General features: G+C 48.5%; 124 protein-coding genes, 2 pseudogenes and 1 riboswitch (2 of these 127 running past the window's edge). Of the genes and pseudogenes, 38 read left to right on the forward strand and 88 right to left on the reverse strand.

The window, feature by feature from the left end; genetic code table 11:
• A protein-coding gene (locus P402_RS0110435) for a nuclease-related domain-containing protein (RefSeq protein WP_235188863.1) crosses the window boundary here: on the reverse strand, positions 1-385 show its 5' portion. It extends 356 nt beyond the left edge of the window; the window shows 385 of its 741 coding nt (coding positions 1-385); the start codon lies at positions 383-385; its stop codon lies beyond the left edge, outside the window.
• 118 nt (positions 386-503) lie between these two features.
• On the opposite strand from P402_RS0110435, the gene P402_RS0110440 reads away from it, so the two are divergent.
• Complete coding sequence (locus tag P402_RS0110440; RefSeq protein WP_235188864.1) at positions 504-821, forward strand: hypothetical protein; 318 nt, start codon at positions 504-506, stop codon at positions 819-821.
• A gap of 183 nt (positions 822-1,004) precedes the next feature.
• On the opposite strand, the gene P402_RS0110445 is transcribed toward P402_RS0110440, so the two are convergent.
• From P402_RS0110445 to P402_RS0110510, 14 genes are all read right to left on the reverse strand, one after another.
• Positions 1,005-1,394, reverse strand: coding sequence for a thiol-disulfide oxidoreductase DCC family protein (locus P402_RS0110445; RefSeq protein ID WP_026828633.1), 390 nt, complete (start codon positions 1,392-1,394; stop codon positions 1,005-1,007).
• Between the two features lie 30 nt (positions 1,395-1,424).
• Positions 1,425-2,162, reverse strand: coding sequence for a Bax inhibitor-1/YccA family protein (locus P402_RS0110450; RefSeq protein ID WP_026828634.1), 738 nt, complete (start codon positions 2,160-2,162; stop codon positions 1,425-1,427).
• Between the two features lie 58 nt (positions 2,163-2,220).
• Positions 2,221-3,012, reverse strand: coding sequence for an aminoglycoside N(3)-acetyltransferase (locus tag P402_RS0110455; protein ID WP_026828635.1), 792 nt, complete (start codon positions 3,010-3,012; stop codon positions 2,221-2,223).
• Positions 3,013-3,022: 10 nt separating this feature from the next.
• Positions 3,023-6,031, reverse strand: coding sequence for an AAA family ATPase (locus P402_RS0110460; RefSeq protein ID WP_026828636.1), 3,009 nt, complete (start codon positions 6,029-6,031; stop codon positions 3,023-3,025).
• Entirely contained in the window at positions 6,013-7,134 is a 1,122-nt protein-coding gene (locus P402_RS0110465; protein ID WP_026828637.1) for an exonuclease SbcCD subunit D, read from the reverse strand. Before P402_RS0110465 ends, P402_RS0110460 begins: the two co-directional genes overlap by 19 nt.
• Before the next feature lie 147 nt (positions 7,135-7,281).
• Positions 7,282-7,488, reverse strand: coding sequence for a hypothetical protein (locus P402_RS16485; RefSeq protein ID WP_034769916.1), 207 nt, complete (start codon positions 7,486-7,488; stop codon positions 7,282-7,284).
• Between the two features lie 85 nt (positions 7,489-7,573).
• Entirely contained in the window at positions 7,574-7,963 is a 390-nt protein-coding gene (locus P402_RS0110475; RefSeq protein WP_026828638.1) for a hypothetical protein, read from the reverse strand.
• Between the two features lie 127 nt (positions 7,964-8,090).
• A complete protein-coding gene (locus P402_RS0110480; protein ID WP_026828639.1) occupies positions 8,091-9,101 on the reverse strand; it encodes a ThiF family adenylyltransferase in 1,011 nt (336 codons plus the stop codon).
• Positions 9,098-9,865 carry a thiazole synthase gene (locus P402_RS0110485; RefSeq protein WP_026828640.1) on the reverse strand — a complete coding sequence of 256 codons (768 nt, stop codon included), beginning with the start codon at positions 9,863-9,865 and terminating at the stop codon, positions 9,098-9,100. The genes P402_RS0110480 and P402_RS0110485 overlap by 4 nt, the downstream gene beginning before the upstream one ends.
• A gap of 1 nt (position 9,866) precedes the next feature.
• Complete coding sequence (gene thiS, locus P402_RS0110490; RefSeq protein ID WP_026828641.1) at positions 9,867-10,070, reverse strand: sulfur carrier protein ThiS; 204 nt, start codon at positions 10,068-10,070, stop codon at positions 9,867-9,869.
• On the reverse strand, positions 10,055-11,059 hold the full coding sequence (locus tag P402_RS0110495; RefSeq protein WP_026828642.1) for an NAD(P)/FAD-dependent oxidoreductase: 1,005 nt from the start codon (positions 11,057-11,059) through the stop codon (positions 10,055-10,057). The genes thiS and P402_RS0110495 overlap by 16 nt, the downstream gene beginning before the upstream one ends.
• Complete coding sequence (locus tag P402_RS0110500; protein ID WP_026828643.1) at positions 11,056-11,652, reverse strand: thiamine phosphate synthase; 597 nt, start codon at positions 11,650-11,652, stop codon at positions 11,056-11,058. The genes P402_RS0110495 and P402_RS0110500 overlap by 4 nt, the downstream gene beginning before the upstream one ends.
• A gap of 91 nt (positions 11,653-11,743) precedes the next feature.
• Positions 11,744-11,846: riboswitch (TPP riboswitch) on the reverse strand.
• 59 nt (positions 11,847-11,905) lie between these two features.
• The gene (gene nagZ / locus P402_RS0110505) at positions 11,906-13,144 is read right to left on the reverse strand and encodes a beta-N-acetylhexosaminidase (protein WP_026828644.1); all 1,239 of its coding nucleotides are present in this window, start codon (positions 13,142-13,144) and stop codon (positions 11,906-11,908) included.
• Positions 13,141-13,566 (reverse strand): OsmC family protein, encoded by a 426-nt coding sequence (locus P402_RS0110510; protein ID WP_026828645.1) that lies wholly within the window; start codon positions 13,564-13,566, stop codon positions 13,141-13,143. Before P402_RS0110510 ends, nagZ begins: the two co-directional genes overlap by 4 nt.
• Before the next feature lie 204 nt (positions 13,567-13,770).
• On the opposite strand from P402_RS0110510, the gene P402_RS0110515 reads away from it, so the two are divergent.
• Together P402_RS0110515 and P402_RS0110520 are read left to right on the forward strand one after the other, a co-directional pair.
• On the forward strand, positions 13,771-14,958 hold the full coding sequence (locus P402_RS0110515; RefSeq protein ID WP_034769917.1) for an MFS transporter: 1,188 nt from the start codon (positions 13,771-13,773) through the stop codon (positions 14,956-14,958).
• Positions 14,959-15,171: 213 nt separating this feature from the next.
• Positions 15,172-15,669 (forward strand): C40 family peptidase, encoded by a 498-nt coding sequence (locus P402_RS0110520; protein WP_026828647.1) that lies wholly within the window; start codon positions 15,172-15,174, stop codon positions 15,667-15,669.
• 70 nt (positions 15,670-15,739) lie between these two features.
• Here the strand turns inward: P402_RS0110520 and P402_RS0110525 are convergent, their stop codons facing one another.
• From P402_RS0110525 to P402_RS0110560, 8 genes are all read right to left on the reverse strand, one after another.
• Positions 15,740-16,819, reverse strand: a complete 1,080-nt coding sequence (locus P402_RS0110525) for a hypothetical protein (RefSeq protein WP_026828648.1) — start codon at positions 16,817-16,819, stop codon at positions 15,740-15,742.
• Between the two features lie 10 nt (positions 16,820-16,829).
• Complete coding sequence (locus tag P402_RS0110530; RefSeq protein ID WP_026828649.1) at positions 16,830-17,642, reverse strand: hypothetical protein; 813 nt, start codon at positions 17,640-17,642, stop codon at positions 16,830-16,832.
• Positions 17,639-18,319, reverse strand: coding sequence for an ATP-binding cassette domain-containing protein (locus P402_RS0110535; RefSeq protein ID WP_026828650.1), 681 nt, complete (start codon positions 18,317-18,319; stop codon positions 17,639-17,641). The genes P402_RS0110530 and P402_RS0110535 overlap by 4 nt, the downstream gene beginning before the upstream one ends.
• The gene (locus tag P402_RS0110540) at positions 18,312-18,692 is read right to left on the reverse strand and encodes a GntR family transcriptional regulator (protein WP_026828651.1); all 381 of its coding nucleotides are present in this window, start codon (positions 18,690-18,692) and stop codon (positions 18,312-18,314) included. The genes P402_RS0110535 and P402_RS0110540 overlap by 8 nt, the downstream gene beginning before the upstream one ends.
• A gap of 146 nt (positions 18,693-18,838) precedes the next feature.
• Positions 18,839-19,129, reverse strand: coding sequence for a hypothetical protein (locus P402_RS0110545; protein WP_026828652.1), 291 nt, complete (start codon positions 19,127-19,129; stop codon positions 18,839-18,841).
• A gap of 128 nt (positions 19,130-19,257) precedes the next feature.
• Entirely contained in the window at positions 19,258-19,446 is a 189-nt protein-coding gene (locus P402_RS0110550; protein ID WP_026828653.1) for a hypothetical protein, read from the reverse strand.
• Positions 19,447-19,459: 13 nt separating this feature from the next.
• Positions 19,460-20,335 carry an SDR family oxidoreductase gene (locus tag P402_RS0110555; RefSeq protein ID WP_026828654.1) on the reverse strand — a complete coding sequence of 292 codons (876 nt, stop codon included), beginning with the start codon at positions 20,333-20,335 and terminating at the stop codon, positions 19,460-19,462.
• Positions 20,336-20,481: 146 nt separating this feature from the next.
• Positions 20,482-20,943 carry an NUDIX hydrolase gene (locus P402_RS0110560; RefSeq protein WP_026828655.1) on the reverse strand — a complete coding sequence of 154 codons (462 nt, stop codon included), beginning with the start codon at positions 20,941-20,943 and terminating at the stop codon, positions 20,482-20,484.
• Between the two features lie 338 nt (positions 20,944-21,281).
• Between P402_RS0110560 and P402_RS0110565 the strand changes: the two genes are divergently transcribed.
• The 3 genes from P402_RS0110565 to P402_RS0110575 all read left to right on the forward strand — a co-directional run bounded on the left by P402_RS0110565 (position 21,282) and on the right by P402_RS0110575 (position 24,459).
• Complete coding sequence (locus P402_RS0110565) at positions 21,282-22,016, forward strand: M23 family metallopeptidase (protein WP_026828656.1); 735 nt, start codon at positions 21,282-21,284, stop codon at positions 22,014-22,016.
• Positions 22,017-22,405: 389 nt separating this feature from the next.
• Positions 22,406-23,335, forward strand: coding sequence for a peptidoglycan DD-metalloendopeptidase family protein (locus tag P402_RS0110570; RefSeq protein ID WP_026828657.1), 930 nt, complete (start codon positions 22,406-22,408; stop codon positions 23,333-23,335).
• A gap of 197 nt (positions 23,336-23,532) precedes the next feature.
• Entirely contained in the window at positions 23,533-24,459 is a 927-nt protein-coding gene (locus tag P402_RS0110575; protein WP_026828658.1) for a cation diffusion facilitator family transporter, read from the forward strand.
• 80 nt (positions 24,460-24,539) lie between these two features.
• Here the strand turns inward: P402_RS0110575 and P402_RS0110580 are convergent, their stop codons facing one another.
• The 9 genes from P402_RS0110580 to P402_RS16495 form a co-directional block, all read right to left on the reverse strand.
• Positions 24,540-25,649 (reverse strand): glycerol dehydrogenase, encoded by a 1,110-nt coding sequence (locus P402_RS0110580; RefSeq protein ID WP_026828659.1) that lies wholly within the window; start codon positions 25,647-25,649, stop codon positions 24,540-24,542.
• Between the two features lie 100 nt (positions 25,650-25,749).
• Positions 25,750-26,577: a sugar phosphate isomerase/epimerase family protein gene (locus tag P402_RS0110585; RefSeq protein WP_026828660.1), complete on the reverse strand. Its 828-nt coding sequence runs from the start codon at positions 26,575-26,577 to the stop codon at positions 25,750-25,752.
• Positions 26,522-27,523: a DUF6005 family protein gene (locus tag P402_RS16490; protein ID WP_081776645.1), complete on the reverse strand. Its 1,002-nt coding sequence runs from the start codon at positions 27,521-27,523 to the stop codon at positions 26,522-26,524. The genes P402_RS0110585 and P402_RS16490 overlap by 56 nt, the downstream gene beginning before the upstream one ends.
• The gene (locus P402_RS0110595; RefSeq protein ID WP_026828661.1) at positions 27,523-27,777 is read right to left on the reverse strand and encodes a phosphopantetheine-binding protein; all 255 of its coding nucleotides are present in this window, start codon (positions 27,775-27,777) and stop codon (positions 27,523-27,525) included. The genes P402_RS16490 and P402_RS0110595 overlap by 1 nt, the downstream gene beginning before the upstream one ends.
• Positions 27,774-28,982, reverse strand: a complete 1,209-nt coding sequence (locus P402_RS0110600; RefSeq protein WP_026828662.1) for an AMP-binding protein — start codon at positions 28,980-28,982, stop codon at positions 27,774-27,776. The genes P402_RS0110595 and P402_RS0110600 overlap by 4 nt, the downstream gene beginning before the upstream one ends.
• Positions 28,969-30,615 carry an IucA/IucC family protein gene (locus tag P402_RS0110605; RefSeq protein ID WP_026828663.1) on the reverse strand — a complete coding sequence of 549 codons (1,647 nt, stop codon included), beginning with the start codon at positions 30,613-30,615 and terminating at the stop codon, positions 28,969-28,971. The genes P402_RS0110600 and P402_RS0110605 overlap by 14 nt, the downstream gene beginning before the upstream one ends.
• A complete protein-coding gene (locus P402_RS0110610; RefSeq protein WP_026828664.1) occupies positions 30,572-32,299 on the reverse strand; it encodes an IucA/IucC family protein in 1,728 nt (575 codons plus the stop codon). Before P402_RS0110610 ends, P402_RS0110605 begins: the two co-directional genes overlap by 44 nt.
• 94 nt (positions 32,300-32,393) lie before the next feature.
• Complete coding sequence (locus P402_RS0110615; protein WP_026828665.1) at positions 32,394-33,311, reverse strand: ABC transporter substrate-binding protein; 918 nt, start codon at positions 33,309-33,311, stop codon at positions 32,394-32,396.
• Between the two features lie 88 nt (positions 33,312-33,399).
• A complete protein-coding gene (locus P402_RS16495) occupies positions 33,400-34,884 on the reverse strand; it encodes a helix-turn-helix domain-containing protein (RefSeq protein ID WP_051525154.1) in 1,485 nt (494 codons plus the stop codon).
• A gap of 104 nt (positions 34,885-34,988) precedes the next feature.
• Here P402_RS16495 and P402_RS0110625 point away from each other — a divergent pair, with 104 nt between their 5' ends.
• Positions 34,989-35,996 (forward strand): FecCD family ABC transporter permease, encoded by a 1,008-nt coding sequence (locus P402_RS0110625; RefSeq protein ID WP_026828666.1) that lies wholly within the window; start codon positions 34,989-34,991, stop codon positions 35,994-35,996.
• Positions 35,996-36,991, forward strand: a complete 996-nt coding sequence (locus P402_RS0110630) for a FecCD family ABC transporter permease (protein ID WP_034769920.1) — start codon at positions 35,996-35,998, stop codon at positions 36,989-36,991. The genes P402_RS0110625 and P402_RS0110630 overlap by 1 nt, the downstream gene beginning before the upstream one ends.
• Positions 36,992-37,033: 42 nt before the next feature.
• Here P402_RS0110630 and P402_RS0110635 read toward each other — a convergent pair whose 3' ends face one another.
• Both P402_RS0110635 and brnQ read right to left on the reverse strand, forming a co-directional pair.
• Positions 37,034-37,351, reverse strand: a complete 318-nt coding sequence (locus P402_RS0110635) for an antibiotic biosynthesis monooxygenase family protein (RefSeq protein WP_026828668.1) — start codon at positions 37,349-37,351, stop codon at positions 37,034-37,036.
• 181 nt (positions 37,352-37,532) lie between these two features.
• Positions 37,533-38,873 carry a branched-chain amino acid transport system II carrier protein gene (brnQ, locus tag P402_RS0110640; RefSeq protein ID WP_026828669.1) on the reverse strand — a complete coding sequence of 447 codons (1,341 nt, stop codon included), beginning with the start codon at positions 38,871-38,873 and terminating at the stop codon, positions 37,533-37,535.
• A gap of 296 nt (positions 38,874-39,169) precedes the next feature.
• Between brnQ and P402_RS0110645 the strand changes: the two genes are divergently transcribed.
• Positions 39,170-40,114, forward strand: coding sequence for a DUF2268 domain-containing protein (locus tag P402_RS0110645; protein WP_026828670.1), 945 nt, complete (start codon positions 39,170-39,172; stop codon positions 40,112-40,114).
• 96 nt (positions 40,115-40,210) lie between these two features.
• Here the strand turns inward: P402_RS0110645 and P402_RS0110650 are convergent, their stop codons facing one another.
• From P402_RS0110650 to P402_RS17260, 9 genes and pseudogenes are all read right to left on the reverse strand, one after another.
• The gene (locus P402_RS0110650) at positions 40,211-41,029 is read right to left on the reverse strand and encodes a MetQ/NlpA family ABC transporter substrate-binding protein (protein WP_026828671.1); all 819 of its coding nucleotides are present in this window, start codon (positions 41,027-41,029) and stop codon (positions 40,211-40,213) included.
• A gap of 19 nt (positions 41,030-41,048) precedes the next feature.
• A complete protein-coding gene (locus P402_RS0110655) occupies positions 41,049-41,711 on the reverse strand; it encodes a methionine ABC transporter permease (RefSeq protein ID WP_026828672.1) in 663 nt (220 codons plus the stop codon).
• Positions 41,704-42,450, reverse strand: coding sequence for a methionine ABC transporter ATP-binding protein (locus P402_RS16500; RefSeq protein ID WP_051525155.1), 747 nt, complete (start codon positions 42,448-42,450; stop codon positions 41,704-41,706). Before P402_RS16500 ends, P402_RS0110655 begins: the two co-directional genes overlap by 8 nt.
• A gap of 178 nt (positions 42,451-42,628) precedes the next feature.
• On the reverse strand, positions 42,629-43,819 hold the full coding sequence (locus P402_RS0110665) for an acetyl-CoA C-acetyltransferase (RefSeq protein WP_026828673.1): 1,191 nt from the start codon (positions 43,817-43,819) through the stop codon (positions 42,629-42,631).
• 13 nt (positions 43,820-43,832) lie between these two features.
• A complete protein-coding gene (locus tag P402_RS0110670; RefSeq protein WP_026828674.1) occupies positions 43,833-44,609 on the reverse strand; it encodes a 3-hydroxybutyrate dehydrogenase in 777 nt (258 codons plus the stop codon).
• A gap of 5 nt (positions 44,610-44,614) precedes the next feature.
• Positions 44,615-45,277 (reverse strand): 3-oxoacid CoA-transferase subunit B, encoded by a 663-nt coding sequence (locus tag P402_RS0110675; protein WP_026828675.1) that lies wholly within the window; start codon positions 45,275-45,277, stop codon positions 44,615-44,617.
• A gap of 12 nt (positions 45,278-45,289) precedes the next feature.
• Positions 45,290-45,991, reverse strand: a complete 702-nt coding sequence (locus P402_RS0110680) for a CoA transferase subunit A (RefSeq protein WP_026828676.1) — start codon at positions 45,989-45,991, stop codon at positions 45,290-45,292.
• 32 nt (positions 45,992-46,023) lie between these two features.
• Positions 46,024-46,731, reverse strand: a pseudogene (locus P402_RS17255) (GntP family permease); the annotation flags it as partial.
• Between the two features lie 86 nt (positions 46,732-46,817).
• A pseudogene (locus P402_RS17260) lies at positions 46,818-47,463 on the reverse strand (GntP family permease); the annotation flags it as partial.
• Positions 47,464-47,718: 255 nt separating this feature from the next.
• Here P402_RS17260 and P402_RS0110690 point away from each other — a divergent pair.
• From P402_RS0110690 to P402_RS0110700, 3 genes are read left to right on the forward strand one after another with little or no spacing between them, the layout of a single operon-like run.
• The gene (locus P402_RS0110690; protein ID WP_026828678.1) at positions 47,719-48,840 is read left to right on the forward strand and encodes a GGDEF domain-containing protein; all 1,122 of its coding nucleotides are present in this window, start codon (positions 47,719-47,721) and stop codon (positions 48,838-48,840) included.
• A gap of 56 nt (positions 48,841-48,896) precedes the next feature.
• Entirely contained in the window at positions 48,897-49,073 is a 177-nt protein-coding gene (locus P402_RS17065; protein WP_165871658.1) for a hypothetical protein, read from the forward strand.
• 12 nt (positions 49,074-49,085) lie between these two features.
• Positions 49,086-49,490: a DUF350 domain-containing protein gene (locus tag P402_RS0110700; RefSeq protein ID WP_026828679.1), complete on the forward strand. Its 405-nt coding sequence runs from the start codon at positions 49,086-49,088 to the stop codon at positions 49,488-49,490.
• A gap of 40 nt (positions 49,491-49,530) precedes the next feature.
• On the opposite strand, the gene P402_RS0110705 is transcribed toward P402_RS0110700, so the two are convergent.
• The 4 genes from P402_RS0110705 to trhA all read right to left on the reverse strand — a co-directional run bounded on the left by P402_RS0110705 (position 49,531) and on the right by trhA (position 53,072).
• Positions 49,531-49,788, reverse strand: a complete 258-nt coding sequence (locus P402_RS0110705) for a hypothetical protein (protein WP_026828680.1) — start codon at positions 49,786-49,788, stop codon at positions 49,531-49,533.
• Between the two features lie 30 nt (positions 49,789-49,818).
• Complete coding sequence (gene rpiA, locus P402_RS0110710) at positions 49,819-50,517, reverse strand: ribose-5-phosphate isomerase RpiA (protein WP_026828681.1); 699 nt, start codon at positions 50,515-50,517, stop codon at positions 49,819-49,821.
• 46 nt (positions 50,518-50,563) lie between these two features.
• Positions 50,564-52,297, reverse strand: a complete 1,734-nt coding sequence (locus P402_RS16505; RefSeq protein WP_051525156.1) for a M3 family oligoendopeptidase — start codon at positions 52,295-52,297, stop codon at positions 50,564-50,566.
• A gap of 127 nt (positions 52,298-52,424) precedes the next feature.
• Positions 52,425-53,072, reverse strand: a complete 648-nt coding sequence (gene trhA / locus P402_RS0110720) for a PAQR family membrane homeostasis protein TrhA (RefSeq protein WP_026828683.1) — start codon at positions 53,070-53,072, stop codon at positions 52,425-52,427.
• A 113-nt stretch (positions 53,073-53,185) separates the two neighbouring features.
• On the opposite strand from trhA, the gene P402_RS0110725 reads away from it, so the two are divergent.
• Positions 53,186-53,707 carry a DUF1836 domain-containing protein gene (locus P402_RS0110725; protein ID WP_026828684.1) on the forward strand — a complete coding sequence of 174 codons (522 nt, stop codon included), beginning with the start codon at positions 53,186-53,188 and terminating at the stop codon, positions 53,705-53,707.
• A 56-nt stretch (positions 53,708-53,763) separates the two neighbouring features.
• On the forward strand, positions 53,764-54,738 hold the full coding sequence (locus P402_RS0110730) for a DUF4003 family protein (protein WP_026828685.1): 975 nt from the start codon (positions 53,764-53,766) through the stop codon (positions 54,736-54,738).
• A gap of 118 nt (positions 54,739-54,856) precedes the next feature.
• Here the strand turns inward: P402_RS0110730 and P402_RS0110735 are convergent, their stop codons facing one another.
• The 4 genes from P402_RS0110735 to P402_RS0110750 all read right to left on the reverse strand — a co-directional run bounded on the left by P402_RS0110735 (position 54,857) and on the right by P402_RS0110750 (position 59,148).
• Positions 54,857-55,156 carry a hypothetical protein gene (locus P402_RS0110735; RefSeq protein WP_026828686.1) on the reverse strand — a complete coding sequence of 100 codons (300 nt, stop codon included), beginning with the start codon at positions 55,154-55,156 and terminating at the stop codon, positions 54,857-54,859.
• Between the two features lie 53 nt (positions 55,157-55,209).
• Positions 55,210-56,964, reverse strand: a complete 1,755-nt coding sequence (locus P402_RS0110740) for a sensor domain-containing diguanylate cyclase (protein WP_235188865.1) — start codon at positions 56,962-56,964, stop codon at positions 55,210-55,212.
• Between the two features lie 21 nt (positions 56,965-56,985).
• Complete coding sequence (locus P402_RS0110745; RefSeq protein WP_026828688.1) at positions 56,986-58,629, reverse strand: sensor histidine kinase; 1,644 nt, start codon at positions 58,627-58,629, stop codon at positions 56,986-56,988.
• A gap of 78 nt (positions 58,630-58,707) precedes the next feature.
• Positions 58,708-59,148, reverse strand: coding sequence for a YaiI/YqxD family protein (locus tag P402_RS0110750; RefSeq protein WP_026828689.1), 441 nt, complete (start codon positions 59,146-59,148; stop codon positions 58,708-58,710).
• Positions 59,149-59,278: 130 nt separating this feature from the next.
• On the opposite strand from P402_RS0110750, the gene P402_RS0110755 reads away from it, so the two are divergent.
• A complete protein-coding gene (locus tag P402_RS0110755) occupies positions 59,279-61,027 on the forward strand; it encodes an ABC transporter ATP-binding protein (RefSeq protein WP_026828690.1) in 1,749 nt (582 codons plus the stop codon).
• Positions 61,024-61,905: an NAD(P)-dependent oxidoreductase gene (locus tag P402_RS0110760; RefSeq protein WP_026828691.1), complete on the forward strand. Its 882-nt coding sequence runs from the start codon at positions 61,024-61,026 to the stop codon at positions 61,903-61,905. The genes P402_RS0110755 and P402_RS0110760 overlap by 4 nt, the downstream gene beginning before the upstream one ends.
• 60 nt (positions 61,906-61,965) lie before the next feature.
• Here the strand turns inward: P402_RS0110760 and P402_RS0110765 are convergent, their stop codons facing one another.
• From P402_RS0110765 to acnA, 10 genes are all read right to left on the reverse strand, one after another.
• Positions 61,966-62,604 (reverse strand): DUF975 family protein, encoded by a 639-nt coding sequence (locus tag P402_RS0110765; RefSeq protein ID WP_026828692.1) that lies wholly within the window; start codon positions 62,602-62,604, stop codon positions 61,966-61,968.
• 251 nt (positions 62,605-62,855) lie between these two features.
• Positions 62,856-63,521, reverse strand: coding sequence for a copper homeostasis protein CutC (locus P402_RS0110770; RefSeq protein WP_034769923.1), 666 nt, complete (start codon positions 63,519-63,521; stop codon positions 62,856-62,858).
• Positions 63,522-63,546: 25 nt separating this feature from the next.
• Positions 63,547-64,311 carry a DeoR/GlpR family DNA-binding transcription regulator gene (locus P402_RS0110775; RefSeq protein ID WP_026828694.1) on the reverse strand — a complete coding sequence of 255 codons (765 nt, stop codon included), beginning with the start codon at positions 64,309-64,311 and terminating at the stop codon, positions 63,547-63,549.
• Between the two features lie 215 nt (positions 64,312-64,526).
• The gene (gene plsY / locus P402_RS0110780; protein ID WP_026828695.1) at positions 64,527-65,147 is read right to left on the reverse strand and encodes a glycerol-3-phosphate 1-O-acyltransferase PlsY; all 621 of its coding nucleotides are present in this window, start codon (positions 65,145-65,147) and stop codon (positions 64,527-64,529) included.
• A gap of 17 nt (positions 65,148-65,164) precedes the next feature.
• Complete coding sequence (locus tag P402_RS0110785; RefSeq protein WP_026828696.1) at positions 65,165-66,220, reverse strand: M15 family metallopeptidase; 1,056 nt, start codon at positions 66,218-66,220, stop codon at positions 65,165-65,167.
• Positions 66,221-66,315: 95 nt separating this feature from the next.
• On the reverse strand, positions 66,316-66,750 hold the full coding sequence (locus tag P402_RS0110790) for an acyl-CoA thioesterase (protein WP_026828697.1): 435 nt from the start codon (positions 66,748-66,750) through the stop codon (positions 66,316-66,318).
• A 12-nt stretch (positions 66,751-66,762) separates the two neighbouring features.
• Positions 66,763-69,006 carry an AAA family ATPase gene (locus tag P402_RS0110795; RefSeq protein WP_026828698.1) on the reverse strand — a complete coding sequence of 748 codons (2,244 nt, stop codon included), beginning with the start codon at positions 69,004-69,006 and terminating at the stop codon, positions 66,763-66,765.
• A gap of 72 nt (positions 69,007-69,078) precedes the next feature.
• Positions 69,079-69,786 (reverse strand): hypothetical protein, encoded by a 708-nt coding sequence (locus P402_RS0110800; protein WP_026828699.1) that lies wholly within the window; start codon positions 69,784-69,786, stop codon positions 69,079-69,081.
• 205 nt (positions 69,787-69,991) lie between these two features.
• A complete protein-coding gene (locus P402_RS0110805) occupies positions 69,992-70,456 on the reverse strand; it encodes a DUF3939 domain-containing protein (RefSeq protein ID WP_026828700.1) in 465 nt (154 codons plus the stop codon).
• A gap of 66 nt (positions 70,457-70,522) precedes the next feature.
• Positions 70,523-73,246, reverse strand: a complete 2,724-nt coding sequence (gene acnA, locus P402_RS0110810; protein WP_026828701.1) for an aconitate hydratase AcnA — start codon at positions 73,244-73,246, stop codon at positions 70,523-70,525.
• Positions 73,247-73,501: 255 nt separating this feature from the next.
• Here acnA and P402_RS0110815 point away from each other — a divergent pair, with 255 nt between their 5' ends.
• Positions 73,502-73,999, forward strand: a complete 498-nt coding sequence (locus P402_RS0110815) for a hypothetical protein (RefSeq protein ID WP_026828702.1) — start codon at positions 73,502-73,504, stop codon at positions 73,997-73,999.
• Positions 74,000-74,084: 85 nt separating this feature from the next.
• Here the strand turns inward: P402_RS0110815 and P402_RS17070 are convergent, their stop codons facing one another.
• A complete protein-coding gene (locus P402_RS17070; RefSeq protein ID WP_026828703.1) occupies positions 74,085-74,327 on the reverse strand; it encodes a hypothetical protein in 243 nt (80 codons plus the stop codon).
• Between the two features lie 335 nt (positions 74,328-74,662).
• Here P402_RS17070 and P402_RS0110825 point away from each other — a divergent pair, with 335 nt between their 5' ends.
• From P402_RS0110825 to P402_RS0110845, 5 genes are all read left to right on the forward strand, one after another.
• On the forward strand, positions 74,663-75,553 hold the full coding sequence (locus P402_RS0110825) for a lysozyme inhibitor LprI family protein (protein WP_026828704.1): 891 nt from the start codon (positions 74,663-74,665) through the stop codon (positions 75,551-75,553).
• A gap of 36 nt (positions 75,554-75,589) precedes the next feature.
• Positions 75,590-76,327, forward strand: coding sequence for an alpha/beta hydrolase (locus tag P402_RS0110830; protein ID WP_026828705.1), 738 nt, complete (start codon positions 75,590-75,592; stop codon positions 76,325-76,327).
• A 171-nt stretch (positions 76,328-76,498) separates the two neighbouring features.
• The gene (locus P402_RS0110835; RefSeq protein ID WP_026828706.1) at positions 76,499-76,933 is read left to right on the forward strand and encodes a MarR family winged helix-turn-helix transcriptional regulator; all 435 of its coding nucleotides are present in this window, start codon (positions 76,499-76,501) and stop codon (positions 76,931-76,933) included.
• A 57-nt stretch (positions 76,934-76,990) separates the two neighbouring features.
• A complete protein-coding gene (locus P402_RS0110840; RefSeq protein WP_026828707.1) occupies positions 76,991-77,974 on the forward strand; it encodes a ring-cleaving dioxygenase in 984 nt (327 codons plus the stop codon).
• Between the two features lie 78 nt (positions 77,975-78,052).
• On the forward strand, positions 78,053-78,595 hold the full coding sequence (locus P402_RS0110845) for an NADPH-dependent FMN reductase (RefSeq protein WP_026828708.1): 543 nt from the start codon (positions 78,053-78,055) through the stop codon (positions 78,593-78,595).
• Positions 78,596-78,677: 82 nt separating this feature from the next.
• Here P402_RS0110845 and P402_RS0110850 read toward each other — a convergent pair whose 3' ends face one another.
• Genes P402_RS0110850 through P402_RS0110860 form a run of 3 tightly spaced genes read right to left on the reverse strand, consistent with a single transcriptional unit; the run spans position 78,678 to position 80,198 of the window.
• Complete coding sequence (locus tag P402_RS0110850) at positions 78,678-79,439, reverse strand: hypothetical protein (protein ID WP_026828709.1); 762 nt, start codon at positions 79,437-79,439, stop codon at positions 78,678-78,680.
• A gap of 39 nt (positions 79,440-79,478) precedes the next feature.
• A complete protein-coding gene (locus P402_RS17015) occupies positions 79,479-79,649 on the reverse strand; it encodes a hypothetical protein (protein WP_160168617.1) in 171 nt (56 codons plus the stop codon).
• Between the two features lie 54 nt (positions 79,650-79,703).
• On the reverse strand, positions 79,704-80,198 hold the full coding sequence (locus P402_RS0110860) for a cysteine hydrolase family protein (protein WP_026828710.1): 495 nt from the start codon (positions 80,196-80,198) through the stop codon (positions 79,704-79,706).
• A gap of 109 nt (positions 80,199-80,307) precedes the next feature.
• Here P402_RS0110860 and P402_RS0110865 point away from each other — a divergent pair, with 109 nt between their 5' ends.
• Positions 80,308-80,799: a GNAT family N-acetyltransferase gene (locus P402_RS0110865; RefSeq protein WP_026828711.1), complete on the forward strand. Its 492-nt coding sequence runs from the start codon at positions 80,308-80,310 to the stop codon at positions 80,797-80,799.
• A gap of 21 nt (positions 80,800-80,820) precedes the next feature.
• On the opposite strand, the gene P402_RS0110870 is transcribed toward P402_RS0110865, so the two are convergent.
• Positions 80,821-82,011 (reverse strand): RNA-splicing ligase RtcB, encoded by a 1,191-nt coding sequence (locus tag P402_RS0110870; protein WP_026828712.1) that lies wholly within the window; start codon positions 82,009-82,011, stop codon positions 80,821-80,823.
• A gap of 71 nt (positions 82,012-82,082) precedes the next feature.
• On the reverse strand, positions 82,083-82,895 hold the full coding sequence (locus tag P402_RS0110875) for a LysR family transcriptional regulator (RefSeq protein ID WP_026828713.1): 813 nt from the start codon (positions 82,893-82,895) through the stop codon (positions 82,083-82,085).
• Positions 82,896-83,002: 107 nt separating this feature from the next.
• On the opposite strand from P402_RS0110875, the gene P402_RS0110880 reads away from it, so the two are divergent.
• Positions 83,003-84,241 carry a purine/pyrimidine permease gene (locus P402_RS0110880; protein ID WP_026828714.1) on the forward strand — a complete coding sequence of 413 codons (1,239 nt, stop codon included), beginning with the start codon at positions 83,003-83,005 and terminating at the stop codon, positions 84,239-84,241.
• Between the two features lie 257 nt (positions 84,242-84,498).
• Here the strand turns inward: P402_RS0110880 and P402_RS0110885 are convergent, their stop codons facing one another.
• The 3 genes from P402_RS0110885 to P402_RS0110895 all read right to left on the reverse strand — a co-directional run bounded on the left by P402_RS0110885 (position 84,499) and on the right by P402_RS0110895 (position 87,878).
• The gene (locus tag P402_RS0110885) at positions 84,499-85,584 is read right to left on the reverse strand and encodes an MBL fold metallo-hydrolase (RefSeq protein WP_026828715.1); all 1,086 of its coding nucleotides are present in this window, start codon (positions 85,582-85,584) and stop codon (positions 84,499-84,501) included.
• 120 nt (positions 85,585-85,704) lie between these two features.
• A complete protein-coding gene (locus P402_RS0110890; RefSeq protein ID WP_235188866.1) occupies positions 85,705-86,169 on the reverse strand; it encodes a general stress protein in 465 nt (154 codons plus the stop codon).
• Between the two features lie 122 nt (positions 86,170-86,291).
• On the reverse strand, positions 86,292-87,878 hold the full coding sequence (locus tag P402_RS0110895) for a peptide chain release factor 3 (protein ID WP_026828717.1): 1,587 nt from the start codon (positions 87,876-87,878) through the stop codon (positions 86,292-86,294).
• A 412-nt stretch (positions 87,879-88,290) separates the two neighbouring features.
• On the opposite strand from P402_RS0110895, the gene P402_RS0110900 reads away from it, so the two are divergent.
• Both P402_RS0110900 and P402_RS0110905 read left to right on the forward strand, forming a co-directional pair.
• The gene (locus P402_RS0110900) at positions 88,291-89,538 is read left to right on the forward strand and encodes an MDR family MFS transporter (protein WP_026828718.1); all 1,248 of its coding nucleotides are present in this window, start codon (positions 88,291-88,293) and stop codon (positions 89,536-89,538) included.
• A gap of 360 nt (positions 89,539-89,898) precedes the next feature.
• Positions 89,899-90,228, forward strand: coding sequence for a hypothetical protein (locus tag P402_RS0110905; RefSeq protein ID WP_026828719.1), 330 nt, complete (start codon positions 89,899-89,901; stop codon positions 90,226-90,228).
• A gap of 143 nt (positions 90,229-90,371) precedes the next feature.
• Here P402_RS0110905 and P402_RS0110910 read toward each other — a convergent pair whose 3' ends face one another.
• Positions 90,372-91,172, reverse strand: a complete 801-nt coding sequence (locus P402_RS0110910; RefSeq protein ID WP_026828720.1) for a hypothetical protein — start codon at positions 91,170-91,172, stop codon at positions 90,372-90,374.
• 141 nt (positions 91,173-91,313) lie between these two features.
• Between P402_RS0110910 and P402_RS0110915 the strand changes: the two genes are divergently transcribed.
• The 3 genes from P402_RS0110915 (at position 91,314) to P402_RS0110925 (ending at position 94,184) form a co-directional block, all read left to right on the forward strand.
• Entirely contained in the window at positions 91,314-91,754 is a 441-nt protein-coding gene (locus P402_RS0110915) for an RrF2 family transcriptional regulator (RefSeq protein WP_026828721.1), read from the forward strand.
• 91 nt (positions 91,755-91,845) lie between these two features.
• Positions 91,846-92,859, forward strand: a complete 1,014-nt coding sequence (locus P402_RS0110920; protein ID WP_026828722.1) for a hypothetical protein — start codon at positions 91,846-91,848, stop codon at positions 92,857-92,859.
• A gap of 23 nt (positions 92,860-92,882) precedes the next feature.
• Positions 92,883-94,184, forward strand: coding sequence for an LD-carboxypeptidase (locus P402_RS0110925; protein WP_051525157.1), 1,302 nt, complete (start codon positions 92,883-92,885; stop codon positions 94,182-94,184).
• A 38-nt stretch (positions 94,185-94,222) separates the two neighbouring features.
• Here the strand turns inward: P402_RS0110925 and P402_RS0110930 are convergent, their stop codons facing one another.
• A complete protein-coding gene (locus P402_RS0110930; RefSeq protein ID WP_026828724.1) occupies positions 94,223-94,546 on the reverse strand; it encodes a hypothetical protein in 324 nt (107 codons plus the stop codon).
• Positions 94,547-94,638: 92 nt separating this feature from the next.
• On the opposite strand from P402_RS0110930, the gene P402_RS0110935 reads away from it, so the two are divergent.
• Entirely contained in the window at positions 94,639-95,064 is a 426-nt protein-coding gene (locus P402_RS0110935; protein ID WP_026828725.1) for a DUF2621 family protein, read from the forward strand.
• A gap of 32 nt (positions 95,065-95,096) precedes the next feature.
• Here the strand turns inward: P402_RS0110935 and P402_RS0110940 are convergent, their stop codons facing one another.
• Both P402_RS0110940 and P402_RS0110945 read right to left on the reverse strand, forming a co-directional pair.
• Positions 95,097-95,579: a CcdC family protein gene (locus P402_RS0110940; protein ID WP_026828726.1), complete on the reverse strand. Its 483-nt coding sequence runs from the start codon at positions 95,577-95,579 to the stop codon at positions 95,097-95,099.
• Positions 95,580-95,594: 15 nt separating this feature from the next.
• A complete protein-coding gene (locus P402_RS0110945; RefSeq protein ID WP_026828727.1) occupies positions 95,595-96,293 on the reverse strand; it encodes a cytochrome c biogenesis CcdA family protein in 699 nt (232 codons plus the stop codon).
• 213 nt (positions 96,294-96,506) lie between these two features.
• On the opposite strand from P402_RS0110945, the gene P402_RS0110950 reads away from it, so the two are divergent.
• Together P402_RS0110950 and P402_RS0110955 are read left to right on the forward strand one after the other, a co-directional pair.
• A complete protein-coding gene (locus P402_RS0110950; protein WP_026828728.1) occupies positions 96,507-96,701 on the forward strand; it encodes an aspartyl-phosphate phosphatase Spo0E family protein in 195 nt (64 codons plus the stop codon).
• Between the two features lie 424 nt (positions 96,702-97,125).
• Positions 97,126-98,031, forward strand: a complete 906-nt coding sequence (locus P402_RS0110955; RefSeq protein ID WP_026828729.1) for an SH3 domain-containing protein — start codon at positions 97,126-97,128, stop codon at positions 98,029-98,031.
• Positions 98,032-98,085: 54 nt separating this feature from the next.
• Here P402_RS0110955 and P402_RS0110960 read toward each other — a convergent pair whose 3' ends face one another.
• From P402_RS0110960 to yneA, 7 genes are all read right to left on the reverse strand, one after another.
• A complete protein-coding gene (locus tag P402_RS0110960) occupies positions 98,086-99,852 on the reverse strand; it encodes an ABC transporter ATP-binding protein (protein ID WP_026828730.1) in 1,767 nt (588 codons plus the stop codon).
• Positions 99,842-101,599 carry an ABC transporter transmembrane domain-containing protein gene (locus P402_RS0110965; RefSeq protein ID WP_026828731.1) on the reverse strand — a complete coding sequence of 586 codons (1,758 nt, stop codon included), beginning with the start codon at positions 101,597-101,599 and terminating at the stop codon, positions 99,842-99,844. Before P402_RS0110965 ends, P402_RS0110960 begins: the two co-directional genes overlap by 11 nt.
• 118 nt (positions 101,600-101,717) lie before the next feature.
• A complete protein-coding gene (locus P402_RS0110970) occupies positions 101,718-101,948 on the reverse strand; it encodes a YneF family protein (RefSeq protein WP_012370001.1) in 231 nt (76 codons plus the stop codon).
• 108 nt (positions 101,949-102,056) lie between these two features.
• The gene (gene tkt / locus P402_RS0110975) at positions 102,057-104,027 is read right to left on the reverse strand and encodes a transketolase (RefSeq protein WP_235188867.1); all 1,971 of its coding nucleotides are present in this window, start codon (positions 104,025-104,027) and stop codon (positions 102,057-102,059) included.
• A 213-nt stretch (positions 104,028-104,240) separates the two neighbouring features.
• On the reverse strand, positions 104,241-104,477 hold the full coding sequence (locus P402_RS0110980) for a DUF896 domain-containing protein (protein ID WP_026828733.1): 237 nt from the start codon (positions 104,475-104,477) through the stop codon (positions 104,241-104,243).
• A gap of 113 nt (positions 104,478-104,590) precedes the next feature.
• The gene (locus P402_RS0110985) at positions 104,591-105,244 is read right to left on the reverse strand and encodes a YneB family resolvase-like protein (protein ID WP_026828734.1); all 654 of its coding nucleotides are present in this window, start codon (positions 105,242-105,244) and stop codon (positions 104,591-104,593) included.
• Between the two features lie 45 nt (positions 105,245-105,289).
• Positions 105,290-105,577 carry a cell division suppressor protein YneA gene (gene yneA / locus P402_RS0110990; protein WP_014970072.1) on the reverse strand — a complete coding sequence of 96 codons (288 nt, stop codon included), beginning with the start codon at positions 105,575-105,577 and terminating at the stop codon, positions 105,290-105,292.
• Between the two features lie 208 nt (positions 105,578-105,785).
• On the opposite strand from yneA, the gene lexA reads away from it, so the two are divergent.
• From lexA to glpK, 4 genes are all read left to right on the forward strand, one after another.
• Entirely contained in the window at positions 105,786-106,400 is a 615-nt protein-coding gene (gene lexA / locus P402_RS0110995; RefSeq protein WP_026828735.1) for a transcriptional repressor LexA, read from the forward strand.
• 30 nt (positions 106,401-106,430) lie between these two features.
• Entirely contained in the window at positions 106,431-106,901 is a 471-nt protein-coding gene (locus tag P402_RS0111000) for a metal-binding protein (protein WP_026828736.1), read from the forward strand.
• Between the two features lie 185 nt (positions 106,902-107,086).
• A complete protein-coding gene (locus P402_RS0111005; protein WP_026828737.1) occupies positions 107,087-107,788 on the forward strand; it encodes an MIP/aquaporin family protein in 702 nt (233 codons plus the stop codon).
• A 43-nt stretch (positions 107,789-107,831) separates the two neighbouring features.
• Entirely contained in the window at positions 107,832-109,349 is a 1,518-nt protein-coding gene (gene glpK, locus P402_RS0111010; RefSeq protein WP_026828738.1) for a glycerol kinase GlpK, read from the forward strand.
• 104 nt (positions 109,350-109,453) lie between these two features.
• On the opposite strand, the gene dhaM is transcribed toward glpK, so the two are convergent.
• The 3 genes from dhaM to dhaK are packed head-to-tail and all read right to left on the reverse strand — an operon-like array spanning position 109,454 to position 111,403.
• Positions 109,454-109,819, reverse strand: coding sequence for a dihydroxyacetone kinase phosphoryl donor subunit DhaM (gene dhaM, locus P402_RS0111015; RefSeq protein WP_026828739.1), 366 nt, complete (start codon positions 109,817-109,819; stop codon positions 109,454-109,456).
• The gene (gene dhaL, locus P402_RS0111020; protein WP_026828740.1) at positions 109,816-110,415 is read right to left on the reverse strand and encodes a dihydroxyacetone kinase subunit DhaL; all 600 of its coding nucleotides are present in this window, start codon (positions 110,413-110,415) and stop codon (positions 109,816-109,818) included. The genes dhaM and dhaL overlap by 4 nt, the downstream gene beginning before the upstream one ends.
• A gap of 19 nt (positions 110,416-110,434) precedes the next feature.
• Entirely contained in the window at positions 110,435-111,403 is a 969-nt protein-coding gene (gene dhaK, locus P402_RS0111025) for a dihydroxyacetone kinase subunit DhaK (RefSeq protein WP_026828741.1), read from the reverse strand.
• A gap of 167 nt (positions 111,404-111,570) precedes the next feature.
• Here dhaK and P402_RS0111030 point away from each other — a divergent pair, with 167 nt between their 5' ends.
• Together P402_RS0111030 and P402_RS0111035 are read left to right on the forward strand one after the other, a co-directional pair.
• On the forward strand, positions 111,571-112,266 hold the full coding sequence (locus P402_RS0111030; RefSeq protein WP_026828742.1) for an AzlC family ABC transporter permease: 696 nt from the start codon (positions 111,571-111,573) through the stop codon (positions 112,264-112,266).
• Positions 112,251-112,577: an AzlD domain-containing protein gene (locus P402_RS0111035; protein WP_026828743.1), complete on the forward strand. Its 327-nt coding sequence runs from the start codon at positions 112,251-112,253 to the stop codon at positions 112,575-112,577. Before P402_RS0111030 ends, P402_RS0111035 begins: the two co-directional genes overlap by 16 nt.
• Positions 112,578-112,677: 100 nt before the next feature.
• Here the strand turns inward: P402_RS0111035 and P402_RS0111040 are convergent, their stop codons facing one another.
• The 4 genes from P402_RS0111040 to glnA form a co-directional block, all read right to left on the reverse strand.
• Positions 112,678-112,947: a GNAT family N-acetyltransferase gene (locus P402_RS0111040; RefSeq protein WP_026828744.1), complete on the reverse strand. Its 270-nt coding sequence runs from the start codon at positions 112,945-112,947 to the stop codon at positions 112,678-112,680.
• Positions 112,947-113,159 carry a (4Fe-4S)-binding protein gene (locus P402_RS0111045; protein WP_026828745.1) on the reverse strand — a complete coding sequence of 71 codons (213 nt, stop codon included), beginning with the start codon at positions 113,157-113,159 and terminating at the stop codon, positions 112,947-112,949. The genes P402_RS0111040 and P402_RS0111045 overlap by 1 nt, the downstream gene beginning before the upstream one ends.
• A gap of 122 nt (positions 113,160-113,281) precedes the next feature.
• On the reverse strand, positions 113,282-114,043 hold the full coding sequence (locus P402_RS0111050) for a DUF7225 domain-containing protein (protein ID WP_026828746.1): 762 nt from the start codon (positions 114,041-114,043) through the stop codon (positions 113,282-113,284).
• Between the two features lie 108 nt (positions 114,044-114,151).
• Positions 114,152-114,463: the end of a type I glutamate--ammonia ligase gene (glnA, locus tag P402_RS0111055; RefSeq protein WP_026828747.1), read on the reverse strand. 1,035 nt of this gene lie beyond the right edge of the window; the window shows 312 of its 1,347 coding nt (coding positions 1,036-1,347); its start codon lies beyond the right edge, outside the window — the gene reads right to left on this strand; its stop codon occupies positions 114,152-114,154.

Consider the following 114,463-nt stretch of genomic DNA (forward strand, 5'->3'; position numbering starts at 1 on the left):
GTCGATCCGCTTCTTTTCCAAAAATCCATCCGCTGTAATTTTTCGACTCGAGCACGTAGATGCCACTCTCATGAATGAACGTCACGTCGATTTCTGTCAGACCTTTTCCACGTGCTTTTGGCAGATAGGTATTGATGACGAATTTCCCGTATCCTCCGACTTTTTCAAGTTGTCGGGTTGTTAAATACTCTCCCCAAATCCCTTTATCACGAACGGCTTTTAAAAACCGTTCCTGCGTGACGTGCTTATATGTACTTTTCTCAAACGAACGTCGACGGAAATAAAACAAACTTCCGAGCGTGACCACAAACCCGACTAACAGAACGCTCCCCGTAAGAAGTAACGTCGGAATCAGCGTTTCTAACAAATCTTCCACACTTTTCATTCCTTTCTTTTTCAAACCCTTAATTTTCCACTATTTCAGAATAAACGGTATTCTTTTCAATTTCCACTAATTGTTACATCATTTTTGTTGTGGTACGGTGAGAAAAAGGAGGGATTTTATGCTGGACTCATTTTTTTCGATTTGGTTGCCTTTGATCCTCTTGATCATGTTCTGGCAATCCGTCTCGCAACAACTTGCAAAACAAAGGATCATGCAACAACAGCTTTTGCGCGAACTGACCCGGATTCAGGAACACCTCGGCATGACGGATGCGGCAAACAGTCATACCTTACTCAATGAAAAAATTCAGCATCTTCTCACTGATCATCAAACGGTCGAAGCCATCAAACTTGTCCGGGAAACACTGGGGTATCCTTTGCTTGAAGCGAAACAATATGTCGATGCACTCAAAGACACTTCGTCCGACAGTCGTTAAACGACCAATAGGCAAGTCCTCCGTTTTTTCGGAAGACTTGCCTGTTGGTGTGTTCAGCGGACATATTTTAATTAAGTTACCTGAACGTATTATAAAATACATGATACTCATAAAAAATAACCGGATCATTCATCTCTGTCAGAAAGGAATGATCCGGTTTACGTTTAACCTGCCTGTTTTACTTTAATCATGAAACCGGGCCCGCGTCTTTGGATCCGGCAGCAGACACTGCTGTTTTTGTCCGAACCATTCATGCCGGTGCTCGGCTACGAAATCATAGACGACATCCCGTAACGATCGCGGCAACCATCGAAAAGCCGACAGAAGCGGCCAGGCACTGTTTAAATGCTTCGTAATCTGAAGCGCCGCATCTGATTTGACGTACGGCACGCCCTGTTCGATGACGACGACACTATCTAAATCCATCGACAGCCGGTGTTTTTCAATCATCTGTTGACCCAGTATGCCTTGCAACGAAGCAAAGTCATAATAACCTTGATCGCGTTTTAAGATGAACTGGACACTGGCATCACACAAATTGCAGTCCCCATCAAATAAGATCAGTGGTTTCATGTCTATTTTCTCCTCACAGATGAATCCAGATCAATCACGTGCTGCCAAACGGTACAGTAAATCGAGCATCTCGATGTAGAGCCAGATGATCGTGACGATTAAACCGAACGCGGCCACCCACTCCATCGATTTCGGTGCACGGGCCTGGACTTGTTGCGAGATGAAATCAAAGTCCATCACCAGTGACAGTGAGGCGACGATCACGATGACGAACTGAATGCCGATCGCAAGCGGTGAACTGCCTGTCATGAACGGCAGATCAACACCGAATAACGCGAGTAACAAGTTGACAGCGTACAAGACAAGGATCGACAGAATCGCTGCCGTGACTGCTGAGCGGAAACGTTGTGTTACTTTGATCATGCCCGTCGAATAGACGAACCACATCGCAAACGAAACAACGAATGTCGCGAGGACTGCCTTCCCGACGAGCCCCGGGTACATGCTTTCAAACATCAGTGAAATCGCACCGACGGCGACCCCTTCGACAATCGCGTAAACCGGTGAAAGTACCGGAGCGGTCCGCGGTTTAAATGTAATAATCAGCGCAAGAATCAACCCGAGGACGACTCCTCCGATCAAGGCTGGTACTAAAAATTGCGGATTAGCGGCTAAAAAGAACCAGGTTCCTCCCGCTGCTGCCGTGACGAGTGCAAGTAAGAGGAAAATCTTACTCATCGTCCCTGCCTTCGTCATCGGCCGTTCGCCGGCACGCGCCGTCTCAAAACCACGGCGTAAGGCTGGATTCACTTTAAAACGTGTTGCCATCTTGCGTTCACTCCTTCTGTTTTTGTATTTCTTAATACGGTTGTTTCCCGGAAAAGTTTCAGCTTAACCAGCTATTTAAGGCATTTAGTTGCAGCATCACGACCGGAATCGAAGCTTTGGCTGAGACCAGATGCGACGTCGCCTGTCCGACCTTCCCTGTCGTGACGAACGGTTCGTCGAGCATACCTTCACCGATCGGTCCAAACGGATCACTGTCGATGATGCGGTGCTGATAACGAATAAAGACTTCCTCGTCTCCTTGTTTCATTTTACATCCCGATTCTTCGAGCGGGCGGTCAATCCCGTATTCGGCATAATGCCAAACAGTCGTCGAATCCCACGGCGACCCTATATGCAGAATCTGTCCGTCCGCTTCAATGAATTTTTCAAGCGGTGAGCCGGGACCAAATCCATTGTCAATCGTATGACCCACAACGAAGGATTCCGCCTCTTTTCCCCAGGCTGTCACCGACCACATCGGATGGGCACTGCGTTTGACGTCCGGGAACGTCCGGAACAGTTCCGGCACCTTACCGATACTCCGGGTTGGTGTCTTCGCCGGATCGTACGCCGGCATTTCTTGACGGATCGTCTCCCACCAGTCTTCCGGAACGGCAGGACGGCTCCAGTTTTTCGGATCCGAATTATCTGTGCTCTGTGCCGCCATCATGATCAGACCGTCTGCTGTAACGACCTCTTGCAACGCTTCGATGATTGATTGTGCGCCGCCCGGAATCCAACCGATTTCCTTCATCGAGCTGTGGACGAACACTTTCATGCCGGGCGTCACACCAAGTTGTTTCAAATCAGTGATCAGTCTTGATTTCGTGACCATTTGTCTTGTTTCCATTTCGCACCCCTTACTCGACGACAAGGCGAATCGTCGATCCTGTTTTGCCTTGCGTCACTTCAATTTTCGCATCGACTCGTGACTTCAGTTCCTGCACGTGGCTAATGATACCGACCATCCGACCGCTCGCCTGAATCGACAACAGGGTTTCAATTGCCTGTTCGAGCGATTCCGGATCAAGCGTACCGAATCCTTCATCGATGAACATCGTCTCAAGCGACACGCCGCCACTCGCTTCCTGTACCACTTCCGATAATCCGAGCGCCAAAGCAAGTGACGCCTTAAAGCTTTCCCCGCCGGACAACGTCTTGACGTGCCGTGTCTGCGATGTATAGGCATCAAAGACGTTTAAATCGAGTCCGTATTTTTTTAATCCTTTACCTGCTTCCGTCTTCCGTTCGAGCAGGAAACGTCCGGACGTCATCCCGTGTAAGTGACGGTTCGCCGCCTGCAAAATTTCATCGAAATAGGCAGTCTGGACATACGTCTCAAACGTCATCCGCTGGGCATTATCACCGACACCGACCCGCGCCAGCTCGCCGAGGATACCGTACCGCGCATCTTCCGCTTCGATTTGTTGCTGTAAGCTCGACCAGGCATCAACGAGCTGTTTGACGTGCAACCGTTCTTTTTCAACGCCGATCCGGTAATCCGTTGCTGTCGCCAGTTCCACTTCTGCTTGTCTGACGATCGGACGAAGGGCCGTAAGATCCGGACGATCCTGTTGCTGAATCAGTTGTCGGATCCGCTCAAGACCGCTTTCGACATCCTGCCGTTTCCGCCGGTCGGCTTCGAGTCTTTCCGCCAACTGTTCCATCATTTGTCGTGTCAGACGGGCCTGCTCGAATTGTTTGATCGTCTCGAAACGTTCTTCCTGCAGGCTCTGCTCCAAAGCACGTTTGGCTTCCGTCCGCTTCGACGTATGTGTCGTCAATTCTTCTTCCACGTGCTCAAGGCGTCCGGTCCGCGCCGCGACTTCCTGATCGAGCCGTTGTTTTTGAGTCTGTCCTGCTGTCCGTGCCGCTTCAAACTCCGCCAACCGTTTTGTCAGTGTCTGCTGTTCCGTTTCCAACTCGCGGCGTGACGGTGCATTCGGATTTTGATTCAGCATCCCTTCGAGCCGTGCCAGTTCCAATTGCAGTTTCGACTGCCGGTTCGTCTCATCCTCGATTTGACGGTCTGCCTGTTCCAGTGCCGTCTCGATGGTTCGGAGCTGTTGTTCCATCTGCTGTTTTCGCTCCTGTTGCTGTTGCAGGCGGCTCTCTTGATTTTTTAAGTTGTTGATTTCTGTACGAATTGCTGTCACATCGTTCGGAACCGGCTGTCCGTCAGCAAGTGTCTTCAGCTCCTGTTCGAGTTGCCGTTTCCGTTCCGCAACAGTCCGGTACGTCGCCTGTAACTCCTGGTGCGCCGATTGCGCGGTTAAGTAGGCTTGGTGCAAGGCTTCGACATCGAGCGGTTCCGTCTTGACGGCGAGTTGCGGATGCGTCGCGCTGCCACAGACCGGACAGGCTTCCCCGTCATGCAGATGTGCCGCAAGCTCCGCCGCCAGTTGTCGGCGTTCATTCTGACGTCCTGCCGTATACGTCCGTTCCGCCTGTTCCTTTTCCGCTTTGACGCGTGTGCCCTGCTCGATCAACCGGAGCCGCTCTGATTCATTGCGTTGCCATTCCTGCTGTTTTTGTTCGACCGATTGCAAGATGAATCGTCGTTCCTGTAAGGACAAACGGGTGCTCGAATCGTCGGTCATCGTCGCGATTTCAGCCTGTAGCTGCGTCCGTTCACTGCGCTGACGAGTCCGCTGTTCACGTAACGCTTCGGGATTTAAGGTGGCGACGGCACGTCGTAAATCTTCTTGTTGACGCACCAATTGTTCCTGATCCTGCAGTCGTTGCAGTTCGTCCGCAATTTGCTCCAGTCGCCGGGATGCTTCACGCATTTCCGGTTCCTGTCCCGTCAATTGTTCGACGGTCCGGTTCACCTGTTCGAGTTGCTGTTGCAGATGTTCGAGTTCCGACAGAACCGTTTGTTTCGTGCCGGCTAATTGCCGGACCGTTTGTTCCACCGACTGAAACGTTTCGTACACTCCTTGAATCGCCGCTGCCCGGGCCGCTGCGTCGTACTGCTCTTTCTGACGCATCGTTTCCGGCAACGTCAAGGCAAGCTGTTGCTCAAGAGATACTAATTGATCGTACTCAGTGAAGGTCTGCTCGAGTTGTTCGGCCTGACGCAACCGTTCTGTCAACTGTTCGACCGTTTGACGTCCCGTCTGTTCCACCGTCTTTGCCTGCTCAATTTTTTCATCAAGTGTCGCAAGTAATGTATCGGTCTGGTGACGGATCGTCGTTTCCGTCGCTTCCGACCAGTTGAGGTCGAGCGGTAATTCTTCCAACTTCGCGAGCTGCTTCGTTTTCGTTTCTTTGATGGCCGCTGCAAGATCGAGTGCTTTCCGGTGGAGACGCTGTTGAAACTCCCCGTAGTGTTCCGTCTTGAACAACTGCTTGAGGATCTGTAATTTGTCTTTTGACTCTGCCATCAACAGTTCCCGGAACTTGTTTTGCGGAAGCAATAAGATTTGCGAAAACTGCTTGTGATCGAGTTGCAACAGTTCCTGCACCTGTTGGCGGATTTCCGGAATTTTCAGCGCAAGCGGTTTCCAGGTCGTGCCGTCATGCCGCGCGAGTTCAGCCTCATGACCGTAATCCGTCTTATTGACCGGGTGCGGCTGACTCGGTTGCCGAATGATCCGGTAGCGTTCGCCTTTTAACAAAAATTCAAGTTCGACTTCCGTTTTATCTTCCGGTTTCGCGAAATGACTGCGCAGATCGCTCATTTCCCGTTCGCCGCCTGACGTTTCGCCGTACAAGGCAAACGTCAACGCATCAAAAATCGTCGTTTTTCCGGCACCGGTATTACCCGAGATGACAAACATCGTCCGCCCGCCGAGCGCACGAAAATCAATTGTCTCTTCGTCGGCAAACGGTCCGAACGCACGTAAGGTCAATCGTTCTGGACGCATGCAGCTTCCTCCTCTAAGACGGCTTGCATCGCATCCGTCGGTTGTTTTTCCCGGACCGCTTCATAAAATTCACGGAACAGATCCGTTACTGTCGCGGCCTGGACCTGATCGCGTGACGCCTGGACGGCCCGGGTACTTTCACGGGTAAATCCGGTCCGTTCGAGATGGAGGATATTCGGATAGATTTTCTTTAATTTCCCCATCGGATCAATCAACGCTTCAGCATCCGTCAAGTTGATTTTAATGTAATCATCCGTCGTTTGTGTCGCGACGAAGACCGGATCCGTCAGCTCAGCGAGACTGCCGGTCAGTTCACGCAAATCGCGCTTGGCCGTCAACGGTTCGAAGCGGCGGTCAAACGTCCCGGTATCGTTCAACGTCAGAACATCGACACCTTTGACGTGATGTGCTTCCGAGAACGAGTACTTCAACAACGACCCACTGTAACGGATTGTCTCCGAGTTGATCGCAAGCGGATTATGCAAATGCCCAAGTGCCGTATACGTAAACGGAGCAAAGGCGCTGGCGCTGACCTGTCCCGCGGTCCCGACTGACAACTGCCGTTCGGAATCGGTCTCAAGTCCGCCTATGACAAAGGCATGCCCGACGAGGACACTCGGTCCCTCGATGTCCAGCATCCCGATGATTTTTCGCATCGCGTCATCATGCGTCCGGATCGTTTCATCTTGATAGACATAGCGGACGGTCGCCGGATCCGCGAACGGAACCGGGTAAAAACGGACGCCTTGAATCTCGACCGGTTCGATTGTTGATGTTAACTTTCCGGCCAGATGAAGACCCGCCCGTTGTAATAACGTCGTTCCGAAGCTCAGTCGTTCCGCTGAATCATGGTTGCCGCTGATCGCGACGACCGGAATCTTCCGTTCGAGCACGATGTCGGCTAAGACGGTATCCAGCAGTTCGACGGCTTCCGTCGGCGGGACAGCCCGATCATATAAATCACCGGCAATGATGACCGCGTCCGGTTGTTCCCGGTCAAGCAATTGCAGAAATTCCTGGAGAACAGCTCGCTGATTGTCAAGCATCGATTCCCCGTGAACGATTTTCCCTAAATGCCAATCGGCAGTATGAATCCATTTCATATCTCATCACGCTCACTTTTTCTCTATAATATCCTTATTTTAGCATGACTTGATCGTTTCTGCCGATGCTCCTGCCGATTCCAAACCAAACAAAACCCATCAATCGAGCAGGGATTCCCCCCGTCAATCAATGGGTCTCGTGTTGATTCACGACTTAAATGCCAATCCATGATCTGTTAACGCCTGTTTCAACTTCGGTATCGACGAAGGACCGATTCCGTGCCACCTTAGCACTTCGTCTTCCCGGTACATCGATAAGCCGGTCAGGGACGTCACTCCATGCGCGTTCAATGCCCGTTGTACGGGTTTTGCGAGTGAAGAGAATACCTTGGATTTGGATTCATCTGATTGCATTGCCATCCCCTCCTGTTTTCCTAAACAAAAAACCGTCTCCCTTTTAACAAGGAGACGGTTCTTTACAACACGTTAGAGGTCATCCTCAGTGGGTCCGACGCTTTTGACGAAATCGCTTCACCGATGTGAAGATGGATACGGATCCTCCAATGATTGCTCCGACGACAATCCCAGTCGTAAATTTTCCACCGGGATTTTTGGCGGAACCTGGTTCAGTAGCTGTTATATGCTCTTCCTGTTTCTGCTCGAATAACTGTTGGAGAGGGGAGGATGTAGGCTCGACTTCGACAATCCGGTCAACTTCCTGTTGACGGTCTTCCCGGCGTTCGACGCTGCAAGGTGACAGATAAAACGGATTCAGATTCGTCCGATACCGGTCTGGATTCCAATTCGCCTGCTGAACGGCTTCAGCTGCGTGGTCTGTCCGCTTCGTCTGATCCAATGACTGGATCGATTGATCGAATTCTTGTTTCATCGTAATCACTCCTCTTCACATTCAATCTTAACTAAAAAGCTCCGACTTACGTCTGAAGTCTTATTTACCTCTTTTTTAAACATCTAAAACATGTATCGAAAAAAAATGTTTACTTTCCTGTGAACGCTTACTGGAAATATGTCGTATATGTTCGTTTTGCCTGCTCCGGATCCGCTTCGCCGTGAATTAAGATCCGCCCGTCGGCAAAGGCGACAATCCGGTTCTGCGCCGTTTCAAACATCAGTAAATACGGGTTCCGTTGACTTTTGATCCCGCGTGCCAGCATCTCGTTTTCAAGCCGGACCAAGTCCCGTTCCCCTTCTCCCCGGACTTGAACGGTGTCCCGACCGCACAACGTGACGAACTGGAGTGGCGTTCCGTTAAGATACGGATAGACGGCAGCGTCGCCGCATGAAGGACAGGCTGATCGTTTTAAGGACGTGACATCAATCTGACTCTGCTGATTCGTCCAAAGATCAAACGACAACAACGTCCGTCGTAGTGCAGCTTTTGCACCCGTCAACAGTTTCAATGTTTCCGTCACTTGATGCGAGGCTACCAGTTGGACAGCCGGACTGATGATGCCCCGGGTATCGCACGTCTCCTGTTGCTTCGGCAGGTGATTCAGCAAACAATGCAGACAAGGCGTCTCCTTCGGTAAAACGGTGTATGTCATGCCGTAACTCGCGACACAGGCTCCGTAAATCCAAGGAATCTCCCGTTTCGCTGCGACATCATTGATCAGCATCCGGATCGCGAAATTGTCTGTCGCATCCATGATCAGGTCTGCCTGCGCAACGAGTCGATCAATGTTCGTTGCCGTCACGTCTTCCACAATCGCTTCAATCGTCACGGTCGAATTGATGTCGCGAAGCCGTTGCTTGGCTGCGACCGCTTTCGGCAGCCGTTCCCGGGCATCCCGTTCCGTGTACAATTGTTGCCGTTGGAGATTGCTCCACTCGACGTAATCACGGTCGATCAGGGTCAAATGTCCGACACCGGCCCGGACGAGCTGTTCCGCACTGGCTGTCCCGAGCGCACCGAGACCGATGATGACGACGCGGCGCTCAGCCAATTGCTCTTGTCCGCCTTGTCCGATCGGACGAAAGCGGATTTGGCGGCTGTAGCGATCCGTCATGGGCGGCTGATTCCAGTCGTCGGACTGCTTGCCGTCGCATACCGTTTTTTCTCAATCCGTCCCGCTTCGAAACCGAGGCGCCCGGCTTCGACCGCCAGTTTCATCGCCTGTGCCATCTTGACCGGATCGTTGGCATGGGCGACCGCAGAATTCAGCAAGACACCATCGGCACCCAGTTCCATCGCGTAAGCCGCGTCAGCCGGTGAGCCAATCCCTGCGTCCACGATGACCGGGACCGTCATCTGCTCGATGATGAAACTGAGCGCAAGCGGATTTAAGATCCCCTGCCCCGAACCGATCGGTGACGCTGCCGGCATGATCGCGTGACAGCCCAGTTCCTCGAGCCGACGCGCGAGCAGTAAATCATCCGATGTATACGGCAAGACGATGAAACCGTCCTTGATCAATTCCTCTGCCGCCCGCAAGGTTTCGATCGGATCCGGTAATAACGTCTTGTCGCAACCGATCACCTCGACCTTGACCATGTCGCACATGCCGGATGCCCGGGCAAGACGGGCCAGCCGGACGGCTTCTTCCGCCGTTTTTGCGCCCGCCGTGTTCGGCAACAGATCATAGCGACTTAAGTCGAGTGCTGCGAGTGGATTCGTCTGTTCTTTCGCAAAGACGTCAAAACGCCGGACGGAAAACGTTAAAATGTTCGTTTCCGATGCTTCGACCGCTTGTTGTTGCGTCTCAGCGTCCGGATATTTTCCCGTTCCGAGTAATAATCGTGATGTAAATGTTTTTCCGCCAATTTCTAACATGTTATCCGCCTCCTACAAAATGAACGATTTCAACGACATCACCGGGTTGGACGTTCGTGAACGTATACCGGGACCGGTCGATGATTTGATGATTTTGTTCGATGATGACGACCTCTTCATCGATGTTCAACTGCTGAATCAAGTCGTGTAGCGTCTTCGTTTGTTCCGCCAGTGGATAGGCTTTCCCATTCAATCGGATTTGCATGTATTCTCCTCCTCGTGTCGTCTGCAACAAAACGCCTCCAGCGTAACTTCCGGTTTTCGGTTCATGACACAATCGGCGAGGACTTGCGCTGTCACCGGAGCGAGCAGGATACCGTGCCGGTGATGTCCCGTCGCGACCGACAAACCGGCAACCCCTTTGACCCGTCCAAGATACGGTAACCCGTCACGGGTCTGCGGCCGGACGCCGGACCAGATCTCAACCAGTGCCGCATCACGGATTGGCGGATATACGTCGATTGCTGCCGTCAACAGATCCGAGACGCTACCCGCGTTGACCGTCGTCGATTCCTCGCCAACGTGTTCCGTAGCGCCGATGATGATCCGTCCGTCTGCTTTCGGGACGAGATACACCGTCTCATGAAACAAGGTCTGTTCGAGTTGACCGGTTGCGAGGCGGACAGACAGGCACTCGCCTTTGACCGGGAGCGTGTCAATCGAAATCCCGATCGTTTGCAACAACGGTTCCGACCCTCGTCCACCGGCAATGACGACCTGTCGACCAAATTGCCGTCCCCGGCTTGTTTCAACCCCGGTTACCGTCTCGTTGTCCCGCAAAAGACGCAAGACAGTCACCTGTTCTTCAATCACCCCGCCCCGCTGTTCAATCGCTTGCCGTAACGCGCGGACGAGCAACGGAGGATCGACTTGACCGACCCGTTCAAATTGGACGGTTTTATTCTTCTGTCGCAACTGAAATGGCAGTTCGAGATAGCCGCTCGTCAACCCGGTCTCGTCGAACAATTGACGGACAAGCTGCGGATAAAGCGCACGGCTCACTGCCGCTAACGCATGTAACGGTTCCGACAGTTCTTCGTCCGTCGCGAGCATTCCCGCTGCCGCCCGTGTCGCCCCCTGTCCGACTGTTGACTGTTCAAGCAAATGGACGCTTTGTCCACGCTGAAGGAGCTCATAACCGAGTGTCAAACCGATGATACCGGCGCCGACAATCAATACATCCGGTTGCTTCATCGTCCAATCACCGCCCGGAACCGTCCGGCTGCTTCAACCGGAGACGTTTGACCAAGAATGCCCGACAAGACGGCGCCACCTGAGCAGCCTGTCGCCATGACATCCTGTAGATTGTCCGGTTTAATTCCGCCGATTGCGATAACCGGAATCGATGTCCAGTCGACAACCTGTTTTAAGGCATCAAGTCCTCTTGGCGGTACACCGGGTTTCGATCCCGTCTCAAAAATATGGCCGTATAGGACGTAATCAGCACCCCCCTGTTCTGCCGCCAGTGCTTCCGTCAATGAATGGACCGATTGACCAATCACCAGTTCCGGGAAACGGCTCCGGACACGGTCGATCGGAATGCTGCGTGTTGTCAGCTGAACTCCGGTGCCGGTGACGACTGCCACGTCCAGCCGGTCATGGACAATTAATTGCTCAATTTTTACGCCTCGTCGCACGAGTGTTTCGATGCACGCGACCAGTTCCTTCGCCGACCATGACGGTTCCCGCAGATGAATCCGGTCGACGGTTGCAGCGAGTTCCGGCAACAAGCGTTCGAGCACGTCCGGACGTTGCTTGCCGGTTGTCAACAGATGTAACTGCGTCATTATTTCCCCCTTTCCACACGAAAAAGGACCACCCCATGAACTGATGGAGTGGTCCTACAAAAAAGGGCGACAGTCGTCGCATCCTCGGATGATTGATCGGAATCCACTTCCCTCCGCTAGTACGAACTAGATCAGGTTCAAAGGGTCCGGATACTTCCGTCTCAGTCTGCTGCGAGACTCCCCTAGTGTAGATATTAATTTGTGTGGTACGTCTGTAGTTTATCACGGATAGTCACGTGTATTCCACCCTTGATCAGCGTCGCATGTCTGATTCGACCGCTTTGACCTGCTTGATCAGCTGTTCATACTTGTCGACGCGTTTCGTTTGCGACAAGTCATACGTTTGTTTTAAGCGTAAGACCCGCCCGACTTTCTGATCGAGATCTGCTGCCGACAATTTTCCTTGTTTGATCCGCGCCATGATTCCCTTATGAACGGACGCGTATCCGCCGGGCGATGAGAACATCGCCATATCAGCACCATTTTCGAGGGCAAGACTTGCTGCCTGGGCAAGTCCGTACCGTTCCGTGATTGCTCCCATCACGAGATCATCCGTGATGATGACACCATCAAACTTCAGTTCATCCCGTAACAGACCGGTCATGACGGGTTTCGACAACGAGGACGGACGGTTTTGATCGAGTGCCGGGAACAGGATGTGCGCAACCATGACCATCTCGGCCCCGTTTTGAATCGCCCGTTTGAACGGTACCAGTTCCGTCTGTTCAAGTTCCGCTTTCGAAGCATCGACCCGTGGCAGACCAACATGCGAATCGATGGTCGTATCCCCGTGACCCGGGAAGTGTTTGACGACCGGGACAACATCTTCCGCCTTCATCCCCTGCATCAACGGAATACCAAGCCGGGCGACCTGTTCCGCATCTGCACTGAGTGCCCGGTCACCGATAATCGGGTTCGCCGGGTTACTGTTGACGTCAAGAACCGGGGCGAAATTCATGTTGAAGCCGTAAAAACGGGAAATCGAACCGAGCGTCTGCCCGACTTCCGTCATCAATCCGGGATCATTTTTATGACCAAATGACAGGCTCGGCGATAACTTGAGTTTGGCATCCGGCACCCGGCTGACACGTCCGCCTTCTTCATCAAAACCAAGAAACGCTTTTTCGTCCGCCGTTTGCGCTTCGCTAATCGCTGTCGTAAAGGTTTTCAGCTGATCGGTTGATGTGATATTGCCACCGAGCAACAGGACACCACCAAGCGTATGATCCTGCAATAATTGACGGTCCGTTTGTGTCAGGGCTGTTCCCGTTACGCCGATGTACAGCAACTGATCGACTTTTTCCGCCGTCGACATCTTCGAGATCGTCTCTTTCAGTTGTTTGTCCGCCCGTTCAGCGGCAGAAGGCCGGTCCGGTTGCGGCGGTTTTGTTTTCTTCGCCGGCTTCGGTTGCGGTTCGACAGGCTGTGTCGGCTCATCGGCGCAACCGGCGAGCAGGACGCTTGTTAACAGGACAGGGACAATCCGTTTCAAATCGGTTCCTCGTTCCGGACACCATTAATGGAATAGTAGACTTCAATCTCAGCGTTCAAGGACTGGGAGACCGAGCAGTATTTATCTTTGGACAACGAAATCGCCCGGCGGACTTTATCGTCCGGTAAATCGCCTTCGAGCCGGTAATGAATCGAAATCGTCGTGAAGCGGCGCGGATGGTCATCTGCCCGTTCCCCTTCGATATCCATTTCAAATGATGTCAATGTCAAACGCATCTTCTCTAAAATCGAGACGATATCGATGCCGGTACAGCCGGCGACGGCGTGAAGCAGGAGTTCCGTCGGCCGGGGTGCCTGATTGTCCCCGCCGTTTTCCGGTGCGGCATCCATTGCCAAGTGATGTCCTGATTCGGTTTCCCCGCTAAAACCCATCTTCTGATTCCAAGTGACTGTTGCTTGCATCAAGATCACGTCCTTTTCTGATTTAAGTGATGTTTCCTACTCTGTTAGTATACCCGAATGCATGGCAAGTGAAATTGACTGTCTATTCAAAATAATTCTTCTTTTCCTGTGACAGGTAAATCCGGTTTCCGCCCTTCTTAAATCATGCTATTCTGAAACACGATAGTTTTTTTGCGCATAGGCGCCAGAAGTGGGGAATTGTTTATGTCATCATCATCGACTCGTTTGAGTCAAGCCGACTGGCTGTTAATCGCGACGTTATCCATGTTGACCTTTGTCCTTGGAACAAGCGAATTCGTCATCGTCGGTATTTTATCCGAAATCGCGGACGGTCTGAACATCACGATTGCAAAAGCCGGAACGCTCGTCTCCGCCTTCGCGATTGCCTTTGCGATCGGAACACCGATTACGATGTCCTTGACTGGACACCTTGAGCGACGGAAGTTAATGCTCAGTCTGATTTTCGTCTGGATCATCCTGAATATCTGTAGCGGGATTGCACCGAACTATGAACTGTTACTCGTGTCACGAATCGTGACGGCTGTTCTGACGGGTGTCCTGATTTCACTGGCAATGGTCGTCGCAAGCGACAGTGTGCCGATCGCGAAACGCGGCGTCGCTGTCTCCTTCATCTTTGGTGGATTTACGATGGCAAACGTTCTCGGTGTCCCGATCGGTACGTTCATCGGACAGCACGCCGGTTATGCTGCTACATTTTGGCTGACAAGTAGCCTTGGTGTCGTCGCCTTGCTCGCTGTCCTGAAGGTCGTTCCGGTCCAGCAATCGGAATCATCCGGTTCAATCCGGGAACAGCTCAGTTTACTCGCCAATCCACGGATCATGATTGCCTTTTTCATTCCGTCGTTCGGATTCGGTGCGACATACGTCGTCTATACGTATCTCGTCCCGGTCCTTGAGCTGGAATTGAAGCTACCGTCGGCCTGGATCAGTCCGATTCTACTCGCGTACGGCGTCGTCTCGATCTTCAGTAACATCCTGGCCGGAAAAATCGCCAGCAAAAATCCGATCGGCCGTCTACGGTTCGTCTTCATCGTTCAGGCGATCGTACTCGCTGCTCTCTACGTGACGACAGCATCCGTGTCACTTGGTCTGATCAATATTGCCTTGATGTCCTTGATGTCGATTTTATTGACGACCTCAACACAAATCTATCTGATTGACCTGGCAGAGAAGTTTAATCCGGAAGCAAAAGGACTAGCCGCTTCCTTGATGCCGGTCGCAAGCAATGTCGGGATTGCCTTCGGTTCCGCACTCGGCGGACTCGTCTATGCGAACGGTCCGATCATGAACATCGCCCTTGTTGGTGGTGCCGTTGCCTTACTCGCAGCCGCTTTGACGGCTGTCAGTCATCGGCTCGATCAGCGGGCATAACATCCAAAAGACTTCTGTTCCGATGGTGCCATCACCTGTGGCATACGAAACAGAGGTCTTTTTGTTGAATCCGGAACTTAAAGCTGACTGGTACTCAGACCAAACCTTACAAGACTGTTAGGTGAACGTATCCAATTTGTTGCTTAATCTGTCAATCGGCATGTTACGGTAGAGACAGCTTATCCATCCCAACTACTTAAAGGAGTTTTTATTATGAAATCGTATTACGCTCTTCCCCTGACAGCCTTATTGTTGACAGCAACTATCAGTCCAGTCGCAACATATGCAGCGACACCAACAAAAGTCGAAACAAAAAAACCGCTGTCGGAAAAAGCACTCGCGAAAAAGAAAACAGAAATCGCTAAATTGGCGACATCACTGATCGGGACACCGTATAAAGAAGGCGGTACGACAACAAAAGGGTTTGATGCGTCGGGCTTCACGCAATACGTTTATCAAAAAAGCGGTCTGACACTCGAGCGGACGATTGCGAAACAAGCCGCGATGCCGTTGAAAACTGTCACACTCAAAAAAGCCGTCCCGGGTGATCTATTGTTCGTCCAGGCGAAAAAGGCGAAAGCCCCCAACTTCGTCGGGATTTATACCGGCAAAAATAAGTTCGTTGCCGTAACGACGAAGAAGGTCGAATCGCAAGACCTGACGTGGAGTTACTACGCGAAACAGGACATCATCATCAAATCGTATCAGTAAAACAAAAACAGTCATCCGGAACTCATGCGAGTTCCGGATGACTGTTTTGTTGTGGTGATTAAGCTGTCCGTTAGTTTAAAACAAGTGTGTTGAACATTGTTTCGTTTCGCTTCAGTTTATCTTTGATGTTTCCTTCGTATACGACACGTTTTGATAACGCATCAACAACACGTATGTTAATTACACCATCCCCGGCTTGGCTTCCCATATAGATTATGTCATTCTGTAGTTCAATAAATTTATTCAAAACGTCACCATCTTTTGTATGGGGTAAAATCATCGAATATTTTTTCATTTTCTTTGACGTCAAATCGTAGACAGTCCAACGTAAACCTTTTAGTTCATCTTTAAGCATAATTAGTTTCTTTCCATCGATGCTTAGTTTTGTTTGAGAGGCATCGCTCAAATCCAATCCCTTTAGAGGCTGAACCGTTTTCCCATTGCTCAAATATACCGTTTCTTTTGTTGCATCTGATCCTTCTACACCTTCACTCGTGTAATAGACAATCGTCTCGTCATGGATACCTAAAATATAAGTATACTTTTTGGAAGTATAAGGTAAATTTATTTTTTGAACCGTATCGTTCTTTAAATTGATTTTGTACAACAATGTTTCTAAATTTGTTGCATAATCCTGTGCGTAAACATACAAACTGTTTTCAACACGTTGATACGGAATGAGATCAATTTCTCCTAGCTTCTGAGCTTCAGAAGGTTCCGGAAATATTTTTTTTACGACACGCTGTTTGCCAGCATTCCAGTACTGCAATTCCCACTTATTTTTATCTTTTATACCGATTCCGTAAGTAATTCCATCTTGTTCTAGCGTAGCGACCTTATCTAACGCAATAAAACGTCGGAAGTCAGTCGGTTCACCCTCTTCATCAATCGGATTATTAAACAAACTGGTAATCAAATTACCTGCTGTTTTTTGCACATGCCCGTCTAATCCAACGTTGTAATCAAGGTTTTTTAGACCCTGATCATAAATTTCTGCGTGAACAGAACGGACAACTGATTGTTTCGGATCTCCTTTGACCCTCTCAACAACAAAATCTGATTCGTCGATCGAACGAATGAACAAGGTGTATATTCCTACCGTCAAGAAGCTGACGACAGCCAGTATGAGTACAAATTTAAATTTTCGCATGACGTCCTCCTTAGACCGAAATTTTCCATTTTAATAAACGCAGGCTTTTCCAAATCGTATACGCAAAGTAGAGCACAAAGATCGTCACCATGATTCCTGCTGTTTCATGACGTAAAAAGATGTTCAGTGTTTCGATTATATACAAACCACCCATCATTATGGTAAAGAGAGCAGCCACTTCAAGGACGATGAATAATAGTCCTTTCGCTTTACGGTAAGACCGTTCAAGCAGCACGAGCAGAAACAAAAAACTGACAATGAATAGAGCTAAAATAATGAATACGAGCAAATCCATTCCATTCATCGTATACAACTGCTTTAGTGTATCCGAGAGAACTAGTGAGGAGGATTCGCGATAATTGTCTTTAATCAGCCAGTTGAAGATGGCATAACTGAGCTGAATGACCGTCCACTGCAAGCCGATGAAACTGATAATCACGAGAGCCAGTGATGTCCATTTGGCAAAAAAGATTTTGGTACGACCACCCGGTAACAATAATAAGCGGTATATGTACTTGGATTCACCGAACCAATCCCGGTACCAAATTTGTATGGCATACAAAATGACGAGAACGATTCCAATCATAATGACATAGCTGAAATAAGAACTGGCCTGTTCAAACGATAACTTTCCAAATGAGCGCAGGGCTTCTGATTCAGTCACTTTCGCGTCACTCATATAGTTTCGAACTTGTCGTTCTTGGTAGATGACCCGTCCGACGACGGTCAGGATTTCGATACTCGCCATCGCGAGGATGATGGAGACAATCATTTTCCAGCTTCGTTTTAACTCTTCGTTCGTTAACATCAGATACTGTTTCATCGTTGATAGACCTCCCGCATCCGGTCCTGGACCGATTTTCCGTATACTTCGCGCATCTCTTCCGTATCGTGTTCATCAATGATTCGGCCATCCTGTAAGAACACGACCCGGTCAATCAGATGTTCAATTTCAATGATTTCATGTGTCGTCATCAGAATGCCGCGCCCTTCCATGTAATGACTCGAAAAGATCCAGGCAATCTGTTCTTTCGTAAATAAATCAATTCCGGCAAACGGTTCGTCGAGCAACAGGTACGGACGGTCAAGTGCAAAACCAAGCACCAAACTGAACTTCGCCTGATTCCCTTTCGACAGCTCCAAAATCTTGTCGGTCGTCAGTAACTTGAACAACCCCATCAATTCTTCCGCGACTTTCGGATTCCAGTCCGGATAATAATCGCTCATATACAGCAAAGCATCCCCGATCGTCATGTAACCGGGCATCGTTTGCAAGTCCGGAACAAAGGCGATTTTTTCGCGTGAGACTTCGCCGTCGACGAGGACGGTTCCGGCATCGACCGGGACAAGACCCATGATGGCTTTCAGGATTGTCGACTTCCCTTCACCGTTTAATCCAATCAGACAGGTGATGTTGTCCGGACGCACTGAAAAGGAGACGCCTTCGAGGATCGGTTTCTTCCGACCGTATCGTTTTTTCAAACCATGAACTTCAAGCATCGATCTTCCTCCGTTCCGTTGATTGATAGACGGTTTCGACTTTCGTGACGACTTCGCCGAGCGGTATCTGAATTGCCTGGACGGCCTCAATGAATTGCGCGACTGCTTCGTCGAGCATCTCGGTCCGAACTTTTTTGACTACTTCCTGATCCATCGTGATTTTACTTGGGACGTTCCGTTCTGTCGTGATCAAGTGTTGTTCCTCCATTTCCTTATATGCTTTTTGTGCTGTATTTGGATTGATTCCCAGCTGCGCAGCGATTTCCCGGCGTGATGGAATTTCCTGTCCGCACTTCAGTTCTTCCGTCGCGATTTGTTCCTTGAACCATCGGACGACCTGAAGATATACCGGACTTCTTTGGTCGAATTGCATCAGGTCCTTGACCTCCCTTTCCCGTTCATTGTATTAAAACAGTAATACACTTTCTTTCTGTATCATACGGGTAATACAGTTGACTGTCAATTACTTTCCAAAAAAAAGATGCCGTCTCTAAAATAGAGATAGCACCTTGGATTCCATTACTTTTGATATTCCAAAATCGTCTGTTGGACGGGAATCCCCGACATCGGTACCGTCCGTTCGACGAACAGGTAACGTTTTCCGTTGACTAAAAAGCGGCGGTTGCCTAAATATTCAACAAGCTTCCCATCCTGCTTTAACTTCTGCTCAATTGCTTTGACGTGATCTTCGAGTGCATAAAACCGGTCGTCAAACGTCATCGTGATGTTTTTATTGCGAAACCCGAGTAAGTAACTGAAGAAAAACCAAAACGTTGCCCCTACTGCTACCAGTGCTAACAGAAATTGCATATGTGACTCCCCCTTTTTGTATACTTTTTTATACGTATCATTTTATGTAAGGGTTCCCATTAAATTGTATATTTTTACTTTTCCGAAAAAAACTGATCCCGAATCTTCCCGGAATCAGTTTATCACTGTTAGTATGGATTCGGATCTTCCTGTGGCGTATCCGGAATTTCCGTTGGTTCCGGGAAGGTATCCGGCTCCGGTTGACGGATTGGATCTTCCTGCGGCGTCTCCGGTACTTCTGACGGAGGTGTCGTCGGAATCTCATCCGGCTGTTGATTCGGTTCGTGTTCCGGCACTTCATTCGGATTTTTCTTCATGATGAGTTCCTCCTTAAGATGTAATATAATCGCCGCCGTTAATATGAATCGTCTGTCCCGTGACGTAACTCGAATCACGTGACGCCAAATAGACATAAGCCGGTGCATTTTCCGACGGTTGACCGCGGCGTTTCATCAGTGTATCTTCCCCGTGCGCTTCGACCTTTTCTTTTGAGAAGGTTGCCGGAATAAGCGGTGTCCAAATCGGTCCCGGTGCGACGGCATTGACGCGTATTCCTTTTTCAACCAGATTCGATGCGAGCGACCGGGTCAGCGTCGTAATCGCTCCTTTCGTTGCCGAGTAATCAATCAGCGACGGTGCTCCGCGATAGGCCGTGACGGACGACGTATTGATGATCGAGTCTTCCTTCTTTAAATGCGGTAAGGCGGCTTGAATCAAATAGAACATCGAGAAGAGATTTGTCTCAAACGTCTCCTTAAGCTGTTCCGGTGTGATGGCCAAAAAATCATCCTGCGGGAACTGCTTTCCGGCATTGTTGACGAGGATGTTCAATTGTCCGAATTCCTTCAGAACAGTATCAATGATTGGTTGCGCATTCTCCGGTTGACTGACGTCTTGAGCAAACGCTAATGCTTTGACCCCGTAATCTTCAATTAGCTGTTTCGTTTTCTCCGCATCCTGTCCTTCATTTAAGTAAACGATTGCGACATTTGCACCTTCTTTGGCATAAGCAATCGCAACAGCCCGTCCAATCCCGCTGTCCCCGCCAGTGATTAAAGCGACTTTTCCCTTTAATTTACCGGATCCGACATATTCCGGATCATCGTAAACCGGTTCCGGATTCATCTTGGCTTCGATTCCCGGTTGTTGATCTTGAGTTTGTCCCCGTGCCTGTTGATGCATCCGCTCCAACTCTTCTTCACGCATATGACTCAACCCCTTTTTTTAATAGATGACTACCTTCATTAACATTCCCTTGCCATGTATCAATAAACGTCTAACGAAAAAAAAACGATGAAATTCATCGTTTTTAAAAATCCGTTTTTTCTATGTAGGAAGGAAACCGGACACACTCATCGTTCGTTTGAAAATAACGGTGTCCACTCTCCCGTTTCAACCATCTGTTTTAGTCTTTCAGGATACAGCGTTATGGACGATAATTGCTCGATCGGAACATATTGATAAATCAATTCTTCACCTTCTGTCCCGAAAAATTCTTTACTACCTACCTGTATGTCATCCAAAATATTCACTTCATAATAAAAGCCGACTTCATGGAAAGACACTTCATCATATGTAAAAAAGTTTTCATGGACGGATAAAAAACGAGTGACTTCGGCTTTCAGACCCAACTCCTCTTCAATTTCCCGAACGATTGCCGTCTCCCCGTTCTCCATCAATTGAATCCGACCGCCCGGTAACGCCCAAAAATCATCCCGGACATTCCGGTGAATCAACAGATGTCCTTCTTTGACAATCACAGCTGCTGCCCGGTGGTTAAACCGTTGCTGGCCCACAGTAAATTTAATATCCATCTTATACTCCTCCTCCATTTTGTTATCGATCCATACTTTTTCATATTTTCACATATTCATTAGTATGTCAGAAAATCGATAACCTGTAATAAAATTTTCACTGGTATGACTGCATTTCAGAATTATTCAAAACGATATATTACAATACATATTAATTACCTATATTTAAGCAATCAAACTGAAATATTATTTTCAAAACGACCGATGCTATACTCGGTTTATCAAATTTACTACTTCGACGCAGTATTCATATACAGCCTTATATTTAAAAAAAGACAGAAACGATCTGTCACCAATCATCGACCGTCAATTGTTTTCACACCAGGAGGAACTACTACATGAAACGTATTTTAACAACCGTCACGATGAGCGCACTCGTCGTTTCAGGATTTGCTAGCACGGGTACAGGTAAAGTTGAGGCGGCAAGCTCTTCTTCTTACAAAGTCAAAGTCACGGCCGATGGATTACGTGTCCGGACCGGTCCTTCCACGAAATATAAAATCGTCGCTGGCGTTAATGCCGGACAAACCTTTAAATACTATGGTAAAAAAGGCAAATGGACGAAAATTTCATATGGCGGCAAAAAACGGTATGTCTATTCCAGTTATGTAAAACGATACAGCACAGGTAAACAGGCAACAGCTAAGAAAGCTTCCTTCTCAGCAGGCTTCCTCCGTCCGACAAGCGGACCTGTTACGCAAGGATACGGAAGTGCCAGCGGCCGCTACGGATACACGTTCCATAACGGCATCGATATCGCAGCAGCGACAGGGACAACGGTCCGTGCGACTGCTTCCGGTAAAGTAATCAAGTCCGGCTACCAAGGCGCATACGGCAACTACGTCATGATGACACATAAAGTGAATGGTTTGACCTACACAAGCGTCTATGCTCACTTGAGCAGTCGTTCGGTCTATTCTGGTCAGTCGATCGCCAAAGGAACGAAAATCGGAAATGTCGGCAGCACCGGAAACTCAACCGGTTCACACCTTCACTTCGAACTGCACCGCGGCGGTTACATTTACAGCGGAACTTCAGCCGTCAACACGATCAATCCGCTCAGCGTCTTATAATCATTTCGGACAGCCGTTTTCGGTTGTCCGTTTTTTTAAACCTTTTTGAAAATAAGTCCTCTGAAATAAATTCATTCTAATTATTGGAAAATTCATCATAACATACTGATTGTTCTGATTTCCGGATATTTTTTAAAGACCGCTGTTTAACTAATGAAAATCTGTCTTTTATAGATAAATCATTGCGAACTTTTATTTCTAAATTAAGGTAAAACAGATTTTCTGTTCTCTATAATATAAAATAACGAAACATTATAGAAATAATATTGTAATATTTAAACATTTTTACTAATGGTACACTCATCTAAGAAAATCATAGAACAACATTACATATTGCACTACCCACATATCGGACAAGGTCCGACAGATTCAAAGGAGGATTTACTGATTTGAAAAAATTACTTACTACGCTGACGGTATCTGCTATCGCCGTCGCCGGTTTCTCGACATATGCCGTCCCAAAAGCAGATGCGGCAACGTTTTATAAAGTCAAAGTCATGAACGACGGATTACGGGCCCGTACCGGTCCTGCTACAACATACGGGATCATCACCGGTCTTGATAAAGGCGATACATACAAATACTTGGGCCGGACCGGGAACTGGACAAAAATTCTCTACGGATCGCGCAAAGTCTATGTCTCTTCTACATATGTCAAAAAATATTCTGTCACGACATCGTACAAAATCAAGATCATGGTCGACAATCTTCGTGTCAGAAGCAGTTCGTCGACAAGCAGTTCCCAGGTCGGAACCGTCAACAGCGGTCAAACTTTCCGTTACCTCGGCCGGACAGGCGATTGGATTAAATTCTTATACAACGGCAATAAACGTTTTGTTCATGCCGATTACGTAAAAAAATATACGGTCACCAGCTTAACCAATTCGGGTGGTGCAACAAAAGCATCAAACGATTTCATCACGCCGACGAGCGGACCGATTACGCAAGGCTACGGTCAAGCAAGCGGTGTCTACGGCTATACGTTCCATAACGGAATCGATTACGGTGCCCCGAAAGGCACACCGGTTTATGCAACGGCAGCCGGGAAAGTCATTACTTCTCAATTAAAAGGGGCGTACGGCAATTACATCATGGTCAAGCATTCGATTGATGGTGCTTCATTCACAAGTCTCTATGCCCACTTGAACAGCCGATCGGTCTCAGTCGGACAATCGGTCTCAAAAGGACAACTTCTCGGTACTGTCGGTCAAACAGGAAATGCGTTCGGAACGCATCTTCATTTTGAACTGCACCGTGGAACATATGTCTACAGTGCGACATCCGCTGCAAGCAGTGTCAATCCGTTGAACTACTTATAACGATTTGATCACCCCCTCATTTCTTATGAAGTGAGGGGGTGTTCGTTTCTACAGATATTCCATAGATCGGTCTAAGGCTCCAGCAGTTGCGTTTCGTCCCCTTCCATCAGTGGGAAATGAACCATACGTCGATTGACCAAAGGCGTTTGATATTTTATAATTCAAATAGACGTTTGAATGTATTAGGAGGTATCGTTATGGCACATGATCATCATCACCATCACACCGACAATAAAAAAGTCTTACTTCTGTCGTTCACCATCATCACGCTGTTTATGTTCGTCGAGGTGATCGGCGGATTTTGGACGAACAGTCTTGCGCTGTTATCGGACGCCGGACATATGCTGAGCGACTCGATTTCACTTGCAATCGCACTCGCAGCCTTTCACTTCTCAAATCAGAAGCCGGATGCAAACAAGACGTTTGGTTCGAAACGGTTCGAAATTCTCGCGGCAATCTTTAACGGTGTTGCCCTGATCGGCATTTCGCTTTATATCTTCGTCGAAGCCGTGCAACGGTTTGTTAATCCACCGGCTGTCGCAACAACCGGGATGTTGATCATCAGCGTGCTCGGACTTCTTGTGAATCTGCTTGTGGCTTGGATCATGACGCGCGGCGGCGGGCATGAAGACAATCTGAACATGCGTGGCGCCTACTTGCATGTCTTAAGTGACATGCTCGGCTCGATTGGTGCCATCGCTGCTGCATTATTGATTCTGTTCTTCGGCTGGGGCTGGGCGGATCCGCTCGCAAGTATCATCGTTGCCATTCTTGTTCTGCGCAGCGGCTATTACGTGACGAAGGCTGCGGTCCATGTCCTGATGGAAGGCACGCCGAGTGACGTCGACATTGAACAGGTCGTCTCGACGATTCAGACAAATGAAGCGATCCTCGGTCTTCATGATCTTCACATTTGGTCGATTACGAGCGGTTACAATGCTTTGTCCTGCCACGTCGTCGTTAAAGACGACATGACGGTCCGTGAATCGGAGTCGATCCGTGAACAACTGGACCATGACTTAAAACATGTCGGTATCACCCATGCGACGATTCAGGTTGAGACCGCTCAGCACGACCATGAGAATCAACTGTACTGTCATGGGGAACAGAAGCATGTGCATTAACAAGGACCATTCTTAAACCAAAAAGGCGATTCCCTTCAATCGGGAATCGCCTTTTTGCTTACCATTCGTGTAACGTATCGTCAGTTCTTTAACTTTGCCTGATAGGCTTTCGAATAACGGTCGGCGGCAATGATCGCATCTGCCACTTCATCGGCTGTGACATCAAAGCCGCTGTGGATTGTCTCCCCGTCGGCCGTCGCCGCCTGTCCGACTTTAAGGATGTCTTCGCGCGACGCGTCTTTTAATTTAACGTCTTCGAGTGTGACCGGCAGACCAAGGTCCATATAAAAAGCGATGTACCGCTCAATCTCTTCTTGCGGATGTTCTTCGAGCGCCAGTTGGACAAGTGTCCCGAACGCAACCTTTTCACCGTGCGTCAGGTGATGGATGTCCCCGTCAAGCGCCGTGAATCCGTTATGAATCGCATGTGCTGCCGCCAGTCCTCCACTCTCGAATCCAAGACCGCTCAGTAATGTATTCGCTTCGACGACGGCTTCGAGTGCCGGCGTGACGACCTTTGCCTGGACCGACTCATACGCAAGTCGTCCGTGTTCAAAAAGGACTTCCTCACAGCGCTTCGCGATCGCTTCCGCCGCAATCGTCGGCCGTCCTCCTGCCATCGTCGTTCCACCGAAGGCAATGACACTCCGGACCTCGACCCAAGTGGCCAGTGCATCGGCAATGCCAGAGGCAAAGAACCGCGCCGGTGCTTCCGAAATCAACTTCGTATCGACCAGAACAAGATCGGGATTTTTGTTGTAAAAACGATAACTTTCGAAGATTCCTTCATCGGAATAGATGACCGACAGCGCGCTCGTCGGTGCATCGGTCGAAGCGATGGTCGGCACGATGACGACCGGCAGATGAAACTCGTCCGAAACGGCTTTCGCTGTATCAAGCGTCTTCCCGCCGCCTACTCCCATGACGAATTTCACGCCGGCATCCTTCGCTTGTGCGGCAATCCGTTCGACCTCATGTTTGGAGGCTTCACCGCTGAAGTCCGCTTTTTCAATTTTGATTCCTTCTGTTGAAAACGAAGCATGGACACGTTTTTCGACGATTTTCCAAACGACATCATCGGCAATTACAAGAGCAACGTCGCCAATCGGGCTCACGTATGTACCGAGCCGATCAATGACGTTTTTCCCTTGGACATACTTTGCCGGACTAATGAAAACACGTTCTGACATGTTCAACATCCTTTCTTTCTTCAACGACAGTATCAACAATGGCTTACATTCTATTGCTTTCCTTTTCGTCCGGTCCTCTAAACTCCTTGGGCCGTGAACATTAGGTGAATTGCAGGACCGGTCGTGCCAAACGTTGACGTACCAATCGTCCGTCTGTCGCCACCCGTTCATCCGGATTCTCTCCGAACCATTCGAGACTCGCCGTTTTCGTAGCCAGCATCGATTTGAGTTCTTCAAAAAATCTATCGTAATCAACGATTCCGTCAAATAACGGCACCATGCCGTCCCGCGAGCCGCTTGCCGCATAAACATTCGCCGGTTCAAAGACGTCGAATTGATCGGCTCGTGCAATCGTCTTCAAGTGAAGGTGTTCGATGACCGGTTCGAGCCGATGGTAGGCCGTGACCGGATCAGCACCGGATTCGACGACATGAAGGACATCGAAGTTCACGCGGCAGGCCGGATGATTGACCTCGTGCAATAACCGTTCAGTCGACTCGATCGTGTCCGCCGCCGTATTCGGATGGATTTCAAGCAACACCAACTGCTTCGCTTGATCCAAGACTTTACAAACGCCGCTCAATTGATAGACAAGTCGCGCCCGTTCCGCCTCCGTCAGTTGGTGACTCGCCTTGTGACCGGCAAAAATCCGGATCCGGCGGGTTCCGAGCCGCTGGGCGAGGCGAGATAAGGCTTTCGTTTGTTCGAGCAAGACGGACAACGGAGCGTCAAACGACAGGTAATGGCTGAGCATACTGACATGAATCCCGCTTCTTTGTAACAAGGCAAGACCTGCTTCCTGCAGATGCTTTGCATGGACACCCCAGACATCGATCGCCTCAAACTCGTTTGCTGCGGCAAACCTCACCAACTCATCGAATGACCGTAGATGATGCCGGTAGCTGATTGTACAAAGTGCGAGTTGCATCCGTTTCCCCTTCTTTCTGTTGAAATCGGCTGAACAAATCGACGAGCTGCCGTTTGATGTCATCTTCGAGCGTCGTTTGTGCGACGAGCCATTGTTGGATATCCTGTAAATCTGTCCGGTCGCGGGTCATGCTGTATTTGATTGCCCGGTGTTGAATGATCGTGTATTGATTGACCAATTGCTCGATTTTGTCACACCAGTCGTCAAAATCGGATGCCACTAAATCAATTCCCAAGCGTTCATAAAAATAGGCAAAGGCATGCTCATAAGCATATTTGCGGATGGCGATGACGGGTAGTTGCTTTAACGCCTCCGGCAACTTTTCCGGTCTCGACGCATGGTGCAATATGACCTGTTCGACCGCTTCCGTCAACGGATGGTGCCGCTTAAGCCCACTCATGAAATACGCGGAAACCGTTTCCGTGTCCGGCAGCTTGACCTGACTCCCGTCAAACCAAAAGCCACCGGCGACAGTCGGTTGATCGATCGCCTGAAGAATCCGTGTCCGATCAAATTCACCTTCATACCGGAAGTCCGGATCAAGCATCCGCCACCGGTCTTCATCATCCGTTGGTTCGAGCATCACGTAATGCGGAAAGACCTCGTGATGGAATTTATTCTCCCGCTCCGGTAACCGGGCGAGGTCGAGCATGACGATGACGGATTGTTCCGGTCGCTTGGTTTTCATGAACTGTTCCAGAGTCACAAGGTTCGCCGCTTTCGAGCTTGACGGATCGTACCAGGACTGAACGGTGATTCCATACAGCAAGCGGTACCAATCGAGCATCGCTTCATGACTGATATGCGCCGCATGGTGGGACAGGACAAACTCAGACGTCAACGCAAAGTCAGCGTCCCAGATTCCAAAGTAGTACGGACGATGGTCGGCGTCCGATCGTTTGATTACTTCACACACACAACTGACGAGACAGTGAACCTTAATCATCAGACGACCTCCTTTCGTGCCAACGATTGCAGCAACTGATCGACCGTCATCTGCGGCAGTTGAGCAAGTTGTTCATCAGCCAGGACATACCCGTGTTCAAGTTCCAGATGAACGAGCAATTGCAACAGCCGTATCGAATCCAGCTGCAAGCCGTCCCGAAGAAATTCTTGCCCCGTCAATTCTTGTCGCAAGTTGACATCAAGCTGTTCCTCGACAATCTGACAAAATGACTTGTAATCAAGGAGTGGATTCATGATGTCACCCCCAGACGAACGCGGCTGATTTTCCCGTTCGGCAGTTTTTCAATGGCCGGCACGAACGTCCAATCCGACGGACATTGATGGGGCGCAAGCTGTTCCCGACAATAGGTCCGCAACGCGGCTTCCGTCGCCGAGCTGACAAGTTGGACACAGACGCGTTCACCTTGCAGGCGATCCGTCCGTTTGAAGACGACGGCCTCTTCGACATCATCATGACGGAGTAACACATCCTCGACATCCGCCGGATAAACCGACAGACCGGACACATTGATCATTTCGTCAAGACGACTGAAGAACAGCAATTCGCCGGTACTCGTCTGCCCCATTAAATCTTTGGTTCCGATCCACTGGTCTCCTGCCTTTATCCTTAACTCAGCAGGCTCGTCGATGGTACCGGTCTGGATTGTCAGATGTGGCAACGGATAGCCGATCGCTTGAGCTGATTTCGGAGCAGGATGTAAGGCGATACAACCGATTTCCGAACAGCCGTACTGTTGCAACAGATGATCCGTTACGTTCTGGATGGCTTCAAACCAGACGGTCGGCAAGGTCATCCCGGAAATCATCACCGCAAATAGCCGTTGCTTAAATTGGCTGAGTAAATAAACGAGTCCCGGTCCGGCATACAAAATGGCGTTCGGATGTGCCTGACAGACGTGTAAAATATGCTTCGGTGACAGGTTTTCCAAGATAATCGGTGTCGCTCCGCGCTCGAGTGTCGCCAAGAGCCCACAAATCAATCCGAATGAATGCGACGTCGGGCAGGCAACGATGGTGCCGGTCGTCGCTGTTAATGGAAAACGTTGACCATAGGCTGCCAGTTCCTCGTCAATCGAGGCCCACGTCCGATGAATAACTTTCGCGTCGCCGGTCGTGCCGGAGCTAAACTGAATCAATCCTCCCGGTCGAACCGTTGACGCTGCCAAACGGATCGGCTGTTGAAAATCGGCATACACTAAATAATCACATCCCGCTTGTTCCGCCAGACGTCTTGCACCGGCTTCCGGCAAATCCGGATGGAGCGGTACGACCGTCCCGTGCATCTGTTTCATATAGAGACAAAACGCGATCCATGCCGCTGTGTCCTTGACGCAGACGGCAACGACGGTCTGTACGGGATCCGTGAGCCAATTGAGTCGACAAACCGGATGATCGGTCAGCATCTGTTTCGTATAAAACGTGTCTTCAATGTATAACATGCGTTTCGCTTCCTTTCGGTGTTCGTATCTGAAGTAGATTGCGGACAATATGCCGGCACTGCGTCGTGTTGAATTTACGCGCGACAAGCGACTCCGTATAGATCGTCGGTGCATCGAGTTGTAACGTTTCTAGACGATCCGGCGGAAAATCCAGTCCGTTAAGTATTTCGGCGGTCCAGTCAAAAAAGATCGTCTCGTCGAGTTGATGTATTTCCTTCAGCTGATGCGACAACTCCGTCAGATGAAAAACAAACACCGTATCGACGACGAGCTCACGTAACGCCTCGACCTGGTCCATCTCGTAGTACAGATTAGTCGTTGAGCGAAAGGCCGGATGCAGCGTGTCAAACATCGGAATCTTTTCCGGACGTTCGACAAACGAGCGGACAAATTCAACGCTGTCATGAAAATCCCGTAACATCAGCCGCGTCGGCCAACCGTCCTTCAAGACAAGCAAAGCATTTTGCGCATGCGCCTCCACTGCGATTCCTTCTTCGACGAGCAGCCGGAAAACCGGTTCCAGATAGACGGTCAAAAACTGTTTCAGCCAGCGCTCGCGTCCATATGTCTTGAACCACGGTTCAAGGAACAGTGTCTCGTCCCCTTCACGGAGGGCGAGTGCCGTCAACGGGATGACCGTTTCGTTTGGCAAAAGATCCGCCAGAACATTGTCCCGGTACAAACAGCCGATTCGTCCCGACAAGTCTCCGTCTGTCGTCTCGACGACTTGACTGGCGAATTCCCGGAGTATAGTCACCGGCAGTTCTTGCGTCCGGTCGACCAACCAGTCGGATAAAACAGGTGCCGCGACAATGTTCGGAACAGTGAATGTCCGTCGTGAGGACGTCTGCATCAAATCGAGCGGCAGCTTGATGTGCGGAACCGTCGGCGCATCCGGTTGGAAAACGGTCCGGATCGATTGAGTCGCTTGAAACAAGGCACCGGCTTCCCCGAGATCGATGCCGCCGGACGCGCGGACGTCCGCTTCGACGTGTTGCCATTGCCACGGGTGGACCGGCAGAACGTGATAACCGGGCGGATTGTCGACCGCAGAACTTAACTTTTCCTGCAACCGGAGATACGTCTTGCGACCAAACGTCTGCTCCATCACACCATCCATGCGTTGTTGATGAACGATCGATACCGGGATGGCAACAAAGTGCAACCGGAAACGTTGTCCTGCTTCCGGTCCATAGCGCGAGTGGTCGTCACGCGAAAAGCCAATCCGGGACTTAAAACACGGATGGTACGGATGCCCTTCGACCAATGCTTGTTCCAGTTGTTCGTAGGACAAATGCGTCCGCGGCTCGGGATATGTCGGACATACATCGGCAAACTGAACCGTCTGACGCAGTTCCAACCGCAGCGGCTCCGCGAGTTGAAAACAGTCCATGATGTGCTCAAGCGTCGGCGATTGCTCGTGATTTCCCCGCGTCAAGACGACCGTCTCGATGTCGAGCCAAACGCGGTCAAATGCTCCCCGTCTGCCGTCGACTGTCAGTTCATACGGCGGACGGACAAAACGAAACGTCGTCTGTCCCTGTCGCCGGTGTTCGATGAACGGTTCGATCCGTTCAAACAGGATGGCTTCAAGAAGTTGTTTGCAGACACGTCGTTCGTTCGTCGTTCGCATGGCGGACCTCCCGGTGTAATGGATTGTCGATTTCGATGAAGATCACCCGCTCGCCGCTGACTTCGAGTTCGTCGAGCGCATGGAGCCGTGTCAACAAGTTCGCTTTATACGGTAACGTCGGCCGTGAACGGACATATTCGAGCCAATCCTTGCCACGTCCCGATAAGATCTGACTTTTTTGATCGCACCACGTTCCGACCCACTCGAGCATCGTTGATTCCGCAAGCAAGCCGTCGCGGTCAAACCGATGGATCAGACCGGCCAAGTGATTCCAGATCATGTAATACGTCAACCGCTCCTTGATCGTCGTTTCGTCGTAGAAAAATTCCGGTGCTTCTGCCAGTGAGGCTTCGAGGTGGATTAGCTGGTTTTTGTTCGAACGGGCGAGATAATACCCCTGATTATCGCGAAACTGGTAGCTGACAGGACGTCCGTGTTCAAACCGGATCAGACTGTTTTGCTGGTGCGCTTCGAGCGCAATCCCGTAGTGTTCATACAACTCGACCAAGGTCCCGAGTGTCAGTTCGATATACGTCTCGAACCAGTCCCGGGCCGCTTGAGGCATCGATTGATCCGCTCGCTTTGACTTCAAGACGAGCGATGCCAAGACGGACGGTTCTTGATCGAGCGGTTCCTGAACAAGCGCCGCGACGTTGATCGCATCATCCTGGGCTTCGCGGTAAATGACTTCAAAACCGGACTCGTCTGCACCGGTCTGAACCGTTGCGTATGCCGGATCATGGGTGATCGAAAAGCCGTCCGGAAACGAAATTTGTTCGGCGAGACGCCGCATGACGAGTCCCGCAGTTAGTTCATGCCGTTTATTGACGCGACGCGAATTGGTGACTTGGACCGGAATCGAAAACTTCAGCATATGCGACCGATCCGCTTGCAGGACCGTCCGGATCGAAGATGTCGCAAAGTACATCGGACCCAGTCGGCCGAGATGGCGGAGTTGGTTCGTCACGAGCAACTGTTGCACAGACGGTTGCAACAAAAGATATTGTGCCTGCAAAGGATGAGCGGGTAACAGGCGTTCTGACGCTGACAGTGTAACCGCTGATCCGACTTGCTTCCGCATCTGTTCACTGATCCGTTGATCCGTCGCACTGGCTTCCGTCAGCAGGGACTCATCAACCGCAAAATAATCGAGTTGGAACCCGTTCCTGAATTCCGGTGCATACGCGACTTGCTCCCAGTCATGCATCCCGACCCGGCTTTTCGGCGTCGGGTGGAACCAATGTCCGAACCGGACCGTCTGCTCGTGTTCAAGAAACGTCTCAGGGCAAATCGGCTCGCTCAACTCATGCGCGATGACGTGACACATACCCCGGTGACTGTCGAGGACCCGGTACAATAAATCTGTTACGCAGGGAGCAAGCCGTTGCAGATGTTGGCAACAGGCAATGATGAAGGTCAATGGTGCTTCCTCCGTCCATCCGCAGCTCGTTTGCCGGTAAATCCGTCCGATTTCGTGACGCCCGATCCGTGAACGGCGTCGGATTTCAAGGACGTAGATGGTCCCGACGTCGATCCGGCAGGCCGTCTCACCGAACCAGATGTTCTCCTCGTCTGTTGGAATGAACCACTCGATCATGTCGATTTCACGGAGGTAGCTGTTGCCGAATGCTTGGAGCGTTGCATGGGTTGCAATCTCTTCGGTTCGTTCTGTACGTGTCGTCATGACTGTCACACTCCTTCTGACAATTGATAATCATTCTCACTTTCAAAAAAGAGAAAAACGGGTTTCCCCGTTCTTTCTCCTGTTCTTCATCTGGTCATTTCAATAAGACGTCTTCAAGTTCTGTTAATCCTTTTTGGCGTTCGATTGGATCCCAAAAGCCCCACGTCGTCGACAATTGGTGGACTTGATCTTTTTTGACTGCTGTCAGCCCTTTCCAGACCTTCCCGTTCGTCACTTCATCGTAGTACGGTCCACTGTTGAAGTACGACAGATCAATGATGTGGTCGGGATTATATTTCGCCAGTCCTTCGATCGAAATGTTTTCCCCGAAGTCTTTTGGCAGACCTTTCGTCGGTGTCAGCCCGATATCATCAAACAACAGCGAGTTCGTCGCATGGTTCGTCAGACCGTAGACACGAATATCTTTTTTGTTGACTGAGACCGCCATGAAGGTCTCGTCCTTGACGTTTTCCTTGATCCGTTGACCGATGTCTTTTGCTTCTTTCGCCAAGTCATCGATGACTGCTTGTCCTTCTTCTTTCTTGTTGACTGCTTCCGCGACTTTAAGGTGATCCTCTTTCCAGTCACCACCCACTTCGACAGCGACTGTCGGAATCGTTTTCGCCAGTTTGTCATACAGCGGTTTATACCGGTCACTGATGATCAACAAGTCCGGATCCAGTTTGACGATCTCTTCCGGATTGATTTCGTCGGCGTACGGCAACGCCTTCGTTCCTTCGAGTTCTTTCGTCAAATGTGGTGGAAACTCATTATCGTACGCCATCACGGCATACGGTTTGACACCAACGGAGACGAGCGATCCTTCCCATGACACGTGTGACAGGACAACCACTTTTTTCGGATCATTCGGAACTTCCGTTTTTCCAAAAATATGTTCAACGGTGTGGACGGCGGCTGCTTTTTTTGTCGGTTGTTCGCTTGCCTCGCCTCCACAGGCGGCTAATACAACACACGTCGCGAGGACGGATGTGACACTGATGATTTTTTTCATATGATTCTTTTTCCCCTCTCACTCTCGTTCTTCAATAGTAATGATAATCATTATCAATGATTATCGACATGGACGAACCAATCAACTTTCATGGACAAATTAAGCGTGGTTCATTTTCGATGTAGTCTAACAATTGCTTCAGCATGTGGGTGCGTCCGAGTGGTCCCCAAGGATCCCAATCGACGCTGTCCGGATAATGGACTTGATGACGCCTGACCGCCTGCAAGGTCTGCCACGACTCTTCTTGCTGAATCCGCTCGACATCAACCGGTTGACTCCATAAGATCAGCAGGTTTTCGGGATCAACTCGTTGTAACGTCTCCAGCGTAACGATTTCATAAATGGCTTCCGGTAATCCCGGTGCCGGTGTCAGACCCAAATCATGAAATAAAAAACTGAGCATCGTATGTTGCTTCGTCCCGTATAACCGCACCTCGTCCGGTCGAATCCAGACGACAGCCCATGTTCCGGTCTTGTTCCACGCCAAACGTTCCTTGACCGTTTGTTCGAGCGCTGTAATCTGCGCGACGATCGGCTCGAGCCGGTCTTCCCGATTCGTCGCGACGGCAATCAGTCGGAGATATTCACTCCAGCAGGTTTGATGCGGCAGTTCAAGGACATGGTCCGCCGGCAACCAGCTGATATCCTGTCCCTTCTCTAAACTCGGTGTCTTGATAATCAAATCGAGTGCCGTCGTCTCGAACCATTCCCGTTGAAGCGGTTGATTGGCGTCGTACAACCGGGTTCCGTCCAGTCCGGTCAAAAACACGGGTAATCCGCTTGCTCCGTATTCCGTCGGATAACTCGGTGCGAGGATCGGTTGCAGACCAAGTGCCAACAGATGATCCTGCAACAAGAGGCGGCTGGCAATCCCGATACGCGGTGTAATCCGTTGTAAAAAATGGGTCGGCGATAAACCGGTCCGTTTTTTGAAGAGGCGGCTGAAATAAAATTCGTCCTGCAATCCCACTTTTTGTGCGATTTGCGCCAACGTCATCTCGTATGAAGCGAGCATCCACTCCTTTGCCGTGCGAATCCGCAGTTGCGTCACATATTCTTTTGGTGTTGCGTGATACCGCTCTTTGAACAGCCGGTTAAATGTCGGTACCGACATTCCGAGATCAAGCGCCAGCTCATGGACGGACCTTTGCATCGACAAGTCCTTTAACCAAGCGGCAGTCACTTCCTCAAACACGTGACTCTCCTGTTCGCGGCTCAATGTCTCAAGCAATTGATAGAGAATTCGTAGTTGAGTCAACCCTTCCTGTTCCGAAGTCGGGCTGACATGCAGTTGCCGTAACCAGTCATGCAGGATTTCCGCGTCTTGCCGATACAGGGCACACCGGTGTCCCGTCAACGTCAGGTGGTAAAACAAACAGGTCTCTTTCGCAGTTGGCAACACTTCGTCGATTTGTTCGATCCAAACGGCGTCACCCGGGTATAACCGGTGCCGGTTGCTGTATAAAAATCCGCTCCCCGCAACGACGATGACCAGTCCCGGCTTGACTGCTCGCCGGTCGCCTTCAAGCAACCAATGCTTTTCGATTGGTAACGGTTTGATCTGTAACTCCATCCTACCCACTCCCTAAAAAAACATTTGACAAAAAATTGGTCTTCGATGTACGTTTAATCGCGTTGATAATGAATCTGATTCTCAATTACAAAGGAGAGACGTCTATGACTACATCCGTTCGACCACGCTCGATCCTGACGATTGTTGCTCTCACGGTTGGACTGCTAACGCTATTGAGTACACTGTCCTTGTTTTACGGTGCTGTGCCGATTTCCCGGGCGACCGTCCTCGCCTCGTTCCATGCCTTTGACGCCGGTAATCTGCAGCATCAACTCGTTCAAGAAGTCCGGCTTCCGCGTCTGATTTGCGCCGGGCTTGTCGGCATTGCGCTGGCGCTGTCGGGAACGATGATGCAAGGGTTGACCCGGAATGCGCTGGCTGACCCCTCTCTGCTTGGCATCACCCACGGCGCAGGACTCGGAGTCGCCTTGTCGCTGGCCTTTGTCTCGGAGCATTCATTTGTGACTTCACTTGTCTTTTCATTTGGCGGCGCCGCACTTGGGACAGCCGTCATCCTGTTGATCACGGTGTTTGCCCGCGGACGCTTTTCACCGGTCACATTGACCGTAGCCGGTGCGGCACTGAGTGCTTTATTCAGCGCCCTGTCGACTGGTATCACTCTGTTTCACCAAGTCGCCCAAGATCTCAGTTTTTGGTATGCCGGCGGTTTGTCCGGGGCCAAATGGGCGCACGTATTCGTCTTGCTTCCGGTCGTTCTGCTTGGACTCCTCATTTCCTTACATATCGCCCGCAGCATGACCGTCCTCTCGCTCGGAGAAGATGTTGCGACCGGGCTGGGGTCCTCTTTGACGAAAGTCCGGCTGCTTGGATTTTGCAGCATCGTCCTGCTTGCCGGTGTTGCCGTGTCGGTCGCCGGTGTTATCGGCTTTGTCGGCTTGATCATTCCCCATATCAGCCGTTTTTTGGTCGGGACGAACTATTACTTGTTGCTGCCGGTCAGCGCTCTGTTCGGCATGACGTTATTGATCGCTTCCGATTTGCTGGCGCGAATGATCAATCCGCCGTTCGAAACACCGCTTGGAGCCGTCACCGCCTTGGTCGGGGTACCCTACTTCCTTTATCTCGCCCGCCGAAAGGAGTTGTCCGTCTGATGGATGTCTGGCATGCCGTAAAACAGGCGCGATTGACGCTGTTTTGTTTATGTAGTCTGCTCATTTTGACATTCGTGTACAGTCTGTCGACCGGGATTATTCCCGTTTCGTTTGGTGCGATCGGCCGAACGTTGATCGGACAAGGGACGGAAGCGGAACGGCTGATTCTCATCGATCTCCGGCTACCGCGGATGTTGCTCGCCTTGTTGATTGGTGCCGGACTGGCTGTCTCCGGTACATTACTTCAAGGGATGTCACGCAATGCGCTAGCTGATCCCGGCATTCTCGGAATCAATGCCGGTGCCGGACTATTCGTGGTCTTGACGCTGTTTTTCTTTCGATCAGCTACACATCAACTTCCGATTCTGCCGTTCGTCGCTTTTTTCGGTGCGACGCTTGTCGCCTGGACGATTTACCGGTTGGCGGGAAAAGCGGTCCAACCGGGACGTCTGTTGTTGGTTGGCGTCGGAATCAACGCCCTGTGTGGCGCCCTCTTGATTATTTTTCAGTTGAAGATGGATCCGCGCGATTTCCAGCAGGCGACGGTCTGGTTGACCGGAAGCATCTGGCAGGCGGATTGGTCATCCGTCTTGACGCTTGCACCTTGGATCGTCTGTTTGGTACCGCTTGCCTTTTTACACAGCCGGTCGTTGAATCTGTTGCAAATGAGCGGCTCGCTCCCACAGACGTTAGGTCTCCGAGTCGAGCGGACACGGAAACGGATCTTGTTGATCGCTGCCGCACTTGCCGGTTCCTGTGTCGCTGCCGGTGGCGGTATTTCCTTTATCGGATTGCTCGCCCCGCATATCGCCCGTCGCCTCGTCGGACCAAATCATTACAGTCTGATTCCGGTCGCCGCCCTGCTCGGCAGTCTGCTCGTGTTGCTCGCAGACTTGATCGGGAAAAATCTGCTTGCTCCTGCCGACATTCCGGTCGGGATTGTCATCGCAATTCTTGGAGCACCTTATTTCATCGTATTATTGTTCCGAAAATAAAGGCAGACCGATTCGCCGCAAGTGGACGGATCGGTCTTTTTCTCAGCGTTTGCCTTTTTGACCCAGAACCTCGTAATACTGCTGGTCACTTCCTAAAATAAACGAAGGTGTCGGTTGACCACGACGCGCGCGGTGACCTGCAAGATGGATGTCACTCGTCTCCCACGTCTTCCAGTCCTGTTCCGATTCCCAGCGAATCAAGACGATGACCTCTTCCTCGCCCCGCGTTCGCTTTTTTTGCAGGATACTGAGGTCGATGAAGCCGGGTTGTTGTTCGATGATGCCTTCGCCTGCGAACCGTTCAATCATTGAATCGGCATGACCGGTTTCCACCCGGATTGTTTTAAGTTGAATAAACAGAAAAACCACCCCTTTTTAATTGATAATGAATCTCATTTGCAATAATACTATATCATCGACCCTCATCCTTTTGTCAATACCATTCCAATTCGTTTCCATCGATGATGATTTGGCAGACACAAAAAAAGCCGCTTCGATTCGAAATCGAAACAGCTTAAAATCTATAAACTATATATGCTGCTCAAGCAACACGTGATTCTTCCGAACGGTACGCTTTTTTCCGACCGAACAATCCGCCGAGGACGGCCCCGATGATCGCCGGAACGACCCAACCGAGTCCGACGGAGAAAAACGGCAGAACGTTTTCGAAAACACGCAAGACCGGTCCGACCGGTGCTTCTGCCACCTTCAGCCCGTCAAACAGACTGACAGCAAACGTCATCCACATGGCGCCTTGATAAACGGCCGGTTTTCCTTTAAAGACGGAATGCAAGAACGTCAGGAAAATCAGACAGATTGCCAATGGATAAAGCGTCAGCAGGACCGGTTTCGAAATCGCAATCAACTGTGTCAGTCCGATATTGGCGACAAGGGCACTGAAAATCGACAGTCCTATCGTCCACTTGACGTATGAGATCCGCGGCAACAACAGTGAGAAGAACGAGGCACAGGCGGTGATCAGACCGACACTCGTCGTCAGACACGCAACCGTGATCATCAAACCGAGCAAGATCGAACCGTACGAACCGAAATAATAATCGGAGACGGCAGACAAGATTTCCGCTCCGTTTTTCAGCGGACCGATTTTAGCGACACTGGAAGCGCCCATGAAGGCAAGGGCCGAATACGTGACGGCAAGTAAACTCGCTGCAATCAAAGCTGCTTTTGAACAAATGATGAGCAACTGCTTTTTCGATGTGACTCCTTTTTCCTTAATCGCCGAAATGATGATAATACCGAAGACAAACGCGCCGAGCGCATCAAGCGTCAAATATCCTTCCTGGAACCCGTTAAAAAAGGCATTGTGCTGATACGTCGTCAAAGGATTCTGAAAACTCCCGATTGGCTTGATGACGGCGACGAGAATCAACAGCCCGATGAATGTAATCTTGATCGGTGTCAGGATTTTCCCGACGACATCGACGATTTTTGTCGGATTCAGCGACAACAGACACGCCACCGTATAAAAAAGAATCGAAAAAATCAGCAATGGTGTCGACGATGCAGATTCCCCGAAAAATGGTTTGATTCCGATTTCATAAGAAACGGTCCCGGCACGCGGAATCGCAAAGAACGGACCAATTGCCAAGTACAGGATAATCGCAAAGACAAGACCAAAAATCGGATGGACCCGCGACGCCATCGCCCGTAAGTCCGGTTCACCGGAATAGGCAAACGCTAGGATGGCAAGTAACGGTAAGCCGACGCCTGTGACCAGGAATCCGGCATTGGCAATCCAGACATTCTCGCCTGCCATTTGTCCGAGCATCGGTGGAAAAATCAAATTACCGGCCCCGAAAAACAAGGCAAACAGCATCATACCGATAACGACGATAAAAGATGTTGGAACTGTTTTAGACATAAGAAACCCCCACGATTAAATTACGACCTGATTGTTTTTAGAACAATCAACCAGGTACTTCGTTCGAAAGGATAACATAGGTTTGTGACCTCGTGCTAGGAGTTTATCCGGTGAATATTCTGAAAATTTAGCTGAAAACGTTCTCCTGTCCTTTGATACCGAAATACCACCATAGTGGTCTGCTCTTTTGTAATCGGTAACATAAGTTCATCTGACTGGGACGAACTTATGAAACTTTCTCAAATCAATTTGCGTATGGATAATTATGGTTTTTTTAAGACAAAGGAGGAATTTAGATGAAACGATTTTTACTCGCCGCCACCTTGACCGGTCTGCTTGCCGGCTGTTCCGATGCGCCGGAAGCCGAAAAAGCCGAACCACAGAAATTGACGTTCAAACAAGATGAGCAGACGATTCAAATCATTCCGCTTTACGATGCATATCAGTCATATGTCGATGCAACGCTAAAAGAGCCGACCGAGAACGGTGCCCTGTTTGAAAAACACGTTTTAGACGTGAAAGATAAGTGGATTGAGAAGGAAAAACTGATACCTACCTATCAGGACAAACGCATTTTAGAAATTCCTACCGACAATGCAGAAGAACTGAACAAAACGATTGCCTATTTAAAAAAACACCAGGATTCCATTCATCAACAGATTAAAAAAAGCCTTCAGACCTCAATCAAAGCACTGCCAAGAACAGATAAGCTGACGGTCTTCGTCGCGCCTTATAATGTCCATAATGCAGCTGATATTCAACGTCACGGCGGTGCTTCCGGTTTTGCCTCCGGGACAAACATGTTCACCCTCTACTTAGCAAAAGATTTTTCAAGAGATACACTGGCGAATACCGTCGCCCACGAATATCATCATACCGTTGCTTTTGAAAGCAACACGCATGACTCGGTGTTCAACAGTATCCTCTTGGAAGGTGAAGCGGACATGTTTGCTGCGCAGGTCTATCCAAAAGGGAAATCGGAAGCGACCGAACCGTTGCTCGATCATACGCTGGAAAATCTGTTGACACAGATCAACAACCATAACGTGGATGCGTACGATTTACGATACGGCAACTATGACAAAGACATTCCGCCGCTTGCTCAATATACGCTCGGCTATATGATCATGACGGACTTCCTTCAAAAAAATCCGGGTCTTCCCGTCGCCAAATGGACCAAAATGCCGACAACGGATATTTTGGAGAAAACCGGTTATGCGAAGAAATTGACAATCCGTTAGGCAAAATTCCGATAAACTGATGCCAGAAAAACCACGGATCGCGTGTCTTTGAAACAGACATACGAACCGTGGTTTTTGACTTTTTTATCCGAACACTTATTTAAAGGCCGGAATCGCCGTTTCGTCATAATTGTCCTCGAGGAACTTTTTGACTTTCGGACTTGTCATTGCTTTCGCAAGTTTTTGAATCGCTTCTGAATCCTGATTGTCCTTCCGGGCAACAAGCGTGATCGCAAAGTCATTTTCGACGCCTTCCGTAACAAGGGCATCTTTCTTCGGCGTCAGACCGAGCGGTGAAGCATAGGCCGGCGTCATGATAACTGCATCCGCATCATCATAAAGACGGGCGAGCATCAGCAAATCGACTTCCTTGAACTTAAAGTTACGTTTGTTTTCCGTGATGTCTTTCATCGTGTAGTACGGACCGGTTTTCTTTTTCAACTTGATCGCATCATGCTGTGCAAGCAGAGCAAGCGACCGGTCGATGTTCGAAACGTCATTTGCGACGGCAATGACAGCGTCTTTCGGCAACCGATCCATCTTTTTATAGTCTTTTGAGTAGAGACCGTAGTTCGCAAAGTAAATCGGTTTGATCGGTACAAGATTGGCTTTATTGTTGCGGTTGAACTCTTCCATGTACGGAACGTGCTGGAAGAAGTTCGCATCGACTTCTTTTGCTGCGAGGGCACTGTTCGGTTGCACGTTGTCACTAAGGACGACGACTTCCAGATTAATGCCTTCTTTTTTGAGTTCCGGTTTGACGAGATCAAGAATTTCCGTCATCGGTTTGATCAGTGACGCGACTTTTAACGTCTCTGTTTTTGACGCCGACTCTTGTTCGTCCTTTTTATCGGCGTTGCCGCATCCGGCTAAGGCCAACACAAAAACGCTGAGTAATACCATGATTTTTTTCATTTTGAATTCCTACTTTCAGTTAACGTTTATCGAGCAAGCGTGCTATGGTCGTCCCGGCAAACTGAATCAGTTGTACCAGGATGACCATAATCAAAATCATATAGAGCATCAATTCCGTCTGAAACTGTTGATAGCCGTACCGGACGGCAAAGTCGCCGATCCCCCCGCCTCCGACAACCCCCATGATCGTCGAATACGAAATGAAGCTGACGATCGATGTCGTCAGACCAAGCACAAGACCGGACCGGGCTTCAACGAATAAAAACTTCAGGACGACTTCACGCGTCGAGGCTCCCATCGAGACAGCCGCCTCGATGACACCTTTCGGCACTTCAAGCAGCGATTGTTCGACGAGCCGTGAATAATGGGCAATGGCAATAATCGCAAGCGGAACCGTCGCTGCTGCCGTTCCGATTGCCGTTCCGATGATGAGACGCGTAAATGGAATCAAGAAGACGACGAGCAATAAAAACGGAAACGAGCGAATCGTGTTGACAAGTAAATTCAAACTTGAAAAGACGAACCGGTTCGACAGCAACTGCCCTTTACGTGACAGATAGAGCCAGGTTCCGAGCGGCAAACCGACGAGAACTGCCGCGAGAATCGAGATTCCGACCATCACGAACGTTTGTCCGATCGCCAGTCTGATTTCCGCTGCATATTCAAGCACGATGTCAGGCATCTGAATCCCTCCGCTCTGTCAATTGAGTCAGGAACCAGCTGGCATCACTCGTAATTTCCGTGATTCCTGCCGGCTCGGTCGTCATCGTCGTTTCAATCTGTCCGTCTGCCATGATCGTGACCCGGTTGCAAATGCTTTGGATCACCTGCATCTCATGACTGACGAGGACAATCGTCACGCCGAGTGTCTGGTTGATGTCCTGCAAAACGCGCAGGATTTCCGACGTCGTACTCGGATCAAGCGACGACGTCGGTTCGTCACATAACAGGACACGCGGCCGGTTGGCGAGCGCCCGGGCAATCGCCACACGCTGCTTCTGTCCTCCGCTCAGTTCGGCCGGATACTTCCGGGCAAAGGACTCCAGTCCGACGAACCGGAGGCACTCCTGAATCCGGTCCGCCCGCTCGCGTTTTTTGACACGGGCGAGTTCAAGCGAAACACCAATGTTTTGTTCGACCGTCTTGTTTCCGACCAGATTAAAGTCCTGAAAAATCATCCCGATATTTTGCCGGGTCTGCCGCAGTTGTCGATTCGACAGGTTTGTTAAATCCATTCCGTCAAATTCGACCCGCCCGGTATCCGGCCGTTCGAGCAGGTTCATCAGCCGGAGTAAGGTCGATTTCCCGGCTCCGCTTGCGCCGATGATGCCATGAATCTCGCCCTGTTCAATCGAGAGGGCGACGGACTGGATGACCGGTTGTCCGGAAAAAGCTTTACTGACATTTTGTAATGAAATCATCTGACACCCTCCCTTACAACGTGTTTCATTTTACCGTAAGCTGTCTGTTTTTGTCATGCTGTTTGCTTTTTTTCTTTCCCGCGTCACTCCTCTAATCAAGTAAATCATTCAGAAAATAAAACAGAAAAACCCTGAACATAAAGTCCAGGGTCGTATTTCCAGCATTCAATAGCTTTGATTATCCTTCATACTTCTTGACGATCGTCGCAATCCCTTGGCCGCCGCCGATACAGAGTGTCGCAAGACCATGACTTTCACCGGTCCGTAACATCTCGTGAATCAACGTCACCATGATTCGTGTTCCGCTGGCGCCAATCGGGTGACCAAGCGCAATCGCCCCGCCGTTCCGGTTCAACTTCGCCGGATCAAACTTGAGTTCTGCGTCGACTGCAAGTGATTGGGCAGCAAACGCTTCGTTCGCCTCGATGACGTCGATGGCGTCAAGTTCTAGACCGGCTTTTTGTAACGCCTGTCCGACGGCCTTGACGGGACCGATTCCCATGATGCTCGGGTCAACACCTGACGTTCCGTTGGCGACGATCTCGACGAGTGGGGTCAGTCCAAGTTCTTTCGCTTTACGGGCCGACATGACGACGACTGCTGCCGCCCCGTCATTGATACCCGATGCATTTCCCGCTGTCACTGTACCGCCTTTCTTGAAAGCCGGACGCAGGCGGGCAAGTGAGTCCGCTGTCGTTCCGGCACGCGGGAACTCGTCTTCGGCGAATACGACCGGATCGCCTTTGCGTTGCGGAATCTCGACCGGCGTAATTTCAGCTTGAAAACGATTTGCTTCAATCGCTTGACCGGCTTTTTGTTGACTCGCCGCTGCAAACTGGTCTTGCGCCTCCCGGGAAATCGTATATTGCTCAGCTAAGTTTTCCGCCGTGATTCCCATATGGTAGTCGTTAAAGGCACACTCCAAACCGTCTTTGATGATTGTATCGACAAGCGGCTGGTCTCCCATCCGTAAGCCGGTCCGGGCACCGCTTAACAAGTACGGGGCCTGACTCATGTTTTCCATCCCGCCGGCGACGATGATATCAGCTTCGCCGGATTTGATTGCTTGGAAAGCGAGATGAATCGCCTTCAGCCCGGAACCACAGACTTTATTGATCGTCATGGCCGGAACCGTTTCCGGCAGACCGGCGAGGAAACTCGCCTGACGGGCCGGATTTTGTCCGAGTCCCGCCTGAAGAACGTTGCCCATGATGACTTCCTCAACGAGCTCTGGTGCGACATTCGCTTGTGCGAGCGCCGCTTCGATGACCGTTGCTCCGAGTTTCGTTGCCGGGACATCCTTTAAACTGCCGTTAAAACTGCCGATTGCCGTTCGTGTCGCACTGACGATGACGACTTGCTCGCTCATCCTGATTTCCCCCTTATTGAATCGTATAACCGCCGTCCAGGACGTTCGCCTGACCGGTAATGCCTTTTGCTTTGCGACTGGCGAGGAATAACGCATAATCGGCGATTTCCTCGACGGCAAGCAATCGTTTTTGCGGAACGAGCGGATAGATGACGTCTTCGAGGACTTTTTCCAGTTCGACCTGACGTGTTTTCGCGAGATCCGCCATCTGATTGCGGACGAGCGGCGTATCGACGTATCCTGGACATAAGGCATTGACCGTGATCCCGTGTTCCGCCCCTTCCAGTGCCGCGACTTTTGTCAGACCAAGCAGACCGTGTTTTGCGGAGTTATAAGCCGCTTTCCCGGCAAAGCCGATCAACCCGTTGATTGATGCCATGTTAATGATCCGGCCGTACCCTTGCTCCTTCATGAGCGGGAAAGCATGTTTGATCGCAATGAACGGTGCCGTCAGCATGATTTTAATCATCAGTTCGAACTTCTCCGTCGGGAAGTCTTCAATCGGCGAGACGTGCTGCAGACCGGCATTGTTGATTAAGACATCAAGTCGGCCGTACCGCTTTATCGTCTCGGCAAAAACCGACTGGACTTGTGCTTCATCCGTGACGTTCAGTGTCAGTCCGATGACATCATGTCCCGCTTCCTGTAACGACTTCGCTGCTGTTTCGGCTGCTTCCGTGTTGACGTCCGTAATGACGACCTTTGCTCCTGCTTCGGCGAAGGCTTTTGAAATTTCAAGACCGATCCCGCTTCCTGCTCCCGTCACGAGTACGATATCTCCATTGACCATTCGACTCACTCCCCTATGCTGATGCGTTCTAGTTCAGGACTGACCGTAAAGTCTGCTTCCGTCACGTTGCGGATGTCTTCGACTGCGAGTCCGTCCAATGTCTCAATCAAGACCATCCCGGCTTCCGTGAAATCAAAGACGGCTTTGTCCGTGATCAACCGGTTGACGACTTGACTGCCGGTCAGCGGTAACGTACAACGTGTCTTAACCTTTGACTCGCCGTACTTATTGACATGCTCCATGATGATGACGACCCGTTTCGCCCCGTTGACGAGATCCATCGCCCCGCCCATTCCTTTGACCATCTTGCCCGGAATCATCCAGTTCGCGAGGTCCCCGTTCTCGGCGACTTCCATCCCGCCAAGAATTGCGAGATCGATATGACCTCCGCGAATCATCGCAAACGATTCGGCACTGTCGAAGTACGACGCGCCTTTTTGTGCCGTGACGGTCTCTTTGCCGGCATTGATTTCGTCGGCATCAACTTCGTGCTCGAGCGGATAAGGTCCGATACCGAGCAGACCGTTTTCCGATTGCAGCATGACGTGCATGTCGTCCGGAATCGCATTGGCGATCAGTGTCGGAATCCCGATGCCGAGATTGACGTACATCCCGTCCTCGATTTCCTGCAGTGCACGGTTGATGATGATTTCTCTAGACGTTGCCATAATATCTCCCCCTTATGCTTCCCGGACTGTCCGGCGTTCGATGCGTTTCTCGTAGTCCGTCCCGACGATGATTCGCTGGACGTAAACCGCTGGTGTATGAATCTCGTTTGGATCAAGTTCTCCAACTTCAACTAGTTCTTCGACTTCGACAATCGTCACTTTACCGGCTGTCGCGACAAGCGGATTGAAGTTCCGTGATGTCTTCCGAAAGACGAGATTGCCGAGCTTATCCGCTTTCCAGGCTTTGACGAGCGCAAAATCACCGACGATTCCTTCTTCAAGCAAATACGTTTTTCCATCGAATTGTTTTTGTTCCTTGCCTTCCGCTATCGGTGTCCCGACACCGGTCGGCGTGTAAAAACCGGGAATGCCTGCCCCGCCGGCCCGAATCCGTTCCGCCAGTGTCCCCTGTGGTACGAGATCGACCTCAATCTCGCCGCTCAAGTACTGCTGCTCAAACATCTTGTTTTCACCGACGTAGGAAGAGACCATTTTTTTGATTTGGCGTGATTGCAATAAGATGCCGAGTCCAAAGTCATCGACACCACAGTTGTTGCTGACGACCGTCAAGTCCTTGACCCCTTTTTCCTGCAAGGCCGCAATCGATTTTTCCGGAATTCCGCACAGGCCGAACCCGCCGACGACGAGTGTCGCCCCGTCAAAAATATCTGCTGTCGCTTCCGTGAATGAATCATAGATTTTCCCCTGTTGCATCGTTCGTTTCCCCCTTTTTTAAAGCCAACCGTTTAATAAAGACCTGTCAGATTGTACAGTCCGATCATCAGGAAGACTGTGACCGTTTTCAGAATCGTAATCATGAAGATATCACGGTACGACTGACGGTGCGTCAAGCCGGTAACGGCAAGCAACGTGATGACAGCTCCGTTATGCGGTAACGTATCCATACCGCCGGACGCCATCGAGATGACACGGTGCATGACTTCCGGCGGGACACCGCCTGACGTGATCGCTTGTGTATATTTATCGGACATCGCACTTAATGCGATTCCCATTCCGCCTGACGCAGAACCGGTCACACCGGCAAGGGCCGTCGTCGTGACCGCACCATTGACGAGCGGATCGGTGAACGTCGTCGAAATCCCGTTTGATACCGTCTTGAATCCCGGTAAAGCGGCGATGACGCCGCCGAAGCCGTACTCGGCCCCTGTATTCATGACGGCAAGCAAGGCACCACCGATACTGAGGTTCAGTCCGGCCTGGAAGTTTGTCCGGACTTTTTTAAAGTCATACAGCATTGCCGAGATGATGCCGATGATCAAGGCCATTTGGACGGACCAGATAGCAAGGACGGCAGGCGTCTCTATTTTCCCGAATGCTTCGAGACCAATCGCTGCGAAATCAAAGCCTTCCGGATACCAGTTCGGAATCGCAAGCGTGAAGTATTTGTTCATGACGGCGACTAAAATCAATGGAACAAAGGCCAACACTTGGCGGTAGACCGGCTGTTGTGCCGTCTCAAGCGTCATTTCCGGCTCGTTTTTCAGTTCCATCTGCGGAGCACTGCTGGCTGCCGTCGCTTCAAATCCAGCATAGCCTTCTCCTGCTTGATGGGCTTTACGTTTACGTGATTCGAGATAGAACATCCCGACGGTCAAGATTATCAAGCCGCCGACCGATCCCATGATTGGCGCTGCGTAAATGTCTGTTTTAAAGAACGTCGTTGGAATGACGTTTTGGATTTGCGGTGTTCCCGGCAAGGCGTCCATCGTAAACGTAAACGCACCAAGGGCAATCGTTCCCGGAATCAGACGTTTTGGGATATTCGCTTCGCGGAACAGGTTTGCTGCGAACGGATAGACGGCAAAGACGACGACGAACAGGCTGACGCCGCTGTACGTCAAGATTGCTCCGAGCAGAACGATAGCGAGAATCGCCCGTTTCGCTCCGATCATCCGAATGATCGACTTCGCAATCGATTCGGCGATCCCTGACATCTCGACGACTTTCCCGAAAATCGCTCCAAGCAGGAAGACCGGGAAGTAGGCTTTGATGAAGCCGACCATTTTTTCCATAAATATGTTCGAGAAGAATGGTAAGACCCAATCTGGATTCGTCAACAAGACGGCGAACAAGGCACAGATGGGAGCAAACAAGATGACTGAAAAGCCACGGTAAGCGACGAACATTAATAAAGATAAGGCAAGAAGAATGATAATCAGTTCCATGGTGGATCTCCTTTAATTTTTTAGTAAGCGCTTTCAATTGCTTCTTCATCATTTAACAATTGAATCCACGAATGGTCAATCAAAAACCGCAAACCTATAAGTACAGCTTATAGGTTCTATAACTTCACATTATAGACACATTTTCTTTTTTGATGTCTTTTTCGGAAATCTTTTAGGTAGATGAAGGATTGTTTGACGTCAGTAGCGTATTCTAACGGTAGAACGATTTGTCACACGAAAGCAAGGTGCGTAAATTTGAAAACCATTCTTTATGATCTCCTCCATAACCTGACCCTATTGATGAGTGGCTTTTATCTCCTCGGAAAACTGTCACCTCATCCGATCACCGTCGATTCCAAACGTTCGATCCGTATTCTGTACGGAATCAGCCTGAGCGTCTTATCTTGGTTGCTGATGCAGCTGACGATTGAGCCGGTTCCAGGTGTCCTGGTTGATTTGCGGCACATTCCCGTCATCGTCGCCGCTTATTTTGCCGGTCCGTTGCCGACGATGATCGTGACGATCGTCATCATTCTTTACCGGTTCAGCGTTAATCTGAACAGTTCGGCTTATGTCGCGGCACTGTTCATCACTTTGATCGCTGTCGGGACGTCGCTGCTCGTCAAATGGCTTCCGATCTATTCCAAGCGGACCTTTACGATTGTCACGGTGTATGCGACTGTCCTGCACGGAATCGTCTTGACATACGTCTTAGCTGACTCGGGATTCATCATGGACATACTTAGCGTCGTCCTGCCTGCCTCCTTCATCAGCAGTTGGATCGCTCTTGTCATCATCCGTGACATCCGGTTGACGAAACAGTCGATGCGGACATGGCAACAAACAGCACAACGTGATTTTTTGACCGGCTTACATAATTTTCGTGCTTTCACGGATCATTTTGACGATTTAAAACAACAAACGATTTTACAACAGCATGAAGTGGCGTTGATTACGATCGATATCGATCACTTCAAGCATGTCAATGATACGTTCGGTCACGAAGCCGGTGACGAGGTGTTACGTCAATTCGCCTCCCGTTTACGGGACGGAGTGACGGACGCCGGTTTCATCTCCCGCAACGGCGGCGAGGAATTTTCCGTTCTCGTCGAACAGTTGACAGAGCCAAAAGTCTTGGCGCTGGCGGAACAGTTACGGGAACGGATTGCGACGACCCCGTTTCAGTTAACGAACGGTGCTCAGTTGCCGTTGACCGCTTCGTTCGGTGTCGCCCATTTTCCAAAATCGACATCAGAAATTCAACAACTGGTCACGGATGCGGACTTAACACTGTATCATTCCAAACAAAACGGGCGGAACCAGGTCACACTTTTTGCACGGGAACTCGAAGTAGCGGTTACCCGCACTGTCGATTAGGGATGGACGAATCCGGAGAAATCGGCTACGTTTGATGGTGAGGAAGGTGATTGATCATGAAATTAACAAAAGGACCTTACATTATCATCGGTCTGCTACTCGGACTGCTCTTCGGCTTCATCGGGGATAATTTTTACCTGTATGTCTCCGCCGGAATTTTAGTCGGAGCGATGCTCGAAGGGTATGTTGCCTGGCAACAACGAAAAGAACGAAACAAATCCAATCATTCTTAAGGAGGTACTACGATGGGCTTCAGTGAACTGTTTGTCTCGACACTTGCGTATATCGGAGTCGCAACACTTTTACTCGCAATCGGGGTGGTCCTGTTTGAAGTGACGACCAAATCAAAAGAGATGGAGCTGATTCGTCAGGGAAAAAAAGCCGCCGTCTACGCGTTCGGCGGACGGATCCTTGGTCTTGCAATCGTTCTCTACTCAAGTATCACGAACTCGGTCAGCATCCTCGACATGGTCTTATGGGGAGCTTTAGCAATCGTCTTCCAAATCGTCCTGTTTTATTTGGCAGACCTGATCATTCCGCGGATCAGCATGACGAAAGAAATCGATGCCAATAATGAAGCCGTCGGTTTATTATTGCTGTTTCTTTCAATTTCGATCGGTTTGATCATCGCCGGTTCCCTTACATACTAAAAAAAGCGCCAACAATCCGGTCGTGGATTGTCGGCGCTTTTCATTTCTCCAGATCTTCGAGTTCTTTTTGCGAACGGGGATAGCCGTTCGCCTGCCACTCCGCCCGGTAAATCGAATCGAGCTTCGTCAATCCAACTTCATCCGGATCTTTGTCGGCATCTGGACTTGAGTCCTGATCGAGATGCGTTAAATACTCTTTTAACGGATCTGTATTTTTTTGCTCTTTGTTTTTCAATAAAAGAAGACCGGCTCCCGCTAACACACTCGCTCCGAACACATAACGCTTTCGTAACCGCATCGGTTTCCCTTCTTTCTCCCAAAACACCAGTTAGACAAGTCCGCCCCCGTCCCGTAAGTCAGGATGTGCCAGCTGTCTGACTTGTCCTTGCTCAACGGTCAGGACGTGATCGGGTTGTCGTTCGAAATAACCGGTTTCGAGCACTCCTGTCAAACTTTTCAGTTCCTTGGCAAAGTGTTGGACGTCCTGGACCTGCTTGAGATCGACATCCAATATCAGATGTCCGCCGTCCGTCACAAACGGTTTTCCGCCCTGCTCCCGTAGCGTCACGTCGACATGCTTGTCCTGTAAAAAACGTTCGACATACGGTCTCGCAAACGCATCGATTTCAACTGGTAGCGGTCCGGTCAGATGATGAACGAATTTCGAAGCATCGGCCAAATAGAGAACTTCCCGGCTCATCAGCGCGACGACTTTTTCGCGGAACAGTGCACCACCGCCGCCTTTGAGCACCCGGAAATGTGGATCGATTTGATCAATCCCGTCGACGATCAGGTCAATGTGCGTCACTTCTTCGAGCGACAGAAGTGGGATGTTCAACCGGTTGGCTTGTTCGACCGTCTCGTTGGATGTTGCGACCCCTTGCACCTGTCCGCCTTCTTCGACCCATTTCCCTAAGACATCGATGAAACTCCGGGTCGTCGAACCCGTCCCAAGACCAAGAATCATCCCGTTCCTGACATGCTTGATGGCGGCTTTCGCCAGTATCGTTTTCTCCTGTTCATACATCCGCACCCCTCCTTCGTTAATACTCTATTCCCGATTGCTCAGGAGTTCAATCGACTGGTATAAGCGAATCCGTCTCCTTCAGGTACAAGACAATGCTGTCACGTAACGGGGTAAGGGACTGTTGCCAAAAAGCAACGGATTGCGGATCTCCTCCGAGATGACGTTCAATCAATTCTTCGATTGAAGCCTGTCCTGAATCCCGCAACAACGGTTCGAATTGACTGGTGAACGCCGCTTTGGATTGTTTGACGGACGCATACAACTGGTTACTCAACAAGTATCCGACGGTGTAGGGAATGTTGTAGAACGGTTTTCCCGTATCATAAAAATGACCGACATAAATCCATTTATAAGGAGTCGGTTCCGCCAATACATCTCCGTAAAAACGCGCATCTTCCTCCCACATCAGTTCATCCATTCGGTCGCTTGAGATCGGTCCCCGTTGCCGCTCGGCGTAAAAACGTTGTTCAAACCGGAACATGTTCGGAATCGTTCCGACGTATTTTAATCCTTCATTGATTTTAATTTCAAGCATCGCCAGTTTCTCCTCACGCTCCGACTGTTCGATGACGGCATCAAGGACCAGGTTTTCCATGAATGTCGATGCCGTCTCAGCGATACTTGTGCCTTTAATCTGATCAAGGAACGGCAACTCGTGTAACAGCGAATTATGATAAGCATGACCCAGTTCATGAGCAAGCGTGACGACATCGGGATACGCTTCCCGGTACGTCATGAAGATCCGGCTTTCTTTAGCGACCGGGAAAGATGCACAGAAACCGCCTTCTGCTTTACCCGATCGGTTTTCGGCATCAACCCATCCTGCTTCGAACACGGTTTTCGTAAAGGTCGCCAACCGCGGGTGAAGTCGGTCAAATTGATGCAGAATAATCGATTGTGCATTTGCATAGGAAACATGACCCTGTGAGGTAAAGGTATTCGCCTCTACATCGTGCCATGCCGGTTCAGTGACGTGGGCGAGACGAAACTTCCGTTCGTAATAGGACTGGAACAACGGACGATTTTGATCAATTGCCGCAAGCAACGCTTCAATCGTCGATTTTTTGATCCGGTTTTGTTCACACAGTTCGGTTAACGGGTCGTTCCATCCCCGTTTCGCATACACTTGCAACCGAAAACCGGCAATCCGGTTTAGAATCATCGCAAAGTCATCTCGTTCAGCAGCACATGTCTCAACGACAGCTGCCGCAGCTGTTTGCCGATCACTTCGTGTCGCTCCATGGAACGCTTGATGCAGGGCATGTCCAATCGTGACGTTTGTTTCATCAAGTGGAACCCGTAAGCCGGTCAAACGCTGTTCATATAACTGTTCCCATGCTGAAAATCCGTCAATTGCTAGTGCCTGAATTAATTTTTCCTGCTTTGCCGGAAGACGCCGTTCCATGATGGTGCGGCGTTCGGTCAGATAATAAGAAGACGTGTCAGATTGCAGTGTTGTCCATTCTTCTTCAGATAGTGTCCGTAACCGTTCTTCAAAAATCGTTTCAGTCGTCCCGAGACTTGCCTGCAGTCTATCGGTCTTCTCAAGTAGCCGGCTCACTTCTTGACGCGAAACATCTTCCGCGTACAGGCAATACACAAAATCACTCAGCTCTTCGATATGGCACCTGATTTGCTCAAGCTTCATCAATTGGGCCGAAATCGGTGTTTGACCGGTTCCGAACTGTTCGAATTCCTGCTGTAACGCCTTGAACGTCTGTTTCACGTCCTCAATCGAATACAGTTTTTCGAGTTGCCAGCGGGATTGCGTAATCGACATAATTCTTCCTCCTTTAGTCAAGTCATTTCGTTTTCTTCGGCTTTCCTTCCGATGAGACCTGCCAATCGACTACTTTGCTAACAAAAAAACATCCTTCCGCTGACGAAAGGATGTGTGGATTGACTCATTAAATGACGAAGAAATAGACACAAAGGAAATGCGCCAAGCTGCCTAACAGGACGAACACATGGAAAATCTCGTGGAAACCGAGGTGTTTGAACGAAAGAACACGCGGTTTTAAACCGTAGATAATGCCACCGATCGTATAAAAAATCCCGCCGAGGAATAATAAACCGATTCCGATTGGCGACAGGACCTCTGCGAGCGGTGTGATCGCAAAGACCATGATCCATCCCATCCCGATATACAGCGTTGTCGATAACCAGCGCGGACTGTTGAACCAGACGAGTTTAAAGGTGATGCCGAAGACAGCAATCAGCATGACGATACTGAACAATACCCAGCCGGTCGGTCCGTTCAGACTGATCAGACAAAACGGGGCGTAGGAACCGGCAATCAGCAGATAAATCATTGAGTGATCGAGACGTCTCCATGTCGCAATGGCCCGGTCACTCGCCAGTACCATATGATATGTCGCCGAGACCGCGTACAAGGCAATCATGCTGACACCAAAGATGATCGCCGCGACGATTGGTAGTCCGGCGCCCCGCTCCAGTGCTGCTTTGATGACCAGGGCCAGCAATCCGATAAAGGCGAAGACGGCTCCGCCAAGGTGGGTCAGACCATTGATGGGTTCTCTCATATACGTTTTCATAAATTCCCTCCGTTTTTATGTAGTTTTAAATACTACATAGCGTTATATGAACATTCTATCATACACTAGAGAAATAGGAAGCCATTCCGCATTATTTTTTTGGAGGTATTTTCATGACACAGTCAGATCAACCGAAACCATCACTCGACCGCCAGTTGGAATTAACGGATATCCCGAACATCGACCTCTACATGGATCAAGTCATCCAATTGTTTGAACGGACGTTTGAAGAGACGACACGGACGGAAGGCGAAACGATTTTAACAAAGACGATGATTAACAATTACGCCAAGAAAAAATTGTTTTTCCCGGTCACGAATAAAAAGTATACAAAAAATCACCTGATCTTGATTAGTCTGATTTATCAATTGAAAGGAACGTTCTCCATCAATGACATCAAAACGATTTTAACGGACTTGAATACCGGTGTTACGGAACAAACGATTGATTTAGAAGATTTTTATCAAACGTATCTCGATACGACGGCGGCCAATCAGACCTTTTTTGAGGAGCAGCACCCTCAGACGGATGATTTGGGTCATCTCGAACAGTTGCAACTGATTTTATCGCTCGCCCACATGAGTAACTTGTACCGCCGAGCGGCCGAGCGATTGATTGACCGATTAGAAAAGTAACCGTCTTTCTTTTGTGTGTCATGGTAAAATAGGGAAAAAAGGATGAGGTGCAGGAGATGGAACTCGGACAACGTTTTTTGGAACGCTTAGATGAAACTGGACACTATTTCGTCAATTACCAGGATGGCATTTTAATCGAACTCGCTTTTGATGCTGTCGTCGGGCGTCATTCGACACCTTTTCCTGAGTTGGAGAAGACGGCTCAGTTTTTGGAAAAGCATCTCCGCTCCCATCAGACGCAAGCCCTGTTGCTTGCTTCAAAAATTCAAGCGTATGACGCGGAACCGTCCGAACGGATCGCACCGATGATGTCGATTTATAGTTTTTTTGCGACACATCGACTTATCCATCCGCTCAATGCCTATTCGACCGCTTTGTTGATCAGCCGCTTACAGGCGACCGATAGCCAACTTGAACGGACCGTCTCGTTGTACCGGCTCTGTAAAACGTCTCACCGGTTCATCGTCTCGCCCCTGCTGATCTCGTTTCTGTTTTTAAACAGTCTCCGACGGGGCGAAGTATCAACAATCCACGACCAGATTGAATCGTTGTATGACATGTTGAAAAAGCGGTTCGGTCGGTCTCAGCAAACGTATGTCACGGCACTCTTATTTGCCTTATTACCGGACGAAGACCATCACCTTTATCTCGATCAACTCATCCAGTCCCGGAATGCCTACCGCAAACACGGGATCCCACTATCGTTTCATGCGCTGCTTGCGTTACTTGGTCAACCGGATGCTCACAAAGCAGCGCTCGAACAGTTATCGGACCGTTTGCGACAAAATCCACACTTTAAATACCGTAAGGATTTAGTTTTCCTGACGGCCGTCCGGCTGTATCTTGCCGATCATCCGACGTTACATCAATTGTTTGCTCCATACAATCCGGCTGACTGGACGAATTCGACCGATTTCCTTCCCGTTTTCTTGTTCCCGGTCGACTTGACGGATACGTCCCATGCGACAGACGGTGGAATGGCGGACGGCGGATTTGACGGCGGCGATGGCGGTGGTGGTGGTGGTGATTAACTTCGTCAATCCAATGCCTCCTTCCGTAAAGGTTTTTTCTTTTAAAAAAACAAAACAAGGGAGACGGATTTTAAAATCCGTCTCCCTTGTTTGTATAAAAAGCGGCGCATAACCCCGATTATTTTTGTTGATCGTCTGCGTCAGACGGTGTAACATCGCCGTCTTCATCTGCTTCATGGGACAAATCAGGTGCTTCGTCAGACGATGGTTCAGAATCCGGGCGTTCCGTAGTTTCTGAATCCGACGACTTTTCGTTTTGATTGTCAGACTTCGAAGCTGATTCTTTTGGATGCTCTGATTTTGAATCCGACTCTGTTTGTTCTGCCGTATCCGATTGATCGCGACCTGCGATATCGTCGTTTGTCATGCGATTCCCCGATGTAATCGGATCCGTTTCTTTTTCGTGTTGCTCTGACATGGTAACATCCCCTTTGAATCATGATGATTACAGTATTCCCTTACGAGAGACGGTTAAACATCCTGAGTATGCGTGGTCTTAGAAAAATCGGCAATCAAGTTCGTGATGGGTTGCGGATGATGCAGATAATGTCCTTGTACATAGAGTTGATCTCCCAAGGCAATGATTTGCCGGAATTGAGCGCTTGTTTCGACTTCTTGAATGACAAGCGCGATTCCAAGTGCCTGCGTCAACGAATAAACAGACTGCACCATCGACTGTTCGAGTTGATTTTGAACGAGACGCCGTGTAAAGATTGGATCTAATTTGACGGATTGCACCGGCAAACGGAGTAAGGAATTGAGGGAAGCATAATGACTCCCAAAATGATCGACACTCAGACGATAGCCCGCCCGGCGTAACAGTTCCAAACGCTCGATGACTTTTCGTTTTCCGATTTGCAGCACTTCTTCCCGAATTTCAAGCACGATCCGGTCTTGCTTAAACGTCGCGCACTTCGAAAATTGTAACAGATCGGCGAGCATCGTATCCGACTTGAACTGACTCGCTGAAAGATTAATGGAAATCGTCACGGGACGTCCTAACTCCGTCTCTAACCGGACACTGTCTGAAAGTGCCTGTGCAATCGTAAAATGTCCGATTTGACCAAACTTACCTGTTCGTTCCGCAATCGGGATGAAGTCGACCGGACTGACGAATCCGAGGACCGGATGATTCCAGCGGAGTAGCGCTTCGACAGCAACCGTCTCTCCAAGTTTTGCATTAAAGATCCGTTGGTAATACAATTCGAACTGGCCACGTTCCAACGCCTGCTCCAATTCTTGTTCCAACACCTGGTTAAACGGATGTTGTTCGACCTCTCGTTGTTGATCCACAAATAAGATACCTGCTTTACCATCCAGCTTGACTTGTTGCATTAAAGCTTCAGCCGCATAGACTTGTGTCTGCCGGTTCATATGGTCGCCTGTCAACAAACTGACTCCGGATGAGGCTGTCAGATGAATCGGCTCATCTGCGAGACCTGTGAGCGGCCGCTCGATCGCTTCAATGACGGCTTCCGCAAAGACCCGGCCCTGCTCTGAAAAATCGGCTTGTTCGAACGGAGCTAAAATGATGAATTCGTTTCCATCCATCCGTCCGACGACATGTTCCGGAATCGCTGCATACTTCAACCGTGAGGCGATTTCCTGAAGCACCTGGTTTCCGATCCGGTATCCATACTTTGCATTAATCGAATGAAAGTTATCGAGATTGAGTACCATCAAAAAGGTAGGATGACTGGATACACTCGAAATCAGACGATTCATGTATCGTTCGTTATAGACGTCGGTCAATGCATCCTTGATCACATAGGTCTCGACACTGATGGATTTACTGATGATATCGGCATAACTTTCAATCATCTCTAAATCCGTTTCACTGAACTCATACGGTTGATCGTCAAAAGCACACAACGTCCCGATTTTCTCATTGTTCGCATTTTTAATCGCGACACCTAAAAAGCTTCCGTTCCCAAGCGATTGAGTGACCGGATGGTGACTCGTCATCGGATTCGCTAATAATTCATTGATTTGAATTTTTCCGTCCGTCTCATCGATGACTAATTTACAAAGAACATGTTGAAAGATATGAGTTGTTCCTTCTTCAATCAGTTCTTTTCCCTGATTGATCGCCTTGACGATGAAATTACTGTTTAAATCATTTAATGCAAAAAACAGCGTGTTGACGCCGATTTTTTCACTCAATTGATTTAAGATATCTTCGACAAGCGGGTGTAGGGCTTCATATCGCATTTGCGAGTTATCCACGTGTTGTCTCTCCTTTCCTGCTTAGTCCTCTGCCGCTTCGACCGAAAATTGAAGCGTAAACGTACTGCCTTTTCCTTCTTCCGACTGTACGGCAATTGATCCGCCGTGGTCCATGACAATCATCCGGCAAATGGCCAGGCCAAGACCCGTCCCGCCAATTTTCCGCGTATCCGAGTTATCGGCCCGGTAAAATTTATCAAATACAAAAGGTAATGCTTTTTCAGGAATCCCGATCCCTTCATCCTCAATCGTTAAGACTATGTGGGGGCCCTTCACTCGACCGCGGACTTGAATCGTTCCTCCGTCAGGCGAATATTTGATGGCATTCATGATTAAGTTCGTGAAGAGCTGTTTCATTTTCTCTTCGCTGGCCGTCAATTGATAATCCCCCGCCTCAAACATTACCCGAATCCGGTGTTTGCTGCTCGCAAGCTCGAACATCGGGCGCATCTCATAGACCAGCTTTTTAAGGTCAAGCCGTTTTTTGACGATACCTTGTGAAATATCCTCACCTTTTTGGATTTCCAGAATATCATCAATCAACTCTGCCAGACGGACCGTCTCAGAATGAATCGTCTCAAGATATTTTTTTTGACGTGGCCCGTCAAGTGAACGGCGCATCAACAGTTCCGTAAAACCCATGATGGACGAAAGTGGTGTCCGGAGTTCATGGGAAACAATCGAGACGAATTCCGACTGCTTCAAATCCAACTCTTTTTCTTTCGTGACATCACGCAAGACGAGCATCATTCCCCACTCGACATTCGCAATCGCGATTCGTTCCGCATAGGCACTCAATAACAGATTCCCACGAAAAGCCGACAATTCAATCGTCTCTCCCGGAATCTCACCATTCATCAACTGACCGATATAGTCATGCAGCGCATCCGGCTGATCGACATGCTCGAATAAGGAAGTCGCCCGTTCATACGCATGGCGGAATCCTTGGGATTGGCTGACGAGTTTTGGCGGAAACATGTTCAACAACGCCTGATTGGCGTAAATCTGTTCCCCGCTGCTTTCGATATATAATACCGCTTCCCGGATCGAATCGAGTAATTGGTAGGTCTTGATTTTTTCATGCTCCATTTGATGGAACAATAGGTGACGTTCGAGCGTCATCCCGAGTTTTCGTGACAAATCCAGAATATCCCCGACCTGTTCCAAGTTGAACTGCTCGAACGGATGTTTGAGGTAGATGACACCAACGACACCTCCGTTACTTGGTGACTGGACAGGAATTGCGGATTCATAGATCCTCTCTGCCAAAGGGAGTTGAACCGATTTGCGCATGACAAAAGCGCGGCGCAACACAGAATACTGATCCAAATCCTTTTCGATCAATTCAATGTCTTCCACACCTTGCGTCACAAGGTGGCTCAATTGTTCCCGGCGATATAACAGAATCGCCCCCTCTTCAAGATCGACGAGCTGAAGTAATTTAACAAGCAACGTCTCACAGGCCGACTCGACGTTTTGAGTCGCCAATGCTTCCATGATTTCATTGCGGTGTTTCAATTTATGTTCAACTTCCGCCAAGTCCTGTGTCAGTTGACCAATCCGTTGACGGTCGGTCGTCTGCAACGTCTTGACAGGAAATGGACTGGTCTTCAGACGGTACGGTCTCGTCTTTTTTTCCGGACGATATCGAACAATTTTTTTCAATGGTCTTCCTCCTTCCGATTCGTGCATTCATGTCTAGAATTATAACACGAGATTTTAAATTTCCGTTGCGCATTTGACTTAAAAACGCGATGTTGTCCCGGTTAACAAACGTTTAAATGCCTGTTCGAACGCCACATCTTCCTGCCGCGTCCGTTTTTTCGGTCCCTTCGTCCGGCCACCCGCTCGTCGGATTTCTTGACCGACATGTCGTGTATGTAAAAGAAAATCGATATTTTCATTCGTAAAAATCCGGCCATTCTGATCGACGGCTCGTCCGTTGCGGGCAAGAGCCAGAGCTGCCAGACCGTAATCCTGGGTAACGACGATGTCACCCGGTGCCATCCGGTTGACGATGGCAAAGTCGACGGCGTCCGCACCTTGACCAATCGTGATGGTCGTCGCCCCTTCCCGATTGAACTGATGTGCCGTATCACAGACTAAAAACACCTCATACCCTCTGCTCAATCGAATCGTCAAATCGACGACCGGACAGCCGTCCGCATCGATCCATATCTTCATGTCACGTCACTCCTTCTTTTGTTCTCTTTCATTCAGTTTCCGTGACGACTGGAATCACTGTCAAGTCGATCACTCGAAGTTGACCGTAACTGCCGTAGAACCGACAATAGAAAGGAAAGGATGTGCCAAAGTGAAACCTGCAACATTTACCTCATTTTTATCCTTACTGAAGAAAAGCGAACCACCGGTCGGACTGCTGTCGGCAGCCGTGACGGTTTCAATCATCCAGGCCCTCGCTGCCTTGATGATTCCCTGGTTCTTGAAATCCTTGATCGACAACTTTTCCATCGATCAGGTGACACCGGGCTTGATTGCCCTCTTCATCACGGTCTTCATCGTCCAGATGATCAGCAATGCTTTTTCCATCTACTGGTTGCAAGTCGCCGGGCAACGAATCGTCGCCAACTTACGGACGATGTTATGGAAACACTTGCTAGCTTTACCCATTCCCTTCTATGACGAAACGAAGTCGGGTGAACTCGTCTCACGTCTCAATAACGATGCAACCACCTTACAACAGTTATTATCGGAGCAACTTGTTCGTCTCTTAACCTCAATCGTCTCGATTGTCGGCGCGATTACGATTTTATTTTTCCTCGACTGGCAAATGACGCTCGTCATGGTCATCGCCGTCCCGTTGACGTTATTGATCATCATTCCGCTTGTCCGGAAACTGCATCAGATTTCACGGGAAACGCAAAAAGAGCTCGCCGGATTATCGGGATTTTTTGCGGAAATGCTTGGTGAAGTACGCTTGGTCAAATCACAGGCGACAGAAACCTATGAAATGGACCGTGGAAAAACGCGGATTGAACATCTGTTTGGCTTCGGCGTGAAAGAAGGTAAGATTCAAGCCATTTTACTGCCGGTCTTCAACGTCGCCCTGACCTCGATGCTGATCGTCATCATCAGTTTCGGCGCTTACCGCGTCTCGACGAACCAGATTACGGCAGGTGAACTCGTTGCCTTTTCGTTATACCTGTTTCAAATCATGACACCGCTCGTGACGATGACCGAGTTCGTCTCAAAATTACAGAAAGCGCGCGGGGCAACGGAACGGATTTCTGAACTGCTCGAAGAACAACCGGAACAGGACGGTACCCGGCAGGTCGAGCGTCCGTTTGCAGCCGTTCATTTTAATCACTTGTCGTTCGGCTATGACGACACGACATTGTTGCACGACGTCACCTTCTCCTTGCCGCGTGGTCAAACGACGGCGATCGTCGGTCCGAGCGGCTCCGGTAAATCAACGTTGTTCGCCCTGCTCGAACGCTTTTATCTGCCGACGAATGGTCAAATCGAGCTCGGCCGTCATGCGATTGATCAGTTTGAGCTCGCGAGCTGGCGGAATGCCATCGGCTACGTTGCACAGGACTCGCCTGTCTTGTCCGGAACAATCCGCGACAACCTGTTATATGGCTTGACGCAACAGGTCACGGAACAACAAATCCGGGACGCTGCCGAAATGGCGAATGCCGATGAATTCATTTCTTCGTTTACGCTCGGATATGATACGGAAATCGGCGAACGGGGTGTCAAACTGTCAGGTGGTCAACGGCAACGGATTGCGATTGCCCGGGCCCTCCTGCGGGATCCGGAATTGTTATTGCTCGACGAAGCGACCTCGAGTCTCGATTCGGAATCGGAACGGGTCGTGCAGGAAGCGCTCGAACGGCTGATGGAGGGACGGACGACGTTTGTCATCGCCCATCGTCTCGCGACAGTCCGGCACGCGGATCAAATCGTCGTTCTCGAACAAGGGCGTGTTTCCGGAATCGGAACACATGACACCCTCGTCGAGACAAATGTTTTGTATAATAAACTCGTAACGCAACAATTCATCGGTCAAACCGAAACGACCAGGGGGAGTAACAGATGACAAAAACAATTGGTTTCATCGGACTGGGTGTCATGGGTCAAGGCATGGTCCGCAACTTATTAAAAGCCGGCTTTTCCGTCAAAGGCTATAACCGGACAAAAGAAAAAGGTTTGCCGCTTGAACAGGACGGCGCCGTGATCGTCGATACGATTCAGGAAGCCGTGACGGATGTTGATGTCATCATTTCAATCGTCGGTTATCCGCAAGACGTCGAACAGATTTACTTGGCAGACGACGGGATTTTAGCATCCGCTAATCCAGGGACAATCGTCATCGATATGACGACATCGAGTCCGGCGCTCGCCATCCGGATTGCCGAACAAGCGGCACAAAACGGTCTTTCTGCTCTTGATGCGCCGGTCACCGGCGGCGATCTCGGAGCAAAAAACGGCACACTTGCCATCCTCGCAGGTGGCGACGAAGACGCGTTTAACACCGTTCGGCCGTTGTTTGAAGCGATGGGGAAATCGATTGCCCGCTTCGGAGGTCCGGGACAAGGACAATCGGCTAAGCTTGCCAATCAGATTGCGATTGCCGGATCCATGATCGGGACAGCTGAAATGTTGCTGTTCGTCACGAAATCCGGCATTGATCCGACGCAGTTCGTCGAGACAATCAAAAGCGGTTCGGCCGGCAGCTGGTCACTCGAAAACCTGATTCCGCGTGTCATCGCCGAGAACTATTCACCTGGTTTCTTCGTCAAACATTTTATTAAAGATATGAACCTGGCGCTCGAACGGGCTGAAGAGATGGGGATTGCGACACCGGGACTGGCTCTCGTCAAAAACTTATATGAGGAGCTGGCAGCATCCGGTCATGCCGAATCCGGTACACAAGCCCTTTACTTGCTGTTAAAAGAAAAAACACCGTCGCGTTAAGGAACGGCACGACAAAACGAGTCTGATCTACCCGATGAAGGGTGGATCAGACTCGTTTTTTTACGCGGAACGTGTTGCTGTCTGTTGCTCTTTTTTTAATTGCTCATAGAAATGCGCCATCGTCGTATCAAAGTACGGTGTCAGCAGGACAACGCCGACGGTACTGAGTAACGCGAGAATCCCCCAAAGGATGAAACTGAGATACAGTTTCGCGAGACGCCATTTATGCCCTCGCATCATCCGTCGGCTTTCGCCAAGAACTTGGACAAACGACAAATCCGGTCGATCAACTAATAAAAACGGCACCAAACGGTACATCAGATAAAAGAAAATCGCTGGAAGGATTAAAAAAGATCCGATGTAAACGAGCAGCGTCACCAGTGTATAGGTTGCCATCGTCTTCAGGTAGAAACGGATTGAAGCAAACCCTTCAAATAACGTCCCGATACCGGCTGATTCCCCACGGACGAATCGTAAATAGGCAATCGTCCGTCCAAGCGTGACGGGTGACAGCACAATCGTCACGACGATGTTCAGGGCGACGAACCGTAACATACTGTCGAGATTATCCTGGTCAAACGACATCCGGCTGGCAGCCAGTGCAAAGATGACGAAATAGATGATTGAGATACTCAGCCCCGTCAGCCACTTCCCTTTTAATGTTGCAAGTGCAGCTTGTTTGTACTGTAAATTTGTCATGAGATACTCCTTTGTCTTTCAACTTTCCTGTTTTAGTGTACCGTAGTCTGCTTTGAAAAAATAGCAATCATCCCCTTGTAACGCTAAAGATGTGAAGATTTTTGGGCAACTGTGATAATTGGATTCCTTTCTCTTCTTAAAAGAGTGATGCAACTGAAACCACTTTTTCTTCAACATAAAAAAAGAGGAACAGATTCAAATCTGCCCTCATTCCTCATAATGTTGACTGTCGCGCCAACGAATGACTTTGATTAACGTGCCAGCAACTGTTTCAGCGCCGCGACTTTATCAGGATCGACTTGACCGTCTACAAGAACGGCGGATCCGACATGTAACTCGGTTGCATTGGTTGCTTTAAGTAATTCTTCCGCCCGTTCGACTGTGATACCAGAGCCCGGTAAGACAATCAAGTCGGGATTTTGCTCAATCAACTGGGCGATGACGCCTTGACCTTCAAGTGCCGTCGCATGTCCGCCTGACGTTAAGATCCGGTCGACCTCGGGAAAATCAGCCAATACTTCCGCTGCTTCCAGGATGTCCCGACTACTGTCGATTGCCCGGTGGAACGTCAGCGACAAATCGCCCTTATGTTTGATAATCCGTCCGAGGAATCCTTCATCGACACGGCCATCCGGCGTCAAAGATCCGACGACGATTCCCGCTGCTCCGAGTTCCCGGATCAAATCGATATCGGTAATGATCGTTTCCTGATCGGCTTTCGAATAGACAAATGATTTACTGTGCGGGCGCACGAGGACATGAACCGGAATCTCGACCGATGACAAGACTTGCCGGATCAACCCGTAGCTCGGTGTCAAGCCGCCTTCAGACAAGGCGGATACAAGTTCCAGCCGATTGGCTCCCGCCCGCTCGGCTGCTGTTGCTTCTTCAACTGTTGCTGCAATGATTTCTAACATGATACATCCCTCCCGCCCTAGTGTATCATGAGACGACCGTCCAATTCACCCGTTCGTTGAACAGTTTCATTTCCCATGACGGCGGATAGGTCGAGGGACTGAGGACGATTTTAGCGCGCCGGAATTCAGCGACTTTATACTTCCGGTTTCCTTCGAACTCGTCACACGCCAAAAAGGCATAGACGTCCTTCGTCCGTCCGATGATCGCTTTTTGAATCAGGGACGATTCGATGTCATCGCTGACGAATCCGCGCTCGATTTCGGCTCCGTCGAATGCCAAAAACGATGCATCAAAGGCATAGGCATCGAGCGCCTGTAACACTTCGACTCCGACCGTCTGTCCGAATGAATCGACGGTTCCACCGAGCAATCGGATTTCACCATGAAACGGTCCTGTTTCCCGACATTGCTCCAGATGACTGGCAATCGATAAGGAGTTCGTCACGATTGTCGCTCCCCCACTGAGATACGGTAGCAGATGTTCGACCGGTTCCCCTTTCCCTAAAAAGATGCAGGAGTAGTCACTGAGCCAGCCTTTGGCGTACCGGGCCAACCGCCGCGACAGCTGATCCGTCCGGCGCGAAATCGGCGACTCCTGTTTCCCGCCTTGATAAATCGCTCCCCCATACACCCGCTTCAGTTGCCGTTCCCGTTCGAGTTCCTCGAGATAGCGCCGGACCGTCTCACCGGAGACATCCAGACGATCAATCAAATCTTTCGTCATGACTTTCCCTTCTTCTTCAAGCCATTGCATGATTTGTGATTTTCGTTCCTCTCCTAATAACGACACATGACCTTCCCCCTTCACAGACAAGTACTACTTCTAGTGTAGCGAACGTCTGTAAAGGTCTTGTAAATCCGGTGTAAAAAAACGTGTAATTCCTATGAAATGTTGTTGAATTCGTTTATTTTTCAGTTTACCGTGAATACAGAACGAACTTCCGTATAAAAAAACCGAATGCTGTTGCCCTTCCATCACAGAAGAACAACAGCATTCGGTCGAAATCAATCGATTTCTTTTTTATCTTTCGCAAACATACCAATTTTCGATTCCGTCCCTTGACGGATTCGACTGATGTTTTCGCGGTGTTTAAAGATGACGAACAGTGCAAGAATCGTAAAGAACGTCGGGACGATCCAGTCCTGCTCGATGATGCCGATCGTAATCGAAACAATGATGCCGATGCTTGCCGCAACGATTGAGCTGAGTGAGACCATCCGGCTCAGTCGTAACGTCGTTAAAAACGAGACGAGCAAAAAGAGGAACAAAATCGGACTCGTCACGAGCAGCATCCCGCCGGACGTCGCGACCGCCTTTCCGCCTTTGAACTTGGCAAAGACCGGATAAATATGTCCGATGACGGCCGCTAGACCCGCAAACAGCGGATGCAGTTCGGAAGCGAGCAGGATCGGCACGAGACTGGCGACTGCACCTTTACCGAGATCACCAATCAAGACAATAATCCCTGCCTTTTTTCCTAAAACCCGGAACGTATTCGTCGTCCCGAGATTCCCGCTGCCGTGCTGCCGAATATCAATGCCATGTCCCCATTTTCCGACAAGCAACGCAAACGGAATCGAGCCGAGTAAATAGCCTAAAATTAAAATCCCGATGATTTCAATCATGGTCAACCTCCAACGTATTAGTGACCGACCTTCATATATTCTTCGAGAGTCTGTCCATTATTTTTAATTTGTGCGGCTGGACCGACACCAACATAACGGATGTGCCATGGCTCATACGTGTACCCAGTCCGTGACTGGAACCCACGGTCGTACCGGACGATAAATCCATACTTCGCTGCGTTGTTCGCAATCCATTTTCCTTCTTTTGTATCTCCAAGTTCTGCCGTCAATCCATTCCCGACACTCGGTGCCGAGATATCAAACACAAGTCCGGTCTGGTGCTCACTGTGACCAGGACGGGCAGAATATTGATCAGCTGCCGCTTTTCCGTCACGGGCGACGTAGTTGTTATAAAGGACCGTCTGACGTGAACCAGAACGGAATCCACTGACGGCATTTAGTGTCACGCCGTCGGCTTTCGCATCAGCAAACATTTTTTCCATCTGTTTCGCTGCCGGTGCCCGCATATAACTTTGTTCGAGGACACCTGAATATGAGAAGCTGACGTTCGGTACGACTAAGTCCGACGGTTTGTAATCAATCGGTAAGCTGTATTTTTTATTGACGACGACTAACTCGCCCAGTGACAGATCGGCTTTTGTATCCGATTTATCAACGTCCGGTGTCTCGGACTCAGGTTTCGACGGTTTGGCCGGTTCCGGATCCTGAACGGAATCGGTTTTCCCGTCATCTTTTTTGTCGGCCGATTTGTCTTCTGTCGAAGATTCGTCCGATGACTTCTCTTCCGTCGCCTTCTCTTCAGCTGCTTTATCCGCTGCCGCTTTCTCTTCGGCCGCTTTTTCATCCGCCGCTTTTTTATCGGCAGCCGTCTGTTCTTCTGCTTTTTTCTCAGCTTCTGCTTTAGCATCGGCTTCCTTTTTCGCTTCTGCTGCTTCTTTGGCTTCTTTTTCTTTTGCTACTTCGGCATCACTTTTTTCAGTATCTGAAGTGGTCTTTTCGTCTGCGCTTTTATTCGCCTGTTCGGTTTTTGAGTTGTCTTCCGCTTCCTGATCCCCAGGGTTACATCCTGCAAGGAGGAGCGCCAATGTACTGACTGCTACGATTTTTTTCATTTTTAATTCCCCGCTTCCTTGGTGCTATTCTATGTTACCTCTAATCGACTGATTAGAAAAGCCCTCACGCAAGAAATCCTGCTGAGGGCGGAGGCTTAATTTGAGACGAGTGCGGCATCCTCGGTACGCATTTGTTCGTAGATTGCGTGCCAGTTCGGAAAGACTTTCGGCAACCGGATTGGTCGGAAGTTTTCTTTTTTGACGACGACATGCGTCGTTTTGGCCGAGACCGCCAGTTGACCGTCGGCATTCTTGACTTCATAACCGTAAATCGTCCGCAGACCGTCATAATGATCGATCCAGACAGAGACATGCGCCACGTCACCGTACGTCAACGACCGTTTATAATCGAGATTCACGTTTGTGACCGGCGAGACATATCCGGCTTCTTCCATTTCCTTGTAATCGAGTCCAAGTGACTTGATCAGTTCCGTCCGTGCAATCTCAAGATAAACGAGATAATTCGAATGATAGACGATGCCCATCATATCGGTTTCGGCGTAACGAACTGGTATTTCAATCGTGTGCATGTAGCTTCCCCCTTAAAAATCCTCTTTTTCAAGATAGGACCATTCTGAACCGGTTAAGCTAAGTTTGTCAATTAATCGGACGGATTGCTTCGCAATGGCCCGTTCGACGATCGTAATCGCGGCACGCGCATTGCCGTTCGGAACCGTCTCAATCATTTGCTCGAGCGTCTGCTTCGCTTCATCCGTCAATTGATATCCGTACTGGGCGGCGTAATTGATGATGATCTCGATCAGTTCCTCCTTCGCATAGTTCGGGAAATGGAACTCCCGTTTAAAACGCGACTTCAGTCCGGGATTACTGGCGAGTAACGCCTGCATCGGCTGCTCGTAACCGGCAAGGACGACGACCAGATTATCGGCATGTTTCGTCATCTCATCGACGAGCGTATCGATCGCTTCCTTACCAAAGTCGTTGGCGCCGCCGTTCAGCGCATAGGCTTCATCGATGAACAAGACGCCGCCGAGCGCATCCCGGATGACGTCCCGCGTCTGTTGGGCGGTTTGCCCGACGTATCCGGATACGAGATCAGCCCGGCTGACGACTTTTAAGTGGCCCCGCTTCAAGTAACCGCATTGACGGAGAACATCGGCATAGAGAGCCGCGACCGTCGTCTTTCCGGTTCCGCTGTTCCCACTGAAGACGGCATGCAATTCGACCGGCAAGACTTTAAACCCTGCCTCCTGTCGACGCTTCTGCATCGACAACAAGGCTTGGATCTGTTTGATTTCCGCTTTCAGCGGCTGGAGCCCGACCAGTTGTTCGAGTCGTTCCTCGACCGTACTGTCGTCTGAGGCGACGAGTTCGAAATCACTTTGTTCGAGCAGCGCAAAATCTTCGTGACTGGCACTTTCCCCGAGACTGGCCCCTTTTTTAAAGATCGCATCAAGGACGATATTCCGGACCGCCCGCCCGTTTCCGAAACTGGCATCGACCCGTTCCCGTTCGAGCCGGGACAATAACGCCCGCTCCGCCTGTTCGGTCAAGACGTAATCATTGACGGTCGCAATCGAACGGCCAATTTCAAGCAGTTCCGTATCGGTATAGTCCGCGAGCAGATAATGATTCGATTCCGGAAAACGGCTTCGCAGACCGGGATTCGCTTTCAGGAAATCACGCATTTCTTCCGGATAACCGGCAAGAACGACGGCAAACCGACCGGCGTATTCTCCGCTCGTCATCGCCGCAACGAGCGTATCGATTGCTGCCTGTCCGTAATCATTGCCGCTTTGACCGGCCCGTTTTAAGGCATAAGCCTCGTCAATGAACAGGACACCGCCGACCGCTTCGCGGACTTTACTCATGACCTGTTCTTCCGTCTGACCGACAAACGCACCGACGAGCGACGACCGGTCCGTCTCGACGACTTCCGGGCGTTCGAGCAGACCGAGTTCATGATAGATTTTCGCCATCAACCGGGCAAGGGTCGTCTTACCGGTCCCGGGATTCCCCATGAAAATCATATGGAGTGACGGTTGATCACTCGAACGGTAACCGTCCGACGTCCGTTTTTGCTGATACTTTAGGAAACGGTACATCTGATGGACCCGCAACTTGATGTCATCGAGACCAATCATCGCATCGAGTTCTTCAAGTGCCGACCGTTCGACCTGTTTGATTTCTGCCGGAAGCAGCGCGACGACCCGGCGTAAATCCTGTAGCGCCGTCGCTTTCAGTTCTGTCATCTCCCGGAAGGCGTCACGCGAATAAAACCGTTCCTGTAAGCTGTCGAGAAACTCCGTCGCGATCTGTTCGAGTGTCGCGCTCGACAACAGCAATGCTTTGCCAGCCTCAAACAGTTCCGACCAGCGCGCGGCATCAATCCGGCGCAACCGTTCCGTCTGTTCAACGACCTGTTCCGTCTCGTGCAGGATTTGATTGGCTTGTTGAATCAATTCCTTTGTCGCTGACCGTTTCGCATTGGCATTGTCCGTCTCACGGATCGTCGGAAAGGTGTTGGCGACGAGCAATTGATAACTGCTTTGGAGTTGTTGTTCGATCAACAACTGTTCGAGTCGTTCCGGCAGACGATCGTGTTGACGGATTTCCTGCATCCAACTCTCGGCCAACGCATCAATCCGTCCCGTCATGATGTAACGGTGTTCGACGAGTAAGGCTAAAATCCGGACTAACGCTTCCGTTTCCTGTAATAGACGGCTGCTTTGGGCATAACGTAAGGCCAGGACTTCTTCGACCTTTGAGCCCTCTTCCCACGCCGCAATTTGTTTGAACATCTCCTCTTTTGAGAACGTCTCCATGTATTGATTCCTCCTGCTTCTCGAAAAAACCGACTTTGGTCGCCACGGTGTGACGCTCAAGTCGGTCTGTCCTCATTTAGCTTTTAACCAGTTTGGATCGAATGTATCCAGTGTCTCGATCTTTTTCATCTTGACGGAGTAGAACAGCTTTCCATTATTACGCGATTCGGCTCCGAGTACTTTCGACCGGTCGGACGCGACATAGTATGTCGCCTCTTCCGCATTGTCGTCCTTGTCAAAGAAGGATGGATACTGTTTGATCCATTCTTTCGGGACTGTACTCGACGGCTCTTTTTTGACATAGACGTCAGCTGCATTTCCGGCGATGTCGGCTTCACCTTCGACTTGACCAAAATCACCGTCTTCAATGAACTTGATGATCTGTTCGTTAAAGCCGCGTGACAGGAACGGACGCGGCGCACTGACACTCTTCGATGCTTTCGTCTCATTCAAGAGTTTACCGGCTGCATCGTACTCGCGGAACATCTTGCCGTCCCAAATCGCCATCGTTCCTTTGGATGGACCGTCGATGACTTCTGTCCGGAAGTGCCCTTTATCATCAAAAACGACTTCATACGTCCGTGTCTCGAGTGCATCTTCCGTCGTCGACAATTTCTTTTCGACATATTGGATCCGCGACATCGTATAAAACGGTTTGACCGGAGCTGCTTTATCTTCATTAGCGGTCTGTGTCTTATTCAAAAGGTAAAAATTATAGGCAAGGAGTATCGCCATTGCCACGATTGCGACTGCAATCCATGTACTCGTTCGTTTCGTCATGCCATGTACACCATCCTATATTTGTCTCGTTTCATGTTAATGGTATCGGTTTTAGGCTTAGAATACAAAGGGTTTGTCCAAGATTCACGCATTTCTGAAGAAATACGTCAGACTTTTGAACAATTGATTCCGTTTCGAATCGTTCTCAAGGATTTCTTCAAAAAACACAAAAGTGAACTGACCGTTGCCGGCAGTCCACCTTGATTTAGTCTGTTTTCGGTTCGAGTGAGACAATCATCGATTCATCGACGAGGTAATAGAGGTGCTTCGGCAACTCCCGTAAGTAGCCTTGCTCAAACAGCTTCGCACAATCGACCTGGAACGTTTTCGAATGCGGTTTGAGGGGCAACTTTCGTTCTTTCTCGAAATACCGGTCGACTGCGACCTGGACATGATCCATCTCATAGACCGTCAAATGGTCTTTCGCTTCCATGATGGTAAACGTTTCCCGTGACATATAGAAGACTTGCGTCGAGCGGGCACCAAGATATGGCGCAAGTTGCGTTAAATCAATCCGTTGTTCTTCATCGAGCAAAATCGTCCGGTTCGTTCCTTTCGGCAACGCCGATTCAAACGCATGTGTCGCCCGTTTGACTTCATCGAGCGTGACGTCGCGAACCGGCAGCTCGGGTTCTTCTTTTGCTTGAAACCATTTCTTGAATCGGTTCACGGTCTCGCCCCTTTCTGCATCAAAAAAGGTGGGGTTGCCCCCACCTCAAACGTTAATGTAAACGGTTTAGTTTTGCAAGCGTTCGCGGAGAACCATCGGTAAGATTCCGCCGTGACGGTAGTAATCGATATCGACTTCTGAATCAAAACGAGCAATCGCTTCAAACTTCGTGACTTTTCCGTCTGCAGCTGTCGCTGTGACTTCGACGATGTCACGCGGACGAACTGACTCGTCGATTGCGATACTGATTGCTTCTTCACCTGTTAAGCCAAGTGATTCAGCCGATGTGCCAGCTACGTATTGGAGCGGCAAGACACCCATCATGACGAGGTTAGAACGGTGAATCCGCTCGAAGCTCTCGGCGATGACGGCTTTGACACCAAGAAGGTTTGTACCTTTCGCTGCCCAGTCACGTGATGAACCCATTCCGTAGTCTTTACCAGCGAGGATGACAAGACCTGTGCCATCTTCTTTGTACTTCATCGCAGCGTCGTACATCGCCATTGTTTCGCCTGTTGGCCAGTACGTCGTGAAGCCGCCTTCTGTACCTGGAGCAACTTGGTTACGGATCCGGATGTTCGCGAATGTTCCGCGCATCATGATTTCGTGGTTACCACGACGTGAACCGTATGAGTTGAAGTCTTTTGGTGCGACACCTTTACTGACAAGGTATTGTCCGGCTGGTGTCGTTTTCGAGAATGAACCGGCTGGTGAGATGTGGTCTGTCGTGACAGAATCCGCAAACTTACCGAAGACACGGAGATCGTTTAATGCTTCGACATGACCGGCTTCTTTCGCCAAGTTTTCGAAGAACGGCGGATTTTGGATATATGTCGATTCTGCATCGAAGTCATACTGATCGCCTGTCGGCACGTCAAGATTGTTCCAACGTTCGTTTCCTGAGAAGACCGAATCGTACTCGGCACGGAAGCTTTCCGGTGTGACGACTGTGTTGATGATCGTTTGGATCTCGTCACGTGACGGCCAGATGTCCGCGAAGAAGACTTCTTGTCCATCTTTACCTGTTCCAAGTGACGCGTTCGTGATGTCGACGTCGACTGTACCGGCAATTGCATACGCGACGACGAGTGGTGGTGATGCCAAGTAGTTGGCTTTGACGAGCGGGTGAACCCGTCCTTCGAAGTTCCGGTTTCCTGAGAGGACAGACGAGACGAGCAGGTCTGATCCGAGGATCGCGTTTTCGACGGCAAGGTCAAGTGGACCCGAGTTTCCGATACATGTCGTACATCCGTAACCGACTGTGTTGAAGCCAAGTTGATCGAGGTACGGTTGAAGTCCTGATTTCTCAAGGTAATCCGTAACGACTTTTGATCCCGGTGCAAGTGATGTCTTGACGTATTTCGGAACCGTCAATCCAAGATCGATCGCTTTTTTCGCAACGAGTCCGGCACCGATCATGACGTATGGGTTCGATGTATTCGTACAGCTCGTGATCGCTGCGATCGCAAGGTCTCCCGTACGCATCTCTACCGCTTCGTCTTTGAATTGAACGACAGCTACTTTGCTTGCTTCTTCTTTTGCAAGACCAAAACCGGCGTTTCCTTGTGGTGCTGTCAACGCTTTTTGGAACGACGTGTGCACGTCCGTCAAATCAATCCGGTCTTGTGGACGTTTTGGTCCGGCAAGTGCAGGAACGATTGTCGACAGATCAAGTTCAACCGTCTTCGTGAACGTTGGATCTTCGTTTTGCGGCGTGTAGAACAAGCCGTTTGCTTTTGAGTAGTTCTCGACTTTTTCAATCAAGTCTTCGTCACGGCCTGTCAGACGGAGGTACGTCAACGTTTCCGTATCAACCGGGAAGAATCCGCATGTCGCACCGTATTCAGGCGCCATGTTGGCAATTGTTGCGCGGTCAGATAATGACATCAAGTGAAGTGATGGTCCGAAGAACTCAACGAATTTACCGACAACATTTTGTTGACGTAACATTTCCGTCACGCGAAGGGCGACGTCCGTTGCTGTTGTTCCAGGATGCATTTCACCTGTGATGCGGACACCGATAACTTCAGGAACCGGGAAGAATGAAGGTTGTCCGAGCATTCCTGCTTCTGCTTCGATTCCGCCGACACCCCAACCAAGGACACCGAGTCCGTTGATCATCGTTGTATGCGAATCTGTTCCGACGAGTGTATCCGGGTAGACATCAACCGAACCGTCTGCTGTTTCTTTTTCAAGAACGACAGATGCCAAGTACTCGAGGTTAACTTGGTGGACGATTCCTGTTGCAGGCGGTACAGCACGGTAGTTATCGAATGCTGTTGTGGCCCAGCGTAACAATTTGTAACGTTCTTCGTTACGTTCGAACTCAAGATCCATGTTTTCAGCGAGTGCACCGGCAAATCCGTAAGAATCGACTTGAACCGAGTGGTCAACGACGAGATCAACAGGAACTTCCGGGTTGATGACTGATGGATCTCCACCGAGGTCCTGCATCGCTTTACGGAGTGACGCGAGGTCGACGACAGTCGGAACGCCTGTGAAATCCTGTAAGATGACGCGTGACGGCTTGAACGGCACATCGATATCATTCGATACTTGGGCAGTTCCCCATTTCGCCAAGTTTTCGACATGCTCTTGTGTAATCGAACGACCGTCTTGTTGACGAAGGACGGATTCAAGCAGCACACGGATTGAATACGGAAGACGTTTGACCTCCGTCAGACCGAGTTCTTCCAATTTTTCAATGCTGTAATAGTTGTAATTTTTACCGTTTGCTTCAAACGAACGGCGTGCACCAAACACGTCTTGCGTTGGTTGCGTTTGCTTCATGCTGATTCCCCCTTTAAGTGTTGACGACATCAAGCCCCTGATACCGCTTACTTGTACAGCTCTATCATAGTATAATATGAGCCCCGTTACAATTTGAAAGAACAAAAGACCTTCAATAAGTTTTACTTATCACCTAATTGAGAAGCTATATCAATCATATGCTTATGACGACACGCGCTTTCTAGTTTTTAATGGTTCTGTTACGGGTACAGATAAGTTGTAGAACGACATCAGAACTTTCTGGAGGCGGAAATTATGGCACAATATAAAAACAATGAGGCAACGCACGTCGTCACGACGATTATTTTCAACGATCTGGAAAAAGCAAAAACCGGTTTTGAGATGATCAAGGACCTCGAAGCAATTAAAGAGATTGAAATGGAACAGATGGTGCTTGCTGAACGCAATGAGACGGACGGCTTCTCGTTCATCGATGCGATCGACTTCACGCAACAGGATCAATCGTTTAAAGGTTCCATGATTGGAATGGCAGTCGGCGTTGTCGGTGGACCGTTCGGCATGCTCGTCGGTTCCGTCGCCGGTTACCTGATCGGGGCGAACCGTGACGAAAAAAACGAACGCGATTCGTTTGATTTGTTTAACCGGACACTCAACCAAATCAATCCCGACCATTACGGCGTCATCATCATCAGTGAGGTCAACGAGGATTCGGAAGCGATCAACGCGATTGCGGCGGAACTCGGAGCGACCGTGCGCCGGACCGGTGAAACGTTTACGGATGAGACGGTTTAATTTTAAAATAGGGTTGTTTTGTCCCCGTTACTTCGGGGACTTTTTTGTTTTTACCCACTTTACTATGCGTGACAGATTACGACCGTTAAATAAACATTAACTCATATCGATACAACAACTCGTGCAACCAATCATCTGAAAGCTCCATCTTGTCCGCCGCCAGTGCTAAATCTTCAATTATGCTGTGCAGCGCTTCTCCAAACTGTTTTTTCAACAAAACTATCACCTCGTCAATGACCGGGCGAAATATTGATTGTATACACATTCTGCTTGTCTGATTAATAATATAACCCTCCTCATCAGTACCAAGTCGTGTTGGTAATTGCATGTCATCGCCACCTCCAAATTACTTCCATCCGTACATTTGAACATTACACATGGGATTCACAGGACACGCGTTTTACTTAAACACCATTGTTCCTGTATTCAAAAAAGCGGTTGCTCCTCTCTGTTTGATTTTTACGTATTTTTTAATATCAGATTATATTTTTTCTAAAATAGACAAGTTAGAAACCAAAATAACTGAAAAATTATGGGAAAAGAACTATGATAAAAAGGAATATTCATACATATAATAATTTTAAATGTTTGGATTCAAAAAAGAGAAAGGAAAATGAAAGCAATTCACCTAAAAATTACGTATGAAAAATGGAGGAAACAACTATGTCTTTAAAAAAAGTAATTACCTTGCTTGGAATGATGTTCACTGTTCTTCTTTTAGCAGCTTGCAACGATTCAGTCGAAAATAATATTATCGGAAGTTGGAAAGTGGTATCCGAAAATAAAACGCTCTCTTACATACAAATAAGTGAAAAGAGATATACCATTCGTTCAATCGACGAAGACCCGCAAACAGCTGACTATATCATAACTGAAACCGAGGATGATTCGTTTATCTTTGATGTGATCAATCCGGAAAGTGGATCAAACAAGTTTTTGTTTGAAGGTCACTTTGAAAATGATGATAAAATTTCGTTACTGAGAAACACAAACGGACGTGATACTAAAAGCGTATTGATTCGAGTGGACAGCATCTCCGAGGAAATGAAAAAACAAGCATTGAAAGAAGAAAAGGAGAAAAAGGTACAGCAAGAAAAAGAGGAGCAACTTGCCAAAGAGGAAGAAGCGGCACGACAAGAGGAAAATGAGTCTACACTTCAAGAAGAAGAACAAGAACAAGATCAAAATGATGAAAGTAACATGGAGTCGACGGAAAAAACAAAGTACTTGCAAAGAGCAGACGCTCTTGATGAAAAGATACTTGCTGAAGGAAAAAAGCTGTATGAACAAGATTTACCGACCGGTTTTTATGGACAGTATTACGAAAAGTGGGATAACCTGTTGAATGATATGTGGGCAGAAATCAAGACACAAAAATCTGCAGCTGAATTTGAGCTTCTAAGACAAGATCAAAGCAACTGGATTGATCAAAAAGAGAAGGGTTTTTCTGAAATTCCGGATGAACCGGCTTCTGAAAGAGCCCGGGGAATGGATTTTTTAACGTTTGAGACAAAAAACAGAGTCTATTTTTTAATTGAAAATCACTCAAAATGAGCATAAGAAATACGGTGAAATGAGGACTTCCTTTTTATGAGACTATTACCCCCTAAGCCCTTTTATTACGAAGGTGGCGAACGAGCTGTTCTGCTCTTGCATTCCTTCACCAGCAATCCAAACGACATGAAAAAGCTTGGCCGCTACCTGCAACAACATCAGTACTCCTGCTACGCTCCGACACTGAGTGGACACGGTATACCGGCAGAAGAACTTCTGAACTACGGACCAGCCGACTGGTGGCAAGATGTTCTCGACGGTTATCAGCTGTTGAAAGACAAAGGATTTAAACATATAGCGGTCGTCGGTCTCTCACTGGGTGGTGTTCTCGCTTTAAAAACAGCACAGGAGTTGAAAATAAATGGTGTAGTCACCCTGTCCGTACCGATGGATAAAGAAGCAGCCGTCCTAAAGGAACGAATCCTTTATTACGCCAAGCGCTATAAACAACTCGAAGGAAAAGAGGATCAGCAGATTGTCTCTGAAATGGCTGAACTGGATCACCTCCCTTTTGAATCGCTGACCGACTTCGAACAACTCATTAACCGGACGCGAGACCATTTAGCCTCGATAGTCTCTCCTGTTTGCGTAATATACGGGGAAATGGATGATCCCTCATACAAGACGAGTGCCGAAACGATTTTTGAAAGCGTAGCTTCGGATCAAAAAACGATTAAAGGATTTGCGAATTCGAAACATTTAATGACGTTAGGAAAAGATATGAACACAGTTAATCAAGACATTCTTGCGTTTTTAAACGAACTGAACTGGTGATGTATTCATCCCCTTTAAAGGCAGTCCGTACTCAGCGGGCTGTCTCTTTTCGTTCTGCTGTATAGATCTGTAATCAGAAACCAATCAAAACAATTGACGCCATAAAAAACAGATGGTATATTTATCTCGAATTAAAGATATATGAATTGAAGATAAAAAGAGGTGAACGAAATGGAACAGCCGAATCCGAACTTAAAAGCACTGACAGTCATGGTCCGCGCAGTCGATGCGCTTCATGAAGTCATCAAACAGGATGTTGCGAAGTCCGGACTAAATCCGACTGATTTTTCCGTACTCGAGTTGCTGTATCACAAAGGAAGACAACCGATTCAGCTGATTGGGAAAAAAGTATTGATTACGAGTGGCAGCATCACCTATGTCATCGATAAACTTGAAAAAAAGAACTACGTCGTCCGCAAAGCCTGTCCGGAAGATCGGCGTGTCACATTTGCGGAACTCACCACGGACGGTCAAAACTTGATGGATACGATTTTCCCGGAACATGAACAAGCTATTAATCAGGTTTTCCAAGGGATTGACCAGGCGGAAATTGAATTGTTCATTAAGACCGCTAAAAAAATAGGCTATCAGGCACAAAATCATTAAATTTTTTTAACGATATATCTCGAATTCGAGATAATAATGACTAAGGGAGCGATTTATATGAACGAATTAAAAGGAATCCACCACGTTACGGCCATTACGAGCAGTGCCGAGAAAAATTATGCATTCTTCACCAATGTCTTAGGCATGCGTTTAGTGAAAAAGACGGTAAATCAGGATGATATTCAGACGTATCATTTATTCTTCGCCGACGACAAAGGATCCGCCGGTACCGACATGACATTCTTTGATTTCCCGGGCATCCCGAAAGGAACGCATGGCACAAACGAAATCTACAAAACCGCTTTCCGCGTGCCGACGGATGAAGCGCTCGACTACTGGATCAAACGGTTTGACAAATACGACGTCAAACATCGCGGCATCAAAGAACAGTTTGGGAAGAAGACCCTCTCGTTCGTCGATTTCGATGACCAGCAGTACATGCTGATTTCGGATGAACACAACGAAGGCATTGCATCCGGCATTCCGTGGCAAAACGGTCCGGTTCCATTAGAATTTGCGATCACCGGCTTAGGTCCGATTCACATCCGGATTGCCGAATTTGACCGGTTAAAAGAAGTGTTGGAAAAAGCGATGCTGATGCGGGAAATCGATAAAGCCGGATCCCTGCATCTGTTTGAAATGGGCGAAGGCGGAAACGGCGCGCAAGTCATCGTCGAACATAACCTCCTTCTTCCAAGTGGACAGCAAGGATTTGGTACCGTTCATCATGTTGCTTTCCGAGTCGAAGATACGGCCGCTTTAAATGAATGGATCAGCCGCATGCAAAACTTACGGTTCAACACATCCGGCTATGTCGACCGTTTCTTCTTCGAATCCTTATATGCCCGTGTCGCTCAAGGTATCCTGTTCGAATGGGCAACAGATGGTCCCGGTTTCTTGGGTGACGAGCCGTATGAAACGGTCGGAGAGAAATTATCCTTGCCACCGTTCTTAGAATCACAACGTCAACAGATTGAGCAAATGGTCCGTCCGATTGATACCGTCCGCAGCACGCGGACGATTGAAAAAGAATACCTATAAAACGGAGGAATTCACTTGAGTCTATTCAGTAAATTATTTGGTTCAAAGGAAACACCACAACAAGAGGAGGAAACGAACATGACAAAGTTAAACATTGGAATCATTTTGGGATCAACACGTGAAGGTCGCTTAAGCCCACAAGTCGGAAATTGGGTGAAAGAGCTCGCGGACAAACGCGGAGATGCCAACTATACAATCATTGACATCGCCGATTATAAATTACCGTTGCTCGGTGAAAAAGACGGCGATGCATCCGGTGCAGCTGCCTGGTCTGAAGCGATTGCCGTTCAGGATGGATTTGTGTTCATCACACAGGAATACAACCACTCGATTTCCGCGTCCTTAAAAAATGCTCTCGATTACCTTCGTGTTGAGTGGAATAACAAAGCAGCCGGTATCGTCTCGTATGGTTCAGTCGGCGGTGCCCGGGCAGCAGAACATTTACGCGGGATTTTGGGCGAATTGTTGATTGCAGACGTCCGCGTCCACCCTGCCCTCTCGCTGTTCACTGACTTTGAGAATGGAGCTGTATTAAAAGCAGCACCCGTTCAGGCAGATTCCGTCAACCAAATGCTCGACCAGGTCATTCCTTGGGCCGGTGCTTTAAAAACGATCCGCTGATTATTCCATTTCCCTTAAAAAACGTTTGAAATAGAGATTAAAAATGAGAGAACTCCTTCATTCGGGAGTTCTCTCATTGGTTTTATTCGTTATCTTCCGTCCACGTATCAACATACGAAACGACGTACTCTTTTTTCGTTTGACTGTACTTTGTCTCGAAGTAATACAGGACATTCTCTTTCTGATTCAAAATGGAATACGAATACGTCTTGTACGCCTTTGGAAAAACAGGTTGTTGTTTACCGGATTGCTTCCCGACTTTTGAATAGTCGATATACGAGACTCTTTCATGTTTCCCGATTCCTGTTCCCGTCATCACCGCATCCAACTGTTTTTTCGTCATGCCTTTTTTAATCTTTTGATCGTTATAGACACGTTTGGAATTGACAGCGGATGAGTCAAACCAATGTTTTTCAACGAGCTTTAACTGCTTACTTTGCTCTTTCGACTTAAATACAAGCAACATGCGAACGGTTTGGAACGTCATTTCATCCGGATTGTCCGATTCATTCGGTACCTTTGAATCTGGGTAAAGATAAAATTCATACTTCAAATATTTTAGCTTCCCGCTTTTATCGTATGTATTGGAATCGTTCAATTCACCACTGCATAAAAGATTAACTTTCACCTCATCCTCCGAGCGGTCACACAGATGTTTTTTATAGTTCTTGCCATACATGACTTCCGCAACACTCGTCATCGAGGCATTCAATTTCAGCTTTTTAAAGATATCGTGCTGCGTTTCTTTTTTAGTTTTTGCCACGACTTCATTTGGTGGATAACTTGTCAATAACAGACATAACGATACAGATAACACAGTCAATACTTTAACTACGTTTCTCATGTTAAAAACCTCCTTTACTTTGCTATGCACACCTCTAGCTTATTGCTTCACGCTGATAAAAAAGTCCATGAACGTAACGAGTAACCCAACAAACGATACTGTCATTCCAATTTTAATACCCAACACGTCATTTAATCCTATCGAGCTAAAGCCGACCATCAGCGCAATTCCAAACAAAATAATGCTGATTCCCATCAAAATTAATTTCACGTTACTCCATTCCTCTCAAGCTGATTCATGATGCTTTCTGTTCAAAAGTACCAGTCAATTACGAGCTAAGTCATTGAATTGAACAATGTCACTGCCCTTTTTCGCGTAGTATTCAATCATTTCCGGCAGTTTCTTTTTGTCATAACTTGTGATGCCGTCCGTGATCACCGTCACGTCATAATCCAGTTTACGTAAATTAAAGCACGTCGATTTGACGCAAGCCGTCGCATCTCCGCCGGTCAGATAAAAGCCGGTGATGTCATGTTGCGCAATGAATGCTGCGAAATCTTCGCTTGTTAAGGCGTTCCCCTTATATTTTGTAAAAATGTGATCCGACACAATCTTTAAATCAGGTGCCAACTCGGCACCGCGTGTTCCGGTCTTAAACGTTCTGGTTCCAGCCGATAAATTCTCATGCCGGATATAGACCACATGCATGTTTTGTTCGACTGCCCAGTCAATCGACTGATTAATGGTCCCGATGACTTCTTTGTAGTTTTTTGTCATGTCATTTTGAATATCGATGACGACTAAAGCTTTTTTTGACATGTGAGTTCCTCCTGATGAATAAACGGATTTTTCGTTCTGATGAATGTTTCCGGTTCCAATCGAATAACGTACACTTGAGATAAGAAACAAATTAAAGGAGGCATGCCCCGTGAAAGAAAAATACTATTTTGACGTCTTTCCTGAACTGACGAGCGAACGGCTCCTGTTAAGGGAAATCCGGTTAAGCGAAGCAAACCAAATGATTGAGATTACGGCCTATGACGGGCAACAGGCAGAAAATAGTCGCGACGTCGTCCGGATTTTGAGTCAAATTGCTCTTGATTACCTCAACGGGGATGGCATCACGTGGGGACTGTATTTAAAGTCGACCGGCGAATTCATCGGCAATTGTTGTTTTTGCAGAGGCTACCAAAACAACATCGCCGAGATTGGTTATGTACTCAAAGCGGACTTTCGGGGTCACGGCTACATGACGGAAGCCGTCAAAACAGTTACCCGCTTTGGACTGCAGGACATGAAGGTCAGACAGGTCTGTGCCTATACCGCACCTGATAACCGTGCCTCACAGTCCGTTCTCTTAACAGCCGGGTTCACGACAGGGATTTGCGACCAAGACAGTCATCAGTTCATCTGCCAGTAATATTATTCGTACTTCGTCCCATCATTTCGCTTTAAAATTATAAAGCGGCTTGATGACTTTTAATAACTCGACCGTGTCCTCTGTGTTTCGGATGATTTCTTCCATCGGTTTGTAGACAAACGGTGACTCATCGCGCGTCGATTCGACGACCGAACTCGACCAGACCTCCTGCATCGTCTCCTCAAATTCCTTCAAGTCCACTGATTTGAAGGCTTTTGAGCGGGACATGATACGTCCTGCTCCGTGTGGCGCCGAATAGTTCCAGTCCGGATTGCCTTTTCCTTTGACAATCAGTGAACCGTCGCGCATGTTCATCGGAATGATGGCGACTTCACCGGCTTGCGCTGAAATCGCACCTTTCCGGAGAATCATCTGCTCGAGATCGATGTAGTTATGGATCGTATCGAACTGTTCCGTGACCGACCAGCCCATCGCTTCAACAATGACGTCGGTCATCGCTTGACGGTTCAGTGCCGCGTAACGTTGGGCGATTTTTAAGTCATGCAGGTAGTTGTCCATATCGGAACCGGACACGTACGCCAAATCTTTATTTGTTTCATTGAACTGACTCTTCAACTCGACCAAAGTCGATTGGATGTCTTGTTCACGTCCCTGTTCTTTCAGCGATGCGACGATTGTTTCTGTATCGACAGTGAATTGTGAGCTTTCCGCCAGCTTTTGATAATGCTCGGCAATCGTTTTCCCGAGGTTCCGGCTGCCGGAATGAATGACGAGATACAGATTGTTTTCCTCGTCCGTATTCAGCTCGATAAAGTGATTTCCTCCGCCTAACGTGCCGATCGATAACCGAGCACGTGTTTCGTTAAACGGTGCCAATACTTGATCAAATGGAATCTGTTCCGACAAGCGGTGCGGCTGATTACGGACCGACATGCCACTCGGCACCAGTTCCTGAATCGTCGCATCCAGTTTGTCATAGTCGATGCCGGCTGTGTCGTTTCGTGTAATCTGTGTACATAACATGCCGCAGCCAATGTCGACACCGACGAGATTTGGAACCACTTTATCGTGAATCCGCATCGTCGTGCCGATGACCGAGCCCTTGCCCGCATGACAATCGGGCATGATTCGAACATTGCCGTCGACAGCAATGTTTTCATTCAGCATCCCTGTCACCTGTTCAATCGTCATGTCATCGACATTGTGTGTAAAAATCTTCGCTTCGCCGTACTTTCCGCGAATCGTCTTCATTTCATCCTCCCCCTTACCTTCCTGTCTCTTGTTCAAGTATCCTATAAAATCCCTTTTTTAACAATTCGTTCTTACTCGTGGACAATCGAGACCCATTGTTGGGTCAGCGCCGACTGACCATCTTCCGTCAACCAGACAATAGCCGTCGTACTCGTCGCGTCCGGTAACCGTTCTTGAACCAGTCCTGTCATATCAAGCTCGCGAAGTGTACTTTCCGGCAACAGCGTCACCGCCTGCCCGCAACGAACAAGTCCAATCAAGGTCAAGACGTCGGAACAGGTTTCCTGCGAGACGACTCCGAACTGCTGGCTGAGCGTCTGAAAGACACCAAGTCCTTCCTGACTCGGAATGATAACGTCGGCATCCGGAAAATCAGGATGATGAATCTGATAAAACGGTTCTTCTTCCATCCACTCGATCGTGACACCTTGTGCCTCAATCGGCAGCCGAACGAGTGCCACGTCAATCGCATGATCCTTCAGACGGTCAATTAACACACCCGACTCGCCCTGATGAATTTGCAGCGTAATCCGGGGATGCCGTCGTTTCATCTCTTGAACCCAGCCGGTCAGTCGACCGGCAGACAACGTATTGACACCAATCCGTAAAATCCCAGCTCGTCCTTCCTTAATGTCACTGACTTCAATCCGGGTTTCCGCTTCGTAACGCAACAAGGAGACGGCGCGTTCATACAGCCGCTCGCCGCTGGCCGTGATCCGGATGCCACGTCCCGCCCGTTCAATTAGCCGCACGCCAAGCAACTCTTCCATCTTCCGAATCTGTTGCGTCAAAGCAGGCTGTGCCATCCGCAGTCGTTCCGCCGCCCGTGTGACGGATTGTTCTTCGACGACCGCGCAAAAATAACGATATTGGCGTAAATCCATCTTCATCATCTCTTTCATATGTTTTCAGTCATAAATATGTATGAATCATAACATCAATCATATGATATGATGCTGAAATCAGTGATTTTTAAAAGGAGACGATTTTTGTGAAACGTACGACATCCACGGTCCAGTGGATTATATTCTTATTAGCCAATACGATTGCCTTGCCCATCGTCGTCGCAAGCCTGTTTGATCTTTCAAGTGTTGAGACGGCCGCACTTGTCCAACGCTCCTTCTTTGTCGGCGGGATTGCCTGTTTTCTCCATGGTGTCTTCGGTCACCGCTTACCGATCGTGTCCGGTCCGGCCGGTTCATGGGTCAGTATTTTCGTCGTCATCGCCGCATTGCCGGTCGATTCAAAAACGGCCTTCACGATTGCGATGGCCGCTGTCGTCATTGCCGGCGTCGTCTTGGTTTTCCTCGGGTTGACGGGATGGACTCGCTTTTTATTACCGGTCTTCACGCCGCTCGTCAGCGGAACGTTTTTGCTTTTATTATGTATTCAACTGACCGGCGTCATGCTTGGTGCCGTTCTCGCCGTCGAAGCAACACGTCTTGCCGGCATTCTGACATTCCTGCTTGTCCTCGGACTCAGTCAATTTGGTCCGACCCGCCTCCGTCCGTTCGCCTTGATGATCGGCATTGTCGTCGGCTGGTTGGTCAGCCGTCCGTCGTTACCGGAAGCGTCCGGTGTCTTCGCCGTTCCGACCGCCTTACCGTTCGGGATGCCGCAATTTGACGGCAGCGCCTTCCTGGTTGCTATTCCGTTTGCGATTCTTTTGATCGTCAACTTGATTGCCGCGTTAAGCGCCGTCGAAGCGACGATTCAGAAAAAAGGGGCCTTGAATCAGGGGCTGACGGTCGAAGGAATCATTCACTTGATCGCCGCGACGTTCTCGACGCTCGTTCCGGTCCCATTGCCGATCACAAGTGGTTTCATCGCCCAGACGGGAAGTAAGGAACGCCGGCCGTTTTTGATTGCCTCACTTGTCATCGCCTTGGTCGGCTTTTTCCCGAGCATCATCGGCATCATCGCCACATTACCGCGCAGTGTCGCCAGTGCCGCTTTGCTTGCGACGTTACCGCATATGTTCCTGATTGCCTGGCAGTCCGCTGAAAGCAGCATGACGACGAGCCGCCGCAAACACGCCTTTGCGATTTGTGCCGTTATCGGGATCAGCATCCTCCTACAATCGACGGTTCTTGCGGAAATCTTACCGCTGACGTTACGTCCGTTCTTCAGTAACGGCTTGCTGATCGGCACGATGCTTGTCCTTGGGTTTGAAGTCATCGAACGGTTCCGTTCTCGACGTGAAGCTAAATCAGAACGGCTTGCCAGTTAATCTGTATCTCAAAGTAAAATCCCCACTTTCTCGCAAAATGCGACAGAGTGGGGATTTTGTGTTTGAAATCATATGAAAACAGTCCATTAAACTCGTCTTCTTCCCGTGACTCCTCCAGGAAAAAGCGCGTGCTTTTCGCGCTGTCAGAGACAAATGAGACCCGGCTCCTCGTCCGAAAGGAACAGAAGCCGCGGCTCGTGTCTCGCCTGAGGAAAGCACGGGAAAAGAAAACGAGTTTCACTTAACTTAACTTAACTTCACCGTACTTCACGCCACCATTTACGGGTCTGACTCGCAACCGTAACGCTTTCACCGATCATCGGCGTCACGACAGGCACGCCGTGTTTCGCTGCTTCCTTCAACACCCGTTCGACCGGTTCGAACCACGGGTGGAATGCCAGCGTAAACGCCGACCAGTGAACGGGAATCATCACGTCCCCCTTGACATCAAGATGCGCCGCGAGCGTCTGCTCCGGTAACATATGCGAACTCGACCAGCGGGTGTCGTATTGTCCGCATTCCATGATCGTTAAGTCAAACGGACCGTATTGTTCCCCGATTGCCTTGAAGTGTGGACCGTAACCACTGTCACCGCTGAAGAAGACTTTTTTCGAGCCTTCAATCACCCAGGACGCCCAAAGCGTCGAAAATTGATCAAGCCCGTTACGACCCGAGTAGTGCCGGGCCGGTGTCGCCGTCAAACGGAGACCGTTCGTCTCAATCGATTCATGCCAATCGAGTTCGGTAATCCGGTCCGGATCGACACCCCAGCCCTTCAGTCGGCTTGCGACACCAAGCGGAACAATGAATTGTCCGACCCGGTCTTTTAACGCCAGGACCGAATGATAATCCAAGTGGTCATAATGGTCATGTGAATAGATGACGAGATCAATCGGCGGTAAGGCATCAAGATCGACCTGTGCCGTCGTCTGGAACCGTCCGCCCCCGAATTTCGGGAACGGTGACGGAGCACGTCCGAGCATCGGATCAAAGAAGATTGTCTGATGATCCATTTCAAGCAGGAACGCCGAGTGACCGAACCAGGTCACGCGTGGTTCCGTTCCGTCCGTCCGTCGTTCAAACGGAACGACCGGCAACGGTTTGACCGGTTTTAACGACGGCAGCTCCCGTCCGTAATCTTTTAAGATACTTTTCATTGTGTCCCATTCCATTTTTAATTGGAACGGCAGTTCATTTTGAAACTTTCCGTTCGAAAACTGAGTCGAACGGGCATAACGCTGTTGATCTGCTTTTGATGGTCGGCGGCCGAATAACGGATAACGGGTCATGAAGACCGCTCCGAGAACGCTGAGACCGGCAAGTGTTGCGACTGTTTTTTTCATTTTTCTTCACCTCTTTAATACGTTCAGTATAGCATCGGTGATTTTTAAAGCGGTAATGAACAAACTTCACTTCTCAAAAAAGACGCAAAACTGAAAAGCTCAGCTTTGCGTCGGGTTCTATTAATCTAAATCGTCCGCTTTCCATTTCGAACGGTCGCTTTTATCATGATCGGATTTATGCTCCGACTCGTAATCGTTGACGCCAAGGTTTTCAACTTTGCCGTCATGCCGGTGTCCTTCGTCATGCAGATGGTCGCGTGAGTCATCGTGATCATGCGAATGGTCATGGTCGTCATGAAGGTCTTTTGCGAACAGCGCGATTCCGCCCCGCTCGACTTCCTGGTAATGGCGCTCCGCTTCTTCATCGGAATGCCCGACACGTTTTAACGTTTCCCGAAGCGGTGGCTCATGGCTGAACTTCGATTTGACTTGATCGATCCAGGACGCACCCGATGTCTCATCTGCTGCATCGTCCCGTCCCACTACCGAAAAATCAGAATCCTTATGTCCCCGCTCTTTCAATGCTTGCATTTTTTGATGTAAACTCGATTCATCATGAAAAATGCCGATAAATTTCTTTGCCATCGTCAACACCATTCCTCTCACAGAGATATGAATTCACAGACTTCAATTTTTACCCTTCTTTTTGCATCTCAAAACGAAAAAAAACGTATCTTCCTGTGAATTGGAAGATACGTTTCAGCAACTTAGTCGTTGAGCAATTGTGGTGAATCGACGAGTGCGATGACACCCTCGTTTTTCTGAACGAATCGTTCGTAGACGAAATCATTCGCAAACAGCAGAACCGGGTTTTCCCAACGGTCGTAGACGAGGACAGTCCGTGAATCCGTCAATTTCTTGACTTCACTGATTTCCGTCACCTTGACCCACTTCGCGACCTGGAAGTTCGCCGCATCTTTTAAGATGTCAACGCCGTATTCGCCTTTGAGACGGTGTTCGAAAACTTCAAACTGAAGTTGTCCGATTGCTCCGAGAATGACCTCGTTGTATTCCGTTTTATAGACTTGAATCGCTCCTTCTTGTGCGAGCTGTTCAATCCCTTTTTGGAACTGTTTTGATTTCAAGGCGTTTTTCGTAAAGACTTTCAGGAACAGTTCCGGTGCAAATGTCGGCAATGCTTCGTACTGTAGGCTCGGATCACCATTCGTGATCGTATCACCGATTTGGTAGTTACCGGAATCATACAATCCGATGACGTCGCCGGCAAACGCTTCGTTGACCGTTTCCCGTTCATCCGCCATAAATTGTGTCGATTGCGACAGCTTCATTTTTTTACCGGTCCGCGTCAGGACAACTTCCATACCACGGTCGAACTTGCCGGTACAAATCCGGACGAAGGCAATCCGGTCGCGGTGGTTCGGGTTCATGTTCGCTTGAATCTTAAAGACGAAACCGCTGAAGAAATCTTGCGCCGGCTCGATTTGTCCTTTGTTCGACTCACGTGGCGTCGGGGACGGGGACAAGTTGAGGTAATGCTCAAGCAACGGTGTGATTCCGAAGTCGACTAAGGCAGAACCGAAGAAGACCGGTGTCAATTCACCTTTTGCAATCAGTTCTTCATTGTATTCGTTTCCGGCTCCGTCGAGTAAATCGACTTCATCCACTAATGTATCGTACATTTCGTTGTTGATCGTCGACGCCAACTGGTCGTTTGCGAGTCCTTCTTCACCGAGATCAATCGTCAGACGATCGTTCTTGAAGCAGTGGAACTTCTCGTTGACACGGTCGTAGACACCTTCGAACTGTTGTCCGGATCCCGCCGGCCATGTGACGGCAACCGATGGAATGCCGAGGACTTCCTCAAGCTCTTCCATCAATTCGAGTGGATCACGCGCTTGACGGTCCATCTTGTTGATGAACGTAAAGATTGGAATCCCGCGCATCCGGCAGACTTGGAATAATTTTTTAGTTTGTGACTCGATCCCTTTTGCTGCATCGATGACCATGATCGCCGAGTCGACGGCTGTCAGGATTCGGTACGTATCTTCCCCGAAATCGGAGTGACCCGGTGTATCCATGATCGAGACGATTTTTTTGTCGTACTCGAACTGCATAACCGATGACGTAACGGAGATTCCCCGTTGTTTTTCGATCTCCATCCAGTCGGATTTTGCGAATTTCGAGTTTTTCCGCGCTTTGACGGATCCCGCTTCGCGGATTGCTCCACCGTGGAGTAAGAATTTTTCAGTTAATGTCGTTTTCCCGGCATCCGGGTGGGAAATAATTCCGAAGATCCGGCGTTTCTCGACTTCGGTTTGGAGTAATTTTGTCATGTAGGGTAATTCCTTTCACCTATATATTAAAAATCTTCTTAAAAAGTGGTTAACTCGCTCATTTTCGCAACTAGTCTATCATACCGAATTTTCGCAGTCTCGTCCATTTCACTTTGTTGACTTAATTTTCAGATTTTGTATTGACAACCCAGCCTGATGTTCTATACGATGACGAGGAAGTTACTATTACAAGAAGGAGGAGACGTACAATGTCACAATCATTTAATCAGCAACCATCGATTTACGTATTGGCTACAACTGTACGTCACCCAATCGTTTAATTTTTAATTAAGCAGGGTGTACGTATGCGTATACGTACATGCTGCCCTCTTATATTAGGACGGGTATGCCCATATTTGTGCGTATCCGTCTTTTTTATGATTTAAAAACGGAAATATAAGGGGTTTTGTTTATGTTTACTGCACTAAAACAGCTTGACCGTAACATCTGGATCCGGTTCGTCGGGGAAACGATTACCGGAGTCATGATGTTCATGATTGCACCATTTCTTGTTCTGTACTATTCCGAACAGCTTGATTCGTATTTTTTAGTCGGCCTCATCATGGCGACCGGTCCAATCACGTCCCTGTTCGGTTCGTTCCTCGGCGGCTATCTCGCCGACCTGTACGGACGTAAACCGTTGATGGTCATCTCGATTGTCGGGGATGTCATCGCGTTGATCGGCTTCTCGTTCGCTGATTCGTTTTGGCCGTTATTGTTGATGAACGCCTTACTCGGTCTGACGAATTCCTTGTTCCACCCGGCAGCAAGCGCCATGGTCGCTGATGTCACGCCGCCGGAGCGGCTTAACGAATCATTCGGACTGTTGCGAATGGGACATAACGTCGGGGCAGCGTTTGGTCCGTTGATCGGAAGTGCCGTCCTGTTCGTCGACCGGTCGCTGATCTTTTACGCTGCTGCCGCCGTCTTTTTCCTGTACGCCCTTGTTTTGTTACTGTTCATCCAAGAAACAAAGCCGGATCAGATTGAACACACGCAGGACGAGCCGAAACTGTCAGCCTTCACTGTCCTGCGTAAAGATCATGTTTTCGTGATTTTTATCGCCGCCGGTGTCTTCATCTCGATGGGCTTCGCTCTCGTCGAAAGCATGCTGCCGGTTTTCCTGAAGGAAGCGTTACCGGGACTGCCGAACGATAAAAATCCGTTCCCGTACCTGATGGGACTAAACGGTATCATGGTCGTTCTATTCCAGTTCCCGGTAGCAGCGCGCCTGTCCGGTAAAGCCTTCGGAAAGGTCATGTTGCTTGGCGCCAGCATCTTCGGACTCGGGATGATATTACTTGCGTTCATTCCGTCCTATCTGTTTTCGCTTGGAACCGGCTATATCGTGCTCGTGACAATTTTATTAGCAATTTACGCCCTCTATACACTCGGTGAGATGATTATGTCGCCGGTCCAGATGACGTTCATCGCTTTGATCGCCCCGGAACACTTGCGCGGAACGTATAACGGTGCCGCCAGTATCCAGTGGCTGATTGGTGGAGTAACGGCGCCGTTACTCGGTTCCTTGTTCCTCGACTCCGGAAACGGACAATACGCGCTTGCCGGTGTCGGTGTCGCCTGTTGTCTGTCAGGACTTGTTTATCTCGCGCTCGACCGCTCGATCCAACGCGCGAAACGGTTGTCTCAATCCGCATAACGGATATAGGATTAAAGTAGATTTTTTTACTCATTTAATATAGAAACCCCAAACCAGACATTCGTCAAAAGTATCCGGTTTGGGGTTTTCGTATGTATATGATTTAATTGGGAGTTCCATCCTTTATGATATTTGAGGAATAGGTAGGGTATATATAATTAAATAGTAGTATTTTGTTTACAAGTTTTCTATGGGAATATTCACTCTCCAATGCAGGAATTGAACTCCCTACCTGCGTTACGTTTAAAGGTAGGAGGTTTCTCACCTATCTATAAGAAGCATCCCTCTGATTTTTGTAACCGACTTCACTTCTCCGATTGGACAGTTCATCATGATCAGGATATTGACTTAGGAAGCGCGATGCTTCAGTTACGGGTGAAGGGAGAGACGATGCAGATGATTATCCATGAAAGAGCGCTATCCGTTCGCCAATGCATCTTCGATTACTATCAACGAGTCGGGATTCACTGCCTGGTTACGATTTTTACAGAGCAGCCGCTCCAGCTGTTATTAGACTTCGATTCCAATCGGGATGAATTGATTACACCACAACGACGAAGCTATTCTTGTCGCCACATCCGGGCCCATCTTGTCTCTGCCTTGATCACGTTCGATGACTCCTATACGCATGTCTATATGACAAAAGCCCCGTTCACTCCCCTGACACGTTATTGCCTCCTGATCGTTTGACAAATCATGTGGACTGTTCCTATATGAGAGAAAACTGATGATACATTCATATCATGCGATGGAACCCAGGACAGCTCATGTACATGTAAGAAATGGCTTCTGCTTCGAATGTTCCAAAAGACAGACTCGATTTTCGAACCCCATCAAGATGGCAACACACCATCCGCGACGAATGGACCAAATATGACGGGCAGAGGTTCTAACGTTCGTTGTACTTCTGCAATGAATCGACTGGATCCACTCACGAAAACGATGGGATCGTTTACTGAAATCAATCCTAAGAAACTCTCGATTTCTTCGTCCCATCCCTCATTCTGAATGCTATGAAAAATTAAGCCCTGTTTCGTGAGTAAATTAAGATCTGACAACATTTTCTTGGAAGACGGTTTCGTTGGCCGAACATGTAAAATCGTCGTTGTCCGTCCACTCATCAACGCATACTGCGCCTCATCGATGATGGCACCCAGATGATGCCCTTCCGCGACGAGCAAGACACCAAGTCGAGACCAGTCACCCTGTTGCTTATATTTGCAAAAATGGCGACACGTCTCGACTAACTGATGGTGCACAATCTGCCAGGCTTCAAGCACCGGGTCCGTCGGTGACAATCCAAGCTCCACTCTGACCGCATCGACAATCTCGGTACTAATGATGTCTGGATATGTCAGGATAAATGATTTTGTTTGATTGATTTCATTTAATAAGACCATTTTAAACAGTTCACTGGATTCATGTTGATGCGTGACATGCTTTAAAAGTTGAGCCAGTCGGAGAATCCGGAGCTCAAAGCTTTGGGATGGAAGCTCGAGATTTCCTATTTCCTGTAGTTCTGCGCTATACTTATATTGCAACTGTTTATAAAAACGGCTGGCAATCCGTAAGCCGTTTTGATCCACTTGCGGTCCGATCGATTGTAACAGGTGTAATGCCTGATCAAAATGCATGACATGACCTACCTTTCCTCGTATATTATGACCGACCTTTTCTTTAAATTCAATCTCTAAAATGCATCTTTAGATACGCACATTTAAACTTGTACTTCCTATTAAACTTCTCTAACATGTGTAGTTAAGTAGGTGATGAAAATGCGCATGACACGTTATACGGATTATGCAATCAGATCCCTGTTATTTGCCGGGGCACACTCTGATCGATTGGTCCGAATCCAGGAAGTAGCGGACTGTTACGACATTTCAAAAAATCATCTGATGAAAGTCGTCTATCGTTTAGGACAAAATGGATTAATTCATTCTGTTCGTGGTCGAGGTGGCGGATTCCGTTTGGCAAGCCCGCCGGATGAAATTTATATCGGTGACATAGTGCAATTGTTTGAACCAACAACCCATTTTCTAGACCCACTCGAAGGGATGTCTGAACTTCCTTCTTTAGACCCTGCACGCGAAGCTTTTGATGACGCGATTGCTGCGTTTCATCAAGTCTTGAACAGTTACACGATAAATGATTTACTTCATCCACCGAGTTCCACACATCGACAAATCCTTGAAATGATTCCGAGCCGCGACTAATCGTGGGCGGAATCATTTTTTTGTTCAACGACATCCGGGACGCCTTCTGAATCCGTGCGTGGTATACTTATATAAGAAAGGAGGGGTACAGATGAACCCTCACGAAGAACTCAACAGTTTATATCTCCGCTTAAAAGAGGCAGATCCGTCACTCGAACGTGGTGAATCACTTTGGACCATCTTTGAAGATACGACCGATGCGACACTCCGTCCCCTTGCCTTGTGGACATTTTCTCAAAACCAATTTGATTTGGGTCACTTCCGCTCTTTTTTAGTTTCCTTTTCCCTTTTGATGGATTGGGTCCGAAAAGATGAATTGACTTTAACGCCTAAACAGGAACTTGATCTGTACTGGAATTATAAATCCTATTTAATTTATGCAGCCGAACAGGAAGATATGCCCGTCGCCTTGTTAGAAGAAGATTTTGACCGGTTCGTTGATTTTTGTGACGCCCACGGTTTTGCCCGGACAAGGGACTACATCGGCTTTATGATTTACAGCAAACTCGGTGACGAAGAACAGGCCGATCACTATCTCTCGGAATGGGTCGACGCCCCGCCGGATGAATTAAGTGACTGCCCGTCTTGCGAAGGCTTCAGCCGGATGATTTATGCCATCGAACGCGGTTACGAAGACCGGGCCCTGTTGCTGTACGCCGCAATCCGCCATGAACGCGGTTGTTCGCGTATGCCCGATCAAGCCCACCCGTTCATCCTTCCATTATTCATCAGCCGGAAAAAAGACCGGTTTGATTGGACGGAACAATTGATTCAAGAGGTTAAACGGGTCAAACCGCTCTTCACGGGCGGCGATGAACCATATCATCTGTATGCCGCGATGTATTACGACGCCAACTATGTCTGGTCGATGGAAGAGAAAAAACAGCTCATTCCGTTATTGACGGATCGTGGCTACCTGCAGTTCTTACTGGCCCACTATGCAGCGTCCTACCGGGCGGCCCGTCATACCGAAGTTGCCTATCTGGGAGTCCTCCGCTCAAACATTTATGAAGTCGCCCAAGAACTGGATCGACGGATTGACGGACACTTTTATTTGAACTTCGTCGAACGGGAACTCAAACGGGTGACGGAATTCATCGTTTAATTTTTTGGAGAGGACGTGTCAGAATGTTAGATCACGTACAGTTAGCTGCCCCAAGAAACTCCGAAGAACAAGCTCGGGCTTTTTATGCCGGGCTTTTACATATGAAGGAAGTGGAAAAACCGGCTGGTGTCAAAGCAAGTGGCGGTGTCTGGTTTGAATCGAATGCTGCCGCCCTCCACCTCGGTATCGAAGAGTCGTTTCACCCTGCAACAAAAGCGCATCCGGGTCTGACCTTTTCCCGCCTGGACGACTTGGCGAACCGGTTACAAGATGCCGGATATCCCGTTCAATTTGATGACCGGCTGGCACCACGACGACGCTTCTTCACAGCGGATCCGTTCGGCAATCGGATTGAATGTATTGAACAGCAAATACCCGTCATCGTCCCGAAACGTCTTGCGAACGGTTCGCACATTCGTTTGCTTGCACCGGCCTCGAGTCTTGCGACGGTTGATTCAAAAATCCTGGATCAGGCGATTACGGTTTTGGAATCGTTCGGCTTACGCGTCTCGATCAGTCAGCATGCCCGGGCAGTAAACCCGTTTGGTTCGAGCGATCCCGCATGCCGCCTGGACGATCTCCATACCGCTTTCGCAGATCCATCGATCGATGCGATTTTATGTGTCCGCGGTGGATTTAGTTCCAACGAGTTGCTTGACGGACTGGACTACGATTTAATCCGGAATAATCCAAAGATTCTTTGCGGTTTTTCTGACATCACGGCACTCAGTCAGGCACTCCTGACAAAAAGTGGGCTCGTCACCTATTCCGGACCGATGTTGCGCGCACTCGCCTCTCGTGATGCCTATACGTTACAGTCGTTCGAGAAGGTTTTATTCGAAAGCGGGACGACTCAGATTCTGCCGAGTGTCAATTGGCATGATCAGCATGAAGGAAAAGACGTGACGCTTCCAAATCCGGGACCCGTCATCCTGTCTTCCGGCGTTGCGACAGGACGCCTGCTCGGGGGAAATCTCTGTACGTTGAACCTTCTGCAGGGCACATCGTACTTTCCGGACTTACGTGACAGTGTCCTGTTTCTGGAAGATGATTACGAAGTCCATCCGGCGACATTCGCGCGTGACTTTGCCTCGTTAATGGCACAGCCTGGAGCGGAACAAATTCGCGGGATCGTCTTTGGTCGTTTTCAGCTCGCAACACAGATGACGGATGAACATCTTCGTTATCTGGTCGGCTTGTACCCTGCTCTTTCCTCGATTCCGGTCATCTCCGGAGTAGACTTCGGTCATACGATGCCGCTGTTCACCTTCCCGATTGGCGGGACGGTCTCGATTGAGGACGGCACGATTTCTATCGAACATTAAAAAGGGAGGAGTCGCGGCGATCCGCGTCTCCTCCTTCTTTAATAGTCGAGCAATCTCGAAGCATCAATTTGACGCTCCGACCCATCCGCAAACATCTCGAGTGTCGCAAGGATTTTGTGATCCGTCAAGTCGTATCGTAACAACGTAAAGTCCTCCAGCGTCGAAATCGTCTTAAACGTTTTTCCGACCGTGAACGCACGCTTCCGGCTCGTATGCTGAACAGGAATCGTCACAAATACGACAGTGATGTCCGTTCCGTTCGTATCGTAATAAAACTCGACGACACGACCGTCCGCTGTCTCCGGCAAGAGACCTTTTTGAGGTCGTCCGGACTCATCCAATTGTACATAAGGTTGTAACATCGTTCCGCCTCACTTTCTCCGTCATTTATCATAGCATGACAAAAAAAATTATGCTAATGTATAAGTGATGTTGAAAGGGGGATGAGTCACGGATGGCATGGTTCATGAATGGAATTTTGCTCTGGGGCTTTATCATGATCACATTGATGGCGATTGGCGGTTTCTTCATGTTCCGGAAGTTCCTAAAGAAACTTCCGAAAGAAGACGGCAAATCGATGATGGACTGGGAAGATGAATACATCGATCAGACCCGCCATTTATGGACGGATGAGACACTTGATTTATTAAATGCACTGGTTATGCCTGTTCCGGCTGCTTTTCGGGATGTGGCACGTCGGAAGATCGCGGGACGGATCGGACAGTTCGCACTGGAAGAACGGGCATCTGTGATGACGTCCGAGCTTGTCGTCAAAGGCTATATTTCCGCGACACCGAAACGGGATCATAAATTTTTGAAAAAAGCCTTACGCGAACACGCCATCGACTGGCGCGATTACGAACTTTATTTCCAAAACTAAAAGGAAGGACTCTCATATGAGAATCCTTCCTTTTAGTTTTGCGGTAAATGTTCGACCGGAACGATTCCCGACTTGACCTGCTTGTACTTCAGATACATCGCAATCCGCCAAGGCACAATCATTCCAAACGCCACGAGATAAAAAATCCCACCCGTCTCAAAGATATCGATTTGACCGCCAATGACAAACTTCGCGACTGTCCGGACAATCAGAATCCCGAACAGGACGATGAAAAAGGCTTTTGAACGTTGCAAATAAATTTGCCCTTCTGCCTCGTAAAAATTGGACGTCTTGATCAAAAAAATACTGAAGATTGCACCGACCAATAATGCTTCTGCCACTTCCGTCCATGTCAGACGGGATGCCGGATATAAAAACTGCAGCATCCCGGTCGACATGGCGAATGGCGGGATTAAGATTTTTTTAGCGTTCGTCGGTTTAGCCGAAGCTTTGACACGAATGAAGCTGATCAGCAACCCCATGACGAGCGCAACCCCTGTTGATACCCAAATCATCCCATCACTTCCTTGTTAAAATCCGGTGAATCCTACGATATCACTCATCCATGCAGCAAATGCACTGAGTCCGTCAAAATACAGAACGATTCCGAACAACATCATCAATGCTCCACCGAATTTCGTCATCTTTAAACTGTACTGAACGAATAATCTCGAACGACCGACGAAAAAGGCCATTAATAAAAACGGAATTGAGAACCCAAGCACATAAAACAGCATATACAACATACCTTGACTTGGATTCGTCGCTGCAAGTCCGATGACGCCTGCCAAAATCGGGCCCGTACAGGGTGTCCATCCGGCAGCAAAACCAATTCCGACAAGGATGGTACCGATGTACCCGCCCTTTCGTTCACCTAAATTGAGTTTTTTCTCACGCATCAAGAATGTCGGTTGCCATAATCCAAGCAACACCACACCAAATACGAAAATAACGAGCGCACCGACCATCCGTAATGTGTCACGGTAGGTAATGAAGACGTCTGCTAGTAAGGAAGTCGATAAGCCAAGAACAGCAAACACCATCGCAAATCCAACTAAAAACGCTACTGTATGCAACAGCGACCGTTTTTCCCTGACCCCTTTTTCTTTCAAGTCCGTTACAGAAACACCGGTAATATAGGAGAGGAACACCGGATATAACGGAAGCGTACAAGGTGAGACAAAAGACAATAACCCTGCACCAAACGCTAACCAAAGCGAGAGCTCCATTTCAGCAGCTCCTTTCTAATAAGAAGAAGTTCCTTCTCTATTTTGCCAAACTAATTGATATTTAGCACCTATTATCTTCCGAAAAATTAAAAAGATTCGTGACAACTGAAATTACAAAAAAATTACATTTCCTCAAAACAGATGAAATGTCGTTGCGCTGGCAGAAACCACTTGCTAGAATATGGATATGACATCAATGTAAGGGAGGATTCTATGACAAGCCAACATCTATTGACTTTAGCGATCGAAGCAAAACGAAGTGAATTGTATCATCAGGCAGATCGGTCTAGTTTCACCTCCCCGCATGTTTTGAAGCTGAGTCATGAACTGGATTTATTACTCCTTGAATACACTCGCTTCGTCCAAAAATATACCTATCCGTCTTCAAATGAATCTGTTTTAGGATAATTGGATGAAATCTACAGACCATATATACGAATGAGAAAAAGCCGTCGACGGATCAATCCGTTGACGGCTTTTTCGTGTTTCTTCTATATAATGCGTTCAATTCATCTTTTTTAATCGAGCTTTACATTCGATTCATTGAAAAAATACTTTACTTCCGTCCAGTTACTCTCTTTTCAGTCTTTCTTTGAGCCTTAAGTTCGGGGAATAGTTAGAATATTTCTTCTATACCATGCCTAAAGTCCTACTTTTTCTTTATTTTACCAAGCATTATGACCTAGACGTGACAAAACATGCATTTTTGCAATCTGTTTGTCATACTAGCCCGCTTTGTAACTTGAATGACTCTGACCTGTAAACGCACAACCCTGAATTGCCGTGTAAAGTAGGAACAGTAAACACAGCATATGTCAGGAGGACATCAATAATGAAAAAAGCAGTTTTCGCTGCAGGTCTTGCAGCAACGGCTCTATCAGTAGGATTCGCCCAAGAGACAGAGGCTGCCTCAGAGACGGTAACAGTAAATACAGCGGTATTAAATGTACGCACAGCACCTACAACGGCATCAGCGGATGTGGGTAACGTATATAAAGGTCAAAAATTAAATGTCGAAGGACGTTCTGGTGCATGGATTCAAACAAACATCAATGGCCAAAAACGTTATGTACACGGTGCTTACACTTCAGCCGGTTCTTCGTTCGACTTTAAAAAAGCTACAGTCACTACGGCAGTATTAAACGTTCGTTCGCAACCTACTACAAACTCTAAAGACGTTGGCAACTTGTATAAAGGCCAGTCCGTTAACGTAGAAAGCAAAGTCGGTGCTTGGATCAAAACAACAATCGACGGAAAAACTCGTTACGTACACAGCGCTTATACAACTTTAGCAGGTTCAACAGCAAAAGCTCCAGCTGTTAAAGCTCCAGCAGCTAAACCATCAGCACCTGTTGCTAAAGCAGCTCCAAAAGCAGCAGCTCAACCAGCTGTAGCAACAAAACAAACAACAGCAGCAAAATCAGGTACGAAAGTAACAATGAACGTTACAGCGTACACAACTGACCCATCAAACAATGGTAGCCGCCTTTACAACGGTCGTGCATTGACTGCTAGCGGTTATGATGTAACAAATACGATCACGTACAATGGTATGCGTATCGTTGCAGCATCAGCTCAATACCCAATTGGTACACGCATGCACATCTCAGGTATCGGTGAAGCCATCGTACTTGACCGTGGCGGTGCTATCCAAGGTAACAAGCTTGATCTTCTCGTTGGTTCACAACAAGAAGCACTCAACTGGGGACGTCAAAACGTCACTGTTACTGTCTACTAATTTCAAACACAAACAACCTGCCGGGCGAGATCGCCTGGCAGGCTTTTTTGTGTCTTACGAGACCGATGAAACGTGACCGGATTGCAGTTCATACATCTTTTTATATAATCCGTTCTTTTCAATCAGTGTCTGATGGTTCCCTTGTTCGACGACTTCCCCTTGATGGAGGACTAAAATCAAATCCGCATCCTGGATAGTCGACAACCGGTGGGCAATCGCAATCGTCGTTCGTCCCTGCCGCATCCGTTTTAAGGCGACCTGCACTTTTTCTTCCGTTTCCGTATCAATCGAACTTGTCGCTTCGTCGAGAATCAAGACTTTCGGATCCCGCGCCATTGTCCGGGCAAACGAGACCAACTGACGTTCTCCGGCAGAGAATGTCGCTCCCCGCTCAGCGACCGGACTGTCATATTGTTCATCCAACTGATTGATGAAAGCATCTGCTTGGACAAAACGGGCTGCTTCCTCGACTTTTTTGAATGGAATCGAGGGATCAAATAACCGGATGTTATCCGCGACACTGCCTGTAAACAGAAACGAATCCTGTAACACGAGACCGACATGACGCCGCAGTTCCTCTTCCGGCAATTGTTCGAGCGGTTGCCCGTCAATCAAGATCCGGCCCGATTGATACGAATAAAACCGCATCAAAATATTGATGATCGAACTCTTTCCGCTACCGGTCTGACCGACCAAGGCAACTGTCTGTCCTTTTTTCACTTCGAACGAAATCCCTTTTAAGATTTCCTTCTCACCGTCGTAACTGAACCGGACATTATCAAAGACGATGTGTCCTTCTGTAATATCAGCGTCACCCGCAATTGTCTTCGCAGGTTCCGGCTCATCCGTATCGAGTACTTTAAAGACGCGGTCTGCCGAGACGACGGCTTGTTGGAATTCAGATAAGCGTTGCATGATTTGCTGGACCGGTTGGAAAATCCGCTCCATATAACTGATAAAGGCATAGACAACCCCGACTTGCACCGTTTGCGAAAATGACAGGACACCAAAGTACGTGATCAAGGACGCAATCGTCAGCGCCAACATCAACTCGATGATTGGCCGAAGCAACCAGCTGTCGAGTTTCAGGTTCTTGTAACGACCGTTCTGATGGGCGATGTTTGTCTCTTCGAATTCCGCCATCAACCGTTTTTCCTGCCGAAACTGCTGAATGATCGCCATTCCATTGATCGATTCATTCAGCTGTCCGTTAATCTTCGACAACAAATCCCGAACTTCGGCATAATATTTCGTTGAATAACGGCGATAAATCCAGATGATGAAATAAAACAGCGGTAACAGGACTAACGCAATCGTCGCGAGGCGTGGTTCCAGCAAGTAAAGGAAAAGATACGTTCCAATCAGTTGCACCCCACTTTGGACGAACGTCGACAAGACACCGATGTATAGTTCTTTAATGGCTTCCGTATCGTTTGTGATCCGCGAAACAAGTACGCCAGCCGGTGTCCGGTCAAAGTAACCGAGCCGTAAGTGCATGACGTGACGAAATACATCGATGCGAAGCCGTTGAATGACTTTTAAGGCAATCTTTTGAAATTCAAACGCCTGTAGATAATCAACGACGATACCGGTCGTATGCAAAAGTAAGTACACACCGAACAATAACGCAACTTCCTGCGCCGGATAGTTGCCGACCGCGACATAATCATCGATAAAGATTTTGACGAGATAAGGACCTCCGAGCTTTGCTCCGGTCGTCACGAGCAGCAGTAAAAAGGCGACTAAAACTTGTTTTTTAAACGGTTTGACGAATCCAAGCAATCGTCGCAAGACCGCTTTTTCATTAATATCATGATTCAAGCATTCCACCTCCCTGTTCGACGAGTGATTCGAGTTGCTGACGGTCGTAGGTTTCTTTATACCAACCGTCACGCGCCAGTAATTCCTCGTGTGTTCCCCGTTCAATGATCCGTCCCGCATCGAGGACGATGATCTCATCGGTATGCGAAACCGCCGACAGACGGTGCGCGACAATAATTTGTGACTGTTCGTTATCCGCCGTCCGGAAGTGTTCGATGATCGCTTCCTCCGTCTTGGCGTCAACAGCCGACAAGGCATCATCAAGTACAAGAATCGGACAATCCGCGAGTAACGCCCGGGCAATCGAAATCCGTTGTTTCTGACCGCCGGATAACGTGACGCCCCGTTCCCCGACCATCGTTGCATAACCTTCTGTAAAACCGAGAATATCCTCATGAACTGCAGCGACCCGTGCGGCTTCCATGATTTCCTCCATCGACGCATCTGGTTTTGCAAATGCGATATTGTCGGCAATCGAAGCAGAGAACAGGAAGTGATCCTGTGGAACGATCGCGACTTGCTTCCGGACCGTTTCCCGTGTCAATTGTTTGACGTCTTGCCCACCAATCGCAATCGAGCCGTATTTGACATCGTATTCGCGTGATAACAGACGAACGAACGTCGATTTTCCGGAACCGGTCCGACCGACGATTCCAAGCGTCCGACCGGGTGTCAATGTTACGCGGATGTTCTCAAGCACTGGTTGTGTATCATATACAAACCGATCGACCGCGACTTGTAAATCCGCGGACGAAACCGTCGTCGCCGCTTCTTTCGCATCCTTGATTTCCGGTTCAATCGCAAGCATTCGTTCAATCCGGTCGTACGATGCCCGTCCCCGTTCGACGATATTAAACAACCAGCCGAACGCAAGCATCGGCCACGTCAATAATCCTAAGTATGTAGTGAAGGATACGATATCCCCGATCCGAATTTCTCCTTGTTGTAATAAATATGCCCCATATCCGACCGCGATGATGTAAGACAAGCCGACCAAACCGAAAATCGTCGGATCAAATAAGGCATCGATTTTCGCAACGCGGCGGTTTTTTTGAACGACGTCGTCTGATAGAGAAGTAAACGTTCCGACATCCGACTCGACTTCTCCTGTTGCTTTCAAGACACGAACTCCGCTGACGCTTTCAGCGACCTTGTCGTTCAAATCTGAAAAGGCTTCCTGTGCATCGTGGAATCTTGAGTGCAGCATCTTCCCATACCGTGACGTCAAATAAACCATCAGTGGCATCGGTAATAAGGAAACGAGCGTCAGTTTCCAACTGATGGTCGTAATCATCGTGATGATAACGAAACTGCCCATCGTCACGGAATCGACGAGTGTCAAAATACCGGCTCCTGCCGTCATCGAAACGGCCTGCACATCATTCGTCGCATGCGCCATCAAATCCCCGCTGCGGTACTTCTTGTAAAAGGACTGATCCAAGTCTGAAAAATGACCATACAACTGACTTCGCAGCAACCGTCCGAGCCGGATCGACGCTCCAAAGATATAAAACCGCCAAAAATAACGAATCACATAGGTCGATACCCCGATCAAGACCAGTGTGCCGACCAATTTCCATAAATCATTTTTCGTCAAGCTGCCTTCGCTCAGTCCGTTGACCGTCGAACCGATTACTTTCGGCGGAATCAGTTCCAGTCCGGCAACAAAAATCAACGCTATGATTCCTAAACTGTACGCTTTCCATTCGAGTCGAAAAAACCAACTCAGTTTCCTGAAGACTCCCATACAAGTCCCCCCCTTTTAAATCGATTGAGTATTTCTAATAGTCTCACATTTTAGATTAGCCATCTTCCTAAAAAATAGCAAACAAAAGGAGACCAATCTGGTCTCCTTTTACAAGTCGTTATTTTTTCGGTGATTTCATTGAACCACTCATTGAACGCATCACTTGGTTGACTTTCTTTTGTGATGGCTTTTGACCCATTTGCATCATCAATGTCTTAATCATATCTTCGTTGATTGGCGGGTTTTGCTCCAAATAGTTCATCATGTATCGGCGAGCGATATAGAAACCAAGGGCGACACCAGCTACCAAGCAAAGAAGGGCAATTAAAATCCAAATCCATGTAGCCAAGTTGCTTCCTCCTCTAACTTCAAACGTCGCTTTTTACTATACTATAATTTAAAGCCTTTGCATAGATAATGCAAAAAAAAGGTGCGCGCGTTTGCGCACCTTTCTTCATTAACCGAGTTGCTTGACTGTGTTCAAGACATTTTCAACAGACATGCCGTACTCTTTTAAGAGAAGATCTCCCGGAGCAGAAGCACCGAAGCGATCGATTCCGATGACTTGACCTTCTGTTCCTACATATTTATACCAACCGAGTGAAGCACCGGCTTCAATCGCAAGACGCTTCGTGATGCGTTTTGGCAAGACTGATTCTTTGTATTCTGCTGATTGCGCTTCGAATAATTCCCATGACGGAAGTGAGACGACTGCTACCGTTTCGCCAAGTTCTTTCTGTGCTTCGACGAGCAAGTGCACTTCAGAACCTGTTCCCATTAAGATCGTATCCGCTGTTTCGATGTTACCCGCGATGACGTATCCGCCTTTTTCAGCGCCTTCGACCGTCGTACCTTCGAGTTCAGGTAATCCTTGACGTGTCATGACGAGAAGTGTCGGTTTGTTTTTCGATTGAACCGCTGTTTTCCATGCGGCAATCGTTTCTTTTCCATCTGCCGGACGGTAAACTGTCAAGTTCGGCATCGCACGGAAACTCATCAAGTGTTCAACCGGCTCGTGCGTTGGACCATCTTCACCAACAGCAATCGAGTCATGTGTCAAGACAAAGATCGACTGGATCCCCATCAATGCTGCTAAACGAACCGCTGGACGGAGGTAATCCGAGAAGACGAAGAATGTCGCGCCGTAAGGAATGACACCACCGTGTAACGCCATACCGTTGACAGCAGCTGCCATCGCGAACTCACGAACACCAAACCAGATGTTACGGCCGCTTGGATCGATGTCGAAGTCAGCTTCGCCTTTGAGCATCGTGTTGTTTGATCCTGCTAAGTCAGCTGATCCACCGAAGATCGACGGGATGTTTTTCGCAAGAGCGTTTAAGACTTCACCACTTGTCTGACGTGTTGCTTTTTTCGATGTCAGATCGTAAGTCGGAAGGTCTGCTTCCCAGTTGCTTGGCAATTCGTTATTGATTGCTTGAACAAGTTCAGCATGCAATTCTGGATGTGCTGCTTTGTATTGTTCCATTTTCTCAGTCCATGCTGCTTCCGTGTCAGCGCCACGTTTTTCGATGCGCTCTTCGAACAAGTCTTTAACTTCTTCCGGCACATAGAATTCTTCGTGATCCCAAACGTAGCTTGCTTTCGTCAACTTGATTTCCGCATCTCCGAGTGGTGCACCGTGTGAAGCCGATTTCCCTGATTTGTTTGGTGAACCAAATCCGATGACTGTTTTCACTTCAATCAATGTCGGTTTTGTCGTTTCAGCTTTTGCTGCTTCGATTGCTTTTGAAATCGAATCAAGATCCGTTCCGTCTTCGACACGGATAACTTGCCAGTTGTACGCTTCAAAACGCTGTTGAACGTTTTCCGAGAACGATTTATCGAGATCGCCATCAAGCGAGATGTCGTTTGAATCATACAGAACCACGAGTTTACCAAGACCTAAATGTCCTGCTAGTGAAGCCGCTTCTGCTGAAACACCTTCCATTAAGTCGCCGTCTCCGCAAATGCCGTATGTGAAGTGATCGACGACGTTTAAGTCGTCACGGTTGTATTTCGCTTCGAGGTGACGTTCTGCCATCGCCATCCCGACAGCCATCGCGATGCCTTGTCCGAGTGGACCAGTCGTCGCATCGACACCTGCTGTGTGACGGTATTCCGGGTGACCCGGTGTTTTTGAGTTCCATTGACGGAATGACTTCAAGTCATCCATCGCGAGATCATAACCTGATAAATGGAGGAGTGAGTAGAGAAGCATTGAACCGTGTCCTGCTGAAAGTACAAAACGGTCACGGTTGAACCATTCTGGATTTTTAGGGTTGTGGTTCATATGATCCGCCCATAATGTAAATGCCATCGGTGCTGCACCCATCGGCATTCCCGGGTGACCCGAGTTCGCTTTTTGTACTGCATCAATTGATAAGGTACGAATCGTATTTACTGCTAATAATTCTACTGTTGTCATGTTCGTCAAAACAATCATCCTCTCTCTTTTTCACAAATTCCTTCTCATTTTAGCATACCCAGAAATGTGATACAACTTTTCTAAATAGTATGTCACATTAAAATGAATGCGCTCTCTATTGCCGTTTTCTTGGCACTTTCGTGATACACATTACGAACTTTTTCTCAAAAAAAGCTACCCCACTCATCCCATTGAGTGACATAGCTTTTCCGATTATTGTTTGTTCCGTTCTTCTTCTTGTGCCTGCTTTAGTTTTTCCGGTGTTACGTCGGTTCCTTCTTCATCGACGATTTTAATGCCCATCATCTGATTTTTGAACGAACCGCGGAATGCTTCGAGATAAGCCGTCCGTAATTCTTTTTGTTCCGCTGTTTCCGCATCGGTCAGCGGCTCGATTTTTGATTTATTGGCTAATTCATTAATCCGGTCTAATTGTTCTTGTGATAACATAGTATCCCTCTTTCTGTTGACTCAAAGTTGAGCATTCAATAGTAACCTTACTGTAAAAGACACAAAAAAAAAAAGCAAGTTTGATGCGCAGCTAAGGCATCAAACCTGCTTCCCTATTCGTACGTACTGACAACTTCTTTATATTCCAGATAACGCCGGTTGACGGTCGCTTTCGAAATGTCATGTCCCATCCCTCTTAATGTCACCGCAATGTCCGCAAATGTCAGTCCTAACTCACGTAACCGCACGATTTCTTCAATCGGGACTTCCTTCCGGCTCCGACCGGCATTTTCACCTTGGCGGTTCAGGTTTTGTTCGGGACGAAAACCATTTTCGACAGCCCGTCGCATACCGCGGGCAATCTTTGCATTATGCAGTTTCCGTTGATACTCTTCGACGAGCGATACGATTTCAAGCACCATCGCTTCGGCATCTGCCAATTTATACTCGCCATCCGATTCCATCGTCATCAGTTGAACCTGATGTTTTTGGAATGTATGTAAAATGGCGATTTTGGCATTCCCGCGCCCGATCCGTGTATCATCCGTCACAAGAACGGCGTCCACGGCTTGACGTGTGACGTAATCGAGAACGGACAACATACCTTCCCGGTCAACGTCGTAACCACTTTCTTTTTCCGTGATGATCTCCACGACTTCAAATCCTTTTGTTGCAGCGAGTCCCGACAGTTCTGACCTTTGCCGCTCAAGCGAGCTGTCCTGTGCTTCTTTTTCCGTCGAGACGCGACAGTAGATTACTACTTTCATCGTACTTCACACCCCTGTTCGTTCATTGACAACTTTTACAGTTTGTCATTGTTGCGCGATTGGTACAACGATTTTGTTTTTCGAAATGACATGTGTCGTCTTTAATTCATTATTCTCAATCAACCATTCGACATATTCTTGGTCCGTCATTGAACCGTCGTTGTAGACTTCGGCGACTTGTTCGACTGTCGCATTTTGATCGACCGTAACAGAAGCCGTCAAGAGTTGATCGACCTTTTCGTCCGGTCGAGGCGTTAAGAGAAAAAGAATGAAAGCAAGGCTGAGCGTATAAAAAACAATGGAAAAGGCATGGGTACGAATCGTATGCATCATGATAAATCCCTCCAATTAAAAATGATTTAGAATAGATGTTCTCGGAACAATTGTTCGCATAACTCATCTTAAACCAAGAACCAGTGTTCGGTCAACACAAAATGTCGAACAATTGTTTGTACGCTCATTTGTTCTATGTTATAGTGATTTTAGAAACATGTATTCCTATAACCTTCAAAAACCAATCCGGAAAGAGGTGGCAATTCATATGCGGAAAATGTCGAAACGACAACAAGAAATCCTTGACTACATCGTTGCTCAAGTGAAACTGAAAGGGTATCCGCCTTCAGTTCGTGAAATCGGTGAAGCTGTTGGTCTTGCTTCAAGCTCAACGGTACACGGTCATTTGGATCGTCTAGAAAAACGCGGACTGATTCGCCGTGACCCAACTAAGCCACGTGCGATTGAGATATTGCTTGATAAACCTGATGAAGATCACGAAGCCATCGTGCATATTCCCGTCATCGGGAAAGTAACGGCTGGTCTTCCAATCACGGCCATCGAAAACATTGAGGAACACTTCCCACTTCCTGCACATTACGTCGGGAACGAAAATGTCTTCATGTTGACGATTGATGGTGAGTCCATGATCAACGCAGGTATTCTAGACGGTGACCGGGTCATCGTTCGTCAGCAAAACACAGCAGAGAATGGTGAAATCGTCGTTGCTATGACCGAAGATAGCGAAGCGACAGTCAAACGGTTCTTCTTAGAAGATCAACAAGTACGTCTCCAACCAGAAAATGACTCGATGGACCCGATGTATTTCGATAACGTCTCGATTCTTGGCAAGGTCATCGGCGTATATCGGACGATCCACTAAGCGAGGGACCAGCTCAGCTGGTCTTTTTTTATGCCTTCTGGAAATGTACATGATACAGTCAATACCGTTGCTTTAACCGGCTACGTTGCGTATTCGGTCGCAACGCAGCAGACGGATTGGCTTCCAACTGCTGTCGGCATCGCTGTCGGCACCCTTTGGCTTTCACCCGACCTCGATTTGAAGTCTGAACCTTACTATCGCCACGGACCGCTACGTGTCCTTTGGATGCCGTATGTCAAAATCATGCCCCACCGTTCCATCTGGTCGCATGGCTTGATCATCGGTGACCTCATTCGCCTGCTGTACAGCGCGGCTTTCGTGATTCCACTTTTATTTTTAGCGCTGTACCTGAAAATCATCGAGTCGAGTACGGTCGATTCCTGGTTTGCAGCCATGCCTGCTTTTATCACCGGCATCATGGTTGCCAGTACGATCCATATCGTTCTTGATCATTCCAGCAGTTTCTTTCGAACTAAAAAAAAGCGAAAAAAACGCCGCTGAAAACCCTTCGTTCATCACAAAAATGAACAAAGGGTTTTTGTTATCCATTTTTCATTTTTTTAAACATAAATTAAGGAAAATTTAATTTGAAGATTTGAATTATTTGTATTGAAAACGTTATCAATTAGATGTAGGTTTAAATGGAAAGGCCAATATTTGCTTTAATCCAAAGGGAGGGTTTTTGCATGAGTAACTTTATTAGTGAGCTGATTGGAACAATGATTCTGATTTTGCTCGGGGATGGGGTCGTTGCAGGGGTTGTCTTGAAAAAGACGAAATCTGAGAACAGCGGCTGGATCGTCATCACATTTGCTTGGGGTCTCGCCGTCATGACTGCAGTTTATATTGCAGCCGCCAGTGGTGCCCACCTTAATCCAGCGGTCACATTGTCGCTAGCGTTAAACTCTGATTTACCATGGGCAGATGTACCTGTCTACATCGCCGCTCAATTAATCGGAGCCTTTATCGGTGCGGTACTCGTTTGGCTTCATTACATGAAACATTTTGAAGCGACAGATGACCAAGCTGCAAAATTAGGTGTCTTTGCAACAGGACCAGCTATCCGCCATACCGGTTCAAACCTTGTTTCTGAAATCATCGGGACATTCGTCTTGGTCTTCGGAATCCTAGCATTTGGTGCCAACTCATTCGCTGACGGTCTAAACCCGTTAATCGTTGGTCTTCTTGTTGTCGTCATCGGTCTCTCGCTTGGTGGTACAACAGGATATGCCATCAATCCGGCCCGTGACCTTGGACCGCGGATTGCCCATGCCATTTTACCAATCCCGGGAAAAGGTTCGTCAGATTGGGGTTATTCTTGGATCCCAGTCGTCGGTCCATTCATCGGTGGTGCGATTGCCGTTTTCCTTCATCAAATGCTGTTTTAATTGACGAAAAGACTTCAACTTACACTTCAAGGGGGACTTTACAATGGAAAACAAGTATATCTTAGCACTCGATCAAGGAACGACAAGTTCACGTGCCATTATCTTTGATCATGACGGTCAAATCGTGAACTCGGCACAACGGGAATTCAAACAATACTTCCCGCAACCAGGCTGGGTCGAGCATGATGCCAATGAAATTTGGGGATCGATCCTCGCTGTCATGGCAGATGCTCTCGGAACGGCTGATATCAAACCGAGCCAAATCGCAAGTATCGGAATTACGAACCAGCGTGAGACGACGGTCGTCTGGAACAAAGAAACAGGTAAACCGGTCTATCACGCGCTTGTCTGGCAATCGCGTCAAACATCTGGTATCTGTGATGAGCTGAATGCACAAGGTCTGAATCAAACATTCCGCGATAAAACAGGTCTCCTGATTGACGCCTACTTCTCAGGTACAAAAGTGAAGTGGATTTTAGATAACGTGGAAGGTGCACGTGAACAAGCCGAAAACGGTGAACTTCTATTCGGAACCATCGACACATGGCTCGTCTGGAAGTTGTCTGGCGGCAAAACGCATATCACAGATTATACAAACGCTTCCCGGACATTGATGTACAACATTTACGAACAAAAATGGGATGATGAGTTGCTTGAAATCCTGACAGTTCCAAAATCCATGTTACCGGAAGTCCGTCAATCGAGTGAAGTCTATGACAACACTGTTCCGTATCACTTCTTTGGCTTCGAAGTACCAATCGCCGGAATCGCAGGTGACCAACAAGCGGCCCTCTTCGGTCAAACGTGTTTCGAACCAGGTGAAGGAAAGAACACATACGGTACAGGTTGCTTCATGCTGATGAATACTGGTGAAAAAGCTGTTTCATCTAACCACGGTCTGTTGACGACAATCGCCTGGGGTGTCGACGGAAAAGTCGAATATGCGCTTGAAGGATCAATCTTTGTGGCCGGTTCTGCGATTCAGTGGTTACGCGACGGTTTACGGATGTTGAAAAATGCGAAAGACTCAGAAGGCTATGCCTTAAAAGTCGATTCGACAGAAGGCGTTTACGTCGTTCCTGCATTCGTCGGACTCGGTGCTCCTTACTGGGATAGCGACGTTCGTGGAGCAATCTTCGGTTTAACACGCGGAACGGACAAAGAACATTTCGTTCGCGCGACTCTCGAATCACTTGCTTATCAAACACGTGATGTCTTGACTGCAATGGAAAAAGATTCAGGAATCGAACTGAAAACGTTGCGCGTTGATGGTGGTGCGGTTTCAAACGATTTCTTGATGCAGTTCCAGTCAGACATCCTGGGCGTACCAGTCGATCGTCCAGAAATCAATGAAACAACTGCCCTCGGTGCTGCTTACCTTGCCGGTCTCGCAGTCGGTTACTGGAAAGATAAAGCAGAAATCAAAAAGCAATGGAAACTCAACCGTCAGTTCAAACCAGAGATGAAAGAAGACGATCGCGAACAGCGTTATGCTGGATGGCAAAAAGCGGTTGAAGCGACAATGGCATTTAAACCGAACAAAAAAGAAGTCAACGCCTGATTTCTTGACTGGTGTTCCCTCGCGGAATACCAGTTTTTTTGTTTTCACTAAAAAACAGGCCCGCTTCCTGTACGGAAACGAACCTGTTAGTCAGACTATGTGCCTTACGAAAATTCTGCCTTGACGCCGGATACAATATCATCCAGCGATTTTGATTGACCACTTAAGACTGCCGCTAAAAAAGCGCCCTCTACCAGTGGTGCTTCGACGAACTGAACATTCCGGTCCCCACTGTATAGTTCTAAGGCCAGTTCCGCATTCATCGTCGCCGATCCGATGTCGGTCAAAATCAAACCGTCATCCGTCAATTCATTCATCGTCTCTTCAATTCGAGATGCGTCGGTACCGATACTACCATCTGCAAGACCAGCTGCGAGTAACACCGGTGTATCTGGAGCCATCTCAGCCAATAGTTCTTTCAGTCCGGCTGCCAACTTCTCACTGTGGGATACTAAAATCAAATTAATCATGACATTTCCTCCGTAATGGCTCGAAGTAAAAGTGAACTCGATAAGGCACCTGGATCCTGAACATCTTTCGTCGCATCCCCGAAGTAAGAGGCCCGTCCTTTTGTCGCCACCCGTTCTTTTGTATCCACCAATGCTTGATCCAGTGCTTGATTCAAATCACTCTCTTGTTCGAGCGCTTCGTAAAACGGTGTCCAAATATCCACCATCGTTTTTTGTCCAAACTCTGACTTCCCGCGCATTTTGATGCCATCCGTCGCTTCTTTAAAAGCCGCTGCCAGTTCTGCACCCTCGACTTCTGTTTTTCCTTTAAACGCTCCGGCAAATTTAACGAACGCCGTACCGTAAAGCGGACCGGACGCCCCCCCAACGGTTTTAATCAACGTCATTCCGACTTGTTTTGATAAGACACCAAGATCTTCATATTCCTCTTGTGCTTCGAGTTCTTTTTGAACGGCTTGGAAGCCACGTGACATATTGATGCCGTGGTCCCCGTCACCAATTTCCCGGTCAAGATCCGTCAATTCATCTTTATGTTGTTCCAGCTCGGCAGCTGCTTTAAGCAATGCTTCACGGAATGCTGCAGTTGATAACTTCATCTGTGTGCACCTCTTTTAGTTAGAATCCGATCGCGTTCGTTTTTGCATCCAGGTAGCCGACCAGCTCATCGTCCACCGGAAGCAAGGTGATCGAGAAACCATGCATTTCAAGCGATGTCATATAATTGCCGACGAATGGTCGGACGATGTCATACCCTTTTGCCTGCAGTTGCTCCGCAACATACTTGTACGTGATGTACAATTCCGATTCAGGCGTTCCACCCATTCCGTTGACCATGACAGCTACTTTTTTATCAGTCACTTCCGCCGTCAGTCGATCGAGTAATTCCGTCACGATTGCTTCGACGGAGGCAATCGGTTTACGTTCCAGTCCTTTTTCACCATGAATCCCGATCCCGATTTCCATCTCATCCTCGTGGAGATCAAAGCCAGGTTTGCCGCTTTCCGGCATATAACATGGGGATAATGCCATTCCGATTGACCGGACACCAGCAATGACTTTTTCAGCGACTGCTTTGACTTCCGCTAATGATTTTCCTTCCGCTGCCGCAGCTCCGGCAATCTTGTGGACAAAAATCGTCCCGGCGACGCCTCGGCGGTCCTCTTCTTTTTTGATGGCAATATCATCCCGGACGATGACCGTCTCGACTTCAATGTCTTCCAGTTCCGCCAGTTCTTTCGCCATATCGAAGTTCATGACGTCACCGGAATAATTTTTGACGACGAGCAGAACTCCTTTCCCACCGTCTGCTGCCTTAATTCCCTCAAGCACCATATCTGGCGTCGGAGAAGTGAAGACTTCGCCGCAAACGGCTGCTGCCAGCATCCCGTCCCCGATAAATCCGGCATGGGCCGGTTCGTGACCACTTCCGCCACCGGATACAAGTGCTACTTTTCCGTTAAGCGGTTCTTTTCGTTTGATGACATTGACTCCGTCGACTTTTGCATAAAGATCGGGATGTGCTAAAACGAGACCATCGACCATATCCGAGACAAACCGATTCGCATCTTGCATTAATTTATCCATCTTGAACGCTCCTTCGTCTAACGAATTTTTGCCGTACCACTTACTCTTTACCACCAATCGGGGCGACTTATGTCAAGGAAACATATGAAAATATTGACCACTTCGTTTCCAATCGGTTTTCGGAATGCTATGCTGATAACACACTAGATTGAGAGGAGTCCTGCCATATGACCAGCTCGTTTCAAGCAGGTGTCAAAGCCTGTCTTCCGACTGTCCTCGGTTATCTCGGTATCGGATTTTCCGCCGGTATCGTCGGACGCGCCGCCGGACTCAGTCCGCTTGAAATCGGATTGATGTCTATCCTGATTTATGCCGGAGCAGCCCAGTTCATCATTACCAGCCTCCTGCTGTTAAACAGTCCATTCTCTGCCATCATCTTAACGACGTTCATCGTCAACTCCCGTCATTTATTGATGAGCATGACGCTCGCACCGCGTGTTACAAGCCGGCATCTCCTCGACCGGTTCGGGATCGGTGCTCTCTTGACGGATGAATCGTTTGCTGTCGCCATGAATACTTCCTTAAAACAACAGATCGATGCTAAATTCATGCACGGGTTGAATCTGACCGCCTACTTCAGTTGGATTGCTTCGACCGTCCTCGGTGCACTCGTCGGCAGTTGGTTTCCGGATCCGGAACGGTTCGGACTGGACTTTGCTTTGACGGCGATGTTTATCGGCTTGTTGTACTTGCAGCTTGAAAGTGAACGGTCACGTGTTGCCTTGAACGGAATTTTACTGGTACTCGTTTTCTTGTTGTTGTACATATCGATGCGCTACCTCTCACCGGAACTCGCTGTTTTGTTTGCGACGATGGTAGCTGCCAGCATAGGAGTAGTGATCTCACGATGGAAATCCGCTTAGAGCTTTTAATCCTGTTCGCCGCCTGTGGTCTTGTCACATTGATTCCACGGATTTTGCCGTTTTTGCTGATGCATGGATTGACGTTACCCCGTCTGTTGACCGAGTGGTTGTCGTTCATCCCGATTTGCCTGCTCAGTGCTTTGTTTTTTCAGAACCTGCTGCTTGCTCAAAGCGATGATTATCCCACGCTGTCTTCTCTCCACCTCGCAGCATCGGTACCGACAATCCTTGTCGCACTGACCAGCAAAAGTCTTTCCTTCACGGTCATCACCGGCGTCCTGTCGATGGCGCTGATCCGCTTTTTCCTGTAGGAGTAAACGCGAACGATACTTTTTAAACAAGACGAGGGCAGTGGATGAAACCCCACTGCCCTCATCTTTCTATAATTGAACATTCGTATCGATTTCCTTATTAAGCCGATACATCTGCATAATCTGGTGTCTGCTCAAACTCCTTTTTCGCAAATGGACAAAGCGGCAACAGCTTGATGTTTTCTTCACGTGCCCACTCGACAATCGCTTTGACCAGTTGTTCACCGATCTGTTGGTTCCGATGATTCGGATGGACATACGTATGATCAATGATCCACTTACCGCCTTTCGTATCACTGTACGTGATTTCCCCAACCACTTGATTGTCTTGATACGCTTCAATCTTTTGATCCGCTCGTTTAAATTCCATCAGGCTTCCCTCCGTTCATAAGATAAAGCACCGCTCGGACAACCATCGACGACCCGCATGACGTCTTCGACCGGCGCCCCGTCTGCTTCAATCCACGGACGTTTTTTGACATCAAAGACGGTCGGTAAACTCTTCACACAATGACCGGAATGCACGCAGACATCGGCATCAAAATAAACCGTGATGTCTTTTCCTTCATATGCCTTTTTCATTTGAAACGCCTCCTTACAAAGTAGATTAAGAGTGTCGTCTTGCTGTTTTATATCATATATACATACCCCTTTTTTAAGATGATTTGTACTTTCCTATACTTAAAATCTAAAGCTTTATTCAGTCATACGAGTTGCTCTTGTTTTAAAGAAGATAAATCAACTTCTAACCGCTGTTTGTAAATCCGCCCCTTAGGTAGTTGATCTTTTGGTGCATAAAATAATAAGCGAAATTCATTATTTAGAAACTGGACTATGAAGATATCATCAAATTGATCTAAAGTTCTTATATTCAATGAAATGAAACCAGATTTTTGAGCCGTTGTTTTTACACTAATCCTTCTTCCATTACTAATTACATCAAAACCGTGTTGGTTGGTCACATGAGCTAATTTCCCTTTCGTATGTATAGCACAAAAAAACTCTCCCAATCGACCTATTAAATGACGCAACTCTGTGGCTTTACAACCAAGAACGTTCATTTCAAATTTCAAAATATCCATATACTCTTCAAATAGTTGGGTTATGTAATTACCTTTAAGAAATTCCTGATTTTCTAATAATTCATTTATAGACAGTTGCTTTTTTCCGTCTGTCCATATCCCTACTACTTGATCATCGGGAGAATTTCGTGTTCGCGCATAAATTAATCCGTTATAATCAGCATTTTCGCCAATATATTTATACATTCCATAATTTAGATAAACAAATAAATGCTTATTAAAAGAAATTCCACGGTTTGAACGATTGTAACAATAGTCTGAAAGTATCACACTATCTTTATTTGTTCCATATTTGCGAAACAAGGCTTCTTTCATTTCACTCGGAGTTACAACTTCTTCTTTTTTATGTTTTAACATCTCTTTAAGCTGTTCATAAATAGAAATACGCTTAGTCATTGCAATCCCTCCCTAAAAAAATAAGGCTAAGAAAAGCAATACAAAAGCGTATTGACTATTCTTAGCCTGTTTTTCATTCATTTTTCATCATTTAGATTAGAACAAGACCATATACTGATCGCGTTCCCATTCCGTGACTTGCGTACGGAACATATCCCATTCGATTTCTTTCAACTCAACGAAGTGCTCTGCGATATGTTCGCCAAGTGCGTGCATGACGACATCATCCGCTTTTAAGACTTCGAGGGCATGGCTGAGCGTTGACGGAAGATCGTCAATGCCGTTTGCCACACGTTCCGGTTTGTCCATCACGTAGATGTTACGGTCGATTGGAGCCGGTGCTGTCAAGTTGTTCTTGATTCCGTCAAGACCTGAAGCGAGCAATGTCGCAAGTGCCAAGTACGGGTT

This window comes from Exiguobacterium sibiricum 7-3, from assembly GCF_000620865.1.
GTDB classification, from domain to species: Bacteria; Bacillota; Bacilli; order Exiguobacteriales; family Exiguobacteriaceae; genus Exiguobacterium_A; species Exiguobacterium_A sibiricum_A.

Coding starts and splice junctions, on each gene's coding strand:
- P402_RS0110450 (WP_026828634.1), bottom strand. CDS start 2,162: ATGGCAACACGTTTTAAAGTGAATCCAGCCTTACGCCGTGGTTTTGAG.
- P402_RS0110800 (WP_026828699.1), bottom strand. CDS start 69,786: ATGACGAAACGAACGAGTACATGGATTGCAGTCGCAATCGTGGCAATG.
- P402_RS0110575 (WP_026828658.1), top strand. CDS start 23,533: ATGGCACATGATCATCATCACCATCACACCGACAATAAAAAAGTCTTA.
- P402_RS0110600 (WP_026828662.1), bottom strand. CDS start 28,982: ATGTTATACATTGAAGACACGTTTTATACGAAACAGATGCTGACCGAT.
- P402_RS0110465 (WP_026828637.1), bottom strand. CDS start 7,134: ATGAAATGGATTCATACTGCCGATTGGCATTTAGGGAAAATCGTTCAC.
- P402_RS0110475 (WP_026828638.1), bottom strand. CDS start 7,963: ATGAAACAAGAATTCGATCAATCGATCCAGTCATTGGATCAGACGAAG.
- P402_RS0110665 (WP_026828673.1), bottom strand. CDS start 43,819: ATGAGCGAGCAAGTCGTCATCGTCAGTGCGACACGAACGGCAATCGGC.
- P402_RS0110765 (WP_026828692.1), bottom strand. CDS start 62,604: ATGACAAATTTACAGTACAAACAAGCTGCACTTGCAACATTAAAAGGG.
- P402_RS0111000 (WP_026828736.1), top strand. CDS start 106,431: ATGCCTTCTGGAAATGTACATGATACAGTCAATACCGTTGCTTTAACC.
- P402_RS0110915 (WP_026828721.1), top strand. CDS start 91,314: ATGCGCATGACACGTTATACGGATTATGCAATCAGATCCCTGTTATTT.
- P402_RS0110840 (WP_026828707.1), top strand. CDS start 76,991: ATGAACGAATTAAAAGGAATCCACCACGTTACGGCCATTACGAGCAGT.
- P402_RS16500 (WP_051525155.1), bottom strand. CDS start 42,450: ATGATTTCATTACAAAATGTCAGTAAAGCTTTTTCCGGACAACCGGTC.
- P402_RS0110595 (WP_026828661.1), bottom strand. CDS start 27,777: ATGAATCCACTCCTTGATTACAAGTCATTTTGTCAGATTGTCGAGGAA.
- P402_RS16495 (WP_051525154.1), bottom strand. CDS start 34,884: ATGGAGTTACAGATCAAACCGTTACCAATCGAAAAGCATTGGTTGCTT.
- dhaK (WP_026828741.1), bottom strand. CDS start 111,403: ATGGATAAATTAATGCAAGATGCGAATCGGTTTGTCTCGGATATGGTC.
- P402_RS0110850 (WP_026828709.1), bottom strand. CDS start 79,439: ATGAGAAACGTAGTTAAAGTATTGACTGTGTTATCTGTATCGTTATGT.
- P402_RS0110655 (WP_026828672.1), bottom strand. CDS start 41,711: ATGCCTGACATCGTGCTTGAATATGCAGCGGAAATCAGACTGGCGATC.
- P402_RS0110935 (WP_026828725.1), top strand. CDS start 94,639: ATGGCATGGTTCATGAATGGAATTTTGCTCTGGGGCTTTATCATGATC.
- dhaL (WP_026828740.1), bottom strand. CDS start 110,415: ATGAAGTTATCAACTGCAGCATTCCGTGAAGCATTGCTTAAAGCAGCT.
- P402_RS0110520 (WP_026828647.1), top strand. CDS start 15,172: ATGAAATCGTATTACGCTCTTCCCCTGACAGCCTTATTGTTGACAGCA.
- P402_RS0110950 (WP_026828728.1), top strand. CDS start 96,507: ATGACAAGCCAACATCTATTGACTTTAGCGATCGAAGCAAAACGAAGT.
- P402_RS0110510 (WP_026828645.1), bottom strand. CDS start 13,566: ATGCAAGCAACAGTCACTTGGAATCAGAAGATGGGTTTTAGCGGGGAA.
- P402_RS0110900 (WP_026828718.1), top strand. CDS start 88,291: ATGTTTACTGCACTAAAACAGCTTGACCGTAACATCTGGATCCGGTTC.
- P402_RS0110500 (WP_026828643.1), bottom strand. CDS start 11,652: ATGACGCAGTTACATCTGTTGACAACCGGCAAGCAACGTCCGGACGTG.
- P402_RS0110680 (WP_026828676.1), bottom strand. CDS start 45,991: ATGCAACAGGGGAAAATCTATGATTCATTCACGGAAGCGACAGCAGAT.
- P402_RS17070 (WP_026828703.1), bottom strand. CDS start 74,327: ATGCAATTACCAACACGACTTGGTACTGATGAGGAGGGTTATATTATT.
- P402_RS0111035 (WP_026828743.1), top strand. CDS start 112,251: ATGGAAATCCGCTTAGAGCTTTTAATCCTGTTCGCCGCCTGTGGTCTT.
- P402_RS0110445 (WP_026828633.1), bottom strand. CDS start 1,394: ATGAAACCACTGATCTTATTTGATGGGGACTGCAATTTGTGTGATGCC.
- P402_RS0110565 (WP_026828656.1), top strand. CDS start 21,282: ATGAAACGTATTTTAACAACCGTCACGATGAGCGCACTCGTCGTTTCA.
- P402_RS0110790 (WP_026828697.1), bottom strand. CDS start 66,750: ATGCACACGATTGAAATACCAGTTCGTTACGCCGAAACCGATATGATG.
- P402_RS0110580 (WP_026828659.1), bottom strand. CDS start 25,649: ATGTCAGAACGTGTTTTCATTAGTCCGGCAAAGTATGTCCAAGGGAAA.
- P402_RS0110785 (WP_026828696.1), bottom strand. CDS start 66,220: ATGAAAAAAATCGTAGCAGTCAGTACATTGGCGCTCCTCCTTGCAGGA.
- P402_RS0110525 (WP_026828648.1), bottom strand. CDS start 16,819: ATGCGAAAATTTAAATTTGTACTCATACTGGCTGTCGTCAGCTTCTTG.
- P402_RS0110650 (WP_026828671.1), bottom strand. CDS start 41,029: ATGAAAAAAATCATGGTATTACTCAGCGTTTTTGTGTTGGCCTTAGCC.
- P402_RS0110705 (WP_026828680.1), bottom strand. CDS start 49,788: ATGCGGTTACGAAAGCGTTATGTGTTCGGAGCGAGTGTGTTAGCGGGA.
- brnQ (WP_026828669.1), bottom strand. CDS start 38,873: ATGTCTAAAACAGTTCCAACATCTTTTATCGTCGTTATCGGTATGATG.
- P402_RS0111040 (WP_026828744.1), bottom strand. CDS start 112,947: ATGGAATTTAAACGAGCGGATCAAAAGATTGAAGCGTATCAAGACAAT.
- yneA (WP_014970072.1), bottom strand. CDS start 105,577: ATGATGCATACGATTCGTACCCATGCCTTTTCCATTGTTTTTTATACG.
- acnA (WP_026828701.1), bottom strand. CDS start 73,246: ATGAAGCAAACGCAACCAACGCAAGACGTGTTTGGTGCACGCCGTTCG.
- P402_RS0110615 (WP_026828665.1), bottom strand. CDS start 33,311: ATGAAAAAAATCATCAGTGTCACATCCGTCCTCGCGACGTGTGTTGTA.
- P402_RS0110555 (WP_026828654.1), bottom strand. CDS start 20,335: ATGCGTGAAGAAGAGTTGGAGCGGATGCATCAACAGGCACGGGGACAA.
- P402_RS0110485 (WP_026828640.1), bottom strand. CDS start 9,865: ATGTTAGAAATTGGCGGAAAAACATTTACATCACGATTATTACTCGGA.
- P402_RS0111005 (WP_026828737.1), top strand. CDS start 107,087: ATGAGTAACTTTATTAGTGAGCTGATTGGAACAATGATTCTGATTTTG.
- trhA (WP_026828683.1), bottom strand. CDS start 53,072: ATGAAAACGTATATGAGAGAACCCATCAATGGTCTGACCCACCTTGGC.
- P402_RS0110845 (WP_026828708.1), top strand. CDS start 78,053: ATGACAAAGTTAAACATTGGAATCATTTTGGGATCAACACGTGAAGGT.
- P402_RS16485 (WP_034769916.1), bottom strand. CDS start 7,488: ATGCAATCAGATGAATCCAAATCCAAGGTATTCTCTTCACTCGCAAAA.
- P402_RS0110835 (WP_026828706.1), top strand. CDS start 76,499: ATGGAACAGCCGAATCCGAACTTAAAAGCACTGACAGTCATGGTCCGC.
- P402_RS0110815 (WP_026828702.1), top strand. CDS start 73,502: ATGGCACAATATAAAAACAATGAGGCAACGCACGTCGTCACGACGATT.
- P402_RS0110560 (WP_026828655.1), bottom strand. CDS start 20,943: ATGGATATTAAATTTACTGTGGGCCAGCAACGGTTTAACCACCGGGCA.
- P402_RS0111045 (WP_026828745.1), bottom strand. CDS start 113,159: ATGAAAAAGGCATATGAAGGAAAAGACATCACGGTTTATTTTGATGCC.
- P402_RS0110925 (WP_051525157.1), top strand. CDS start 92,883: ATGTTAGATCACGTACAGTTAGCTGCCCCAAGAAACTCCGAAGAACAA.
- lexA (WP_026828735.1), top strand. CDS start 105,786: ATGCGGAAAATGTCGAAACGACAACAAGAAATCCTTGACTACATCGTT.
- P402_RS0110890 (WP_235188866.1), bottom strand. CDS start 86,169: ATGGCAAAGAAATTTATCGGCATTTTTCATGATGAATCGAGTTTACAT.
- P402_RS17065 (WP_165871658.1), top strand. CDS start 48,897: ATGAAATTAACAAAAGGACCTTACATTATCATCGGTCTGCTACTCGGA.
- P402_RS0110455 (WP_026828635.1), bottom strand. CDS start 3,012: ATGGAAACAAGACAAATGGTCACGAAATCAAGACTGATCACTGATTTG.
- P402_RS0110480 (WP_026828639.1), bottom strand. CDS start 9,101: ATGACGGATCGCTACAGCCGCCAAATCCGCTTTCGTCCGATCGGACAA.
- P402_RS0110860 (WP_026828710.1), bottom strand. CDS start 80,198: ATGTCAAAAAAAGCTTTAGTCGTCATCGATATTCAAAATGACATGACA.
- P402_RS0110955 (WP_026828729.1), top strand. CDS start 97,126: ATGAAAAAAGCAGTTTTCGCTGCAGGTCTTGCAGCAACGGCTCTATCA.
- P402_RS0110910 (WP_026828720.1), bottom strand. CDS start 91,172: ATGCATTTTGATCAGGCATTACACCTGTTACAATCGATCGGACCGCAA.
- P402_RS0110885 (WP_026828715.1), bottom strand. CDS start 85,584: ATGAAAAAAACAGTCGCAACACTTGCCGGTCTCAGCGTTCTCGGAGCG.
- P402_RS0110540 (WP_026828651.1), bottom strand. CDS start 18,692: ATGCAATTCGACCAAAGAAGTCCGGTATATCTTCAGGTCGTCCGATGG.
- P402_RS0110945 (WP_026828727.1), bottom strand. CDS start 96,293: ATGGAGCTCTCGCTTTGGTTAGCGTTTGGTGCAGGGTTATTGTCTTTT.
- glpK (WP_026828738.1), top strand. CDS start 107,832: ATGGAAAACAAGTATATCTTAGCACTCGATCAAGGAACGACAAGTTCA.
- P402_RS0110730 (WP_026828685.1), top strand. CDS start 53,764: ATGGAACTCGGACAACGTTTTTTGGAACGCTTAGATGAAACTGGACAC.
- P402_RS0110940 (WP_026828726.1), bottom strand. CDS start 95,579: ATGATTTGGGTATCAACAGGGGTTGCGCTCGTCATGGGGTTGCTGATC.
- plsY (WP_026828695.1), bottom strand. CDS start 65,147: ATGATTGAAATCATCGGGATTTTAATTTTAGGCTATTTACTCGGCTCG.
- P402_RS0110760 (WP_026828691.1), top strand. CDS start 61,024: ATGACAAAAACAATTGGTTTCATCGGACTGGGTGTCATGGGTCAAGGC.
- P402_RS0110770 (WP_034769923.1), bottom strand. CDS start 63,521: ATGTTAGAAATCATTGCAGCAACAGTTGAAGAAGCAACAGCAGCCGAG.
- P402_RS0110920 (WP_026828722.1), top strand. CDS start 91,846: ATGAACCCTCACGAAGAACTCAACAGTTTATATCTCCGCTTAAAAGAG.
- P402_RS0110825 (WP_026828704.1), top strand. CDS start 74,663: ATGTCTTTAAAAAAAGTAATTACCTTGCTTGGAATGATGTTCACTGTT.
- P402_RS0110515 (WP_034769917.1), top strand. CDS start 13,771: ATGTCATCATCATCGACTCGTTTGAGTCAAGCCGACTGGCTGTTAATC.
- P402_RS0110735 (WP_026828686.1), bottom strand. CDS start 55,156: ATGTCAGAGCAACACGAAAAAGAAACGGATCCGATTACATCGGGGAAT.
- P402_RS0110985 (WP_026828734.1), bottom strand. CDS start 105,244: ATGAAAGTAGTAATCTACTGTCGCGTCTCGACGGAAAAAGAAGCACAG.
- P402_RS16505 (WP_051525156.1), bottom strand. CDS start 52,297: ATGTCGATTACGCAATCCCGCTGGCAACTCGAAAAACTGTATTCGATT.
- P402_RS0110670 (WP_026828674.1), bottom strand. CDS start 44,609: ATGGTCAATGGAGATATCGTACTCGTGACGGGAGCAGGAAGCGGGATC.
- P402_RS0110965 (WP_026828731.1), bottom strand. CDS start 101,599: ATGGGAGTCTTCAGGAAACTGAGTTGGTTTTTTCGACTCGAATGGAAA.
- P402_RS0110905 (WP_026828719.1), top strand. CDS start 89,899: ATGCTTCAGTTACGGGTGAAGGGAGAGACGATGCAGATGATTATCCAT.
- P402_RS0110830 (WP_026828705.1), top strand. CDS start 75,590: ATGAGACTATTACCCCCTAAGCCCTTTTATTACGAAGGTGGCGAACGA.
- P402_RS0110930 (WP_026828724.1), bottom strand. CDS start 94,546: ATGTTACAACCTTATGTACAATTGGATGAGTCCGGACGACCTCAAAAA.
- P402_RS0110460 (WP_026828636.1), bottom strand. CDS start 6,031: ATGCGTCCAGAACGATTGACCTTACGTGCGTTCGGACCGTTTGCCGAC.
- P402_RS0110605 (WP_026828663.1), bottom strand. CDS start 30,615: ATGCGAACGACGAACGAACGACGTGTCTGCAAACAACTTCTTGAAGCC.
- P402_RS0110875 (WP_026828713.1), bottom strand. CDS start 82,895: ATGGATTTACGCCAATATCGTTATTTTTGCGCGGTCGTCGAAGAACAA.
- P402_RS0110550 (WP_026828653.1), bottom strand. CDS start 19,446: ATGAAGAAAAATCCGAATGAAGTGCCGGAACACGAACCGAATCAACAG.
- P402_RS0110440 (WP_235188864.1), top strand. CDS start 504: ATGCTGGACTCATTTTTTTCGATTTGGTTGCCTTTGATCCTCTTGATC.
- P402_RS0110795 (WP_026828698.1), bottom strand. CDS start 69,006: ATGGAGACGTTCTCAAAAGAGGAGATGTTCAAACAAATTGCGGCGTGG.
- P402_RS0110530 (WP_026828649.1), bottom strand. CDS start 17,642: ATGAAACAGTATCTGATGTTAACGAACGAAGAGTTAAAACGAAGCTGG.
- P402_RS0110495 (WP_026828642.1), bottom strand. CDS start 11,059: ATGAAGCAACCGGATGTATTGATTGTCGGCGCCGGTATCATCGGTTTG.
- P402_RS0110630 (WP_034769920.1), top strand. CDS start 35,996: ATGGATGTCTGGCATGCCGTAAAACAGGCGCGATTGACGCTGTTTTGT.
- P402_RS0110870 (WP_026828712.1), bottom strand. CDS start 82,011: ATGAAGACGATTCGCGGAAAGTACGGCGAAGCGAAGATTTTTACACAC.
- P402_RS0110700 (WP_026828679.1), top strand. CDS start 49,086: ATGGGCTTCAGTGAACTGTTTGTCTCGACACTTGCGTATATCGGAGTC.
- P402_RS0110645 (WP_026828670.1), top strand. CDS start 39,170: ATGAAACGATTTTTACTCGCCGCCACCTTGACCGGTCTGCTTGCCGGC.
- P402_RS0110675 (WP_026828675.1), bottom strand. CDS start 45,277: ATGGCAACGTCTAGAGAAATCATCATCAACCGTGCACTGCAGGAAATC.
- rpiA (WP_026828681.1), bottom strand. CDS start 50,517: ATGTATGAACAGGAGAAAACGATACTGGCGAAAGCCGCCATCAAGCAT.
- tkt (WP_235188867.1), bottom strand. CDS start 104,027: ATGACAACAGTAGAATTATTAGCAGTAAATACGATTCGTACCTTATCA.
- P402_RS0110725 (WP_026828684.1), top strand. CDS start 53,186: ATGACACAGTCAGATCAACCGAAACCATCACTCGACCGCCAGTTGGAA.
- P402_RS0110610 (WP_026828664.1), bottom strand. CDS start 32,299: ATGACGACACGTACAGAACGAACCGAAGAGATTGCAACCCATGCAACG.
- P402_RS0110625 (WP_026828666.1), top strand. CDS start 34,989: ATGACTACATCCGTTCGACCACGCTCGATCCTGACGATTGTTGCTCTC.
- P402_RS16490 (WP_081776645.1), bottom strand. CDS start 27,523: ATGATTAAGGTTCACTGTCTCGTCAGTTGTGTGTGTGAAGTAATCAAA.
- P402_RS0110585 (WP_026828660.1), bottom strand. CDS start 26,577: ATGCAACTCGCACTTTGTACAATCAGCTACCGGCATCATCTACGGTCA.
- P402_RS0111030 (WP_026828742.1), top strand. CDS start 111,571: ATGACCAGCTCGTTTCAAGCAGGTGTCAAAGCCTGTCTTCCGACTGTC.
- P402_RS0110895 (WP_026828717.1), bottom strand. CDS start 87,878: ATGACAAAATTACTCCAAACCGAAGTCGAGAAACGCCGGATCTTCGGA.
- P402_RS0110750 (WP_026828689.1), bottom strand. CDS start 59,148: ATGAAGATATGGATCGATGCGGACGGCTGTCCGGTCGTCGATTTGACG.
- P402_RS0110535 (WP_026828650.1), bottom strand. CDS start 18,319: ATGCTTGAAGTTCATGGTTTGAAAAAACGATACGGTCGGAAGAAACCG.
- dhaM (WP_026828739.1), bottom strand. CDS start 109,819: ATGATTAATTTGATTTTAGTATCCCACAGTGAGAAGTTGGCAGCCGGA.
- P402_RS0110545 (WP_026828652.1), bottom strand. CDS start 19,129: ATGCAATTTCTGTTAGCACTGGTAGCAGTAGGGGCAACGTTTTGGTTT.
- P402_RS0110980 (WP_026828733.1), bottom strand. CDS start 104,477: ATGTTATCACAAGAACAATTAGACCGGATTAATGAATTAGCCAATAAA.
- thiS (WP_026828641.1), bottom strand. CDS start 10,070: ATGCAAATCCGATTGAATGGGAAAGCCTATCCACTGGCGGAACAAACG.